General features: G+C 54.1%; 96 protein-coding genes and 3 pseudogenes (1 of these 99 running past the window's edge). 35 read left to right on the forward strand and 64 right to left on the reverse strand.

Annotation, left to right across the window (positions count from 1 at the left end):
* The 6 genes from glgP to asd form a co-directional block, all read right to left on the reverse strand.
* On the reverse strand, positions 1 to 542 hold the 5' portion of the coding sequence (gene glgP / locus ACLJRH_RS07455; RefSeq protein WP_000993424.1) for a glycogen phosphorylase. It extends 1906 nt beyond the left edge of the window; only the first 542 of its 2448 coding nucleotides appear in the window; it begins with the start codon at positions 540 to 542; the stop codon falls past the left edge of the window.
* 19 nt (positions 543 to 561) lie between these two features.
* The gene (gene glgA, locus ACLJRH_RS07460) at positions 562 to 1995 is read right to left on the reverse strand and encodes a glycogen synthase GlgA (RefSeq protein WP_001197669.1); all 1434 of its coding nucleotides are present in this window, start codon (positions 1993 to 1995) and stop codon (positions 562 to 564) included.
* Positions 1995 to 3290: a glucose-1-phosphate adenylyltransferase gene (gene glgC / locus ACLJRH_RS07465; RefSeq protein ID WP_000253995.1), complete on the reverse strand. Its 1296-nt coding sequence runs from the start codon at positions 3288 to 3290 to the stop codon at positions 1995 to 1997. The genes glgA and glgC overlap by 1 nt, the downstream gene beginning before the upstream one ends.
* A gap of 14 nt (positions 3291 to 3304) precedes the next feature.
* A complete protein-coding gene (gene glgX, locus ACLJRH_RS07470; RefSeq protein ID WP_017441607.1) occupies positions 3305 to 5281 on the reverse strand; it encodes a glycogen debranching protein GlgX in 1977 nt (658 codons plus the stop codon).
* Positions 5278 to 7464: a 1,4-alpha-glucan branching enzyme gene (glgB, locus tag ACLJRH_RS07475; RefSeq protein ID WP_000098558.1), complete on the reverse strand. Its 2187-nt coding sequence runs from the start codon at positions 7462 to 7464 to the stop codon at positions 5278 to 5280. Before glgB ends, glgX begins: the two co-directional genes overlap by 4 nt.
* 377 nt (positions 7465 to 7841) lie before the next feature.
* Positions 7842 to 8948: an aspartate-semialdehyde dehydrogenase gene (asd, locus tag ACLJRH_RS07480; RefSeq protein WP_000799940.1), complete on the reverse strand. Its 1107-nt coding sequence runs from the start codon at positions 8946 to 8948 to the stop codon at positions 7842 to 7844.
* Positions 8949 to 9074: 126 nt separating this feature from the next.
* On the opposite strand from asd, the pseudogene ACLJRH_RS07485 reads away from it, so the two are divergent.
* Positions 9075 to 9449: pseudogene (locus ACLJRH_RS07485) on the forward strand (MarC family protein); the annotation flags it as partial.
* Here the strand turns inward: ACLJRH_RS07485 and gntU are convergent.
* From gntU to ACLJRH_RS07510, 5 genes are all read right to left on the reverse strand, one after another.
* Entirely contained in the window at positions 9372 to 10712 is a 1341-nt protein-coding gene (gntU, locus tag ACLJRH_RS07490; RefSeq protein ID WP_000105950.1) for a gluconate transporter, read from the reverse strand. The pseudogene ACLJRH_RS07485 and the gene gntU overlap by 78 nt on opposite strands.
* Positions 10709 to 11242 carry a gluconokinase gene (gene gntK / locus ACLJRH_RS07495; protein WP_000108340.1) on the reverse strand — a complete coding sequence of 178 codons (534 nt, stop codon included), beginning with the start codon at positions 11240 to 11242 and terminating at the stop codon, positions 10709 to 10711. The genes gntU and gntK overlap by 4 nt, the downstream gene beginning before the upstream one ends.
* Positions 11243 to 11380: 138 nt before the next feature.
* Positions 11381 to 12376: a gluconate operon transcriptional repressor GntR gene (gene gntR / locus ACLJRH_RS07500; RefSeq protein WP_023136530.1), complete on the reverse strand. Its 996-nt coding sequence runs from the start codon at positions 12374 to 12376 to the stop codon at positions 11381 to 11383.
* A gap of 129 nt (positions 12377 to 12505) precedes the next feature.
* Positions 12506 to 13201 (reverse strand): pirin family protein, encoded by a 696-nt coding sequence (locus ACLJRH_RS07505; protein WP_000639789.1) that lies wholly within the window; start codon positions 13199 to 13201, stop codon positions 12506 to 12508.
* Positions 13202 to 13324: 123 nt separating this feature from the next.
* Positions 13325 to 14362, reverse strand: coding sequence for an oxidoreductase (locus ACLJRH_RS07510; protein ID WP_000172401.1), 1038 nt, complete (start codon positions 14360 to 14362; stop codon positions 13325 to 13327).
* Between the two features lie 466 nt (positions 14363 to 14828).
* Between ACLJRH_RS07510 and yhhY the strand changes: the two genes are divergently transcribed.
* From yhhY to ACLJRH_RS07535, 5 genes are all read left to right on the forward strand, one after another.
* Complete coding sequence (yhhY, locus tag ACLJRH_RS07515) at positions 14829 to 15317, forward strand: N-acetyltransferase (protein WP_023136531.1); 489 nt, start codon at positions 14829 to 14831, stop codon at positions 15315 to 15317.
* 264 nt (positions 15318 to 15581) lie between these two features.
* A complete protein-coding gene (locus tag ACLJRH_RS07520) occupies positions 15582 to 16796 on the forward strand; it encodes a PfkB family carbohydrate kinase (protein WP_000667447.1) in 1215 nt (404 codons plus the stop codon).
* Positions 16797 to 16811: 15 nt separating this feature from the next.
* Positions 16812 to 17573: a glutamine amidotransferase gene (locus ACLJRH_RS07525; RefSeq protein WP_001066515.1), complete on the forward strand. Its 762-nt coding sequence runs from the start codon at positions 16812 to 16814 to the stop codon at positions 17571 to 17573.
* A gap of 53 nt (positions 17574 to 17626) precedes the next feature.
* Complete coding sequence (locus ACLJRH_RS07530) at positions 17627 to 18598, forward strand: DMT family transporter (protein WP_001038949.1); 972 nt, start codon at positions 17627 to 17629, stop codon at positions 18596 to 18598.
* Entirely contained in the window at positions 18595 to 19629 is a 1035-nt protein-coding gene (locus ACLJRH_RS07535) for a phosphotriesterase (protein WP_000675710.1), read from the forward strand. Before ACLJRH_RS07530 ends, ACLJRH_RS07535 begins: the two co-directional genes overlap by 4 nt.
* A gap of 44 nt (positions 19630 to 19673) precedes the next feature.
* Here the strand turns inward: ACLJRH_RS07535 and ggt are convergent, their stop codons facing one another.
* On the reverse strand, positions 19674 to 21416 hold the full coding sequence (gene ggt / locus ACLJRH_RS07540) for a gamma-glutamyltransferase (protein WP_023136532.1): 1743 nt from the start codon (positions 21414 to 21416) through the stop codon (positions 19674 to 19676).
* A 125-nt stretch (positions 21417 to 21541) separates the two neighbouring features.
* Between ggt and ACLJRH_RS07545 the strand changes: the two genes are divergently transcribed.
* Positions 21542 to 21958: a DUF2756 family protein gene (locus tag ACLJRH_RS07545; protein WP_000826034.1), complete on the forward strand. Its 417-nt coding sequence runs from the start codon at positions 21542 to 21544 to the stop codon at positions 21956 to 21958.
* A gap of 12 nt (positions 21959 to 21970) precedes the next feature.
* On the opposite strand, the gene ugpQ is transcribed toward ACLJRH_RS07545, so the two are convergent.
* From ugpQ to livK, 12 genes are all read right to left on the reverse strand, one after another.
* Positions 21971 to 22711, reverse strand: a complete 741-nt coding sequence (gene ugpQ, locus ACLJRH_RS07550; protein ID WP_000073548.1) for a glycerophosphodiester phosphodiesterase — start codon at positions 22709 to 22711, stop codon at positions 21971 to 21973.
* Positions 22708 to 23778 carry a sn-glycerol-3-phosphate import ATP-binding protein UgpC gene (locus tag ACLJRH_RS07555; protein WP_000907842.1) on the reverse strand — a complete coding sequence of 357 codons (1071 nt, stop codon included), beginning with the start codon at positions 23776 to 23778 and terminating at the stop codon, positions 22708 to 22710. The genes ugpQ and ACLJRH_RS07555 overlap by 4 nt, the downstream gene beginning before the upstream one ends.
* 2 nt (positions 23779 to 23780) lie before the next feature.
* Positions 23781 to 24626 carry a sn-glycerol-3-phosphate ABC transporter permease UgpE gene (gene ugpE / locus ACLJRH_RS07560; protein ID WP_000572196.1) on the reverse strand — a complete coding sequence of 282 codons (846 nt, stop codon included), beginning with the start codon at positions 24624 to 24626 and terminating at the stop codon, positions 23781 to 23783.
* Positions 24623 to 25510, reverse strand: a complete 888-nt coding sequence (gene ugpA / locus ACLJRH_RS07565) for a sn-glycerol-3-phosphate ABC transporter permease UgpA (RefSeq protein ID WP_000099303.1) — start codon at positions 25508 to 25510, stop codon at positions 24623 to 24625. The genes ugpE and ugpA overlap by 4 nt, the downstream gene beginning before the upstream one ends.
* A gap of 104 nt (positions 25511 to 25614) precedes the next feature.
* Entirely contained in the window at positions 25615 to 26931 is a 1317-nt protein-coding gene (gene ugpB / locus ACLJRH_RS07570) for a sn-glycerol-3-phosphate ABC transporter substrate-binding protein UgpB (protein ID WP_000624747.1), read from the reverse strand.
* A gap of 258 nt (positions 26932 to 27189) precedes the next feature.
* Positions 27190 to 27558 carry a type II toxin-antitoxin system death-on-curing family toxin gene (locus ACLJRH_RS07575; protein WP_001549713.1) on the reverse strand — a complete coding sequence of 123 codons (369 nt, stop codon included), beginning with the start codon at positions 27556 to 27558 and terminating at the stop codon, positions 27190 to 27192.
* Positions 27555 to 27776, reverse strand: a complete 222-nt coding sequence (locus ACLJRH_RS07580; RefSeq protein WP_023136533.1) for a type II toxin-antitoxin system Phd/YefM family antitoxin — start codon at positions 27774 to 27776, stop codon at positions 27555 to 27557. The genes ACLJRH_RS07575 and ACLJRH_RS07580 overlap by 4 nt, the downstream gene beginning before the upstream one ends.
* A 130-nt stretch (positions 27777 to 27906) precedes the next feature.
* Positions 27907 to 28620 carry a high-affinity branched-chain amino acid ABC transporter ATP-binding protein LivF gene (gene livF / locus ACLJRH_RS07585; protein ID WP_000416114.1) on the reverse strand — a complete coding sequence of 238 codons (714 nt, stop codon included), beginning with the start codon at positions 28618 to 28620 and terminating at the stop codon, positions 27907 to 27909.
* Position 28621: 1 nt separating this feature from the next.
* Positions 28622 to 29389 (reverse strand): high-affinity branched-chain amino acid ABC transporter ATP-binding protein LivG, encoded by a 768-nt coding sequence (gene livG, locus ACLJRH_RS07590; protein WP_000082083.1) that lies wholly within the window; start codon positions 29387 to 29389, stop codon positions 28622 to 28624.
* On the reverse strand, positions 29386 to 30663 hold the full coding sequence (gene livM, locus ACLJRH_RS07595; RefSeq protein WP_000803764.1) for a branched chain amino acid ABC transporter permease LivM: 1278 nt from the start codon (positions 30661 to 30663) through the stop codon (positions 29386 to 29388). The genes livG and livM overlap by 4 nt, the downstream gene beginning before the upstream one ends.
* A complete protein-coding gene (gene livH / locus ACLJRH_RS07600; RefSeq protein WP_000003007.1) occupies positions 30660 to 31586 on the reverse strand; it encodes a high-affinity branched-chain amino acid ABC transporter permease LivH in 927 nt (308 codons plus the stop codon). Before livH ends, livM begins: the two co-directional genes overlap by 4 nt.
* Before the next feature lie 59 nt (positions 31587 to 31645).
* Positions 31646 to 32755 (reverse strand): high-affinity branched-chain amino acid ABC transporter substrate-binding protein LivK, encoded by a 1110-nt coding sequence (gene livK, locus ACLJRH_RS07605; RefSeq protein ID WP_000822976.1) that lies wholly within the window; start codon positions 32753 to 32755, stop codon positions 31646 to 31648.
* Positions 32756 to 33176: 421 nt separating this feature from the next.
* On the opposite strand from livK, the gene panM reads away from it, so the two are divergent.
* Positions 33177 to 33560: an aspartate 1-decarboxylase autocleavage activator PanM gene (gene panM, locus ACLJRH_RS07610; protein ID WP_000778873.1), complete on the forward strand. Its 384-nt coding sequence runs from the start codon at positions 33177 to 33179 to the stop codon at positions 33558 to 33560.
* Entirely contained in the window at positions 33538 to 33672 is a 135-nt protein-coding gene (locus ACLJRH_RS07615) for a hypothetical protein (RefSeq protein ID WP_001517957.1), read from the forward strand. The genes panM and ACLJRH_RS07615 overlap by 23 nt, the downstream gene beginning before the upstream one ends.
* 83 nt (positions 33673 to 33755) lie before the next feature.
* On the opposite strand, the gene livJ is transcribed toward ACLJRH_RS07615, so the two are convergent.
* The 5 genes from livJ to ftsY all read right to left on the reverse strand — a co-directional run bounded on the left by livJ (position 33756) and on the right by ftsY (position 39475).
* Positions 33756 to 34859, reverse strand: coding sequence for a branched chain amino acid ABC transporter substrate-binding protein LivJ (gene livJ / locus ACLJRH_RS07620; RefSeq protein WP_001528146.1), 1104 nt, complete (start codon positions 34857 to 34859; stop codon positions 33756 to 33758).
* Positions 34860 to 35180: 321 nt separating this feature from the next.
* Complete coding sequence (rpoH, locus tag ACLJRH_RS07625; protein WP_000159621.1) at positions 35181 to 36035, reverse strand: RNA polymerase sigma factor RpoH; 855 nt, start codon at positions 36033 to 36035, stop codon at positions 35181 to 35183.
* 245 nt (positions 36036 to 36280) lie between these two features.
* Complete coding sequence (gene ftsX / locus ACLJRH_RS07630; RefSeq protein WP_001081707.1) at positions 36281 to 37336, reverse strand: permease-like cell division protein FtsX; 1056 nt, start codon at positions 37334 to 37336, stop codon at positions 36281 to 36283.
* Entirely contained in the window at positions 37329 to 37997 is a 669-nt protein-coding gene (gene ftsE / locus ACLJRH_RS07635; RefSeq protein ID WP_000617729.1) for a cell division ATP-binding protein FtsE, read from the reverse strand. Before ftsE ends, ftsX begins: the two co-directional genes overlap by 8 nt.
* Positions 37998 to 37999: 2 nt before the next feature.
* On the reverse strand, positions 38000 to 39475 hold the full coding sequence (gene ftsY, locus ACLJRH_RS07640) for a signal recognition particle-docking protein FtsY (RefSeq protein ID WP_023137384.1): 1476 nt from the start codon (positions 39473 to 39475) through the stop codon (positions 38000 to 38002).
* A gap of 125 nt (positions 39476 to 39600) precedes the next feature.
* Here ftsY and rsmD point away from each other — a divergent pair, with 125 nt between their 5' ends.
* Positions 39601 to 40197 (forward strand): 16S rRNA (guanine(966)-N(2))-methyltransferase, encoded by a 597-nt coding sequence (gene rsmD / locus ACLJRH_RS07645; RefSeq protein ID WP_023137383.1) that lies wholly within the window; start codon positions 39601 to 39603, stop codon positions 40195 to 40197.
* Positions 40187 to 40456, forward strand: a complete 270-nt coding sequence (locus tag ACLJRH_RS07650; RefSeq protein WP_000906762.1) for a DUF1145 family protein — start codon at positions 40187 to 40189, stop codon at positions 40454 to 40456. Before rsmD ends, ACLJRH_RS07650 begins: the two co-directional genes overlap by 11 nt.
* Positions 40457 to 40477: 21 nt before the next feature.
* Here the strand turns inward: ACLJRH_RS07650 and ACLJRH_RS07655 are convergent, their stop codons facing one another.
* Positions 40478 to 40849, reverse strand: a complete 372-nt coding sequence (locus ACLJRH_RS07655) for a DUF2500 domain-containing protein (RefSeq protein WP_000042850.1) — start codon at positions 40847 to 40849, stop codon at positions 40478 to 40480.
* A 141-nt stretch (positions 40850 to 40990) separates the two neighbouring features.
* Between ACLJRH_RS07655 and ACLJRH_RS07660 the strand changes: the two genes are divergently transcribed.
* The 3 genes from ACLJRH_RS07660 (at position 40991) to tcp (ending at position 45739) form a co-directional block, all read left to right on the forward strand.
* On the forward strand, positions 40991 to 41617 hold the full coding sequence (locus ACLJRH_RS07660) for a lysoplasmalogenase (protein WP_000964735.1): 627 nt from the start codon (positions 40991 to 40993) through the stop codon (positions 41615 to 41617).
* A gap of 80 nt (positions 41618 to 41697) precedes the next feature.
* On the forward strand, positions 41698 to 43896 hold the full coding sequence (zntA, locus tag ACLJRH_RS07665; RefSeq protein WP_000106652.1) for a Zn(II)/Cd(II)/Pb(II) translocating P-type ATPase ZntA: 2199 nt from the start codon (positions 41698 to 41700) through the stop codon (positions 43894 to 43896).
* 199 nt (positions 43897 to 44095) lie between these two features.
* On the forward strand, positions 44096 to 45739 hold the full coding sequence (gene tcp / locus ACLJRH_RS07670; protein ID WP_023137382.1) for a methyl-accepting chemotaxis citrate transducer: 1644 nt from the start codon (positions 44096 to 44098) through the stop codon (positions 45737 to 45739).
* Positions 45740 to 45762: 23 nt separating this feature from the next.
* Here the strand turns inward: tcp and tusA are convergent, their stop codons facing one another.
* Positions 45763 to 46008 carry a sulfurtransferase TusA gene (gene tusA / locus ACLJRH_RS07675; protein ID WP_001541054.1) on the reverse strand — a complete coding sequence of 82 codons (246 nt, stop codon included), beginning with the start codon at positions 46006 to 46008 and terminating at the stop codon, positions 45763 to 45765.
* 169 nt (positions 46009 to 46177) lie between these two features.
* Here tusA and ACLJRH_RS07680 point away from each other — a divergent pair, with 169 nt between their 5' ends.
* The gene (locus ACLJRH_RS07680) at positions 46178 to 46843 is read left to right on the forward strand and encodes a 7-cyano-7-deazaguanine/7-aminomethyl-7-deazaguanine transporter (protein ID WP_001518097.1); all 666 of its coding nucleotides are present in this window, start codon (positions 46178 to 46180) and stop codon (positions 46841 to 46843) included.
* A 72-nt stretch (positions 46844 to 46915) separates the two neighbouring features.
* A complete protein-coding gene (locus tag ACLJRH_RS07685; RefSeq protein ID WP_001245278.1) occupies positions 46916 to 47473 on the forward strand; it encodes a DcrB family lipoprotein in 558 nt (185 codons plus the stop codon).
* Between the two features lie 3 nt (positions 47474 to 47476).
* Here the strand turns inward: ACLJRH_RS07685 and ACLJRH_RS07690 are convergent, their stop codons facing one another.
* Positions 47477 to 48736 carry an MFS transporter gene (locus tag ACLJRH_RS07690; protein ID WP_077905455.1) on the reverse strand — a complete coding sequence of 420 codons (1260 nt, stop codon included), beginning with the start codon at positions 48734 to 48736 and terminating at the stop codon, positions 47477 to 47479.
* 89 nt (positions 48737 to 48825) lie between these two features.
* Here ACLJRH_RS07690 and ACLJRH_RS07695 point away from each other — a divergent pair, with 89 nt between their 5' ends.
* From ACLJRH_RS07695 to nikR, 3 genes are all read left to right on the forward strand, one after another.
* Positions 48826 to 49875 (forward strand): AI-2E family transporter, encoded by a 1050-nt coding sequence (locus tag ACLJRH_RS07695; protein ID WP_000179588.1) that lies wholly within the window; start codon positions 48826 to 48828, stop codon positions 49873 to 49875.
* Positions 49876 to 49926: 51 nt separating this feature from the next.
* Entirely contained in the window at positions 49927 to 50505 is a 579-nt protein-coding gene (gene acpT / locus ACLJRH_RS07700; RefSeq protein ID WP_000285380.1) for a 4'-phosphopantetheinyl transferase AcpT, read from the forward strand.
* Positions 50506 to 50596: 91 nt separating this feature from the next.
* Positions 50597 to 50998 carry a nickel-responsive transcriptional regulator NikR gene (nikR, locus tag ACLJRH_RS07705; protein ID WP_001190057.1) on the forward strand — a complete coding sequence of 134 codons (402 nt, stop codon included), beginning with the start codon at positions 50597 to 50599 and terminating at the stop codon, positions 50996 to 50998.
* Between the two features lie 102 nt (positions 50999 to 51100).
* Here nikR and ACLJRH_RS07710 read toward each other — a convergent pair whose 3' ends face one another.
* The 4 genes from ACLJRH_RS07710 to ACLJRH_RS07725 form a co-directional block, all read right to left on the reverse strand.
* Complete coding sequence (locus tag ACLJRH_RS07710) at positions 51101 to 52225, reverse strand: ABC transporter permease (protein WP_001214750.1); 1125 nt, start codon at positions 52223 to 52225, stop codon at positions 51101 to 51103.
* Positions 52225 to 54966 (reverse strand): ribosome-associated ATPase/putative transporter RbbA, encoded by a 2742-nt coding sequence (gene rbbA, locus ACLJRH_RS07715; RefSeq protein ID WP_023137381.1) that lies wholly within the window; start codon positions 54964 to 54966, stop codon positions 52225 to 52227. Before rbbA ends, ACLJRH_RS07710 begins: the two co-directional genes overlap by 1 nt.
* Positions 54963 to 56030, reverse strand: a complete 1068-nt coding sequence (locus ACLJRH_RS07720; RefSeq protein WP_000359845.1) for an HlyD family secretion protein — start codon at positions 56028 to 56030, stop codon at positions 54963 to 54965. Before ACLJRH_RS07720 ends, rbbA begins: the two co-directional genes overlap by 4 nt.
* Positions 56031 to 56335: 305 nt before the next feature.
* The gene (locus ACLJRH_RS07725) at positions 56336 to 57532 is read right to left on the reverse strand and encodes an NAD(P)/FAD-dependent oxidoreductase (RefSeq protein ID WP_023137380.1); all 1197 of its coding nucleotides are present in this window, start codon (positions 57530 to 57532) and stop codon (positions 56336 to 56338) included.
* A gap of 230 nt (positions 57533 to 57762) precedes the next feature.
* On the opposite strand from ACLJRH_RS07725, the gene pitA reads away from it, so the two are divergent.
* Positions 57763 to 59259: an inorganic phosphate transporter PitA gene (pitA, locus tag ACLJRH_RS07730; RefSeq protein ID WP_000902764.1), complete on the forward strand. Its 1497-nt coding sequence runs from the start codon at positions 57763 to 57765 to the stop codon at positions 59257 to 59259.
* A gap of 139 nt (positions 59260 to 59398) precedes the next feature.
* Here the strand turns inward: pitA and uspB are convergent, their stop codons facing one another.
* On the reverse strand, positions 59399 to 59734 hold the full coding sequence (uspB, locus tag ACLJRH_RS07735) for a universal stress protein UspB (protein WP_000626193.1): 336 nt from the start codon (positions 59732 to 59734) through the stop codon (positions 59399 to 59401).
* 387 nt (positions 59735 to 60121) lie between these two features.
* Between uspB and uspA the strand changes: the two genes are divergently transcribed.
* Together uspA and dtpB are read left to right on the forward strand one after the other, a co-directional pair.
* The gene (gene uspA, locus ACLJRH_RS07740; protein ID WP_000323565.1) at positions 60122 to 60556 is read left to right on the forward strand and encodes a universal stress protein UspA; all 435 of its coding nucleotides are present in this window, start codon (positions 60122 to 60124) and stop codon (positions 60554 to 60556) included.
* A 324-nt stretch (positions 60557 to 60880) separates the two neighbouring features.
* Positions 60881 to 62353 carry a dipeptide/tripeptide permease DtpB gene (gene dtpB / locus ACLJRH_RS07745; RefSeq protein WP_001098274.1) on the forward strand — a complete coding sequence of 491 codons (1473 nt, stop codon included), beginning with the start codon at positions 60881 to 60883 and terminating at the stop codon, positions 62351 to 62353.
* Between the two features lie 91 nt (positions 62354 to 62444).
* Here dtpB and rsmJ read toward each other — a convergent pair whose 3' ends face one another.
* The 3 genes from rsmJ to ACLJRH_RS07760 form a co-directional block, all read right to left on the reverse strand.
* Positions 62445 to 63203: a 16S rRNA (guanine(1516)-N(2))-methyltransferase RsmJ gene (rsmJ, locus tag ACLJRH_RS07750; protein WP_023137379.1), complete on the reverse strand. Its 759-nt coding sequence runs from the start codon at positions 63201 to 63203 to the stop codon at positions 62445 to 62447.
* A gap of 6 nt (positions 63204 to 63209) precedes the next feature.
* Positions 63210 to 65252: an oligopeptidase A gene (gene prlC / locus ACLJRH_RS07755; protein WP_000184178.1), complete on the reverse strand. Its 2043-nt coding sequence runs from the start codon at positions 65250 to 65252 to the stop codon at positions 63210 to 63212.
* A 181-nt stretch (positions 65253 to 65433) separates the two neighbouring features.
* The gene (locus tag ACLJRH_RS07760) at positions 65434 to 66705 is read right to left on the reverse strand and encodes an acid phosphatase (RefSeq protein ID WP_000766149.1); all 1272 of its coding nucleotides are present in this window, start codon (positions 66703 to 66705) and stop codon (positions 65434 to 65436) included.
* 210 nt (positions 66706 to 66915) lie between these two features.
* Here ACLJRH_RS07760 and ACLJRH_RS07765 point away from each other — a divergent pair, with 210 nt between their 5' ends.
* Positions 66916 to 67758, forward strand: coding sequence for a 23S rRNA (adenine(2030)-N(6))-methyltransferase RlmJ (locus ACLJRH_RS07765; RefSeq protein ID WP_000954235.1), 843 nt, complete (start codon positions 66916 to 66918; stop codon positions 67756 to 67758).
* Positions 67759 to 67862: 104 nt separating this feature from the next.
* Complete coding sequence (gene gorA, locus ACLJRH_RS07770; protein WP_000160778.1) at positions 67863 to 69215, forward strand: glutathione-disulfide reductase; 1353 nt, start codon at positions 67863 to 67865, stop codon at positions 69213 to 69215.
* 46 nt (positions 69216 to 69261) lie between these two features.
* On the opposite strand, the gene fraE is transcribed toward gorA, so the two are convergent.
* The 5 genes from fraE to ACLJRH_RS07795 all read right to left on the reverse strand — a co-directional run bounded on the left by fraE (position 69262) and on the right by ACLJRH_RS07795 (position 74518).
* A complete protein-coding gene (gene fraE, locus ACLJRH_RS07775) occupies positions 69262 to 70305 on the reverse strand; it encodes a fructose-asparagine asparaginase (protein ID WP_023137378.1) in 1044 nt (347 codons plus the stop codon).
* Between the two features lie 58 nt (positions 70306 to 70363).
* Entirely contained in the window at positions 70364 to 71683 is a 1320-nt protein-coding gene (locus ACLJRH_RS07780) for an anaerobic C4-dicarboxylate transporter family protein (RefSeq protein ID WP_000498930.1), read from the reverse strand.
* A gap of 53 nt (positions 71684 to 71736) precedes the next feature.
* A complete protein-coding gene (fraD, locus tag ACLJRH_RS07785; protein WP_000028427.1) occupies positions 71737 to 72582 on the reverse strand; it encodes a fructose-aspartate kinase in 846 nt (281 codons plus the stop codon).
* A gap of 63 nt (positions 72583 to 72645) precedes the next feature.
* Positions 72646 to 73623: a 6-phosphofructose-aspartate deglycase gene (gene fraB / locus ACLJRH_RS07790; protein ID WP_077905336.1), complete on the reverse strand. Its 978-nt coding sequence runs from the start codon at positions 73621 to 73623 to the stop codon at positions 72646 to 72648.
* A gap of 175 nt (positions 73624 to 73798) precedes the next feature.
* Positions 73799 to 74518, reverse strand: a complete 720-nt coding sequence (locus tag ACLJRH_RS07795; RefSeq protein ID WP_023137377.1) for a GntR family transcriptional regulator — start codon at positions 74516 to 74518, stop codon at positions 73799 to 73801.
* 326 nt (positions 74519 to 74844) lie between these two features.
* Between ACLJRH_RS07795 and ACLJRH_RS07800 the strand changes: the two genes are divergently transcribed.
* Positions 74845 to 76494: an alpha,alpha-trehalase gene (locus ACLJRH_RS07800; protein WP_000934254.1), complete on the forward strand. Its 1650-nt coding sequence runs from the start codon at positions 74845 to 74847 to the stop codon at positions 76492 to 76494.
* Positions 76495 to 76506: 12 nt separating this feature from the next.
* On the opposite strand, the gene ACLJRH_RS07805 is transcribed toward ACLJRH_RS07800, so the two are convergent.
* Positions 76507 to 78096: an STY4199 family HEPN domain-containing protein gene (locus ACLJRH_RS07805; RefSeq protein WP_000185004.1), complete on the reverse strand. Its 1590-nt coding sequence runs from the start codon at positions 78094 to 78096 to the stop codon at positions 76507 to 76509.
* Between the two features lie 280 nt (positions 78097 to 78376).
* On the opposite strand from ACLJRH_RS07805, the gene ACLJRH_RS07810 reads away from it, so the two are divergent.
* Complete coding sequence (locus ACLJRH_RS07810; protein WP_001120252.1) at positions 78377 to 78733, forward strand: glycoside hydrolase family protein; 357 nt, start codon at positions 78377 to 78379, stop codon at positions 78731 to 78733.
* Between the two features lie 5 nt (positions 78734 to 78738).
* Here ACLJRH_RS07810 and ACLJRH_RS07815 read toward each other — a convergent pair whose 3' ends face one another.
* Positions 78739 to 79341 (reverse strand): response regulator transcription factor, encoded by a 603-nt coding sequence (locus ACLJRH_RS07815; protein ID WP_001196091.1) that lies wholly within the window; start codon positions 79339 to 79341, stop codon positions 78739 to 78741.
* Positions 79342 to 79972: 631 nt separating this feature from the next.
* On the opposite strand from ACLJRH_RS07815, the gene ACLJRH_RS07820 reads away from it, so the two are divergent.
* The 3 genes from ACLJRH_RS07820 (at position 79973) to ACLJRH_RS07830 (ending at position 83646) form a co-directional block, all read left to right on the forward strand.
* Entirely contained in the window at positions 79973 to 80872 is a 900-nt protein-coding gene (locus tag ACLJRH_RS07820; RefSeq protein WP_000358048.1) for a LysR family transcriptional regulator, read from the forward strand.
* A gap of 72 nt (positions 80873 to 80944) precedes the next feature.
* Positions 80945 to 81973, forward strand: a complete 1029-nt coding sequence (gene yhjD / locus ACLJRH_RS07825) for an inner membrane protein YhjD (RefSeq protein WP_000191230.1) — start codon at positions 80945 to 80947, stop codon at positions 81971 to 81973.
* 350 nt (positions 81974 to 82323) lie between these two features.
* The gene (locus ACLJRH_RS07830; protein WP_001148981.1) at positions 82324 to 83646 is read left to right on the forward strand and encodes an MFS transporter; all 1323 of its coding nucleotides are present in this window, start codon (positions 82324 to 82326) and stop codon (positions 83644 to 83646) included.
* Between the two features lie 39 nt (positions 83647 to 83685).
* Here the strand turns inward: ACLJRH_RS07830 and ACLJRH_RS07835 are convergent, their stop codons facing one another.
* Entirely contained in the window at positions 83686 to 85746 is a 2061-nt protein-coding gene (locus tag ACLJRH_RS07835; protein ID WP_000158671.1) for an AsmA family protein, read from the reverse strand.
* Positions 85747 to 85855: 109 nt separating this feature from the next.
* Positions 85856 to 86623, reverse strand: a complete 768-nt coding sequence (gene pdeH, locus ACLJRH_RS07840; protein WP_001635926.1) for a cyclic-guanylate-specific phosphodiesterase — start codon at positions 86621 to 86623, stop codon at positions 85856 to 85858.
* A 228-nt stretch (positions 86624 to 86851) separates the two neighbouring features.
* Between pdeH and ACLJRH_RS07845 the strand changes: the two genes are divergently transcribed.
* The gene (locus ACLJRH_RS07845; RefSeq protein ID WP_000037575.1) at positions 86852 to 87781 is read left to right on the forward strand and encodes a sugar kinase; all 930 of its coding nucleotides are present in this window, start codon (positions 86852 to 86854) and stop codon (positions 87779 to 87781) included.
* A 53-nt stretch (positions 87782 to 87834) separates the two neighbouring features.
* Here the strand turns inward: ACLJRH_RS07845 and ACLJRH_RS07850 are convergent, their stop codons facing one another.
* The 9 genes and pseudogenes from ACLJRH_RS07850 to bcsR form a co-directional block, all read right to left on the reverse strand.
* Positions 87835 to 89322 carry a M16 family metallopeptidase gene (locus ACLJRH_RS07850; protein WP_001163182.1) on the reverse strand — a complete coding sequence of 496 codons (1488 nt, stop codon included), beginning with the start codon at positions 89320 to 89322 and terminating at the stop codon, positions 87835 to 87837.
* 219 nt (positions 89323 to 89541) lie between these two features.
* Positions 89542 to 90828, reverse strand: a complete 1287-nt coding sequence (dctA, locus tag ACLJRH_RS07855; RefSeq protein ID WP_000858228.1) for a C4-dicarboxylate transporter DctC — start codon at positions 90826 to 90828, stop codon at positions 89542 to 89544.
* Positions 90829 to 90985: 157 nt separating this feature from the next.
* On the reverse strand, positions 90986 to 92992 hold the full coding sequence (hmsP, locus tag ACLJRH_RS07860) for a biofilm formation regulator HmsP (protein WP_001266362.1): 2007 nt from the start codon (positions 92990 to 92992) through the stop codon (positions 90986 to 90988).
* Between the two features lie 173 nt (positions 92993 to 93165).
* Positions 93166 to 96708, reverse strand: coding sequence for a cellulose synthase complex outer membrane protein BcsC (gene bcsC, locus ACLJRH_RS07865; RefSeq protein ID WP_023223304.1), 3543 nt, complete (start codon positions 96706 to 96708; stop codon positions 93166 to 93168).
* Positions 96690 to 97799 carry a cellulose synthase complex periplasmic endoglucanase BcsZ gene (bcsZ, locus tag ACLJRH_RS07870; RefSeq protein ID WP_023892049.1) on the reverse strand — a complete coding sequence of 370 codons (1110 nt, stop codon included), beginning with the start codon at positions 97797 to 97799 and terminating at the stop codon, positions 96690 to 96692. Before bcsZ ends, bcsC begins: the two co-directional genes overlap by 19 nt.
* 3 nt (positions 97800 to 97802) lie before the next feature.
* A complete protein-coding gene (gene bcsB, locus ACLJRH_RS07875) occupies positions 97803 to 100103 on the reverse strand; it encodes a cellulose biosynthesis cyclic di-GMP-binding regulatory protein BcsB (RefSeq protein ID WP_000823821.1) in 2301 nt (766 codons plus the stop codon).
* 10 nt (positions 100104 to 100113) lie between these two features.
* A pseudogene (gene bcsA, locus ACLJRH_RS07880) lies at positions 100114 to 102738 on the reverse strand (UDP-forming cellulose synthase catalytic subunit).
* Positions 102735 to 103487 (reverse strand): cellulose biosynthesis protein BcsQ, encoded by a 753-nt coding sequence (gene bcsQ, locus ACLJRH_RS07885; protein WP_000996123.1) that lies wholly within the window; start codon positions 103485 to 103487, stop codon positions 102735 to 102737. Before bcsQ ends, bcsA begins: the two are co-directional and overlap by 4 nt.
* On the reverse strand, positions 103488 to 103691 hold the full coding sequence (gene bcsR, locus ACLJRH_RS07890) for a cellulose biosynthesis protein BcsR (protein ID WP_000282616.1): 204 nt from the start codon (positions 103689 to 103691) through the stop codon (positions 103488 to 103490).
* Between the two features lie 244 nt (positions 103692 to 103935).
* Between bcsR and bcsE the strand changes: the two genes are divergently transcribed.
* From bcsE to bcsG, 3 genes are read left to right on the forward strand one after another with little or no spacing between them, the layout of a single operon-like run.
* On the forward strand, positions 103936 to 105507 hold the full coding sequence (gene bcsE / locus ACLJRH_RS07895; RefSeq protein WP_001205759.1) for a cellulose biosynthesis c-di-GMP-binding protein BcsE: 1572 nt from the start codon (positions 103936 to 103938) through the stop codon (positions 105505 to 105507).
* Complete coding sequence (bcsF, locus tag ACLJRH_RS07900; RefSeq protein ID WP_000988321.1) at positions 105504 to 105695, forward strand: cellulose biosynthesis protein BcsF; 192 nt, start codon at positions 105504 to 105506, stop codon at positions 105693 to 105695. Before bcsE ends, bcsF begins: the two co-directional genes overlap by 4 nt.
* On the forward strand, positions 105692 to 107371 hold the full coding sequence (gene bcsG / locus ACLJRH_RS07905) for a cellulose biosynthesis protein BcsG (protein ID WP_000192016.1): 1680 nt from the start codon (positions 105692 to 105694) through the stop codon (positions 107369 to 107371). The genes bcsF and bcsG overlap by 4 nt, the downstream gene beginning before the upstream one ends.
* Before the next feature lie 81 nt (positions 107372 to 107452).
* Here bcsG and ACLJRH_RS07910 read toward each other — a convergent pair whose 3' ends face one another.
* Entirely contained in the window at positions 107453 to 107560 is a 108-nt protein-coding gene (locus ACLJRH_RS07910) for a type I toxin-antitoxin system toxin Ldr family protein (RefSeq protein ID WP_001537650.1), read from the reverse strand.
* 372 nt (positions 107561 to 107932) lie between these two features.
* On the opposite strand from ACLJRH_RS07910, the pseudogene ACLJRH_RS07915 reads away from it, so the two are divergent.
* Positions 107933 to 108085, forward strand: a pseudogene (locus ACLJRH_RS07915) (PLP-dependent transferase); the annotation flags it as partial.
* Positions 108086 to 108202: 117 nt separating this feature from the next.
* Positions 108203 to 109501: an aromatic amino acid transport family protein gene (locus ACLJRH_RS07920; protein ID WP_001150175.1), complete on the forward strand. Its 1299-nt coding sequence runs from the start codon at positions 108203 to 108205 to the stop codon at positions 109499 to 109501.
* A 100-nt stretch (positions 109502 to 109601) separates the two neighbouring features.
* On the opposite strand, the gene dppF is transcribed toward ACLJRH_RS07920, so the two are convergent.
* The 5 genes from dppF to dppA all read right to left on the reverse strand — a co-directional run bounded on the left by dppF (position 109602) and on the right by dppA (position 115301).
* Positions 109602 to 110615: a dipeptide ABC transporter ATP-binding subunit DppF gene (gene dppF, locus ACLJRH_RS07925; RefSeq protein WP_000103561.1), complete on the reverse strand. Its 1014-nt coding sequence runs from the start codon at positions 110613 to 110615 to the stop codon at positions 109602 to 109604.
* Complete coding sequence (gene dppD / locus ACLJRH_RS07930) at positions 110612 to 111595, reverse strand: dipeptide ABC transporter ATP-binding protein (protein WP_001196509.1); 984 nt, start codon at positions 111593 to 111595, stop codon at positions 110612 to 110614. The genes dppF and dppD overlap by 4 nt, the downstream gene beginning before the upstream one ends.
* 10 nt (positions 111596 to 111605) lie before the next feature.
* Positions 111606 to 112508 (reverse strand): dipeptide ABC transporter permease DppC, encoded by a 903-nt coding sequence (dppC, locus tag ACLJRH_RS07935; RefSeq protein ID WP_000084690.1) that lies wholly within the window; start codon positions 112506 to 112508, stop codon positions 111606 to 111608.
* Positions 112509 to 112517: 9 nt separating this feature from the next.
* The gene (dppB, locus tag ACLJRH_RS07940) at positions 112518 to 113537 is read right to left on the reverse strand and encodes a dipeptide ABC transporter permease DppB (protein ID WP_000938843.1); all 1020 of its coding nucleotides are present in this window, start codon (positions 113535 to 113537) and stop codon (positions 112518 to 112520) included.
* 156 nt (positions 113538 to 113693) lie between these two features.
* Positions 113694 to 115301, reverse strand: coding sequence for a dipeptide ABC transporter periplasmic-binding protein DppA (gene dppA, locus ACLJRH_RS07945; RefSeq protein WP_000028047.1), 1608 nt, complete (start codon positions 115299 to 115301; stop codon positions 113694 to 113696).
* Positions 115302 to 115343 lie beyond the last annotated feature (42 nt).

The raw sequence follows: 115343 nt of genomic DNA on the forward strand, positions 1-115343 counted from the left end.
AACTCCCACGGGTTGCCATATTCCAGCCAGTAATCCGGAGATTCTTTTTGCCGCCCGTCGACAATATTCTGCTTAAACATGCCGTAATCGTAGCGAATGCCATACCCGCGACCCGGTAATCCTAGCGTCGCCAGCGAGTCCAGGAAGCAAGCCGCCAGCCGTCCTAAGCCGCCGTTGCCAAGCCCTGGGTCATTCTCTTCATCGATCAGCTCTTCGAGATCTAAGCCCATGGCCTCCAGCGCGCCTTTAACGTCGTCATAAATGCCCAGCGAAAGCAGCGCGTTAGAGAGGGTACGACCAATCAAAAACTCCATCGACAGGTAATAAACCTGCCGGGTTTCCTGCGATAATTGGGCTCGATTAGAACGCAGCCAGCGCTCCACCAGACGATCGCGCACCGCGAACAATGTGGCGTTCAGCCATTCATGTTTATTGGCAATGACCGGGTCTTTACCAATCGTAAACATCAGCTTATAGGCAATAGAATGCTTAAGCGCCTCAACGCTGAGTGTGGGCGATGCATAAGTAAACGGAGCATTCATATAAATGATTCCTGGATGACTATTTCAAGCGATAGTACAGCTCGCGGTATGATTTCGCGGCAACTTGCCAGCTAAAATCCATCGCCATCGCCTGCCGTTGTACAAACCGCCAAAGCGAAGGCCGTGACCACAACACAAAAGCACGCCGAATCGCGCGTAGCAACGACCAGGCGTTACTGTCTTCGAAGACAAAACCGCTGGCGATACCGTCCGCCAGATTTTCCAGCGAACTGTCGGAGACCGTATCGGCCAACCCCCCGGTACGCCGCACCAGAGGCAGCGTGCCATACTTTAAGCCATATAACTGCGTTAAGCCGCACGGTTCGAAACGACTGGGCACCAGAATGACGTCCGCGCCGCCCATAATGCGATGCGAGAAAGCTTCGTGATAGCCGATCTGTACGCCAACCTGCCCTGGGTGTTCCGCCGCCGCCGCGAGGAACCCCTCCTGAAGCACCGGATCGCCCGCGCCGAGTAGCGCCAACTGCCCGCCCTGCTCCAGCAGCCCCGGTAACGCCTCCAGCACCAGATCCAGACCTTTCTGGTTGGTCAGACGGCTTACCACGGCGAACAGCGGCACTTTGTCGTTAACCTTCAACCCCATCGCAATTTGTAGCTGACGTTTGTTTTCCGCCTTCTCTTCCAGGGTATCGCGCGTGTAGCGCGACGCCAGCAGCAGATCGGATTCCGGGTTCCAGATCTTCTCATCCACGCCGTTCAGTATGCCGGACAAGCGCCCTTCCAGATGACGCTGGCGCAGCAGCCCTTCCATACCATAAGCAAACTGCGGTTCAGTAATTTCACGCGCATAGGTCGGGCTCACCGCCGTAATATGGTCGGCATAGTACAAACCGGCCTTCAAAAAGGAGAGTTGTCCGTTGAACTCCAGCCCATGCATATTAAAGAATGACCACGGCAGTTCGATGTCATCCATATGCTTTGCATAAAACATGCCTTGATAGGCCAGGTTGTGTACGGTAAAGACCGATTTCGCCGGCCGCCCGCGCGCCGCCAGATAGGCGGGCGCCAGCCCGGCGTGCCAGTCATGGGCGTGCACCACGTCGGGGCGCCAGAATGGATCAAGTCCGCAGGCCATTTCACAGCCGACCCACCCTAACAGGGCAAAGCGCAGCACGTTATCGGTATAAGCATATAAATTCGTATCGTGATAGGGACTGCCTGGACGCTCGTACAGATGCGGCGCGTCGATCAGATAAATGCCCACGCCGTTATAATGCCCGAACAGCAGCGATATCTTACCTGCGAAAGTATCGCGGCGGCTCACCACATGCGCGTCGGGTATCCCCCGACGGATATCGGGAAACCCTGGAAGCAGAACGCGAACATCAACACCATCCGCAATTTGTGCCGCAGGCAACGCGCCTATCACATCCGCCAGACCCCCAGTCTTCAGCAGGGGGAACATCTCTGAACATACATGTAAAACCTGCATTATCGCTCCTGTTTGACCTGCAGTTTGCGCAGCATTTCACGCGTGACCAGTACAATACCTTCTTCTGAACGGTAGAAACGACGAGCGTCCTCTTCCGCATTTTCACCAATCACCATGCCTTCCGGGATAATACAGGCACGGTCAATAACACAGCGACGTAAACGGCAGGAGCGTCCTACCCAAACCTCAGGTAACAACACTGCCGAATCAATATTACAAAAAGAATTTATTCTCACCCGTGGGAAGAGCACAGATTGCACCACCACCGAACCGGAGATAATGCAGCCGCCGGAGACCAGCGAGTTCAGCGTCATACCGTGGCTACCGGAGCGGTCCTGCACGAATTTCGCAGGCGGTAGCGATTCCATATGCGTACGAATAGGCCAGTTCTGGTCATACATATCCAGCTCCGGCGTCACCGAGGCTAAATCCAGGTTCGCCTTCCAGTAAGCTTCCAGCGTACCTACATCGCGCCAGTACGGTTCGGCTTGCGGATCGGACTGCACGCAGGAGAGCGGGAAAGGATGCGCGTAAGCCATACCTTCGCGGGTGATTTTGGGGATAATGTCTTTACCGAAATCGTGGCTGGAAGCGTCATCTTTATCGTCTGCCGCCAGCAATTCATACAGGTAATCGGCGTCAAAAACGTAAATGCCCATACTGGCCAGCGATTTGCTGGCGTCACCAGGCATTGCGGGGGGATTCGCCGGTTTTTCGACAAAATCAATAATCTTGTCGCTTTCATCGACCGCCATCACGCCGAACGCCGTCGCTTCTTTGATCGGCACCGGCATACAGGCCACCGTGCAACGCGCGCCCTTTTCAACGTGATCGATCAACATACGCGAGTAGTCCTGCTTATAGATATGATCGCCTGCCAGGATGACGACATATTCCGCTTTATAGCGACGAATAATATCCAGGTTCTGGGTCACCGCGTCTGCCGTGCCGCGATACCAGTTTTCGCCCTTCATACGCTGTTGAGCTGGCAGCAGATCGACAAATTCGTTCATCTCTTCGCTAAACAGTGACCAGCCGCGCTGAATGTGCTGCACCAGCGTGTGGGACTGATACTGAGTGATCACGCCGATACGGCGAATCCCGGAGTTCAGACAATTAGATAAGGCGAAATCGATGATGCGGAACTTCCCACCAAAGTGGACGGCTGGTTTGGCGCGTTTGTTCGTTAAATCTTTTAGACGCGTGCCGCGGCCACCAGCCAGGATTAGGGCAACAGATTTCAGTGGCAGCTGGCGCGCCAACATTACACGATCGTTCTTCTCTAAACTCACCATGATTAACTCCTTTTTTATCCTCTCTGGAACACACACAGTCCATGCGCAGGTCCCTGCCAGACCGCCGTTATCACCGGATTATCCTCTCCAGCGAATGGGGGAACGGCGCGCCATTCCCCTTCGGGTAAAACTATATCTGTCACCTCAAGCGTGGCATTTATCGCAATCAGAAAACGGTCCGACAACAGAATTTGCATCAGCTTAGGCCCGTTTTGCCACTCATCCGCACTCAAGGGTTGCGCGTTTTTATTCAGCCAACGCACGTTGCCATCGCCTTCTTCCCACCAGCTATTGCCGGTTAAAGCCGGTATCTGCTGACGCAAACGAATCAGCGCGGCGGTAAACGTGGTTAACCCACGGTTTGCCTGCTGCCAGTCCAGCCAGGTTAAGGCATTATCCTGACAGTAGGCGTTATTGTTGCCGTGCTGGCTATGGCCATGTTCATCGCCTGCCAGCAGCATCGGCGTTCCCTGAGAGAGCAGTAGCGTCGCCAGCAGGGCATGAATGCTGTCGCGCCGCCGCTCCATTAAATCAAGCGGACCGCCTAATCCTTCTTTACCATGATTGTCGCTGTAATTGCTGTTGGTGCCGTCGCGATTTTCCTCACCGTTCGCCTCATTGTGTTTCTGATTGAAACAGACGCAGTCCCGGAGCGTAAAACCGTCATGCGCCGTGAGCAGATTGACAGAGGCGCCGGGCGCGCGACCATTGCGTTTAAACACATCGCTGGAAGCGGCGAAACGACAGGCAAACTCCCCGGTCGTCAGGTTACGCGGCAACCAGAATCGGCGGGCCGCATCGCGAAAATGATCGTTCCACTCGGCAAACGGTGGCGGAAAATTCCCGACCTGATAGCCGCCCTCGCCAATATCCCACGGTTCAGCAATCAGCTTGACCGTTGATAACACAGGACACGCTTTAATCGCGGCGAACAGCGGCGCATCCTGGCGAAACGTCGGCGTGCGCCCCATGACGGACGCCAAATCAAAACGAAAACCATCGACATGACAGGTTTCCACCCAATAGCGCAAACACTCGCACGCGTATTCCACCACGCCAGGATGGCTTAAATTGAGCGTGTTGCCGCACCCCGTCCAGTTGTGATAATCGCCATCGTCCCTTATCCAATAATAGCTACGGTTATCAATTCCGCGCAGGGAGAAGGTTGGACCGTCCAGATCCAGCTCGGCGCTATGGTTTAATACGATGTCCAGAATGACCTCAATCCCCGCGCGATGCAGCGCTTTCACCGCGTCGCGAAACTCGTCCAGCGCCGTCTCGGGCGAACTGGCCCAGGCGGGATGCAGCGCGAACATCGCCATCGGGTTATAACCCCAATAATTGGTCAGCCCCATACGTTGCAGGCGCGGCTCGCTGGCAAACTGCGCCACCGGCAACAGTTCCAGCGCCGTAATGCCAAGCTGTTTGAAGTACGCCACCATGACCGGATGACCGAGTGCTTTATAGGTGCCGCGTATCTCCTGGGGGAGTTCCGGATGCAGGTAGGTAAGCCCTTTGACATGCGCTTCATAGATGACCGTTTTTCCCCACGGCGTGCGCGGCGCGGCGTCATCTTCCCAGTCATAATGGTCGCTGATTATCACGCTTTTCGGCGCCACCGCCGCGTTATCGCGGTAGTCCGGTTCATCGTGTCCGCCGTGCAACAGCGGATGATCTTTTAGTTCGCCCTCGACCCGGCGCGCATAAGGATCAAGCAGTAACTTCGCCGGATTAAACCGATGCCCCTGCGCTGGCTGCCACGGGCCATGTACGCGATAGCCATAGCGCAAACCAGGCCTGGCGCCTGCCAGATAACCATGCCAGACATCGCCGCGACGTCCTGGCAGGTCATAGCGGCGCTCATTCCCTCGGGAATCAAAAACGCACAGCTCTACGCGCTCCGCATGGGCGGAAAAGAGCGTGAAATTCACGCCATGACCGTCATACGTTGCGCCATGCGGCGTTGCTTCGCCGATCGCAAGCTGCGTCATTCCCCCTCCCGCATCAGCCAGATCGTCGCCAACGGCGGTAACGTCAGGCTAAGAGAGTGCTGACGGCCATGGCTTTCGATCTCATCGCTGTGCACCACGCCGCCGTTGCCGGTGTTGCTACCGTGATAATGCATCGAATCAGTATTGAGAATTTCACGCCAGCGTCCCGGCTGGTTGATGCCAAAGCGGTAGTCGTGGCGAGGAACGGGCGTAAAGTTGCTGGCGACGATGATCTCGTTACCGGCTTTATCACGGCGTACAAAAATCAGTACCGAGCGTTCATTGTCATCGACCACCAACCACTCAAAGCCGTAAGCATCGAAATCCAGCTCATGCAACGCTTTATGGTGGCGATAGGTGTGGTTGAGATCGCGTACCAGACGCTGAACCCCGTGGTGCCAGTTATCGCCCCCCTCCAGCAGGTGCCAGTCGAGGCTGGCGTCATGGTTCCACTCGCGTCCCTGGGCAAACTCATTCCCCATAAACAGCAGTTTCTTGCCGGGAAAGGCCCACATCCAGCCATAGTAGGCGCGCAGGTTGGCGAATTTTTGCCACGCATCGCCCGGCATACGATCGAGAATGGATTTCTTGCCGTGAACCACCTCATCGTGCGACAGCGGCAGAACAAAGTTTTCGGTATGGTTGTACAACATACCAAAGGTCAGCTTGTCGTGATGATACTGGCGGTACACTGGGTCCAGCTTCATATAGTCCAGCGTGTCGTGCATCCAGCCCAGGTTCCACTTGTACCAGAACCCCAGGCCGCCCGTTTCCGGTGGACGCGTCACGCCAGAGAAGTCTGTCGACTCTTCCGCCATGCTGACCGCGCCGGGCACCTGCTCGCCAATAATGCGGTTGGTATTACGCAGAAACTCAATGGCTTCCAGGTTTTCACGACCGCCGAACTCGTTCGGTATCCACTCGCCCTCTTTGCGGCTGTAGTCGCGGTAGATCATAGAGGCCACCGCATCGACACGCAGCGCATCAATCCCAAAACGCTCCATCCAGTACAGGGCGTTACCCACCAGATAATTACTGACTTCACGACGACCATAGTTGTAGATCAGCGTATTCCAGTCCTGGTGATAGCCCTCGCGCGGGTCGCTGTGCTCATAGAGGTGGGTGCCGTCAAACTCCGCGAGGCTAAATTCATCGGACGGGAAATGGCCCGGCACCCAGTCGAGAATGACGTTAAGGCCCGCCGCATGGGCCGCATTGATGAAATAGCGGAAGTCGTCCCGCGTACCAAAGCGGCGGGTCGGCGCGTAGAGGCCGGTCGGCTGGTAGCCCCAACTGCCGTCAAACGGATGTTCGTTGACCGGCAAGAGTTCAAGGTGCGTAAAGCCCATCCATTTGGCGTAAGGCACAAGCTGATCCGCCAGCTCACGATAGCTCAGCCAGAAATTGTTATCCGTATGGCGGCGCCATGAACCTAAATGCACCTCATAAATCGAGATCGGCGCATCAAACTGATTGGCTTTTTGTCGTTCTTCGCTTGGCGTCACTTTCTCCGGCAGTCCGCAAATCATCGACGCCGTTTCCGGACGCATCTGCGCCTCAAAAGCATAGGGATCGGCTTTAATGCGCAGATTACCATTCGCATCAAGCAGCTCGAATTTATACAGTTGTCCATTATGCGCGCCGGGGATAAACAGCTCCCAAATACCGCTCTCTTTGCGCAGACGCATCGGGTGGCGACGCCCATCCCAATAGTTGAATTGCCCGACAACCGAAACGCGACGAGCATTAGGCGCCCAGACGGAGAAACGGGTGCCGGTGACGCCATCCATCGTATCGGCGTGCGCGCCCAGCGTTTCATAAGGACGCAGGTGGGTGCCTTCCGACAATAGCCAGACATCCATTTCCTGTATTAATGGACCAAAACGGTAAGGATCGTCGATGAGGTTCTGCTGTCCGTGCCAGGTCACGGCGAGCTGATAGCGAAAGAAATTTTTACGTCGGGGTAAAACGCCGCAGAAAAAACCGCGAGCGTCGAGACATTCCAGTTTGCCGACTTTACGTCCGGTTTTGGGTTCAATCACCCATACGTCGGTGGCGTCAGGTAATAGGGCGCGGACTTCTAGTCCGGCTTGGGTCTGGTGCATTCCGAGTACGGAAAAAGGGTCCGCAAAATGTCCTGCAATTAGCGCATTAATCACGTCTCTATCGATACGACTGGACATGGTTTGTCATCCTGTTTTGTGGCGTCACTCCATCTCACTGAATTCAACATCAGGTAGTGACACTTCTTTGACCTGAACGGCGCAGCACACTGTGCATCCTATCTGCGTCGTCCTACCTTCAGGTTAGGCTTAATACCCGTGGGATTAAGCTACCCTTAAAGAATAGCCAATGCTCTGCTTAACTCCTGATAAAAATGAAACATCTGCGTTTACTCCTGTATTACGCAAAAAAAAGGGTGACGATGCACCCTACATATCAATCTGACGTCTGCTTGCCGACTACACCTTATCTGGCGGATATTGCTGGATGGCGGCGCTGACGCGCCTTATCCGGCCTACAGAACCACACGCAGGCCCGATAAGCGCTGCAATAGCTACTACGCCAACTGGCGCAGCATTCGACGCAGCGGCTCGGCGGCGCCCCATAACAACTGGTCGCCTACGGTAAACGCCGACAAGAACTCTGGCCCCATGTTCAGCTTACGCAGACGACCAACCGGCGTAGTCAACGTGCCGGTCACCGCCGCCGGGGTTAATTCGCGCATAGTGATATCACGATCGTTCGGCACCACTTTCGCCCACGGATTATGTGCCGCCAGCAGTTCTTCCACCGTCGGAATGGATACCTCTTTTTTCAGCTTAATGGTGAACGCCTGGCTGTGACAGCGCAGCGCGCCGACGCGCACGCACAAACCATCAACCGGAATTACAGAGGCGGTATTGAGAATCTTGTTGGTTTCCGCCTGGCCTTTCCACTCTTCGCGGCTTTGGCCGTTATCGAGCTGTTTGTCGATCCAGGGGATCAGGCTTCCCGCCAGCGGTACGCCAAAGTTATCAACCGGCAGCTCGCCGCTGCGGGTCAATGCCGTAACTTTGCGTTCAATATCAAGAATTGCGGAAGACGGCGTCGCCAGTTCATCGGCGACATGGCCATACAACTGACCCATTTGGGTTAACAGCTCGCGCATATGGCGCGCGCCGCCGCCGGAGGCGGCCTGATAGGTCGCGACGGATACCCAGTCAACGAGATTATGGGCAAAGAGACCGCCCAGCGACATCAACATCAGGCTAACGGTACAGTTACCGCCCACAAAGGTCTTCACGCCATTGTTCAGGCCGTCGGTAATCACGTCCTGGTTGACCGGGTCGAGAATAATAATGGCATCATCTTTCATGCGCAGCGTAGAAGCTGCATCAATCCAGTAACCCTGCCATCCGCTTTCGCGCAGCTTTGGATAAATTTCGTTGGTATAATCGCCGCCCTGGCAGGTCACGATGATATCGAGCGCTTTTAGCGCATCCAGATCAAAAGCGTCCTGTAGCGTACCGGTGGAGGTGTCGCCGAAGGTGGGCGCCGCCTGTCCAAACTGGGAGGTAGAAAAGAAAACAGGGCGAATAGCGTCGAAATCGCGCTCCTCTACCATGCGTTGCATGAGAACAGAGCCGACCATTCCGCGCCAGCCGATAAAACCAACATTTTTCATAGCGTTTTTTTCCTGCAAAGAGATGTGCTGTGTATGCGCGCCAGTATCCTGTGGCGCATCCTTCACCATACAAAAAGCAGCCAAAGTCGCAAGTGAAATTAATCAATGATAGCGAAGCCATCAGTAATGCGACTTATCCTGCCTTACCGCGCAAGCAGAAAGTCCAGTGGCGATTATCAGGGAATTTGCGTTAGGAAGGGAATCATTTCCGTCGCTGTTTTATTGATCCTAATTATGGATCAGCGTAGAAATTTGCCTGCTTTTATGCGCGTACTGAAACATGGCGAGGCAAAATGTCGTTGGACGATTGCCATGCACACCTCAATAAAAAAACCGGGTAGCGATTACGCCTTACCCGGCTTACGGTGTCGATATGTGCCCGTTTCCAGGCCCGGTAAGCACAGCGCCACCGGGCAACAAGACTCAGCTCAGCAGTTGGAAAGCAATCATTCCGACAATCGCGCCGACCGTGCCGAGGATAGTTTCCATCATCGTCCAGGTCTTCAGCGTCTGCGCTTCGGTCGCGCCGGTAAATTTACCGAACAGCCAGAAGCCGGCGTCGTTAACATGAGAAACCACAATTGAACCGCCGGCGATACAGATAGAGAGCGCCGCCATCTGCGCGCCGGAGAAATTCAGTTGCTCAATGACCGGCATCACCAGACCGACCGCGGTTAAACACGCCACGGTCGCGGAACCCTGAATGATGCGCACCGCCGCCGCCAGCACAAAGCAGGTAATGGCAATCGGCAGCCCCATGCCGGTTAACGCTTCGCCCAGCGCCGGGCCGACGCCGGAGTCAACCAGTACCTGTTTGAACACCCCGCCTGCGCCAATCACCAGCAGAATAATGCCCGCCGGTTGCAACGCGTGGCCGCAGATTTCCATCACTTTGTCTTTCGGCATCCCCTGACGCATCGCCAGGCCGTAAATCGCTACCAGACAAGCGACCAGAATCGCAGTGAAGGGGTGGCCGATAAACTCAAACCATTCGTAAGCGGTGGAACCTTCCGGCACAAAACGCGCGGCGATCGTTTTCAGTCCTACCAGCACCAACGGCAGCAGGATCAGCGACAGGCTGAAGCCGAAAGAAGGCATTTTGCCTTCGCCCAGATGCGGCTCGGTAATGTCGTCAGGAATACGCAGCTCAACGTAACGGCTGATAAAATTCCCCCACAGCGGCCCGGCAATAATCATGCCAGGGATGGCGGCGCACAGCCCAATCAGGATCATCCAGCCGAAATCAGCATGCATCTGGGAAGCCAGCAGCATCGGCGCAGGCCCAGGCAACAAAAACGCCGCGGCTGCCGCCACGCCCGCAAACAGCGGAATGACCAGCTTCACCAGGTTTGTGCCGGTATGACGCGCCATTGAGAACGCCACGCTTATCAGCAGCACAATCGCCACTTCAAAGAACAGCGGGAGCGCGCAAATCAAGCCGGCCAGGCCAATCGCATAGTGCGCGCGGTTATGGCCAAAGGATTTAAGCATTTTCACGGCTATCTGATCGACCGCGCCGGTTTCATGCAGAATCTTGCCAAACATCGCCCCCAGCGCGACCACAATCGCCAGGAATCCCAGCGTGCCGCCCATCCCTTTTTCCATGGTCGCGGCGATTTTATCAAGCGGCATCCCTGAAAAAAGCCCCGCGCCCATCGAGACGACCATTAACGCGACGAAGGCGTGCATACGCGCCTTCATCACGAGAAACAGCAGCAGTAAGACGGAACCGACGGCGGTTAAAACCAGTGTTAATGTACTCACAGCGTACTGCCTTTATTGATGACCTCAATGGTGCTCGCCACGACGTCTTCCAGCGGCTGGTCGATATCCACCACCAGAACATCGCGTTCGTCGGCACCCGGCTCTTGCAGCGTTTCAAACTGCGTCACCAGCATCTGGGTTTTGAAGAAATGACCTTTGCGCGCTTTCAGACGGCTTTCAATGACGTCGAAATCACCTTTCAGATAGATAAAAGAGAGGTTCGGGTTTCCCTCGCGCAGCAGGTCACGATAATGTTTTTTCAATGCGGAACAGACAATCAGCGAGATTTTATTGGTACGCTGCATCGCGAAAGCGGCGTCGTTCAGCGCCTGTAACCACGGTTTGCGGTCATCATCATTCAACGGCTCGCCGGAAGCCATTTTTTCAATATTGCAGCGCGGATGCAGAAAATCGCCGTCCAGAAACGCGGCATGAAGCTGATGCGCCACGGCGCTTGCGACAGCGGATTTACCGCTGCCTGATACGCCCATCAGAACGTAAACGTGGTGATCATGATTAGTCGTGCTCAAAGCGGGCCCCCACTCTACAAGTTGCAAAATTTGTTACGGGTAACTGTTATCGGTAACATTGTCCAACCGCACCATTCACGACGCAATGACCATTCGTGCCAAAAGTGAATAAGTGTGAGCTACTTCAAAGTTGTCAGACTAAATAGATCCGCCCGGTGACAAGGTGAAACCTAAATCTAACATTTTCGGCGTGACCGTTTCGCCGCGAATGCGGGCCAACAGGCGTTCCGCGCCAATGCTGCCCATTCGCTCGCGCGGCGTCAGGACGCTTGCCAGACGCGGTTCCATCACCTGGCCGATGTCATGACCGTGGAACCCGGCGATCGCCATGTCGTCCGGGATTTTTAGCCCCAGGCGCTGGCATTCGAAGGCCGCCCCCACCGCCAGGTCATCGTTGGTGCAAAAAATACCGTCAAGCTGTGGGTATTCGCGTCGCGCCTGGCGCATGAGTTCGATACCGGAAGAGTAGGATGAAGATTGCTCCATCATCACACTGTAAGGAACCAGGCCTGCGTCCCGCATCGCCTGTTCATAACCCTTCTGCTTGATGATAGTACGTTCGTCGAGGCGCGCCCCCAGATAGGCGATATGACGATGACCACGCGTGATAATCGCGGCGGTCATCTGACGGGCGGCCTCGAAGTTGTCAAAACCGACGGCAATATCGAGACACGGCGACTGGCTGTCCATCAGTTCCACCACCGGAATCCCGGCGACTTCGATCATTTTTAAGGTGCGCGGCGTATGAGTACGCTCAGTGAGGATCAGGCCGTCGATATTCCAGGAGAGCATCGATTCCAGGCGCTCCTGCTCCATCTCCGGTTTATAGCCGTAGTGCGCCAGCATGGTTTGATAACCATGCGCGTCGGTGACAGCCTCAATGCCGCGTAACACTTCCGCAAAGACCTGGTTGGTTAAAGACGGCAGCAGAACGCCAATGGCGCGGCTGGTGGCGTTGGAAAGAATGTCAGGCGCGCGATTAGGAATGTACCCGAGCTCATCAAGCGCAGCCGCAATTTTACCCCGCAGCGCGACGGAGACCTGCTCCGGATTACGCAAAAAACGGCTGACCGTCATTTTGGTCACGCCCACACGGTCGGCCACATCCTGAAGTACGGGTCTTTTCTTTTTCATCGTCCTGAAAGGTATAAAAGGGATAGATTTGCCCAGTTTACCACGGACGTGCGGAATTAATGACAAACGATGAAAAGCCGGATGGCAACGCTTTCGCGTCTTATCCGGCCTACAAAAGGTTACAGCACGTTAAACTGGCGGCAAGTCAAACAGCAACACTTCACTGTCGCTGTCGGCATGAATCGAGATTGCCTGCTCATCCCAAATCGCCAGGCCGTCGCTGGTCGTCGCTTTGGTGCCGTTAATGGTCACGTTACCTTTTACCACCTGGATCCAGACGCGGCGCTCAGCGGCAATCTGATGCACCGACTGCTCATCTTTGAGCAGCGCCCAGCGGTACAGCTCCATATCCTGGTGGACCTTCAGCGAACCATCGCGAGCATCTGGCGAAAGCACCAGTTGCTTGCCCTGCGCGGCGTCGAAGCGACGCTGTTCGTAGCGCGGCGTGATGCCGGTTTCTTGCGGAATGATCCAGATCTGATACAGCCGCAGACGATCCGTTTTGCTCGGGTTGTACTCGGAGTGGCGAACGCCGGTCCCGGCGCTCATAATCTGGAATTCACCTGCCGGAACCTGTTCTTTATTGCCCATACTGTCCTGGTGTTCTACTGCGCCTTCCAGCACATAGGTCAAAATTTCCATGTCTTTATGCGGATGCGTGCCGAACCCCTGGCCTGCGTCGATCACATCGTCGTTAATCACACGCAGCGCCGAGAACCCCATAAAGTTCGGATCGTAATAATCGGCAAAAGAAAAGGTATGCCAGGAGTCAAGCCAGCCATGATTCGCATGACCGCGGTCGTTTGCTTTGCGTAAGTAGATCATTGTGTTCACCCCCAGATGTTTTCGATGGAATAAGTGTGGACTCATTCCGTCCGGGATCATAGAGGGTGAAAATTGACTCCTCTGTTCAAAAAATATGAATAAGCGCAGAGGAGTCTGTAAGGGCTATTTAGCGAGGGTTATCGTCGCAGGCGATGCCTGTTCGAAAGCACGTTCGAGGATTTCCAGATTGGTCAGAACTTCAGATTCCTTGACGTAATTAGGCGTACCGACGGTCAACGTCTGGTACAGCGCATCATAAACACGACCATAGTCACCCGTTTCCGGTTTCACCTCTTCTTTCACCGTAACACCGTCATCGTTAACATATTCCAGCACGCCGACGGATTCGTCAGCGGCGAAACCGGGTTCACCGGGCATAATGTTCGCTTTCAGGCTGGTTTCTTGTTGATCGATACCGTACTTCACAAACGAACCTTTAGTCCCATGCACGATAAATTTCGGGTAATCAATTTTCACCAGGTGGCTGGTTTTAACGATAGCCTTCAAATCGCCATAAAATAGTTGCGCTTCAAAGGTGTCATCCGGATTCGCTTTATTACGCAGGCTACGAATGTCATACGCGACATGATCCGGGCGGCCAAATAGCGAAATAATTTGATCCATGGTATGGACGCCAAGTCCGTAGAAAGCGCCATCCTGCGGCAGGCCCGGTTTGGTTTCCGCCACGGGTCGGTAGTAGTCAAAATGGCTTTCAACTTCGACAATCTTGCCCAGTTTCCCGCTCTCAATCGCTTTTTTAGCCGTGAGAAAACAGGAATCAAAACGCCGATTCTGATACGGCGTAACGGTCAGTCCTTTGCTTCGCGCCAGGTCGAACAACACTTTTGCCTGCGCCAGCGTCGGCGTGAAAGGTTTCTCAACCAGCACATTTTTACCCGCTTCCAGCGCGCGTTTGGCGTATTCGAAATGGCTGTCAGCATGCGTACAGACGATCACCAGTTTTACCTGCGGATCGCCCAACACCTCATCCAGATCGCTTGTGAAGTGAATATGTGAATACTGCGGCGCCTGCTCTTCCGGTTTAGCGTGACGACGGAAAATATGCGCGACATGCCAGGTATCTTTCCGATTCAGAACATAGGGGAGATGGTAACGGGTGGTACTTTTGCCGAATCCAATAAATGCGCAGTGTAAGGTCATGAGACGATCCTTTTGAAGATGATTGTTTACACCATAGCGCAAAGCGTGAGGAGACTGAATGTTGGATTCTTTGACGGTGGCGGAGAAGACTTTTCGGGCCTACAAAAGCAGATGCCTCAAGATCGGCCGTCGGCGTCGCGGTCAGTTTGTTCACGGCAAGCGCGCAGGGCCCGGAGCGTACTAAATGTACGTGAGGAGCACGAGCACTTCCCGGGGACAAAATGACAAGTAAGCCAGGCTGAAACAAAACCCAAAAAAAAGCCAGCAAAAGCTGGCTAAAGTAATACTGGAAGCAATGTGAGCAATGTCGTGCTTTCAGGTTCTCCGTAGGGGTTCCCCTGAACGCAAGGCAATAATAATCATTCTCATTCGCACTTGTCTACTTCTTTTTGCAAAAAAATGCGGTTGACGGAATTTTCTTTCTCAGCGAGTGTAAATACACAATTACCCCTGCAGGAGATAAGGAATGAGTGAAATAGTGATACGCCACGCTGAACCGAAAGATTACGACGCCATTCGTCAGATCCACGCCCAGCCGGAGGTGTATCACAACACGCTACAGGTTCCTCATCCTTCCCTCGAAATGTGGCAGGCGCGGCTAACCGAGCAAGCCGGGGTTAAACAACTGGTTGCCTGCATTGACGATATTGTCGTTGGCCATCTTTCTATTCAGGTCACCCAACGTCCTCGCCGCAGCCACGTGGCCGATTTTGGTATCTGCGTGGATGCCCAGTGGCACAATCGCGGCATTGCCAGCGCGCTGATCCGCACGATGATCGACATGTGTGACAACTGGCTGCGCGTCGAGCGTATCGAGTTAACGGTATTTGTTGATAACGAGCCCGCGGTGGCGGTGTATAAGAAGTACGGCTTTGAAATCGAAGGCACCGGTAAGAAATACGGCCTGCGCAACGGTGAGTACGTTGATGCGTACTTTATGGCGCGCGTGAAATAGCGCTTCCCCGCCCCACCCTGTGGGGCGAAACGTCACAAACCTTCACAACATTCCAGTTATTGCAACCTACTTCCCCTATATCAAAACAATAACCACCTGAATTTCATGGTTATTACCACTTTAAGCTTTATCACCGTTTTTTCCGTAATTTTAGCAATATTAATATTACATTTTTGTTTTTTTTTGGTTTCTGCCATCACTTTATGGTGACAATCACAACAATATACTCCTCCCGGGACTAATTTAACCACGGTGAGGTAAAAAATGAAATTTGAACGCCATCATAGAATATTGAAGGAACTCAGTATTTCGGGAGTTGTAAAAGTTTCAAATCTGGCGAAAAGTCTCAAGGTAACAAAGGAAACTATTCGTTCAGATCTCAATGAACTTGCCGGACAGGGATATCTTACTCGCTGTCATGGTGGTGCATTTATTACCCTTGATTCTCTTGATAACGTCGCAAAAAATGAAATTGCTTATGTGCTGGAAAAATATGAATCAGCGCAGAAAAATAAAAAAGGTCTCTCTGCCATGAAAAATAATGTATGTGTTATTGGCTCGTTCAATGTTGATATTATCAGTTATCTACCGAGATTACCCTCAACGGGAGAATCATTGCTTGCCGATAAATTTATTTTTTCACCCGGCGGTAAGGGATGTAATCAGGCATTAGCAGCAAGCTATGCCGACTCTGATGTGCATTTTATTACTAAAGTCGGCTCAGATCATTTTAGTGATTACGCCATTAATTTTATAAACTCATCAAAAATCCATAAAAGTGTTATCTACCAGACCAAAGAAACACAAACAGGTACAGCAACCATCATGGTGAATGGAGATACCGGAGATAACGTCATCGCTATCTACCCTGGCGCCAACATGACAATTTCCCCTGATGAAATCACCATTCAGAAAGAAGCCATTATTCATTCAGATATTGTTCTTGTCCAACTGGAGACGAATTACGAAGCGCTGCAGCAAACAATTCGTCTCGCACAAAAAAATGACATACCGGTCATCATCAATCCAGCGCCATACAATGACATGGTTAACACTATCATTGATAACATTGACTATATTACGCCAAATGAAACGGAAGCAGGCCTGCTGGCCAATATGGCGGTTAATGATATCGAATCAGCCAAATGCGCGGCCAAAATTATTCATCAGAAAGGCGTCAAAAATACCATTATTACATTAGGTAGCAAAGGTTCGCTTGCTTATGATGGCACACAATTCATCTATTCCCCGGCATTTCCGGCAGTTGTAAAAAATACTGCGGGAGCGGGTGACGCTTTCAATGGCGCCCTCGCATCTGGTCTTGCAAAAGGAAAGTCACTGGCATCCGCATTGTGCTACGCCAGCGCATTTGCCTCACTTGCGGTTGAAACGCCGAATGCCTCTGATATGCCGGAAAACGACTCCGTTCTTCATCGTATTCAGGGTTCACATTACAAACAAACTATCTCTACTCACTAAATCAAGGAGCAGACTATGAACAATACGCAGAAAAAACTAAAGGTGCTCTTTATTGGAGAATCCTGGCATATTCATATGATTCATTCAAAAGGTTATGACAGTTTCACCTCCAGTAAATATGAAGAAGGCGCTACATGGTTACTGGAATGCCTGAGGAAAGGCGGCGTTGATATTGATTACATGCCTGCCCACACGGTACAAATTGCCTTTCCAGAGAGTGTTGACGAATTAAACCGTTACGATGTGATTGTTATTAGCGACATTGGTAGTAATACCTTCCTGTTGCAAAACGAGACATTTTATCAGCTAAAAATAAAACCAAACGCTCTGGAGTCCATTAAAGAGTACGTCAAAAATGGCGGTGGACTACTCATGATTGGCGGCTATCTGTCGTTCATGGGTATTGAGGCAAAAGCCAATTATAAGAACACCGTTCTTGCTGAGGTTCTGCCAGTTATTATGCTTGATGGCGATGACCGGGTAGAAAAGCCAGAGGGTATTTGTGCTGAGGCTGTCTCACCTGAACATCCTGTTGTTAACGGATTCTCAGATTATCCGGTATTTCTTGGATATAACCAGGCCGTCGCCAGAGACGATGCCGATGTCGTATTAACAATAAATAATGACCCATTGTTAGTGTTCGGTGAATACCAACAGGGTAAAACCGCCTGCTTTATGAGTGACTGCTCCCCACACTGGGGAACCCAGCAGTTTATGTCATGGCCATTTTATACCGACCTGTGGGTCAACACGCTTCAATTCATCGCCAGAAAATAAAAAACAATGGAGTAACGAAAGTTACTCCTTTTATAAAATATAAGGATTGATGTATGAACAAGAATAAGTACTCAACCCCCTTACTGATGCTTGCCACCATCTTAGCCGGTATGCTTTCCCCGATGCAGTCTGCCGTTAATGGGCAGTTAGGACATTGGTTACAAGACGGTAATGCTTGCGCAGTAATCTCGTTTGCCAGCGGTCTGGTCGTCATGTTTTTTATTATTATTGCGCGCAAAGAAACACGCCAGCAATTCGCCTCAATCCCTACTCTGATTAAAAAGAGAAAAATCCCGCTATGGAATTGGTTTGCAGGATTATGCGGGGCGATGGTCGTATTTTCTGAAGGCGCATCCGCCAGCGCGCTGGGCGTTGCCACCTTTCAAACGGCATTAATTTCTGCCCTGCTTCTTTCCGGCCTGCTGTGCGACCGTTTTGGCATCGGTGTGGAGGAGAAGAAATATTTTACGCCATGGCGCATTACTGGCGCATTGTTCGCCGTTATCGCCACCATTTTTGTCGTGTCGCCACAGTGGCACTCAACCTCGTTTATCCTGCTCGCTATCCTCCCCTTTTTGGCAGGGTTACTCGCTGGCTGGCAGCCTGCGGGGAATGCGAAAGTCGCCGAGGCAACGGGCTCCATGCTGGTGTCCATTACATGGAACTTCATCGTCGGCTTTTGTGTCCTGGGCGCAGCGCTGGCGATACGTATCGCATTAGGCCATGTCACCATCCAGTTACCCGATACATGGTGGATGTATCTCGGTGGTCCGCTGGGTCTGCTGTCCATCGGGCTAATGGCGATTCTGGTGAGAGGCTTAGGACTATTGATGCTGGGCGTAGCGTCAACAGCAGGCCAACTGCTTGGCTCAGTGCTAATTGATGAATTGATCCCTTCATTAGGCAATACGGTCTACCTGGTCACCATCATCGGTACGCTGTTCGCGTTAGTCGGTGCGATTGTGACCACCATCCCTGAATACAGAGCATCCAAAATGGCGCAAAGAATGGAGGTGTCAGAATGAAAGGTTTCCTGCAAACCGTAACAGGCCCGGTGGCGCATACGGATATGGGGCTGACGCTACCGCATGAACATCTGTTTAACGATCTGTCTTCGGTCGTAGACGAGCCACATTATGCTTTTTCACAGCAACTGGTGGGAAAGAAAGTCAGTGCTGACCTGCAGTGGGGGCTGAAACACGACCCATACTGCTGCGCCGATAACATGGACCGCAAAGAGATTGATGATGTTATCTTCGAAATCAATAACTTTATGTCTTTGGGCGGCAGGACGATTGTCGACGCCACCGGATCAGAATCCATTGGACGGGACGCTTCAGCGCTGCGAGAAGTTGCCTTAAAAACGGGTTTGAATATCGTTGCGTCATCCGGACCTTATCTGGAGAAATTTGAAAGTACCCGGATCCATAAACCTGTTGAGCTGTTAGCCTCACTCATTGATAAAGAACTGAATCAGGGTATTGGCGAGACGGATATTCGCGCTGGCATGATCGGTGAAATCGGCGTATCTCCCGCGTTTACCCAAGCGGAGCGTAACAGCCTGCGGGCAGCGTCTCTGGCACAATGTAACAACCCCCACACGGCGATGAATATCCATATGCCAGGGTGGCTGCGACTGGGTGATGAGGTGCTGGATATCGTGCTGGAAGAAATGAACGTCTCTCCGGCAAAAGTCTCGCTGGCGCATTCGGACCCTTCAGGAAAAGATGTCGTCTATCAACGTAAAATGCTCGACCGTGGCGTATGGCTTGAATTTGACATGATTGGTCTGGACATCACCTTCCCAAAAGAAGGTGTCGCGCCGGGCGTTCAGGAGACCGCAGATGCAGTAGCGAATCTGATTGCACTGGGTTACGCCGACCAAATCGTTTTAAGCCATGATGTTTTTCTCAAACAGATGTGGGCGAAAAATGGCGGAAATGGCTGGGGGTTTGTCCCGAATGTCTTCCTCGCCTATCTGGCTGCTCGCGGAGTAGACAACGATACTCTGCGCAAGCTTTGTATTGATAATCCAGCCCGATTACTCACGGCATAATCTGCAAATAGCCCGGTGTCTGACACCGGGCCTGGATTTAAAAATCAGTATCCCGCCGTTAAATCATCCACCGAACGCGGGTCAGACGCGCCGTACAGTTCGCCATCCGGTCCAACCATAATACTTTGGGTGCTGCCCATCGCTTCTTTCAGCGCGACTTTCTGCCCTTTCTGTTCCAGCAACTTCAGCGTATCGGGGCTGAAGCCCTTTTCTACCCGCAGTTCGTCCGGCAACCATTGATGATGGAAACGCGGCGCGTTGGTCGCTTCGGCGACGTTCATGCCAAAATCAATAGTATTGACCACCATTTGCAGTACGGTAGTAATAATACGGCTACCGCCAGGACTGCCGGTCACCAGCCAGGTTTTCCCGTCTTTAACGACGATAGTCGGCGACATCGACGACAGCGGACGCTTCTTCGGACCGACCGCGTTAGCATCGCCGCCCACCAGGCCATAAACATTAGGTACACCGGGTTTAGCAGAAAAATCATCCATTTGATTATTCAGCAGAATACCGGTATTTCCCGCCACAATTCCTGTGCCGAAGGTGGTGTTCAGGGTATAGGTCACCGCCACAGCATTGCCGTCTTTATCCACCACCGAGAAGTGGGTGGTCTGGTTGCTTTCATACGGGGCGAGCTTGCCCGGTTTTATCTGGCTGGAAGGTTTGGCCTTGTTGATATCAATTTGATCGGCCAGCGTTTTCGCATAGGCTTTGTTGGTCAGCGCCTGCCACGGCACTTTCACAAAGTCCGGGTCACCCAGATACTCTGAGCGGTCGGCATAGGCGTATTTTTCCGCTTCCGCCATGATTTGCATGGCATCGGCGCTGCCAAAGCCGTACTTCTTCATGTCGAAATTTTCGAGGATATTCAGGATCTGTACGATGTGAATACCGCCCGAGGATGGCGGCGGCATGGAGAAGACCTGATACCCGCGATAGTCACCGCTGATTGGCGAACGCTCAACGGCTTTATAGCTGGCTAAATCCTCTTTGGTCATCAGACCGCCGTTCTTCTGCATTTCTCCGGCAATCTGGTCAGCAATCGCCCCTTTATAAAACGCATCCGGGCCATTTTCAGCAATCATTTCCAGGCTTTTCGCCAGATTCTTCTGGACCAGCTTATCGCCTTTTTTCAGCGGCTCGCCGTCTTTCCAGAAAATGACTTTGCTGTTCTCATGATTAGGGATCACTTCGCTGCCGTAAGTTTTTAAGTCGTCGGCCAGCGCATCGTTAACCACAAAACCCTCTTCCGCCAGCTTCATCGCCGGACGCACCACTTTATTCAGCGGCATCGTGCCGTATTTCTCCAGCGCCAGCGAGAACCCCGCCACGCTACCCGGCGTACCGGATGCCAGATGCGACGTCAGCGACTTTTTCGCATCGGCGTTACCCTGCTCGTCGAGGAACATATCACGGGTCGCGCCAGCAGGCGCCATTTCACGAAAATCGATCACCGTGGTAGCGCCATCTTTAGTGCGCAGCAGCATAAATCCTCCGCCGCCCAGATTCCCGGCTTGCGGATGCGTGACAGCCAGCGCATAGCCCACGGCGACGGCGGCATCCACGGCATTACCGCCCTGCTTTAAGATATCCACGCCAACCTGCGTCGCCATTGCATCCACGGACGCCACCATCCCTTGCGTCGCCCGCACAGGATGAAAGACATCTTCTTCAACACCATAGGAGACTGGCGGCGCGACGGGAGGATTGGCCACCGCGCTAAACGTCCCCCCGGCCAGCAGAGCGGCGATCGCCACCCAGCGCATAAACGTTGGTTTCATCGTTGTTTTTCTCCAGATAAATGGGTGTATGTCCCGTTTAATCCTGGTCCACAACGCTTAAAAAATCATCATCATGGCGAAATAGAGGTACACTTAAAAAGAGGCCTCATCGGGAGGAGACGACAATGAAACGCTTACTACTTATTACGGCTTTGTTACCCTTTGCTGTATTGGCCCAGCCAATTAATACACTCAATAACCCTAATCAGCCGGGTTATAAGATTCCCAGCCAGCAGCGTATGCAGACGCAGATGCAAACGCAGCAGATTCAGCAGCAGGGTATGTTGAAACAACAGATGCAAACGCAGGCTCGCAGCCAGCAGCAAAATCTACAGTCGCAGTTGAATGCCAATACGCAGCGGGTTCAGCAGGGACAGCCGGGCAACGGTATGCTCGGTCAGCAAACGCTGCCCAATACGCAGGGCGGAATGCTCAGCGGTAGCGGAAATCCGGACCGGATGCTAAACCATTCCCAGCCAATGTTGCAGCAGGGCAGCGGGACGCCGCAGCCTGACATCCCGCTGAAAACCATCAGCCCTTAAAACTGACGGCCCTTAAAACTGAAAGTGAGGGCCGATGTCATCAATGCGATCGGTGCAGATACAATCCACGCCCCAGCGCAGCAGCTCTGCCGCCCGCTGAGGCTGATTGACGGTATACACCAGAATCCGCAGACCCGCGGCCTTAATCTCTTGCACTCGCGTCTCATCGAGTAATTTATGGTTGAGATGGAGGGAAACACAGCCCAGACGGGTCGTCAGTTCACGCCAGTCTTCACGCCATTTATCCAGCAGTAACCCGCGCGGCAGTTCAGGTGCTGCCGCCTGCGCCGCTTCCAGCGCCTCTATCTCAAAGGAAGAAAGCAGCGGCGGCGTCATCCCGGCCCACAGTTCGCGGGCGGCCAACGCCACGACTCGTCCTGTTAGCCTTCCGCTCCCCGTTGTCGGTTTTATCTCAATATTCGCCATCATGCCGTGTTTACGGCAGCGCTCCGCCACCTGCGAGAGCAGCGGCAGCGGCTCGCCTTTAAATTCGCCGCTAAACCAACCGCCAGCGTCCACACGCAATAAATCCTGCCAGTTCAACTCGCCCGCCACGCCCCAACCGTTGCTGGTGCGCTCCAGGTTATCGTCATGCAGCAGGAAAATTTCGCCGTCTTTCGACAGCTTGGCATCAAACTCAATCATGGTGTGCCCGTATCGCGCGCCCACGTCAATCGCCGCCAGAGTGTTTTCCGGCGCCAGTTTACCGCCGCCGCGATGGGCGACAATGTGGGGATAAGGCCAGTTACTCATACACGTTGTCCTGTTTCGCCATCAAAAAGATGCCGCTGATGTTCCGGCAGATGCAGCCATAGCGTACTGCCCGCCGCCGGGCGCTGCTGATGCGCCAACCGCACCACCAGTTTCTGATCGCCCCAGCGCCCATGCGCCAGATTATCCGCGCCCAGAATCTCCAGCGTGTCTACCGTTAGCGGCACGCCACCTTCCGCCTGCGAGCTTAACGCAATATGCTCCGGGCGGATACCCAGCGTCATTTTACGTCCGGCATGACCTCGATAGCCCGCACCAATCGGCAACGCCAGACCGCCAGGCAATTCGAAACGGTCGCCGGAAGCGCTGATAACGCCGTCCAACAGGTTCATCGCCGGGCTGCCGATAAAGCTCGCCACGAAGCGACTGGCCGGTTTTTCATACACCTCTACCGGCGTGCCAATCTGTTCTGCGACGCCTTTATTCATCACCATCACCCGCTGGGCCAGCGTCATCGCCTCTACCTGATCGTGAGTAACATAGAGCGAGGTGGTACGAAGACGACGATGCAGATGTTGTAACTCCAGACGCATCTGCACGCGCAGCTTGGCGTCGAGGTTAGAAAGCGGTTCGTCGAATAAAAAGACTGCCGGCTCGCGGACGATCGCGCGCCCCATTGCCACGCGCTGCCGTTGACCGCCGGAAAGCTCGCGTGGACGGCGTTTAAGCAGGCCGTCCAGCTCCAGAATGCGCGCCGCCTCCCGCACGCGTTCTTCAATATGCGCTTTGCTCATACCGCGAATTTTTAGTCCCCACGCCATGTTCTCCTCTACGCTCATATGGGGATAGAGAGCATAGTTCTGAAATACCATCGCGATGCCGCGATCTTTGGGCTCCATCTCGGTGACACGTTTGCGATCAATCCAGATATCGCCGCTGGTCACGCGTTCCAGACCGGCCACCATCCGCAACAACGTTGATTTGCCGCAGCCGGACGGCCCGACCATCACGATAAATTCGCCATCCGCCACGTCCAGCGTTAACGGTTGAATGACCTGGGTTTTGCCGTCCCAGCTTTTGGTTACTGCCTGTAGTTTTAAACCAGCCATTTTTATTTCTCACTATCGACCAGGCCACGCACAAACGCGCGCTGCATGGCTAAAACGATGACAACCGGGGGAATAAGGGTCAGCAGCATTGCCGCCATCACCTGGTTCCATTGCGTGGTACCTTCGCCGGTGGCGATCATCCCTTTGATACCCGCTACGGCAGTGCCAAGATTCACGTCGGTGATAATCAACAGCGGCCACAGATACTGGTTCCAGCCGTAGATAAAGGTGATGACGAATAACGCCGCCAGGTTGGTTTTTGACAGCGGCAACACGATGTCGCGGAAAAAGCGCATCGGCGACGCGCCGTCAATACGGGCCGCCTCCACCAGTTCATCCGGAAGCGTCATGAAGAACTGACGAAACAGGAAAGTGGCGGTAGCGGACGCCATCAGCGGTAGCGTCAGACCAGCATAGCTGTCGAGCATTTTCAGGTTGGCGATCACTTCCACCGTCGGGAAGATACGCACTTCAACCGGCAGCATCAGGGTGATAAAAATCATCCAGAAGAACAGGTTACGCAGGGGAAAACGAAACCAGACGATGGCGAATGCGGAAAGCATAGATACCGTGATTTTGCCTACCGTAATGCTGAACGCCATAATGAAACTGTTAAGCATCATCAGCCAGAATGGCGCGCTATTAACACCGACGCCGTTGACCCAAATAGTTTTGATATTCTCCAGTAACTGCGTGCCGGGAAGCAGCGTCATCGGCGTCTCAAACACCGCGCGGTCGTCCAGCGTCGCCGCGACAAACGCGACATACAGCGGAAACAAAATGACCGCGATCCCCAGAATCAGCATGGTATGGCTGAATATTGTCAGCCCGCGACGATTCTCTATCATTGGTAACGCACCTTACTTTCCACATAGCGGAACTGCACCACCGTCAGAATGATGACGAGGAACATCAACACCACCGACTGCGCGGCGGACGCCGAGAGATCCAGGCCGGTAAACCCTTCGCGATAGATCTTATAAATCAGCGTCGTGGTGGCTTGTACCGGCCCGCCGGCGGTCGCGGCGTCGATCACCGGGAAGGTGTCGAAAAAGGCATACACCAGGTTGACCACCAGCAGGAAGAAACTGACCGGCGCAATAAGCGGCAAAGAAAGCCGGAAGAAACGACGAATCGGCCCGGCGCCGTCAATGGCCGCCGCTTCCACCAGCGAGCGGGGAATGGATTGCAGCGCGGCAAAGAAGAATAAAAAGTTGTAACTAATCTGCTTCCAGACTGACGCAAATACCACCAGGAACATCGCCTGACCGCTGTTTTGCGCGTGGTTCCAGTCATAGCCGAATTCGCCGAGGAAATGGGTGATTAATCCCCGCCCCGGGTTAAACAGGAAAATCCACAATACGGCGGCGACGGCGGGCGCGACGGCATAAGGCAGCAGCATCAGCGTCTGATAAAAACGGCTGCCGCGCACCACGTAATCCACCAGGGCGGCGAAAAACAGCGAGACCAGCAGGCCGCTAAACGTGACCAGCGCGCTGAATTTAATCGTCGTCCAGAAGGCGTCGAGATAATAACTGTCGTGAAAAAGCGCGACAAAATTCTCCAGCCCGACAAATTGGCTGGAAAAACCAAACGGATCGACGCTTTGCAGCGAATACCACAGCGCTTCGCCCGCAGGCCAGATAAAGAAAATAACGGTGATAACCAACTGCGGGGCAACCAGTAAATACGGCAGCCAACGCGAGCGGAACACCGGACGGGATGATGACATGAAGGTTCTTTTCCTGGAAGGTGCCGGATGGCGGTGCAAGCACCTTATCCGGCCTACAAACGCTGTAGGCCTGATAAGCGCAGCGCCATCAGGCACTTATACACTTAAGATTTGCTCGCTTTCTCAAAACGACGCAGTAACTGATTCCCGCGATCCACCGCGGTATCCAACGCCTGTTGTGGGGTTTTCTTCCCGGTCCAGACGCTTTCCAGCTCTTCGTCCACGATAGTACGAATCTGCGGCATATTGCCCAGACGCAAGCCTTTGGTGAAGGGTAACGGCGGCTTATTCAACATCTGGCGAGTGGCGATATCCGCACCGGGGTTTTTATCGTAATAACCCTGCTCGCGGGTCAGCTCGTAGGCGGCGGTGGTAATCGGCAGGTAGCCAGTTTTTTGATGCCATTCAGCAGCGTTTTCCGGTTTTGCCAGGAAGTCGAGGAATTTGGCGACGCCGGTATAGGTTTCTTTATCTTTACCCTGCATGACCCATAGGCTGGCTCCGCCGATAATGGCGTTTTGCGGCGCGCCCTTGATATCAGCGTCGTACGGCATCATACCCACGCCATAGTTAAATTTGGCATACTGGCGGATATTGGCAAGCGAACCGGAGGACGCGGTTGTCATCGCGCAGTCACCGTTATAAAACTTCTCGGTAGACTCGTCCTTACGCCCAACATAGCTAAAATCGCCTTTCTTATTCATCTCTTCCAGCAGCGCGATATGTTTCACCTGCTCTGGCTTATTAAATTCCAGCACCGCATCTGTACCGTCAAAGCCATTGTTTTTACTGGCGAAGGGGAGACCGTTCCAGGCGCTGAAGTTTTCCAGTTGGATCCAGCCTTGCCAGCCGCTGGCGTAACCGCATTTCATGCCAGCCGCTCTCAGTTTCGCGGTATAGTCAGCCAGCTCCTGCCAGGTTTTCGGCGGCTGTTCCGGATCTAAACCGGCTTTCTTAAAGGCGTCTTTGTTGTAGTACAGTACCGGCGTGGAGCTGTTAAAGGGCTGGGAGAGCAGATGCCCGCTTTTAGCATCGGTGTAGTAGCCTGCAACGGTTGGTACAAACTGGGACTCGTCAAAGTTAATACCGGCGTCTTTAAACACTTCATAAACCGGCTTAATGGCTTTCGAGGCCATCATGGTCGCCGTCCCAACCTCATAAACCTGCAATATTGCCGGCGCGTTGCCGGTACGGAATGCCGCGATCCCGGCGCTCAGGTTCTGTTCATAGTTCCCCTTATAGACCGGAACGATTTTGTAATCCGGATTGGCCTGGTTGAAACGTTGCGCCAGTGAATCAACTTCTTTGCCTAACTCCCCTTCCATTGAATGCCAGAATGGAATAGTGGTGACGGCCAACGCCTGACCCGTAAATGCCAGACTCAGCGCCAGTCCTAAAGCTGTATGTCGTAACGATATCATCGGTTATCTCTCTTTTTGTGCCGGGATGCGCGATATCACGCGTTTTATGTTCGCGGGGGTAACATGACATGCTCGAATGACAGAAAAATAACTTTTTTATTACAAAAAAAAGATAGTAAGGCGACAGAGAGATGGCAAGGCAGTGAAAGCGCCGGAAAAGAAAAGTGGGAGCTACGGCACGGATAGGTACGACATTATTCCCGGGGACGGCACACATGCCGTAACTCAACCAGGCGGAGCGTCGCCGGGATTAACATCTCAGGCGCGTAAGCGAACGGCAATTTGCTCCAGCGTAAGCCGCCCTGCCGCCGCATCGACTGTCATATCGACAAAATCCGGATTCGCAGCGAGTGAGACCCCGTTACGCTTTAAAAACAGCAGCGTAATAAATAAGGCGGTGCGTTTGTTACCATCATTGAAGATATGCCCACGGGATATAGCGAGCAAATGCATTGCCGCCAGCAGCCACACGTCGGTCACCCCTTCATATTCGATTTGATTGAGTACCCGGTACATTAGCGCTTCCGCGCGGCCAGGATCAGGCATACCTGTTACACCAGGCGTAACGCGGAGAAGCCTGTCGTGAAACTGAATTATCTCTTCCGCTGAGATAAGTTGTAGGGTCATTTATCCGCCAGCTCCCTGAGCTCATTGCCATGAACCGCCATAATGGCAGCAAACTCATCATCCATTCGCGCCATCTGATAACGCTCAAACTCCTCGGCGCTGATGATCACTGCGGACTTATGCCCACGACGCGTGATGGTGACAGGGCCCGCCGTCACCGCACTTTCCAGGACTTCGGCCAGATTTTGCCGCGCTTCGCTATAGTTAACCGTACGCATAAACACCTCCCCAGTTGTACATGTTTATTGTACAACAAACACGTACAAAAAAAGAGCCATCAGGCTCTTTTGAAAAATTTTACCGCTTGCCGTTACCGGGGGCGGCGCACGCGCTTCCCCCTGGCACAGTCTAACCGCCCAGATAGGCGCTGCGCACCGCTTCGTTCGCCAGCAGTGCATCACCGGTATCGGATAGCACCACGTGGCCGTTTTCCAGCACATAACCGCGGTCGGCGAGCTTCAGCGCCTGGTTAGCGTTTTGCTCGACAAGGAAGATGGTCATACCCTGCTCGCGCAACTGCTCAATGGTGTCGAAGATCTGCTGGATGATGATCGGCGCCAGCCCCAGCGACGGTTCATCCAGCAGCAATAGCCTCGGCTGGCTCATCAGCGCGCGGCCAATCGCCAGCATCTGCTGTTCGCCGCCGGACATGGTGCCCGCTCGCTGGATACGGCGTTCATGCAGGCGCGGAAACAGCTCGTACACCCATTTGATACGCTCCTGAAACCGATCGCGCTCGGCAAAAAAACCGCCCATCGCCAGATTCTCTTCCACCGTCATCCGCGAGAAGACGCGCCGCCCTTCCGGCACTATCGCCACCGCTTCACGCATGATTTTCGCCGTCTGCCAGTCGGTGATGTCTTTACCGTCAAACACCACCCGTCCGCTGGAGGCGCGCGGATCGCCGCACAAGGTGCCAAGCAGCGTCGTTTTCCCCGCGCCGTTAGCGCCAATCAGGGTAACGATTTCCCCCTGGTTGATGTGCAGACTGACGTCGTGCAGCGCCTGAATTTTGCCGTAGTGGGCGCTGACTTTTTCAAACGTTAACATCGTTTTTTCCATCTTATGCCTCACCCAGATAAGCGCGGATGACGTCCGGGTTGTTGCGGATCTCTTCTGGCGTGCCGTTCGCCAGCGGCGTGCCCTGGTTCACCACGTAAATGCGATCGGAAATGCCCATCACCAGCTTCATATCGTGTTCAATCAGCAAGATAGTGGTGTTGTGATGGTTACGTAGTTCGGCAATCAGCTCATCCAGCTCTTTGGTCTCTTTCGGGTTAAGACCAGCCGCCGGTTCGTCGAGCATCAGAATTTCTGGCTGCGTCACCATGCAGCGGGCAATCTCCAGCCGGCGCTGGTCGCCGTAGGCCAGATTACTGGCCTGGCGGTTGGCATGTTCCAGCAGGCCAATACGCTCAAGCCAGGTCGCCGCGCGGTCCAGCGCTTCGCTTTGCGCGCGGCGGAAAGCGGGCGTTTTCAACAGGCCGGAAAAGAGGCCCGTTTTCAGTTGCTGGTGCTGCGCCACCAGCAGGTTTTCAATCACCGTCATTTCGCGAAACAGGCGAACATGCTGGAAAGTACGTACCACGCCCATGCGGGCGATCTGCTGGCCCGGCAATCCTTCCAGATGCCGCTCGCGCAACGTGATCGTACCGCCTGTCGGCTTATAAAAACCGGTCAGGCAGTTAAACACCGTCGTTTTACCCGCGCCGTTAGGGCCAATCAGCGACACAATTTCCCGCTCACGCAATTCCAGCGATACATTGTTGACCGCCAGCAAACCGCCAAAGCGCATCATCAGGCCGTTAACCGCTAATAATGGCTGACTCATGCCTGCTCTCCTTTCGCCTGACCACTTTTCAGCTTCAACTGCGGACGCGTCATCGGCAGCAATCCCTGCGGGCGCCAGATCATCATCAACACCATCAAACCGCCGAGCATCAACATGCTGTATTCGTTGAAATCGCGCATCAACTCGCGCGACACCACCAACAGAACCGCCGCCAGGATCACCGCAAACTGCGAGCCCATTCCGCCCAGCACCACAATCGCCAGCACGAAGGCGGATTCGGCGAAGGTGAAAGATTCCGGGCTGACAAAGCCCTGGCGGGCGGCAAACAACGTCCCGGCGAAACCGGCAAACGCGGCGCTGATAGTAAAAGCGGTTAGCTTGATGCGCGTCGGGCTTAAACCTAATGAGCGACAGGCGATCTCATCTTCACGCAACGCTTCCCACGCCCGGCCCAGCGGCATACGCAGCAGGCGGTTAATGACAAACAGCGACAGGACCACCAGCAACAGGGCCACCAGATAGAGGAAAATGACCCGGTCGGATGGGTCGTACTTCACGCCAAAGAAATTGCTGAAGGTATCCCAGCCGCCTTCGCGGGTGTTGCGGCTAAACTCCAGACCAAACAGCGTCGGTTTGGGGATCTGGCTGATACCGTTCGGGCCGCCGGTAATTTCAGTGTTGTTGAGCAACAGGATACGGACGATTTCGCCGAAGCCGAGCGTCACAATTGCCAGATAGTCGCCGCGCAGGCGCAGTACCGGGAAGCCGAGCAGGAAACCGGCGGCGGCGGAGACCAGTCCCGCCAGCGGCAGGCAGGTCCAGAAACCCAAACCATAATAGTGGTTGAGTAGCGCAAAGGTATAAGCGCCGATGGCGTAAAAGCCGCCGTAGCCCAATACCAGCAGGCCGGACAGCCCCACCACCACGTTCAGCCCCAGACCGAGGATGATATAAATCATGGTCATAGTGGCGATATCGACGCTACCGCGCGACACCATAAACGGCCACGCCACGGCGATAACCAGCAGCGCCATCAGAAACAGCTTTTGCTTAACGGTAGAGCCATCGATCGCCGGCAGAATAAACTTCGGTCCGGAGACGTGCTTCACCGCTTTCTGGAACATCGGACGCAGCAACTGAAAGAAAAAAACCACTGCCGTACCGATAAAGATCCACTGCCAGCGGATGTCGGCGGCGGTATCCACCACCAGTTTGGTGCCGTCCAGCTCCAGTTGTACGCCCATGAAGACGCCAGCCAGAACGAAGAACATCGCCGCAGAGAACAGAGCCATCGCAATATGCATCGGTTTCATACTTTCTCTACCTCCGGACGCCCCAGGATACCGGTCGGCATCACCAGCAGTACCAGAATCAGCAGAGCGAACGATACGACATCTTTATATTCGGTACTTAAATATGCAGACGAGAGCGCTTCGGCGACGCCCAAAATCAGACCGCCGATCATCGCGCCCGGAATGCTGCCAATACCGCCCAGCACCGCCGCGGTGAACGCTTTCATCCCGGCCATAAAACCGATGTAGGGGTTAATCACGCCGTAAAATTGCCCAAGCAGCACACCCGCCACCGCCGCCATTGCCGCGCCGATAACAAACGTTAGCGCAATGACGCGGTCGGTATTAATGCCGAGCAGGCTGGCCATTTTCAGATCCTCCGCGCAGGCGCGGCAGGCGCGGCCCATCCGGGAGTAGCGAATGAAAATGGTGAGCGCCAGCATAGCCAGAAAGGTGACTATCCAGATAACCGCCTGCATGGTGGTGATGGACGCGGAAAAGTTTTCGCTGCTGCCCACAATCCACTGGCCGTTAAACAGGCTGGGTAACGCCACGTCGCGCGAACCTTCCGTCAGGCTGACGTAGTTTTGCAGAAAGATAGACATCCCGATGGCGGAAATCAGGGCGATCAGGCGCTTGGAGTTGCGCACAGGCCGGTAAGCGACTCGCTCGATACTCCAGCCGTAGGCGCTGGCAATAATAATCGCGCCGATAAATCCGGCGGCCACCAGGAGCCAACTGGTGTCTATTCCCATCATCATTAGCGCGGCGATGATCATAAAAGAGACGTAGCTGCCGATCATATACACCTCGCCATGAGCGAAGTTGATCATGCCGATAATGCCGTACACCATCGTATAACCGATAGCAATCAGCGCGTAGGTGCTCCCCAGCGTGACGCCATTAAACATCTGCTGCAAGAAATAGAGAAACTGCTCGGACATAAGGTAACCTTTTTAAACCCGCCCGGCGTGCGGGCGGTGGGATAACTTATCTTCTGGCATTACTTCGCGACGGTTGACGAGCCGTCGGCGTGCCACTGGAAGACGCCAAATTCAAATCCCTTAAGATCGCCTTTTTCATCCCATTTCAGCGGCCCAATAACGGTATCAGCCCCGTTAGCTTTAAGATCTTTCACCAGATCCAGCGGAGCATGGCTGGCGCTACGCGTCATTGCGGTCGCCAGCGACTGGACGGCGGCGTAGGTGATCCAGACATACGGACCGCTGGGATCTTTCTTGTCGGCTTTCAGCGCCTCGACAATCGCTTTATTCGCCGGGTCCTGGTCATAACGTTTTGGCATCGTCACCAACATGCCTTCCGCCGCACCGCCCGCAATATTGGACAGCGACGCGTTACCCACGCCTTCCGGCCCCATAAATTGCGTTTTCAGGCCATTAGCCCGCGCCTGGCGCAGCATCTGCCCCATTTCCGGGTAGTAGCCGCCGTAATACACAAAGTCGATATTCTCTTTTTGCAAGCGGGCAATCAGGGCGGAGAAATCTTTTTCGCCGGCGGTAATACCATCAAAAAAGACAATATTGGCATTGCCTTGCTTCAGGCCATCCTGCACGGAGCGCGCCAGTCCTTCGCCGTATTGCTGTTTATCGTGAATGATAGCGATGCGCTGCGGTTTCACCGTTTCCAGGATATATTTCGCGGCTGTTGGCCCCTGGGAGGAGTCCAGGCCGGCGGTACGCATAATGTACTGATAGCCGCGCTGGGTCAGCTCCGGGTTAGTCGCCCCTGGGGAGATCATCAGAATACCTTCATCTTCATAGATATCGGATGCTGGCTGAGTAGAAGAAGAACACAAGTGACCAATAACGTACTGAATACCGTCGTTAACGATTTTGTTGGCCACCGCCACCGCCTGTTTTGGATCGCAGGCATCATCGTACTCTACGCCGACCAGCTTATCGCCTTTAATACCGCCTTTAGCGTTGATGTCTTTAATGGCCTGGCGCGCGCCGTTAAATTCCATATCGCCCCATTGCGCTACCGGGCCGGACATCGCCCCGACTATGGCGACTTTAATATCATCTGCCATTGCCCCCTGCGAGACTGCTAATGCAACAATCCCTGCGATTATTGTTTTCGCTTTCCGTTTCATGTGCCTGTATCCCCATTCGTGATGTTATATGTTTTGTTTTTTGCTGGTTAAAAAGCAGACTGTACTTTTTATAAATGGTGCGCTTTTTACTGACTCATTAATGAGTTAGCGCAGCATTTAAAGCATAATAAGATTAAAATCTCTATTTTTCAGTCTATTAAGAAAAGATAATATTCTGCTTTTCGCTATAGATAAACAAAAAAAAGCATGCTTGTCAGCATAAAATAACGGCATATTAAGCGGAATAATTCACTAGCATTCAGGGAATTATGCTGCCTGTTTTCCATTCTCTAATGCTTCAAACTGTAATTATCGTTGTTAAAAAATTAATAACCTGGTAAATGACACAAAAAAGAGAAAGCATCTGGCCTGCCTGTTTCGGTACACTGATCGCATCTTTTGAAATCGGGACAAGCCGTCGATGAAGCTGACTATCCTTCGTTTAGAACACTTTAGCGCTCAGGATCAGATCGATCTGGGCAAAATCTGGCCGGAATATTCCGCCTCCTCATTAAGCGTAGATGAAACGCACCGGATTTATGCCGCGCGGTTTAACGAGCGTTTGTTGGGCGCCGTAAGAGTGACGCTGAGCGGAACGCAGGGCGCGCTGGATTCCTTACGCGTGCGTGAAATCACCCGTCGTCGCGGCGTCGGGCAATACCTGGTAGAAGAAGTCATCCGCGATAATCCCAACGTCTCGTCGTGGTGGATGGCGGATGTCGGTGTTGAAGACCGCAGCGTGATGGCCGCGTTTATGCAGGCGTTAGGTTTTACCGCCCAGCATGACGGCTGGGAGAAGCGCTAAAAGAAAGCCGGATGGCGCTGACGCTTATCCGGCCTACATGCCGGGAGAAAAGATAAAAACCACCTCGCAATTTTCCAAGAATTTCGCGTTGCAGGCAGGCGGCAAGTTATGAAATCCCCGGGAGCTTACATAAGTAAGTGACCGGGGTTGAATAACGTAGCCAACGCACCTGCAGCGCGAAAGGCGCCAGGAAAATTACTTAGCGTCTGTCGCCGTACCGTTCGCATGCCAGTCAAACACGCCGAACTCAAATCCTTTCAGATCGCCTTTCTCATCCCATGACAGCGGTCCCATTACGGTGTCGACCGTGGCGCCTTTCAGGTATTTGGCGATTTCCGCCGGATCGTCGGAGTGGTTCAGCCCCGCCTGTAAGGATTGCAGCGCGGCGTAGGTGGTCCACACGAATGCGCCGCTAGGATCTTGTTTCTTGGCTTTGATGGCATCCACAATCGGTTTGTTCGCTGGCACCTGATCGTAGTTCTTCGGTTTGGTGACCAGTAAGCCTTCCGCCGACTCTCCGGCGATGTTAGACAGCGAGACGTTCGCGACCCCTTCCGGCCCCATAAACTGAGTTTTCAGCCCTGCGGCGCGGGACTGGCGCAAAATCTGCCCCATTTCCGGGTGATAACCGCCGTAGTAGACAAAGTCGATATTCTCTTTTTTCAGACGCGCTACCAGAGTGGAGAAATCTTTTTCGCCGGCGGTGATGCCGTCAAAGAATACGACATTAACGCCGCCTTTCTTCAGACCGTCCTGCACCGCGCGCGCCAGCCCTTCGCCGTACTGCTGCTTATCGTGGATAATCGCGATGCGCTGCGGTTTTACCTTCTCCAGAATATACTTTGCCGCCGTTGGCCCCTGGTCAGAGTCCAGGCCGGTGGTACGCAAAATCAGGTTATAGCCGCGTGCGGTCAGCTCCGGCGCGGTCGCCGCCGGGGTTATCATCAGGATACCTTCGTCTTCGTAGATATCAGACGCTGGCTGTGTGGAAGAGGAGCATAAGTGACCGATAACATACTTGATGCCGTCGTTCACCACTTTGTTAGCGACAGCTACCGCCTGTTTCGGGTCACAGGCGTCGTCATATTTCACCGCGACGAGCTTATCGCCTTTAATACCGCCTTTCGCATTGATATCGGCAATTGCCTGTTCCGCACCGGTAAACTCCTGATCGCCATACTGCGCTACCGGACCGGACATCGCGCCGACAACCGCGACTTTAATGTCCTCGGCGAATGCCATATGGCTTAATGACAGGGCGATACATCCTGCCAATAACGTTTTACCCTTCATATTCATCCTGATAATCCCCATTATTCTGGTTGTTACGTGTGTTGTGGTGTTATTGTTCAGCACTTTATTTCGATTATTGGCTAGCTACTCGTGCTTTAGCAGCATACTCTGCTAAAACATACCCGATTTTTATTATTTTGGAATAGCTAAATTTACATCCAGATAACAGATTTGTGTCGGTGGGGGAGAGGAAGGGCCCGTAGGCCCGATAAGCGAAGCGCCATCGGGCAAACGTGTTGCCGGATGGCAGCGTAAACGCCTTATCCGGCCTACAAAAAACAAAACCCCCGAATTCACATTCGAGGGTTCATTGGCAATTCGCGAAGATTACGCTTCGATCGCAGCGCGAAGCTTTTTCATGGCGTTCTTTTCAAGCTGGCGCACACGCTCAGCGGAGACGCCGTAACGATCGGCCAGCTCCTGCAACGTAGACTTATTGTCTTCGTCCAGCCAGCGAGCGCGGATAATATCCTGGCTACGCTCGTCGAGCCCCTGCATCGCATCGGTCAGTCGGTTGGCGGCCTGCTCTTCCCAGTTATCGTCTTCAATGCCGTCGGCAAAGTTAGACGATTTATCCTGCAGATACAGCACCGGCGCCATTGGCTGGCTGTCGGACTCATCGTCCGAAGACATGTCAAACGTCATGTCCTGCGCCGCCATACGCGACTCCATCTCACGCACGTCTTTACTGGAAACACCCAGTTCGCGCGCCACCATTTCAACCTCATCCTGATTAAACCAGCCCAGACGCTGCTTGGTTTTACGCAGATTAAAGAACAGCTTACGCTGCGCTTTCGTGGTTGCGACTTTAACGATACGCCAGTTACGCAGCACGTATTCGTGAATTTCTGCTTTAATCCAGTGTACGGCGAAGGAAACCAGGCGCACGCCTACTTCCGGGTTAAAACGACGTACGGCTTTCATCAGGCCGATGTTGCCTTCCTGGATCAAATCCGCCTGCGGCAGACCATAGCCCGCATAGTTACGAGCAATATGAACAACAAAGCGCAGGTGAGACAGGATCAGCGTTTTAGCTGCTTCCAGATCGCCCTGGTAATGCAGCCTTTCAGCCAATGCCCGCTCCTCGTCAGCCGATAACATCGGCCACGCGTTCGCCGCCCGGATATAAGATTCCAGGTTGCCAACAGGGGCTAAAGCTAAATTTTGCATTTCTTTGGTCATTCAAATCCTCTCAATCAGTATTGCCTGGCACCGTCAGCGAGCAACAACCGTGCCAAAGCCGATGAGCAACGAGAATATCACCCACTCTTTTATCAGACAGTGATTTTATCCACAAGTTCAATGTAACACTGTGCATAATTTGCACAAATCTTGTGACATAAAGATGACGCGCGGGGAAGAGACAACAGGGACTCTTTCCCTGCGAACGGAAGCCCATTGCAGGGAAAGATTATACCACGATTTTATCAATCGGGAGTAAAGTGACGTAAATGTTGCACCGTGGCCAACCAGGCGGCGATCCAGCCAATCATGGAACAGACCAGCAGCAGCAACAGGCACTCATCGAACGATAAGCCATTGAGATCAAACTTCGTGCCGAAGACCTGCGCCACTTCAGTCACCGCCGATGATAAACGCATCACCAAAATTTCAGACAATATCAGTGAAAGAAACGCGCCGGAAAAACCGAGCAACGCGCCGCCGTAGAGGAACGGACGCAGGATAAAGCCATCGGTCGCGCCAATCAGCTTTTGCACGTTAATGGTGTCGCGACGGGCAAAAATGCTCAGACGCACGCTGTTGCCGATAACGAGGAAGACCGCCGCGACCATCAGCACGCCGATCATCGCCGACACACGGCCCACCAGCCCGGTGAGCGCCGCCAGGCGCGCAAACCAGCTATCATCCATGCGGACTTCGTCAATGCCGTTAATCTGCGAGATACGGTCGCGCAGCGTATTAAGCGAGGCGGTACTTTGAAAGTCCAGCTTGGGGATCACCACCGCCACCGCCGGTAGCGGGTTCTCTTCCAGCATATCCAGCGCGCCGCCAAAACCCGACCAGTTGCGGAATTCTCCCAGCGCGTCCTCACGGGACAGGTAGTTGACCTTCTCAACGCCCTGCTCGGCCTGAAGCTGCCCAACGACCCGCGCCGCCGCGTCATCATCCAGCGTTTTTTGCAGATAAACGGTGATCTGCGGCGACGGGTAATACTGAGTCGCCGCCTGGTTGACGTTCTTATAGACCATGTAACAGACGCTGGGCAGCGTCAGGGAGATGGCGATCACCATCACCGTCAGAAACGTCGCCAGCGGTTTGCTTTTCAGATCCTGCAGCGCGCCGTGCCAGGCATAGCGCACCTGCTCATTAAAGACGTTCGTTTTACGTGAGTTCGGTTTCGGCGTCGGCTTCTGGCGTCCTGGCGCGTTGCGCCCGCCGCCTGTTCCGCCGCGAGACTTACGCAGTCGATCCAACCGTCCGCCGAACTGCCTGATTTGGTTAATCGCGTCGCGCCTATTCATTGGCCAGGCCTCCATGCAGATGTCCATCGCTCAGGACGAGCTGCCTATAGGAACGACGGGAGATAAGTCCAATATCGTGCGTCGCCATCAGTACCGTCACCCCTACGCGGTTAAACTCTTCAAACAGACGTAAAATCCCTTCCGACAACGCGTCGTCCAGGTTCCCGGTCGGTTCATCCGCCAGCAATACCGCTGGCTTATTGACCACCGCGCGGGCGATGCCCACGCGCTGCTGTTCGCCTCCGGAGAGTTGAATCGGGAAGTTTCTCGCTTTGTCCAGTAGTCCAACCTTATCCAGCGCCGCCGACACACGACGACGGATATCATCGCCGCTGGCACCGGCAATGATTAACGGTATCGCCACATTGTCATAGACCGTGCGATCCATCAGCAGATGGTGATCCTGGAAAATCATCCCAATCTGGCGGCGCAAAAACGGCACTTCGCGGTTTTTCAGGCGCGTAATATCATGCCCGCTGAAGAAGATTTTGCCGGCGCTGGGCCGCTCAATCCCACAGATTAGCTTCAGCAGGGTACTTTTCCCCGCGCCGGAGTGGCCGGTCAGAAACGCCATCTCGCCTGGCCGCATATGGAATGTCACTCCCTGCAGCGCTTGTCTCCCGCCGAGATAGGCCTTGCTGACATGTTCAAAGCGAATCATTGTTAATCCTCTCGGGCAAAAAGTGCCTCAATAAAATCGTCCGCCTTAAACGGACGCAAATCCTCGATACGTTCGCCCACGCCAATGTAACGAATAGGAATGCCAAACTGGTCAGCTACCGAGAAAATCACCCCGCCTTTCGCCGTACCGTCCAGCTTGGTCAGGGTAATACCGGTTAAGCCTACCGCTTCATGGAACAGTTTGGCCTGGCTTACCGCGTTCTGTCCGGTGCTGGCGTCAATGGTCAGCATAACTTCATGTGGCGCTTCTTCGTCCAGCTTTTTCATGACGCGAACGATTTTTTTCAGCTCTTCCATCAGGTGCGACTTGTTCTGCAAACGCCCTGCCGTATCGGCAATTAACACATCCACATTACGCGCCTTCGCGGCCTGGATAGCGTCAAAAATCACCGAGGCGGAGTCCGCGCCGGTATGCTGGGCGATAACCGGAATGTTGTTACGCTGTCCCCAGACCTGTAGCTGTTCGACCGCCGCCGCGCGGAAAGTATCCCCCGCCGCCAGCATCACTGATTTACCCTGCTGCTCAAACTGGCGCGCCAGTTTACCGATAGTAGTGGTTTTACCCACGCCGTTCACGCCAACCATCAGAATAACAAAAGGCGTTTTACCTTCAATATTAAGCGGTTCGTCTACCTTCGCCAGAATCTCGCCCATCTCGTCTTTCAACAGACCATACAGCGCCTCGGCATCTTTAAGCTGTTTGCGGCTGGCGCCTTCCGTCAGATTAGCGATAATCTTACGCGTGGTTTCCACCCCGACATCAGCGATGAGCAACTGCTCTTCCAGCTCCTCGAACAAATCATCGTCGATTTTCTTGCCGCGGAACAGACTGATAAATCCGGAACCGAGATTTTCTTTGGTTTTCAGCAGGCTGCGTTTCAGGCGGGCAAAGAAACCTTCTTTAGTCGGTTTTTCCTGCTCCTGAACGATCGCTTCCACCGGCGCGTCTTCTTCCGCTGGCGGAACAACCATCACCGCCTCTTCCGCCGCCTGAGCGGCCAGCGCCTGCGCTTCCAGCTCTTCGTCGGTGAATTTCGCCGCGTTTTCGCCCTCTTCTTCTACCGCGGCAATGACCTCTACGGTTTCCGCTTCGGCCTGCCACTCTTCCGGCGAGATAGCCTCGTCTTTGACCTCTTCCGGTAGCGGCAACTCCTCGCGTTCCACCGCGATCTGCGGCGCTGCCGTCTCAATGGCCGCCGCGGGCTCCGGCTCTACCGGCTGCGGTTTTTCGCTCTCCTGAACCTTCTCAGTAACGTCCACCACCTCTTCCGCAAAGGCTTCGGTTTCTGCTTTGCTGTGCGCGGGCGTTTGCGCGTCTATGTCTGCCGCCGTTTCAACAGGGGGCTCAACCGGTCGTTGTTCCTCAACAATCTGCTGTTCTTCGGTCTGTTCCTGCTTCTGCTCTTTATCACCGAAGCCCAACCAGGAAAAGAAGCCACGTTTTTTCTGTTTTGCCATCTGCGACTACACCCCTCGCGGCGCTATATACATGGAAGCTAAAAAAATGATGAAATAGTCTATCACTTAACTTAATTCACATCACCGCCTGGAATAACTTGCAACAGGCGGTTCGAGCAAGAGAAATGAAAAAACCGACTCACTTTGGCAGCGGCCAAATCCGCATTATTGGCGGGCAATGGCGTGGCCGTAAATTACCGGTTCCGGACAGCCCGGGTCTGCGTCCCACCACCGATCGCGTGCGCGAAACGTTATTTAACTGGCTGGCTCCGGTAATGGTAGACGCCCATTGTCTGGATTGCTTTGCCGGCAGCGGCGCGCTGGGTCTGGAAGCGCTATCGCGTTATGCGGCCCAGGCAACGTTACTGGAAATGGATCGCGCCGTATCGCAGCAGTTGCAAAAAAATCTGGCGACGCTGAAAGCCAACAATGCTCGCGTCGTCAATACCAATACTCTGACCTTCCTCAGCCAGCCGGGGACGCCGCATCACGTCGTCTTTGTCGACCCGCCGTTTCGTAAAGGGCTGCTGGAAGAGACGTTACAATTGCTGGAAACCCAGGGATGGCTGGCCGACGACGCGCTAATCTACGTAGAAAGCGAGGTGGAAAACGGTCTGCCGCCCGTTCCGGCGAACTGGGCATTGTATCGAGAAAAGGTGGCCGGACAGGTCGCTTATCGTCTGTATCAGCGCGACGCGCAAGGAGAAAATGATGTTGATTAATCTGGGCCGCTTATTAATGCTCTTCGTGTGGGCATTTTTGATTCTTAACCTGGTGCAACCCTTCCCGCGCCCGCTCAATATCTTCGTCAACGTGGCGTTGGTGTTCATGGCGCTGATGCACGGTATGCAGTTGGCGTTGCTGAAATCAACGATACCGAAAGAGGGTCCGCAGATGACGACGGGAGAGAAAATCCGCATTTTCCTGTTCGGCGTGTTTGAGCTGCTGGTCTGGCAGAAGAAGTTTAAGAACAAAAAATAACGTTTGCTGCCGGATGACGGTTTATTCGTTATCCGGGGTACGGCTAACAAACCCGACGAACCGCGTTCCCTTATAGCTCAGCGTACCTTGATCGCCCACCGTCAAAGCGTGGTACTGCTGCGCTTGTAAACGGAACGTTTTTTCCAGACCGCCATTGAGCGGCTTAAAACTTGCCTCATAGCGCATACTGGTTCCCGCCGGGCTCACTTCCTGCTGGCGAGAGCGTCGGTCATTAACCGGCTTCTCCCGTTTATTGCTGACCACGACCAGCTTTTGCTGTAACGGCGCCGCCTCATTAGCGGCTTTTTCCCGCCGTTGCTGAACGAAGCGAAACGACGCGGCAACTACGATTAATGCAATGATTATAATGAAGAAAAGCGGTGGCTTACTCATACTGTTAACCTGTCAGAAAATGCGGAAATAAGCATACCCTGCCCGTTATAGTGTTGTCATCTGACCGTCACGGCCTCTACACTGAATAATAGAGCCGCAAGCATACCGTTTGCGAAAAAATAACGAATTCAAGGAATTAAGATGCTTTGGTCGTTTATCGCTGTCTGCCTGTCCGCATGGCTGTATGTGGACGCCTCCTATCGCGGGCCAGCCTGGCAACGCTGGGTTTTTAAGCCCGTCACGTTATTACTATTGCTGTTGCTGGCCTGGCAAGCGCCGATGTTTGACGCCATCAGTTATCTTGTGTTGGCCGGACTGTGCGCCTCGCTGGTCGGCGATGCGTTAACGCTCTTACCGCGTCAACGCCTGCTGTACGCCGTCGGGGCATTTTTCTTATCGCATCTGCTCTACACCATTTACTTTGCCAGCCAAATGACGTTGTCGTTCTTCTGGCCGCTGCCGCTGGCGTTACTGATAGTCGGCGCGTTGCTTATCGCCGTTATCTGGACGCGACTGGAGGAGCTACGCTGGCCGGTATGTACTTTTATCGCCATGACTCTGGTCATGGTCTGGCTGGCGGGCGAACTGTGGTTCTTCCGCCCAACGGCGCCAGCCCTTTCGGCCTTTACCGGCGCGACGCTGCTGTTCATCGGCAATATCGTCTGGCTGGGTAGCCATTACCGCCGCCGTTTCCGGGCGGATAACGCGATTGCCGCCGCCTGCTACTTTGCCGGACACTTCCTGATTGTTCGCTCGCTGTACCTGTAAATAATAGCGCTTGACTCTGGAGTCGACTCCAGAGTGTATCCTCCGGTTAATGAGAAAATTATCATCAACCGGAGGACGTTATGTCGACCCCTGATACCGATGGCAAAAAAGTCCCGCCCTTTACCTCCTTCAGATTAGCCCCGGCAATACAGAAGGCCGATAGCTGCTGCTGCGAAGAACATTGCGCGTCCAGCGCGCCTGTTTCTACTGCCGTGGCAGGCACGCGCTATACCTGGAAAATCTCCGGCATGGACTGCGCCGCCTGCGCCCGAAAAGTGGAGAATGCGGTCCGCCAAATTCGCGGCGTCAACCAGGCGCAAGTGCTGTTCGCCACCGAAAAGTTAGTGGTCGATGCCGACGCCGACCTCCGCGCGCAAATTGAACGCGCCGTACAGAAGGCGGGTTATACCTTGCGTAGCGAAGATTCGCGCGACGCCGCGCCTGAATCTCGTCTTAAAGAGAACCTGCCGCTTATTACGCTGATCATTATGATGGCGATAAGCTGGGGGCTGGAGCAATTTAACCACCCGTTCGGCCAACTGGCCTTTATCGTCACCACTCTGGTCGGTCTGTATCCTATTGCCCGCCAGGCGCTGCGGCTGATGAAAAGCGGCAGTTGGTTCGCTATTGAAACGCTGATGAGCGTCGCCGCCATTGGCGCGCTGTTTATTGGCGCGACGGCGGAGGCGGCAATGGTATTGCTGCTGTTCCTCATCGGCGAGCGCCTGGAAGGATGGGCCGCCAGCCGCGCCCGTAAAGGCGTCAGCGCGTTAATGGCGCTTAAACCGGAAACGGCGACCCGTCTGCGCGACGGCGTACGGGAAGAGGTCGCTATTAATACCCTGCGACCGGGCGATATTATCGAAGTCGCCGCCGGGGGGCGTTTACCCGCCGACGGTAAACTGGTTTCCGGTTTCGCCAGCTTTGATGAAAGCGCGCTCACCGGCGAGTCTATCCCAGTGGAGCGCGCAACGGGCGACAAAGTCCCGGCAGGCGCGACCAGCGTTGACCGTCTCGTCACCCTGGAGGTGCTATCTGAACCTGGCGCCAGCGCGATTGACCGTATCCTGACGCTGATTGAAGAGGCGGAAGAGCGCCGTGCGCCCATTGAGCGGTTTATTGACCGTTTCAGCCGCATCTACACGCCAGTCATTATGGTCATCGCACTGCTGGTGACGCTTATTCCGCCGCTGATGTTCGATGGCGGCTGGCAGGAGTGGATTTATAAAGGGCTGACGCTGCTGCTCATCGGCTGCCCGTGCGCGCTGGTGATCTCCACGCCCGCGGCCATTACCTCCGGGCTGGCGGCGGCGGCACGGCGCGGCGCATTGATTAAAGGCGGCGCAGCGCTGGAGCAACTGGGCCGTATCACGCAGGTTGCCTTTGATAAAACCGGTACGTTGACCATCGGTAAACCACGGGTGACGGCGATTCATCCGGCAAGCGCTATCAGCGAGGCTGAACTGTTGGCGCTGGCGGCAGCCGTAGAACAAGGCGCTACGCACCCGCTGGCGCAGGCTATTGTCCGCGAAGCGCAGACACGCGATCTGGCGATCCCGACGGCGGAATCGCAGCGAACGCTGGCCGGCACCGGAATTGAAGCGCAGGTTAACGGCGAACGTATTCTGATTTGCGCGGCGGGAAAACAGCCTGCGGCAGCGTTTGCCGGGCAAATTAGCGAACTGGAAAACGCCGGGCAGACGGTGGTTCTGGTGCTACGTAACGAGACCGTTGTTGGCGTCCTCGCCCTCCAGGATACGTTGCGTGACGATGCGCGCGACGCCATCCGCGAACTGCATCAGTTAGGCGTTAACGGCGTGATTCTGACCGGCGATAACCCACGGGCGGCGGCAGCGATTGCCGGCGAGCTGGATCTGGCGTTTAAAGCCGGACTACTGCCGGAAGACAAGGTGCGGGCAGTCACCGCCCTTAACCAACAAGCGCCGCTGGCGATGGTGGGCGACGGCATTAATGATGCGCCCGCGATGAAAGCCGCCAGTATCGGAATTGCGATGGGCAGCGGTACTGACGTCGCGCTGGAAACGGCTGACGCCGCCCTTACTCATAACCGTCTGCGCGGGTTAGCGCAGATGATTACGCTGGCGCGCGCTACCCACGCGAATATCCGGCAGAACATCACCATTGCGCTGGGGCTGAAGGCCATTTTCCTGGTGACGACGCTACTGGGTTTTACCGGGCTATGGCTGGCAATCCTGGCGGATACGGGAGCCACGGTATTGGTGACCGCCAATGCGCTACGTTTGCTGCGTAAAAACTAATCTTCTCCCACCCGGCGGCGTCGTGTCGCCGGGTTATCCCGCGATATTCCTTTCTTTGTACATATTATTCACGCGAAAATTATTTATTTTCTATTACTTATCAAACCATTAATCAGAAATAGCGTGATTTGATGTAAGGTTAATTTTTATCCAACCGATATTGATCATACCGTCTACAAAATAAGGAATGTTAGGCACTATGAAAAATATCAAAGTCATCACCGGCGTTATCGCGACGCTGGGCATATTTAGCGCCTTATTGCTGGTGACAGGAATACTGTTTTATTCCGCCGTCAGCAGCGATCGGCTGAATTTCCAGAATGCGAGCGCGCTGAGTTACCAACAACAGGAACTGGGCGGCAGTTTTCAGACATTGATCGAAACCCGCGTCACCATTAACCGCGTGGCGATACGCATGTTAAAAAATCAGCGCGATCCCGCCTCGCTGGACGCCATGAACACGCTGTTAACCAACGCTGGCGCGTCGCTCAACGAAGCGGAAAAGCATTTCAACAACTACGTGAACTCCGAAGCGATCGCAGGCAAAGATCCGGCGTTGGATACCCAGGCCGAAGCCAGCTTTAAGCAGATGTATGACGTTTTGCAGCAGTCTATCCACTATCTTAAAGCCGATAATTACGCCGCCTATGGCAACCTTGACGCGCAAAAAGCGCAGGATGACATGGAGCAGGTATATAACCAGTGGCTCTCTCAAAATGCGCAATTAATAAAATTAGCCAGCGATCAGAACCAGAGCAGTTTTACCCAGATGCAATGGACGCTGGGGATAATTCTACTTATCGTGCTCATCGTACTGGCGTTTATCTGGCTGGGGCTGCAACGCGTTCTACTCCGCCCGCTGCAACGGATTATGGCGCACATTCAAACTATTGCTGACGGCGATCTTACCCATGAGATAGAGGCTGAAGGACGCAGTGAAATGGGTCAACTGGCCGCCGGTCTCAAAACGATGCAGCAGTCGTTAATCCGTACCGTCAGCGCGGTGCGCGATAACGCAGACTCTATCTATACTGGCGCAGGCGAAATTTCCGCTGGCAGCAGCGACCTCTCTTCCCGTACCGAACAGCAGGCCTCGGCGCTGGAGGAGACCGCCGCCAGCATGGAACAGTTAACCGCCACGGTACGGCAAAACACCGATAACGCACGACAGGCGACGGGTCTGGCGAAAACCGCATCAGAAACCGCGCGTAAAGGAGGACGCGTGGTGGATAACGTAGTGAATACCATGAACGATATCGCCGAAAGCTCGGAAAAAATCGTGGACATCACCAGCGTGATTGACGGTATCGCCTTCCAGACTAATATCCTGGCGCTGAACGCCGCGGTAGAAGCCGCCCGCGCCGGCGAACAGGGGCGAGGATTCGCGGTCGTGGCCGGAGAGGTACGTACGTTGGCCAGCCGTAGCGCGCAGGCCGCCAAAGAGATCAAAGTGCTGATTGAAAACTCCGTGTCGCGCATTGATACCGGCTCTACGCAGGTACGCGAAGCGGGAGAAACCATGAAAGAGATCGTCAAAGCCGTGACTCGCGTGACCGATATTATGGGCGAAATCGCCTCTGCCTCCGATGAGCAAAGCAAAGGCATTGAGCAGGTGGCGCAGGCGGTATCGGAAATGGACAGCGTGACGCAGCAAAACGCCTCGCTGGTAGAGGAATCCGCAGCAGCGGCAGCGGCGCTGGAAGATCAGGCTAACGAACTTCGTCAGGCGGTCGCCGCGTTCCGCATCCAGAAACAGCCTCGTCGGGAGGCGTCGCCAACGCCGTTAAGCAAAGGTTTAACGCCACAGCCCGCCGCAGAACAGGCGAACTGGGAAAGCTTCTAATCAGAATGCTATCTGCCGTGCGGTTAATGCGCTTTACGCAATAAATAGCGGTACGGCAGACCCTCCGTCTCTTGCGCCAGCAAATCGTGTTCCATAAAGGTACAGAACCCCGGAATATCACGCGTTGTCGCCGGATCGTCGGCGATAATCAGCAATGTTTCGCCAGTTTGCATGTTGCGCACCGTTTTGCGCACCATCATTACCGGTTCAGGGCAACGCAGCCCCAGGGCGTCAAGCGTATGGTCAGGGGAGGAAAACAGATCGCTCATCTTCGTCTCAATGGTAGAAAAACGGCGATATTTTACGCCCATCTTCGTCAGTAAGCCAGGCAGGTTAACGATTGCGTGAAAATTAGCCATTGCAATGCCAGCGCAAAACAGTATTATGCGGCGGTTCTTTATTGGGTTCCCTCACCCCATCCAACAAAAAGGTCACAATATGACTCCGTTTACACAATCACAGCGCGTAAAAGCGTTGTTCTGGCTATCGCTATTCCATTTACTGGTGATCATTTCCAGTAACTATCTGGTGCAGCTCCCCATCACTATTTTTGGTTTCCACACGACCTGGGGCGCGTTTAGTTTTCCTTTTATTTTTCTCGCCACCGATCTTACCGTGCGTATTTTTGGCGCACCGCTGGCGCGCCGCATTATCTTCGCCGTCATGATCCCTGCGCTGCTGGTGTCATATGTGGTGTCATCGCTGTTCTATATGGGCGCCTGGCAAGGTTTCGCCGCGCTGGCGAACTTTAATCTGTTTGTCGCCCGTATCGCCGCCGCCAGCTTTATGGCCTACGCGCTGGGACAGATCCTTGATGTCCATGTGTTTAACCGCCTGCGCCAAAATCGTCGCTGGTGGCTGGCACCGACCGCTTCAACGCTGTTTGGCAATATCAGCGATACCCTTGCCTTTTTCTTCATTGCGTTCTGGCGAAGCCCCGATGCCTTTATGGCCGGGCACTGGATGGAAATTGCGCTGGTGGATTATTGCTTTAAGGTGCTCATCAGCATTATTTTCTTCCTGCCGATGTACGGCGTTCTACTGAATATGTTGCTGAAAAAGCTGGCAGATAAATCTGAAATTTCCCCATTACCGGCAAGTTAAAGGTTCGTTTTCCGAGTTGTGATAAGATGAGCGAATGAGCCGTTATGGCCGTTTATCGAAAGGAAGAAGTCAATGCGCAATTTGGTTAAATATGCCGGTATTGGCCTGCTGGTTATGGGGCTTGCGGCCTGTGATAACAACGATACAAAAGCGTCGGCAGAAAGCGCCGCCGCAGAAAGCCAGGCCTCCGGTCAGCCCATCAGCCTGATGGATGGCAAACTCAGTTTCTCACTGCCGGCGGATATGACCGATCAAAGCGGTAAGCTGGGCACCCAGGCGAATAATATGCACGTTTATTCTGACCCGACGGGCCAGAAAGCGGTGATTGTTATCGTCGGCGATAATACCGATGAAGCGTTGCCGGTGCTGGCGAACCGCCTGCTTGAGCAACAGCGTAGCCGCGACCCGCAGCTTCAGGTCGTCACCAATAAGTCTATTGAGCTCAAAGGCCATACGTTGCAACAACTGGACAGCATTATCTCCGCGAAAGGCCAGACAGCGTACTCTTCCATCGTGCTGGGCAAAGTGGATAACCAATTGCTGACGATTCAGGTCACGCTGCCTGCGGACAATCAGCAAAAAGCGCAAACCACGGCTGAAAACATCATCAATACGTTGGTTGTTAAATAACCTTTACGACGATGATGCGGCCTCCGGCAGTGCAGACGGAGGCCGTTTTTTTAAGCGCCAGGTCAGCAATAGCGCCATCGCTACCAGCCCGGCCGCCGCCAGATAAATCACCGGCACGCCCGCCCAGGTCATCACCAGCCCCGCCAGCGGCCCGGTAACCCCCAAAGACATATCCATAAAGACGGTATAGGTCGCCAGCGCCGCGCCCTGGTTCTGCGGCGGCACGGCTTTGACGGCCACCACGCCCAGCGCCGGAAAGACCAGCGAAAACCCCATCCCCGTGAGTAAAACGCCGATTTTTGCCATCCACGGCATGGCTGCCGTTCCCACCAGTAACAGACCAATAATCTCCACGCCAAAGCAGATCATGGCGACATTCAACCCGCCTAAACGATTGATACCGTTAGGGAACAGCAAACGCGTGCCGACAAACGCGACGCTAAATAACGTGAGCGCAAAGGCGGCACCATCCCAGCCTTTAGCATCATAAAATAAGGTAATAAACGTCGCGATGACGCCAAACCCTGCCGAGGCCAGCGCCAACGCCATACCATACAGCCAGACACGCCCCAGCACCGCGCGAAACGGCAGCGGCTTGCCTTTGTTCGCCTTCACCGACGGACGTGGAAGGGCTAACAGTATCGCCAACAGCGCCACGCCCATCACCGTTAGCGCCAGCCCCTGTAACCCGCCCCAGGCATAACACAGCACGCCCAGCGGCGCGCCCATCGCCATTGCGCCGTAGGTGACGATACCGTTCCAGGAGATAACCCGACCAATATGCAACGACCCGACGACGCCGACGCCCCACAGTGTCGAACCGGTGCCGGCAAAACTTTGCCCAATCCCCAAAATCACGCGACCCAGCCCCAGTAGCAACAAACTGATCAGCGGCCAGGCGCTGGCGATATCCGCCAGCAGGTAGCCGAGTCCGCTTAAAAAACAGCCGCATAAGCCAAAGACAACGATTTTTTTCGGCCCTAATACATCCGCATACCGCCCGGCATGGGGACGGCTTAACAGAGTGGCGAAGTATTGCAGGCTGATAATAAGCCCCGCCCAGAACGCGCTGAATCCCATCGCATCATGCACATAGCCTGGCAAGACGGCGAGCGGCAGGCCGATGGTCAGGTAGCTGGCAAAGTTAAACATCACAATGGAGACAATACGCAGATTGAGGCGCAATCCGTTTAGCGCCGGTTCAGCGACGGGTTCGGGCATGAGTATCACCGCATTTTTACAACATGTTTTCTTTTCTATCATGGCGCGCGGTGAAAATCAGTAGTGAGATTCAGATTATCGGTATCAGGGCAGCCGCTACACTTAGAAAAAAACACAACAAGGAAAACTTCATGGCAACCGCTCAACCCGACAAAACGGGTATGCATATTCTGCTGAAACTGGCCTCCCTGGTTATTATTCTCGCCGGGATTCATGCCGCGGCGGATATTATTGTACAACTCTTGCTGGCGCTCTTTTTCGCCATTGTTCTTAATCCATTAGTGACCTGGTTTATTCGCCGGGGCGTGAAGCGACCGCTGGCGATTACTATCGTAGTGGTCGTCATGCTGATCGTGCTTACCGCGCTGGTGGGTGTGCTTGCTGCATCGCTTAATGAATTTATCGCTATGCTGCCTAAATACAGCAAGGAGCTGACGCGTAAGGTCTTACACCTTCAGGAGTTAATGCCCTTCCTGAATTTACATATGTCGCCGGAACGTATGCTCCGCGGGATGGACTCCGATAAAATCATGCTCTTCACCACAACATTAATGACCGGCGTATCGGGCGCGATGGCAAGCATTGTGCTGCTGGTGATGACCGTGGTTTTTATGCTGTTTGAGGTGCGTCACGTGCCTTATAAATTACGTTTCGCGCTAAACAATCCACAAATCCATATTGCCGGCCTGCACCGCGCCCTGAAAGGCGTCTCGCATTATCTGGCGCTGAAAACGCTGCTCAGTTTATGGACGGGCGCGATTATCTGGCTGGGACTGGCGTTAATGGATATTCAGTTTGCGCTAATGTGGGGCGTACTGGCCTTTTTGCTCAATTACGTTCCTAATATCGGCTCGGTGATTTCCGCCGTTCCCCCCATGATTCAGGCGCTGTTATTTAACGGTTTTTACGAGTGCGTACTGGTCGGCGCGCTCTTTTTGGTGGTCCATATGGTGATTGGCAACATTATGGAGCCACGCATGATGGGCCATCGTCTGGGAATGTCCACGCTGGTGGTATTTCTTTCGTTACTGGTCTGGGGATGGCTATTAGGCCCGGTCGGGATGCTCTTGTCCGTTCCTTTGACCAGCGTCTGCAAAATCTGGATGGAAACCACTAAAGGCGGCAGCAAACTGGCGATCTTACTGGGGCCAGGCCGACCGAAAAGCCGTTTACCGGGATGAGGCGACAGATGCTACAATCTCCTCTTCTTCATAGGCAACGTTGGTCCTGATATGTACCAGGTCGTTCTGGGAAAAGTGTCAACATTAAGCGCAGGTCAATTGCCCGACGCGTTAATCGCTCAGGCGCCGCAGGGCGTTCGCCGGGCAAGCTGGCTGGCCGGGCGCGTGCTGCTTTCCCGTGCGCTCTCGCCGCTACCGGAGATGGTGTATGGCGAACAGGGTAAACCGGCTTTTTCCGCCGGAACGCCGCTGTGGTTTAACCTCAGCCATAGCGGCGACACTATTGCTCTGTTGCTTAGCGACGAAGGTGAAGTCGGCTGCGATATTGAAGTGATCCGCCCGCGCGATAACTGGCGTTCGCTGGCAAATGCGGTATTCAGCCTCGGCGAACATGCTGAAATGGAAGCGGAACGTCCGGAGCGACAACTGGCGGCCTTCTGGCGTATCTGGACGCGTAAAGAAGCCATCGTAAAACAACGCGGCGGCAGCGCCTGGCAAATCGTCAGCGTGGACAGCACGTTGCCCTCTGCCTTGTCGGTCAGCCAGTGTCAGCTCGATACGCTCAGTCTGGCAGTCTGTACCCCCACACCGTTTACGCTGACGCCGCAGACGATAACAAAAGCGTTATGACACATTAATTTTTCCCTCTGGCGGCGGACGTGTGTTACAAAATGCGGAGCTTCCCATGCGCCGACGCGCCATACCAAAAGGTTTAAGTCAGATGCAACGTGTCACCATCACCCTCGATGACGATTTACTGGAAACGCTGGACAGCCTGAGCCAGCGACGCGGCTATAACAATCGCTCCGAAGCGATCCGTGATATTCTGCGCGGCGCTCTGGCGCAGGAGGCCACCCAGGAACACGGTACACAGGGTTTCGCGGTACTTTCATATGTTTATGAACATGAGAAACGGGATTTAGCCAGCCGCATCGTCTCCACCCAGCATCATCATCATGATTTATCCGTCGCCACGCTGCACGTCCATATCAACCACGATGACTGTCTGGAGATCGCCGTTCTGAAGGGCGATATGGGCGACGTACAGCATTTTGCCGATGATGTTATCGCCCAGCGCGGCGTGCGCCACGGCCACTTGCAGTGTTTGCCGAAAGAAGACTAACGCCCCAGCGCCTTACCGGGGGCGCTTCGCTTGCCCGGCCTACGCTCGCACGTCTGTCGTTTGTAGGCCGGATGAGGCGCAGCCGCCATCCGGCAATAATGTTTACGCCATTGTGCCAATCGTTTTTCTGAAGCGTAACAGCGCTATCAGGAAGAACACGCCGCCTATCGCCAGCAGGGTCAGGAACTGCGGCCAGACGATGCTCAAACCTGCGCCGCGATAAAGAATCGCCTGGGCAAGGCTGACAAAATGCGTCGTCGGCATGGTCAGCATAATATCCTGCACCGCCTGCGGCATACTTTCGCGCGGCGTGGAACCGCCGGAAAGCATTTGTAGCGGCAACAGTACCAGAATCATTAATAACCCCAGCTGCGGCATCGAACGGGCGATGGTGCCCATAAAAATCCCAATTGAAGTGGTGGCGAAAAGGCTCAGCGCCACGCCCAACATAAACAATGGGATCGATCCTTCAATCGGTACGCCAAGTACGCCTTTCACCATCAACATCAAAGACAAACCGGAAACCACCAGCACGACCAGCCCCATCGACCATACTTTTGCCATCATGATCTCAAAGGGCGTGACCGGCATCACCAACAGATGCTCTACCGTGCCGTGTTCTCGCTCGCGGATCAGCGCCGATCCGGTCAGCACTATCGCCAGCATGGTAATGTTGTTGATAATCGCCATCACGCCGCCAAACCACGCCGGGTCCAGATTCGGGTTAAAGCGCATCCGAATCTCCAGCGACACCGGCTGAACGTTATCTCCCCGCGCGCGCGCCACAAAGCTGTTGACCTCGCCGCTAATAATATTCTGGATATAACTGTTGCCGGTAAACGCCTGGCTCATGCGCGTCGCATCGACGTTAACCTGAATATCAGGCTGACGTCCGGCCAGCACATCACGCTGGAAATTCGGCGGAATATTGACCGCAAAGGTATAGCGTCCGGCATCCAGTCCGGCATCCATTTCCGTTGCCGTAATCATCTCCGGCGGCAGAAACCACGGGCGGTAAAAACTATTCACAATACGGTTCGACAACTGTGACTGATCCATATCGGCGATGGCGATAGGGGCAAGATGCAACGAACCGGGCAGGACGGTAGCGGAGGAGTAAACCGAAATCGTAAAGGCGAAGACGATCAACGCCAGCATCGCTTTGTCGCCCAGCAGACTGCGCAGTTCTTTGACGCCGAGGTTATAAATATTACGTAATCCGCGCATTACCCCTCCTGTTTTTTCAGCAGCAGAATGCTCAGACCCATCACCACCGGGACGGCAATCAGTAACGGCATAAATAACGGCCAGAGATCGGACAGATCCAACGCTTTGGAAAACGTCCCGCGCGCGATCGTCAGAAAATGGCTGGTCGGGTAGATCTCGCCGATCCATCTTCCCGGTCCTTCCAGCGAAGCCACCGGATCGATCATGCCGGAAAATTGTGTTGCCGGAATGAGGGTAATAATCGACGTCCCAAAAATAGCGGCGATTTGGCTCTTCATAAACGTAGAGATCAGCAGCCCCAGACCGGTGGCGATGATGACGTAAAGTAGCGCCGCGAGGGTAAGCGTGAGAAAGCTGCCTTTCAGCGGCACGCCGAACACAAAGACCGACAGCGCGCACAGTAGCAAGAAGTTCAGCATACCCAGCGCGATATACGGCAGTTGTTTACCCAGCAAAAATTCGCTGCGCGTCGTCGGCGTTACGTACAGATTAATCATCGACCCCAGCTCTTTCTCCCGCACCACGCTCAGGGCGCTAAGCATTGACGGGATCATCATGAGCAGCAGCGGAATGACCGCCGGAACGATAGCGGGCAGACTTTTCACATCCGGGTTATAACGATAGCGCGTTTCAATGTTGAGCAGCCCGGTCTGTTTAACCGGGTTCGGCTGACGACTTGCCGCCTCCTGCAGCCAGCTTTGGTGCATCGCCTGAACATACCCCTTCACCGTCTCGGCGCGGCTGGGCATGGCGCCATCCACCCAGACGCCAATCTGCGCTGGCGTACCGCGAGCAATATCGCGGCCAAAATTAGGCGGGATCTCAATGGCAACCGCCAGCTCTCCCGAACGCATCCGCCGGTCAAGCTCGTCATAGCTGGCGAGCGGCGGCTGTTCGATAAAATAGCGCGATCCCGCCAGATTGAGCGACCATGCCTGGCTACTGACGGTTTGATCGCGGTCGAGTACGGCAAAACGCAGGTTCTCCACGTCCATACTGATGCCATAGCCCATAATCAGCATCAGAATTACCGTTCCCAGCAGCGCCAGCGTCGAGCGTACCGGATCGCGGCGTAGCTCCAGCGCTTCGCGGCGACTGTAGCTGAACAAACGCCGGAAGCTCAATCCCTGCCGCGACGGTTTACCTGACGCGGCGGGCGTCTGGGATGGCGGTATTGGGGGTTCAGGCGCCGCTCCCGCAGCTTCCTGTAGCCAGGAAATAAACGCCGCCTCCAGATTGGCCGCGCCCCGTTGTTGCACCAATTCCTGCGGCGTACCGCTGGCGAGCACTTTACCGGCGTGCATCAATGACATTCGGTCGCAACGTTCCGCTTCGTTCATAAAATGGGTCGAGATAAAAATCGTCACCTTATCCTGACGCGAAAGATCGACCATAAGCTGCCAGAACATATCCCTGGCGACCGGATCAACGCCGGACGTTGGCTCATCAAGAATCAGCATTTCCGGGCGATGGATCACCGCTACCGCCAGCGATAAACGCTGGCGGATACCGAGCGGCAACGAAGCGGGGAGCGTATCTTCCACCTCCGTTAGCATAAAGCGTTCGATCATCTGCGCGACGCGCGCCGGGATCTCCGCTGGCGGAATATGAAACAGGCGGGCATGAAGTTCCAGATTCTGCCGCACGGTGAGTTCGTTATAGAGCGAAAAAGCCTGCGACATATACCCGACCCGGCGACGGGTATCGATGTCGTTCGGGTCTACCGGCTGGCCAAATAGCCAGGCCTGGCCTTCGCTGGCGGGAAGCAGACCGGTCAGCATTTTCATGGTGGTCGATTTGCCGCAACCGTTTGAACCGAGGAAGCCAAAAATCTCGCCGCGCGGAATGCGGAAATTAACATGGTCAACCGCGACGAACTTACCGAAACGCATGGTCAGATCTTTCGCCTCAATGGCAATCTCTTCCTGCTCAGCGTGATACGGCGGGATCACCACTGGCTTATGCGCCTGGCGCTGCGCTTCTGGCAACAGGGCGATAAACGCCTGTTCCAGCGTCGCGCTATGGGTTTTTGCCCGCAGTTGCTGCGCGCTGCCGGTTGCCAGTATCTCGCCCGCATTCATCGCCACCAGCCAGTCAAAACGCTCCGCCTCTTCCATATAGGCCGTTGCGACCAACACGCTCATATTGGTCTGCCGTTGGCGGATACTGTCGATTAAGTCCCAGAACTGAGCGCGGGAGAGCGGGTCCACGCCGGTGGTAGGCTCATCAAGAATCAGCAATTCCGGGTCATGAATCAGCGCACAGCACAACCCCAGCTTTTGTTTCATCCCACCGGACAGCTTCCCGGCAGGACGGTCACGAAACGGCGCCAGGCCGGTGCTGTTCAGCAGCTCGGTAATACGCGCTTCGCGTTCAGCTTTGTCATGACCAAAGAGACGAGCGAAAAAATCGACGTTCTCATAAACCGATAACGTGTGATAAAGGTTTTTCCCCAGCCCCTGCGGCATCCAGGCGATGCGCGGACAGACGTCGCGGCGATGTTTCGCATCGCGCATATCGCCGCCCAGGACGATAACGTTCCCTTGCTCAATCACCCGCGCGCCAGAAATCAGCGACAGCAGGCTCGACTTACCCACCCCGTCCGGACCAATCAGCCCGACCATACTACGGGCGGGAATGTCCAGCGTGATATTGTTCAGCGCGACCGTTTTTCCGTAATGCTGGCTCACCCCCTCAAGCTGCGCCACGGGAGGAACAGGCACCAGCGTCAGCGACGTCATTGCGACAACCTCACGTTCAGATCGTCAGGCCAGGGCACGCGCTCATCCAGACGAACCCATGCCATTCCCGGCAAACCGGTTTTGACATATTCCAGATGCTGTCGCAGCAGCTCTGGCGGAATACGCGCTTTGACGCGGAACATCAGCTTTAACCGTTCATCGTGGGTTTCCACGGTTTTGGGTGTGAACTGCGCCACGCTGGCGACAAAACTGATCGTCGCCGGAATACGCAGATCCGGCGCGGCGTCCAGCACCAGTCGCGCTTCGCCGCCGATCTTCAACAACCCCGCCTGTTCGGTCGGCAGGAAAAATGTCATATAAACGTCGCTGAGATCGACCATGTTCAACACCCGGCCGCCAGCCGATAACACTTCGCCCGGCTCCGCAACGCGGTACTGCACGCGTCCATCGCGCGGCGCTTTTAATTCGCTGTCGTCGATGTCGGCGACAATACGCCGCTCGGTCGCCTGCGCCGCTTCCACGCGCGTCTGCGCCTGGATAATGCTGGTACGCGCCGCCTCAATCGCCGCTTTTGCCGCAGATACCTGCGCTTTGGCGGTCTCCAGGGCGGCGCGCGCGCTTTCCGCCGCCGCGCGATCGTCATCTAACTGTTGTACAGATACCGCGCCACGCTGTGACAGCGAACGAGAACGCACGTGACGTTTAGAGACGGAGTCCAGCTCAGCTTCCCGCTGTTTGACGACCGACTGCGCGGCGCGCATTTCACTCTGGCGTTGCTCCAGCAAGGCACGGGCGGCGGCAACTGCGCTCTCGGCCTCTTTAATCTGCGCAATCGCCTCCAGCCGCTGCTCCTGCAATACGCGGGTATCCATTTTCGCCAGCACCTCGCCCTGACGAACGAACTGCCCTTCCGAAACGAGGATGGTATCAATACGCCCGGCAATCTTAGTGGCAATATCCACTTCGGTGGCTTCAATTCTGCCGTTGCTGGCGGCAAACCCCTCCGGTATTCCCGCAGGGCGCAGCATCCACCAGGCTATCGCGGCCACCACCACAAGAATCCCCGCTCCCCACCACACCAGATGACGCTTCATTTTGTCCATAATCGACCCGCCGTAATCCCTGTTGTCTAACCATGCGTGTCACAAAGTCCGCCGGGCGTGCGCTCAGCGGGGGTTTCCATTCGGGATAAGAATGAAAAAAGAAAAGGGGCCAGACGACGAACAGACGCCGATGAAGCGCTCGCCGTCAAAGGGAGTGAATGATGTAGGTACCCGGAAAAGAGGGAGTAATGTTGTCATCATCAGCGTTCCTGGCCGTAAATGAAACACGCATACTCATAACTGCTATAAATCGATACTAACACCTCTGTCCGGGATGTCTATTCGCTTATTGTTTGTAATGGTACTTAGCGTTTTGCCGCCAAATCCTGCGCGCAGGCCCAGGCGCTCGACCACGCCCACTGGAAGTTATAGCCGCCCAACCAGCCGGTGACGTCCATCACTTCGCCGATAAAATAGAGACCCGGCACGCGGCGCGCTTCCATAGTCCGCGATGATAGTTCGTTTGTATCCACGCCGCCCAGCGTCACTTCCGCTGTCCGATAGCCTTCGGTGCCGTTAGGCTGCACTTGCCAGGCCGTAAGCGTGTCAACTAACGCCTGCTGGTCACGAACGTTCAACTGCCTGAGCGATACATCCGGGATGTGCCCCAACTGTTGTAAACACTCCACCAACCGTTTCGGCAAATGCATCGCCAGCGTGTTCTTCAGACTCTGGTTCGGGTGCGCGTTACGCTGTTCATTGAGAACGTCTTCCAGCGAGAGGTCCGGCAATAAGTTAATGCTCACTAACTCGCCCGGTTGCCAGTAGCTGGAAATCTGTAAAACAGCGGGGCCGGACAGCCCACGATGGGTAAAAAGTAGGTTTTCCCGAAATACCGTACCATTGCGGGCGGTAATCACGCATGGCAAAGAGACGCCAGACAGCGTCTGGAGCTTTTCTAACAGCGGCTTATGTAGGGTAAAGGGCACCAGCCCGGCGCGCGTCGGCAACACCTTGAGACCAAACTGTTCGGCGATTTTATAGCCAAACGGCGATGCGCCAAGCCCCGGCATCGACAGGCCACCGCTGGCAATCACCAGCTTTTGCGTAGTCACCGTCTCGCCGTTCAACGCCAGTACGAAACCCGACTCATCACGCTCGACGCTCAGTACCTCGCTACGCAGGCGCATCGTTACGCCGCCTTTGTCACACTCGGCAACCAGCATATCGACAATGCGTTGGGCGGAATCATCGCAAAAAAGCTGTCCCAGCGTTTTCTCATGCCAGGCTATCCCATACCTGCCGACCAGATCGATAAAATCCCACTGGGTATAGCGGGCTAACGCTGATTTACAAAAATGGGGGTTCTGGCTCAAATACGCAGCAGGCTCAACATAAAGATTAGTAAAGTTGCAGCGCCCACCGCCGGACATGAGGATTTTACGTCCTGGCTTCTTGCCATTATCGATGAGCAGCACGCGGCTACCCGCCTGTCCTGCCTGCGCGGCGCAAAACATGCCCGCTGCGCCAGCGCCTATAATAACGGCATCAAACCTTTCCACGTCGCCTTCCTCTCTCAAATTCGGGCGGGAATTGTAAAGTTTCCTCAGTGGTCGCACCAGCGCGAAAAGCGCCTGAAAATGGTATTTATCTGAAATATATAAGATAATTCTTTAGTGATATCAAACAAAGCACGAAGTACATCAAAAAAAGTCTATATTTCACTTTGCCCGCGCCGCCAAAGTCACTGATAATGCGCCGCGTTCATGTCCTCAAAATGGCGTAACGTCCTATGCTACATTTGTTTGCTGGCCTGGATTTACATACCGGGCTTTTATTATTGCTTGCTCTGGCTTTTGTGCTGTTCTACGAAGCGATTAACGGCTTCCATGACACAGCCAATGCAGTCGCAACCGTGATTTACACCCGTGCGATGCGTTCGCAGCTGGCGGTTGTCATGGCGGCGGTGTTTAACTTTTTTGGCGTTTTGCTGGGGGGTCTCAGCGTGGCGTATGCCATTGTGCATATGCTACCGACGGATCTCCTGCTCAACATGGGTTCCGCGCACGGCCTCGCTATGGTCTTTTCCATGTTGCTGGCGGCGATTATCTGGAACCTCGGTACCTGGTATTTCGGGTTGCCGGCGTCCAGTTCCCACACGCTGATTGGCGCCATTATCGGCATCGGTTTAACCAATGCGATGATGACCGGCACGTCAGTGGTGGATGCGCTTAACATCCCGAAAGTTATCAATATTTTCGGTTCACTCATTATCTCCCCTATTGTCGGTCTGGTATTCGCCGGCGGTCTGATTTTCTTGCTGCGCCGCTACTGGAGCGGTACTAAGAAACGCGCCCGTATCCACCTGACGCCAGCCGAACGTGAAAAGAAAGACGGCAAGAAAAAGCCGCCGTTCTGGACGCGTATCGCGCTGATCCTCTCAGCTATCGGCGTGGCGTTTTCGCATGGCGCGAACGATGGTCAGAAAGGCATTGGCCTGGTCATGCTGGTGCTGATTGGCGTCGCGCCTGCGGGTTTCGTGGTCAATATGAATGCCTCCAGCTACGAAATCACCCGTACGCGCGATGCTATCAACAATGTCGAAACGTACTTTGAGCAGCGTCCTGACCTGCTGAAAGCCGTCACCGGCGTTGACCAACTGATTCCCTCTCCGGAGCCGGGCGCGACTGAACCGACTGAATTCCACTGCCATCCGGCTAACACCATTAACGCGCTTAACCGTGCGAAAGGGATGCTGGCAAACGTGGAAAGCTACGACAAGTTAAGCGTTGAACAGCGTAGCCAGTTGCGTCGCATTATGCTGTGCATTTCCGACACGACCGATAAAGTCGTGAAATTGCCTGGCGTAAGCAGCGATGACCAGCGCCTGCTGAAAAAGCTGAAGACCGATATGTTAAGCACCATTGAGTATGCGCCGGTGTGGATCATTATGGCAGTGGCGTTGGCGCTGGGTATTGGTACGATGATCGGCTGGCGTCGCGTGGCGACCACTATCGGCGAGAAAATTGGTAAAAAAGGCATGACGTATGCGCAGGGAATGTCGGCGCAGATGACGGCGGCAGTCTCTATCGGTCTTGCCAGCTACACCGGTATGCCAGTTTCTACCACTCACGTACTCTCCTCTTCAGTGGCGGGAACCATGGTCGTTGATGGTGGCGGGTTGCAGCGTAAAACCGTGACCAGCATTCTGATGGCCTGGGTATTTACGTTACCGGCGGCGATTATTCTTTCCGGCGTGCTGTACTGGCTTTCCCTGAAGATTATTTAAGCCAAATGGGCCGGATAGCGCTGTCGCTAATCCGGCCTGTCAGGATGAAACGACACAGGCCTGACAGGCCGCTACAAGCGGCGTCATCCGGAGGCTTATCTAATACGAGCGGGTCAGGAAACTGGCCCGCTTTTTTTATTCAGTGCCAAATCATGAGCGCAATCAAGCTCACCACCACCAAACCGCATAACGCGCTGGTCAGCAGAAACTGGCGGCGCACGCGTTCACAACGGCGAATAAATTCTTCATCATGATGATCGCGATAGCGCTGAGCGTAGATATACCATACCAGGCGCACCTGTTTGTTGGGCTGACCATGCGTGGTAAAGAAGCCGCCGCCATCGACATATTGATAGAGCAAAGGATCGCAACCACGAAGTACCACTAACAGTGCGCGTAGTGATGAGAAATAGCGCGCCATATTAACAATGCAAACGACACATAAAGCCCAGAATAGTGAGACGGTGCTTATCATATCTCCTCCCCGGCGACCCGCCCACGGAGTTCCTCTCCGGGACTACCGCTCCCCGATACCCTGCCAGACAATCAGTGAAAGAGTACTACGAAAGCCGTCCATATTAGCGCTCCGCATTCGAACGGCTCTTATACACATTGTAGGAGATCAGTTAATTTTTTTACCAGAAGGTTAATCACTATCAATGCAATTCCCTGAAAATTTTGTTTAACTAACTGGCAAGCAAGGCAGATTGACGGATTATCCTGGTCGCTATAATGTAAGGATAGTTATGGTAAACGGCTGAGCTAGCCCCGCGCATAGAGTTCGCAGGACGCGGGTGACGCGGCGGCATAAGAAACGCCAGTAGCTCAATGGTCATCGACAACTTATGGAAGGAGTAACACTATGGCTTATAAACACATTCTTATCGCAGTTGATCTCTCCCCGGAAAGTAAAGTTCTGGTTGAAAAAGCGGTCTCTATGGCGCGCCCCTACAACGCGAAAATCTCCCTCATCCACGTTGATGTGAACTATTCTGACCTGTACACCGGTCTGATTGACGTCAATCTGGGCGATATGCAGAAACGTATCTCCGAAGAAACCCACCACGCGCTGACCGAGCTGTCTACCAACGCTGGCTACCCTATCACTGAAACCCTGAGCGGTAGCGGCGATTTGGGCCAGGTGCTGGTTGACGCCATCAAGAAATACGATATGGATCTGGTCGTTTGCGGTCATCACCAGGACTTCTGGAGCAAACTGATGTCTTCTGCGCGCCAGCTGATCAACACCGTTCACGTTGACATGCTGATTGTTCCGCTGCGCGACGAAGAAGAGTAATACTTGCCGTGCCGGCTGGCGGCTAAGACCGCATCAGGTCTATAGTCAATCAGGTTGGCCTGAACCATCAGGCAAATTCCGGCTCTCAACAACAACGCCCGCTTAGGTGGGCGTTTTGTTTATCCCCCCTTCTTCGCAGTACTCAGTACATCATTCCATCACACCAAACATAATTAGTGTGATCCACTAATTAGTTTGCGTATCATTTGTATAATAACCTATTGATCAGGCTAATAACCGCAGTCTATATCAGGGTAAGTCTTTTCGGCGCGTTTTGATATACGCGCTCATACGTTTCGGGATGGCATTAAAAGGCGAAGGAATATGAATACAACTGCACCTACGGGCTTGCTGCAGCAACCTCGTCCATTCTTCATGATCTTTTTTGTAGAATTATGGGAACGATTTGGCTATTACGGCGTCCAGGGCATCCTGGCGGTCTTTTTCGTTAAACAATTGGGTTTTTCTCAGGAACAGGCCTTTATTACCTTTGGCGCTTTTGCGGCGCTGGTTTATGGCCTGATCTCCATCGGCGGCTATGTTGGCGACCATCTGTTAGGGACTAAACGCACCCTGGTCCTGGGCGCGATTGTGCTGGCGATTGGCTATTTTATGACCGGCATGTCGCTATTAAATCCCGATCTGATTTTTATCGCACTGGGTACGATTGCCGTGGGCAACGGGTTATTTAAAGCCAATCCCGCCAGCCTGCTCTCTAAATGCTATCAGCCTAAAGATCCCCGGCTGGATGGCGCTTTCACCCTGTTTTATATGTCGATTAACATCGGTTCTTTGTTATCGCTATCGCTGGCGCCGGTGATTGCCGATAAATTTGGCTATGCGGTGACCTATAATCTGTGCGGCGCTGGTTTAATTGTTGCGCTTCTGGTGTACTTCGCCTGCCGTGGCATGGTGAAAAATATCGGTTCTGAACCGGATCATAAACCGCTACGTTTTCGCAATTTGCTGCTGGTACTACTCGGCACCGTCGTCATGATTTTCCTCTGCGCCTGGCTGATGCACAACGTTAAGATTGCCAATCTGGTGCTCATCGTCCTTTCTATCGTCGTCACTATCTTCTTCTTTCGCGAAGCGTTTCGTCTGGATAAAACCGGCCGCAATAAAATGTTCGTGGCGTTTATTCTGATGATTGAAGCCGTGCTGTTTTACATTCTGTATGCGCAGATGCCTACCTCGCTGAACTTCTTTGCGATTAATAACGTACATCATGAAATTCTTGGATTCGCCATTAACCCGGTGAGTTTTCAGGCGCTGAACCCATTCTGGGTGGTCGTCGCCAGTCCGGTACTGGCAGCGATTTACACCCGACTGGGTAGTAAAGGCAAAGATCTGACTATGCCGATGAAGTTTACGCTCGGTATGTTCCTCTGCGCGCTGGGTTTTCTGACCGCCGCCGCCGCCGGGATGTGGTTTGCCGATGCGCAAGGATTGACGTCGCCGTGGTTTATCGTGCTGGTGTATCTGTTCCAGAGTCTGGGCGAGCTGCTGATTAGCGCGCTGGGGCTGGCAATGGTCGCCGCTCTGGTGCCGCAGCATCTGATGGGTTTTATTCTGGGAATGTGGTTCCTGACCCAGGCCGCCGCCTTCCTGCTCGGCGGTTATGTGGCGACCTTCACTGCCGTACCGGAAAACATCACCGATCCGTTGCAGACGCTGCCAATTTATACCGGCGTCTTTAGCAAAATTGGTCTGGTAACGCTGGCGGTCACCGTGGTGATGGCCATTATGGTGCCGTGGTTAAACCGAATGATTAATACGCCAGATACCGAACAGTAATACTCAGTGCCGGATGCGGCTTACGCCTTATCCGGCCTACAAATAATTGAGAATCGTAGGCCCGATAAGCGCAACGTCATCGGGCAATCCGTTACTCCGACAGAGGGGTTCCGGCATAAATATCAAACCGATGCCCTTTGGTGACGATGGCGTTGGGCGTCGCGACATCCGCCAGCGGCGGCGCATAATCGGGACGTTTAACCACCACGCGTTTGGTCGCCAACTGACGCGCCGGTTCCAGCAGTCCGTCGGCGTCTAAATCCGGCCCCACCAACGACTGAAACACCCGCATCTCTTTCTTCACCAGCGCGCTTTTCTGCCGGTGAGGAAACATCGGATCGAGGTAGACCACCTGCGGGCGCGGCGTGATATCAGTCAACGCCGTCAGGCTGGAAGCATGAATCAACTGCAAACGCTCCTGAAGCCAGCCGCCAATGTCCGCATCGGCATAGCCGCGCGTCAGACCGTCATCGAGCAGCGCGGCAACCACCGGGTTACGCTCCAGCATCCGCACGCGGCAACCGACGGATGCCAGCACAAACGCATCGCGCCCCAGTCCGGCCGTGGCATCAACCACGTCCGGCAGATAATCGCCTTTGATACCAACGGCTTTCGCCACCGCTTCGCCGCGCCCGCCGCCGAACTTACGTCGATGGGCCATCGCGCCGCCGACAAAATCGACAAAAATACCGCCGAGCTTCGGTTCGTCGCGCTTGCGCAGCTCCAGATGTTGCGGCGTCAATACCAGCGCCATCGGGTTGTCTTCGTCATGCTCCAGTCCCCAGCGGGCAGCCAGAACAGATAAGGCGCCGTCTGTGGCGCCCGTTTCATCCATTAAGCAGATTTGCACGTAAAATCAGCCTTTAATCCCGTAATGCTCCAGCATCGCGTCCAGTTGTGGTTCACGGCCACGGAAGCGTTTAAAGAGTTCCATCGGCTCTTCAGAACCACCGCGAGTCAGGATGTTATCAAGGAACGACTGACCGGTCTCACGGTTGAAAATGCCTTCCTCCTCAAAGCGGGAATAAGCGTCCGCCGCCAGTACGTCGGCCCACAGATAGCTGTAGTAGCCTGCCGCATACCCGCCAGCAAAGATATGACTGAACGCGTGTGGGAAGCGGCCCCATGTCGGTGACGGCACCACGGCGACCTGTTTTTTAATTTCAAAGAGCGTCTCAAGAATTTTCGCCCCTTGCTGCGGGTTAAATTCCGCATGCAGACGGAAATCAAACAAACCGAACTCCAGTTGACGCAGAATAAACAGCGCCGCCTGATAGTTTTTCGCCGCCAGCATTTTATCCAGCAGTTCCTTCGGCAACGGCTCGCCGGTTTCATAGTGGCCGGAGATAAACGCCAGCGCTTCCGGCTCCCAGCACCAGTTTTCCATAAACTGGCTTGGCAGTTCGACCGCGTCCCACGGCACGCCGCTGATACCGGAGACCCCGGCGGTCTCAATGCGGGTCAGCATATGATGCAGGCCATGACCAAACTCGTGGAACAGGGTGATCACTTCGTCATGGGTAAACAGAGCGGGTTTACCGTTCACCGGACGGTTGAAGTTACAGGTCAGATAAGCGACCGGCTTTTGCAATGTGCCGTCCGCCTTACGCATCTGGCCGACACAGTCGTCCATCCACGCCCCGCCGCGTTTGTGTTCGCGTGCGTACAGGTCAAGGTAGAAGCTGCCGCGCAGCTCGTTATTTTCGTCATACAGTTCAAAGAAACGCACTTCCGGGTGCCAGACATCAACGTCAGTACGCTCTTTGGCGGTGATGCCGTAAATACGTTTCACCACTTCAAACAGGCCATTCACGGCTTTGTTTTCCGGGAAGTACGGGCGTAGCTGCTCATCGCTGATGCTGTACAGGTGCTGTTTTTGCTTTTCACTGTAGTACGCGATATCCCACGGTTGCAGCTCCTCAACGCCAAATTCGGCTTTGGCGAAGGCGCGCAGCTGGGCCAGCTCTTTTTCCCCCTGCGGACGGGCGCGTTTCGCCAGATCGGTTAAGAAATCGAGCACCTGCTGCGGATTTTCCGCCATCTTGGTGGCCAGCGATTCATGGGCATAATTTTCGAAGCCCAGCAGTTGCGCCAGTTCATGGCGCAGCGCAAGAATTTCTTCCATCACCGGGCTATTATCCCACTTACCGGCGTTCGGCCCCTGGTCGGAGGCGCGAGTGGAATAGGCGCGATACATCTCTTCGCGCAACGCCTGGTTGTCGCAGTAGGTCATGACCGGCAGATAGCTCGGGATATCCAGGGTCAGCAGGTAACCTTCCTGCTCTTTGGCTTCCGCCTGGGCTTTAGCGGCGGCGAGCGCGCTTTCCGGCATTCCCGCCAGCTCGGCTTCGTCGGTGATGAGCTTCGTCCAGCCCATGGTGGCATCGAGCACATTATTGCTGTACTGGTTGCCCAGCTCAGACAGGCGAGTGGCGATTTCGCCGTAACGCTGCTGTTTCTCTTTCGGCAGACCGATGCCGGACAGTTCAAAATCACGCAGCGCGTTATCAACCGCTTTCTTCTGCGCGGTATTCAGCGTGGCGTAATGATCGCCGTCGCGCAGGTCGCGGTACGCGTTGTACAGTCCTTCATGTTGCCCAACCCAAGTGCTGTATTCCGACAGCAGCGGCAGCGTCTGTTCGTAGGCTTCACGCAGCTCCGGGCTATTTTTCACCGAGTTTAAGTGGCTAATTGGCGAGAAAATACGCCCCAGAACATCGTCGGCTTCCGCCAACGGCTGGCAGAGGTTTTCCCAGCTATACGGCGCGCCATGCGCCACAACGCCTTCTACCGCCGCCCGGCAATCGGCCAACGCTTTGGTGACCGCAGGCACCACATGCTCCGGTTTAATTGCAGAAAAAGGCGGCAGTGAAAAAGACGTTAGTAATGGATTGGTCATATGCGCAGTCCTGTAGAAGAAGGTGAGTGGAGCGCGCTTTTGGCGCTCTCGCGATGAGATCTAGAATGGGGGATAGTAAGGGGAATTTCAATGATGGACAGCGTACAGACGTGGGTATCGCTGCAATAAGCCGCCCCTTTAACATCATCCCGGCTTACGTTTTATAAGCCGGGTGACAACGTCAGCGCGTTTTTCTCGCCATCTCGTAAGCAGCGGACAGATCCAGACGCTGCCAGAACTGTTGATCCTCGGTCTCGCCCGACAACGGATATCCTGCCGGTAACGCCGTCTCTTCCATTAACGCCTGACGCTGCGCTGGCGACAGGTTCGGCAGCGCTGTCTGTAGCAGAACATCGGCGCCTTTTGGTATTTTCAACGACTGATGCTCGCCTTTCTGTTGCGGCAGGTTATAAGTCATGGTGAAGCGGTAGAAGGTATGCATAGCCGGAGCGCGGTACGGATCGTCTTTTCCGGCCGATGCCGCGCATTCGACAATCGTCGTACCGCACTCTTTCACCAGCGCCTCGCGCAGTTGAGCGCGAGCTTCGTTGAATAACGTACGATAATACGGATCGTTAAGATAATGCGCGACATTACGCTGCGCGACCATCCGCGCGCCCATCACATCCAGCGGATAGTGTACGCCAAGGACCAGGCGAGAATAGCCATAACGCGCGCCACGAATCACCAGCGCATCAAAGCGTTCCGGGATCATTTCCGCCATCAACAGCGCATCCGTATAACCGGTATTCGTGTGTCCGCTGGGAAAAGCACCGCCACCTGCGGTATAAGGATGACCATCTTTTACCACCACATCATCCGGCGTCAAATGGATAGTATTACCCGGCACCTGGTAAGGACGCGGGTAATGAAAATATTTTTTCGCCGCGCCGGTGCTGACTTCCGAGGCTTTAATCAACGCTGCCGCTTTGCCCAACTCACCTTTATCATAAGCGGCGAGAAATGCCCGCCCCAGCCGTGGCCCCATTGCGTCGCTCAGGAAATAGAGATACTCCACGCTTTCCGCATCCGCCAGCGCCTGGTGACGGGTATTAACATCGGCATCGTGATTAATCGCCGTCACCGTCGCCAGATTGTCTTTCAATACTGCTTCCGGCAATGTATTGAAGGCGGAAAGTAGGGTAATCCCCATCTGTTGATTCTCAGTAGTATGAAAATCATAACCGCTAGCCTGTAACCAGGCATTATCCGCCTGGATGGAATTCTGTCGCATCTGAGCCAGGGCGTCGCGAGTCAACGCGGCGGTATCGCCTTGTAATGCCTTACGCAACTGTGTCAGCCATTGAGCCTCAAGGTCATTAAAGGCGACGCTCGCCGAGTCGGGCGTCACGCTTTTCGCTATCGACTCCGCCTGGGACAGGGGAATATCTTTCGCCAGTGCCGGCATCGCCAGCGCCAGAGATGACGCCAGTACAGTAATGTGTAGTTTCATTATGGTTCCTTTCATTAAAAATAACGCCAGGTCAAAACTACTACCTTGCCCACAGGCGATGCTGGCCTGCGCAGTTGACGGTTTGATGATACGAACACGTCTTGCAATACTTTCACAACGCGCGAAACAACATGGCGGTACTGGGGTAATCTGCGCGGATCTGCGGTAAACTATCGGCTAACTTGTTTACTTCCCGGAATATCTGCATCCATGCTCAGTTATCGTCACAGCTTTCACGCTGGCAACCACGCCGACGTCCTTAAACATACCGTTCAGAGCCTGATCATCGAGTCGCTAAAAGAGAAAGAAAAACCGTTTCTCTATCTGGACACGCACGCGGGCGCGGGGCGTTATCAGTTGGGCAGCGAACATGCTGAACGTACCGGAGAGTATCTGGAAGGCATCGCCCGTATCTGGCAGCAGGACGATCTGCCCGCCGAACTGGAACCGTATATTAGCGTCGTAAAACATTTCAACCGCAGCGGGCAGTTACGCTACTATCCGGGCTCCCCGTTAATCGCCCGCCAGTTGCTGCGTGAGCAGGACAGTCTGCAACTCACGGAATTGCATCCCAGCGACTTCCCACTGTTGCGCGCGGAGTTTCAAAAAGACAACCGCGCCCGCGTGGAACGCGCTGACGGCTATCAGCAACTGAAAGCCAAATTGCCGCCGGTTTCCCGCCGCGGTCTGATCCTCATTGACCCACCTTATGAAATGAAAACCGATTACCAGGCGGTAGTCAGCGGCATCAGCGAGGGTTATAAACGTTTCGCCACCGGTACATACGCGCTATGGTATCCGGTGGTGCTCCGCCAGCAAATTAAGCGCATGATTCATGAGCTGGAGGCCACCGGCATCCGTAAAATCCTGCAAATTGAGCTGGCGATCCGCCCGGACAGCGATCAGCGCGGGATGACGGCGTCCGGTATGATCGTGGTTAACCCGCCGTGGAAACTGGAGCAGCAGATGAACAACGTGCTACCGTGGCTGCACAGCAGGTTGGCGCCAAACGGTCACGGACACACTTCGGTAAGCTGGATCGTGCCGGAGTAATCACAGCCATCGGTGGAACCTTTCACCTTCAGGTATACAATCGCGAATATTTTGGCGGGTAGCGCAGAATCTATCCGTCCGACAACGAACATAAAGGAGCGGTCATGACCAAACACTATGATTACATCGCTATCGGCGGCGGCAGCGGCGGTATCGCCTCGATTAACCGCGCCGCTATGTACGGCCAGAAATGCGCGCTCATCGAAGCCAAAGAGCTGGGCGGTACCTGTGTTAACGTGGGCTGCGTGCCGAAGAAAGTGATGTGGCATGCCGCGCAGATTCGTGAAGCGATTCATCTGTATGGCCCGGACTACGGTTTTGACACCACGATTAATCAGTTCGACTGGAGCAAGCTGATTGCCAGCCGTACCGCGTATATTGACCGCATCCATACTTCATACGACAACGTGCTGGGCAAAAATAACGTGGATGTGATTAAAGGCTTTGCCCGCTTTGTCGATGCCAAAACCATTGAGGTGAACGGCGAAACCATCACCGCCGACCATATTTTGATCGCTACCGGCGGCCGTCCGAGCCATCCGAGCATTCCAGGCGTGGAATACGGCATTGATTCCGACGGTTTCTTTGCGCTGTCTGCCTTGCCGGAGCGCGTCGCGGTGGTAGGCGCAGGTTATATCGCTGTTGAACTGGCTGGCGTTATCAACGCGCTAGGGGCGAAAACGCATCTGTTTGTCCGTAAACATGCGCCGCTGCGCAGTTTTGACCCGATGATTAGCGAAACGCTGGTTGAGGTGATGAACGCCGAAGGCCCGCAACTGCATACTCACGCCGTGCCGAAAGCGGTGGTAAAAAACGCCGACGGCAGTCTGACTCTGGAACTGGAAGATGGCCGCAGTGAAACCGTTGATTGCCTGATCTGGGCCATTGGTCGCGAACCGTCGACCGACAATATTAATCTGGCGGCAGCGGGCGTGAAAACCAATGAAAAAGGTTACATCATTGTCGATAAATTCCAGAATACCAACGTTGAAGGCATTTACGCCGTTGGCGATAACACCGGCGCAGTGGAGTTAACGCCAGTCGCCGTCGCCGCCGGTCGCCGTCTCTCCGAACGCCTGTTTAACAACAAGCCGGACGAGCATCTGGACTACAGCAACATCCCGACCGTGGTCTTTAGCCATCCGCCTATCGGCACCGTCGGGTTAAGCGAGCCGCAGGCGCGCGAGCAGTACGGCGACGAGCAGGTAAAAGTCTATAAGTCATCGTTTACCGCTATGTATACCGCGGTGACGACGCACCGCCAGCCGTGCCGTATGAAGCTGGTCTGCGTCGGGCCGGAAGAAAAAATTGTGGGTATCCACGGTATCGGCTTCGGCATGGATGAAATGTTGCAGGGCTTCGCAGTGGCGCTGAAGATGGGCGCTACCAAGAAAGACTTCGATAATACCGTCGCTATTCACCCGACCGCATCGGAAGAGTTTGTGACCATGCGTTAATATCTTGTGCGCCCATCTTCGAGGGTGGGCGCACAAGCCTGCATGATTAATACGTACTGAAATAACTCTGGATCAGTTCCGGATTACGCGTCTGAGTTAATGCCGTCATCAGCAAGACTCGCGCCTTCGCCGGGTTGAGCGAGTCAGACACCAGCCCTGGCTGCCCTTTATCCAACGGTACGACGCCGTTTCCGGTGCGGGAAGCGCGCACCACGATAATCCCGGCTTTCTCCGCTTTTTTAATCCCCGCGTCGCTACGTACCGAGACCGAACCTGCACCGGTTCCGGCATAAATAATACCGTCCGCGTGATGGGCGATCGCCGCATCATACATATATTCCGGGTCGTCCTGATAGCCGTAAATAATCACCACATTGGGTAATTTTTTGATATTACGTACGTCAAAAACAGAGCGCAGGGTATGAATTTTTTCCACCCGCGTTTCGAACTGTGGCTGACCATTAACGATGCCCCCCAGATAGCCCTCTTCCGGCGCTTTAAAGGTATCCAGAGTCGTGGCATTGGTTTTCGTTACAAAGCGCGCCGAACCAATACGATCGTTTAAAACCACCATCACGCCGCGTCCCTTCGCATTCGGGTCAGCAGCCACCGTGACCGCTTCCAGCAGGTTCATTGCGCCATCGGCGCTGATTGCCGACGCGGGCCGCATTGCAGCGGTAAACACCACCGGTTTGTCACTTTTCACGGTCAAATTAAGAAAGTAGGCGGTTTCATCGAGCGTGTCAGTGCCATGAGTAATAACCACACCGTCAACATCGTCCCGCGCCAATAACGCATTTACCTTCTGTGAAAGTTTCAGGATAATATCGCTGGTCATATTTTCGCTACCAATATTCGCCACCTGCTCGCCGTCAACGCGAGCGATATTATTCATTTCCGGCACGGCATTTATTAATGTTTGCACGCCAAGTTCACCAGATTTATATCCGGCGGTTTGCGTATGATTGGCTGCCGTCCCGGCGATAGTACCGCCTGTCGCGAGAATAACAATATGCGGTAGTGACGTTGTGCTAAATACACAGTGGCTGATGAGCAGCAACACGGCGGCCATGAAAACTCTGATTTTCATTTTCTTCCTCTGAATTAAAAATAATAAGTGACGTGTGCTATAAAAATATTAATAACAATCAGGCCAGAACCATTTTTCCTATTAACAGCCCGACAATGACCGAGACAATCACGTTAACTAATCCCGGACGCATAAAACTATGGTTAAGCACATATTTGCCGATACGCGTCGTACCGGTATCGTCAAACGCCAGCGCCGCCAGACACTGCCCCGCCACCGGAATAAAGAAATAGCCGTTAACGGCAGGCCAGGAGCCGATTAACGCATAAGCGGGCAACCCTAACGCCAGCCCCAGCGGCAACAGAATTAACGTCGTTGCCGCCTGGCTGCTGACCATAGCGGACACGAAAAACATCATAATGGCGATAAGCCAGGTATGCTGTTGCAATAGAGTTTGCACTTCTGCCTTAATCAACGCGATATGACCATTCACGAACGTCTCACTCATCCAGGCCAGGCCGAAGGCGCAGACAATCGCCAGCGCGCCCGCCCGAAATACCGTACCGCTGATAATTTGATCGACCTGCGGCCGGCATAACAACACAATCAGGCAGGCAAAAGAGAGCATCGTAATCTGGATAGCGGCGGACATCGAAAGCGGTTGTAGCCCTTTCGCTGTCTCCACCATGGGCCGCAGCGCCGGAATCAGTCCTAACAGAACGATAACGATCGCGCTGGTCAGAAATAACGCCACCGACAATTTGGCGCGCGAAGTGGCCACCGTATTTTTACTTTCTTTCTGCGCAGGTTTAATTAACCCTTCAGCAAGCCGACGTTGATATTCCGGATCGTCTTTTAACTCTTTTCCTTTATTAAAGGTCGCTATTGCCCCCATCGCTACACCGATTAACGTGGCAGGCACGCAAATCATCATAATGGTTGAAATAGAGACGCCCAACGGCGCCATTAAACCAATCATCGCCGCCATGGCGGCAGATATAGGACTGGCGGTGATCGCCTGTTGCGATGCAATAACAGAAATAGATAAAGGACGTTCCGGTCGAATACCTGAATCCCGTGCGACTTCAGAAATAACCGGCAGCAAGCTATAAACGACATGCCCCGTTCCTGACATAAACGTGAAGATATAACAGATAAACGGCGCTAATAACGTAATGTAACGAGGGTGGCGACGCAGAATTTTTTCCGCCAGTTTGACCAGTAAATCCAGCCCGCCGGAGGCCTGTAAAGATGCGGCCGCCAGGACAACAGAAAGAATTATCAGAATAACATCAATCGGTGGCGTAGAAGGCGTCAGGCCAAAAATAAAAACCATCACGCCGACGCCTAACCCGCCGACCATCCCTAAAAATACGCCGCCGATCCTGGCGCCTATCATCAGGGCCACAAGGATAAAACATAATTCCGTCCAAAACATACTTCCTCCTGGGTTATCTGGAGTGAGTGTCGCTTTACATTGAGGGACGTAACCTATTGTGCAAACGGTTTACCAAAACCAAATGCGCCGTAATGAGATAAAATCTGCGCCGCCGATTTCCCGCCCTGCCACATGGCGCGTAACACGCTTTCTTTATCGGGTTCCGCCATACCCGATTGCAAAATGGAAAGCAAAAAACCGGTTAAGAAGGCGTCGCCTGCGCCCAGCGTATCGACAGGTTCGATATAAACAGGTTGCCACTCCAGATAATCCGCGCCGGAAAAATAATAAACTTTTTCATGCCCGCAGGTGGCAATAATATGCCGACAGCCATAACGATAAAGTTTATTGAGTTTTATTTTGATTTCATCTGGCGATAACCCGCTGCAGGAGATAAATCCGTAATCTACCCACGGGCATACCTTTTCAAAATAGTCGTCTGTACCGCGCCCGGAAAAATCAAAAGAGAGTAAGACGGTTTGTTGTTTAATTTTCTCCAGCTCCGATTCCAGATGGCCGTTAATACTGGAATGGACTAATGTAAATTGTGATATATAGCGAAGATCATCGTCAGACAGGCTAAAAGGATGTTCCCGCAATACGCCGTTTTTGTTGCTGGCGACAAATTGTCGATCGCCATGCGAGAGACGGATACAAGCATATCCATTTTCGCCGGTATAATGGCGGCTGTGAGAGATATCTATCTGTAGCTGGTGTAATACATCCTGTACGTGCTGCGCGGCGTCGTCATTGCCAAACGCCCCCATAAACGCGCTGGGGATGTCTGCTAATTTCGCATAGACAGCAAAATTTAATGCATTACCGCCGGGGTACATGATGCCGGAATGCAGGTATTTATCGACAACGTTGTCGCCAATACCCAATACGCTGATGCTCATCATTATTCCTTGTTTGTCTTTACAATAAAAAGCGTCCCTGCTTTTTTATCCATCCTGATGTAATTAATATTCCACTTTCCACATATAGCGGCGCGTCGTTAACGGATGCTGGCGCGCCTCAGCTAACGCCCGATTGTAAACGGGATAAACGTTATTAAAGAGAGAGTGGTTAAAGTAATCAATAACCGTGGTTTTAATGGTCGATAGCCCCAGCTCTTTCGCATCGACAACTTCAATCCGGCGGCCATATTTTTTCAGGAAGTTTAACGCGCGTTCATCCACCGCCCGCGTATTGCCCTCGGAAAACTGGAAGAAGAAAGGCGTATTCGCATCGGTAATTTCAAACGGCCCGTGGAAAAACTCACCGCTATGAATACAGGCGGAATGTATCCATTGCATTTCCATAAAGATACAGATGCTCTGTAGGTAGGCTGCGCCATAGCCCGCGCCGCTGGCGACGGTGTAAATGACTTTATCGTCTTTATATTCCTGCGCGAACGCCTGCGCACGCTCCGCAACCTGCTCGCAAGCGCGCCAGACGATACGGTTGATTTTGCTGACGCCATCCTGAAAATCGTCGTAGTGCGCATACCCTTCCGTCTGCTGGAGCAGTTCGACCGCACTCAGCAGGCCTTTCATCGTTTTCTCTCCGGCAATATCTTTACCGTCGCCAAACGTGTACGTTTCCACATAGTCGCAATGCGCCACCAACGGTGAATCCATTACCCAGGTTAAACCAATGACCGGCGCGCCGTGTTGACGGGCGATTTCAGCCGCTTTAATTGTCTCTGGCGTATTACCTTTGTGGGAGGCGACAACCACAACGGCATTTTCTCCCAGCGCTACCGGCGGGTTGTTAATAAATTCTCCGCTGTTATACAGACCGACAGTCAACGCTTTCGCTTCTTTTTCTAAAAATGCTTTCGCCGGATAGAACGCCGCATAAGAACCGCCGCACGCCACATAATAGACGTGTTTAACGCCTCCTTTCTCTGCCTGGCTGGTCACAATATTGCTAACTGTCTCTTTCATACCCATCATGCTTTCCTCTGGTTCCATCAATGATACAGGCGAGGATTCGCCATAAATGACTCATAATGTATTGTTATTTTTATATGACATTTAAAGACATTTGATCAAGATGGAAACCAAAAAAAATCGGGATCCGCGATCTGGATCCCGATTCAGCCTGCTCTTCGTTAGCGTAATGCTGACATCATACGGTAAACCGTATTTTATCGCCGACAATCAACTGTTGCGAAACGCAGGAGAGTTCTCCTTTGTTATCAATCATTTCACTTTTTATCAGGATCAGCGGATAACCCTCGTTGACGCCAAGATAATGGGCGACTTCAAAGCTGGCATAAACCAGTTCGATCATCTTACGGGAGTGGGTAAACCATAAATGGTATTTCTCGCGTAAGCATTCATACAAAGAGTGATTATTAAGATCTTCGTCCAGCAAAAACGCAAAACGTGGGGGAAGATGTACGGTTTCCAGCGATACCGCCACATCGTCGGCATAGCGGATACGTTCAATGACGACCGCTTTTTCGCCATCGTTCATATTCAGTAACGCTTTTGTCTCATCGTCTACCGATTCAAAAACGGATTTGATGGTGCGTGACCCCGGGCGACGTCCCTGAGACTGGCATAACTCGCTGAAACTCATGATGCCGGTCATGCTGCGCTGAAATTTCTCACCAGAGACAAAGGTGCCTTTGCCGGAGACACGGGTCAGCAAATTTTCACGCGTCAGCGCATCCAGCGCCTTACGGACCGTGACCCTGCTCACCTGCCAGCGCGCGCTCAGTTCATTTTCCGTCGGGATCTGCTGGCCTGGTTTATACTCTCCACGCGCAATGGCCTCTTTTAAGGCGGTTTCAAGCTGCTTATAAAGCGGTTTGGCGCTTTTACTGTCGGGTTGCTCGATCATTTGTATCCATTTGTATTATCATGGTGCCATAGCTTGTATTATAACTATTTACGTTACCTTTGCTTGTGAATCCACGCCATGCGGCGATGTAGTGATACCGCTATGAAACGAATATTCTGATTTTAGGTCTGGGACGGGCGCCATGAAAATAGGATTTTCGCAATATCATTCAGTAATTTATGAAGTGTTTTTCTTGAGGGGGTAAATTGCAAAATGTGATCTACCGCACACTTTGCCACTCAGGTATCGAAGCGAATGTCTACGCTTAATAGACAGCCGGGCAACACCCGTATCTTTTACGACGCAAGCCGGAGGTCCTTGTCATTATGCTCAACCAGAAATTAAACCCCACGCCTTCTGAAGATCTGACTATTGATGTCGATCTGCTTTATGAAACAGACCCGTGCGAGTTAAAGCTGGATGAAATGATCGAGGCGGAACCGGAGCCGGAGATGATCGAGGGGCTTCCCGCCTCTGACGCCCTGACCCCTGCCGATCGGTATCTCGAACTGTTCGAGCATGTACAGTCAACAAAACTGTTTCCAGACAGTAAAACGTTCCCGGACTGCGCGCCGAAGATGGACCCGCTTGATATCCTGATCCGCTACCGTAAGGTCAGACGCCACCGTGATTTTGACTTACGCCGCTTCGTCGAGAACCATTTCTGGCTACCGGAAACCTTATCCAGCGAGTATGTCTCTAACCCCGAAAACTCGCTCAAAGAACATATTGACCAGCTTTGGCCGATACTGACGCGCGAACCGCAGGATCATATTCCGTGGTCTTCGCTGCTGGCGCTGCCGCAATCCTATATCGTGCCGGGAGGCCGTTTTAGCGAAACCTATTATTGGGACTCTTATTTTACCATGCTGGGTCTGGCGGAAAGCGGGCGCGAAGACTTACTTAAATGTATGGCGGATAATTTCGCCTGGATGATTGAAAACTATGGCCATATTCCCAACGGCAACCGGACCTATTATCTGAGCCGCTCGCAGCCGCCGGTTTTCGCCCTGATGGTTGAACTGTTCGAAGAAGATGGCGTGCGCGGCGCACGGCGTTATCTCGACCATCTCAAAATGGAATACGCCTTCTGGATGGACGGCGCCGAATCGCTGGCACTCAACCAGGCTTATCGCCACGTTGTGCGGATGCCGGACGGTTCCCTGCTGAACCGCTACTGGGACGATCGCGACACGCCGCGCGACGAGTCCTGGCTGGAAGATGTCGAAACCGCAAAACATTCCGGTCGTCCACCCAATGAAGTCTACCGGGATTTGCGCGCCGGGGCGGCGTCCGGCTGGGACTATTCTTCACGCTGGCTACGCGATGCGGGCCGGCTTGCCAGCATACGTACGACCCAGTTTATCCCTATCGATTTGAACGCTTTTCTGTATAAACTGGAGAGCGCTATCGCCAATATTTCAGCACTGAAAGGCGAACGTGACACCGAGGCGCTATTTCGCCAGAAAGCCAGCGATCGACGCGCCGCCGTGAACCATTATCTGTGGGATGATGAAAACGGCTGTTATCGGGACTATGACTGGCGACGCGAAGAAATGGCGCTCTTTTCCGCCGCCAGTATCGTGCCGCTGTATGTCGGTATGGCGAACCATGAGCAGGCCGACCGTCTGGCAAACGTGGTACGCAGCCGCCTGTTAACGCCCGGCGGGATTATGGCGACCGAATACGAAACCGGCGAACAGTGGGATAAACCGAACGGCTGGGCACCGCTGCAATGGATGGCGATTCAGGGCTTCAAACTGTATGGCGACGATATGCTGGGCGATGAAATCGCCCATAACTGGTTAAAAACGGTGAACCATTTTTATCAGGAGCACCATAAACTGATCGAGAAATACCATATTTCCGGCGGTACGCCCCGCGAAGGCGGCGGGGGCGAGTATCCGCTACAGGATGGATTCGGCTGGACCAATGGCGTGGTGCGCCGCCTGATTGGCCTTTACGGAGAGCCTTAACCTGCTCCGGCCTCAGTGAATCGCATCATAAATGGCTGACTGAATTTTCAGCCATTTTTTATTGTCTGCGCTGGGCCGGGCCTGAGCGCGCAGTCGGGCCTGCTCCGTATCGTGCTGCTGGCGCGTCACAACAGCCGGAACGGTGCAAAACGTTTGCAAATAGGTTTTATGCATCGCGGTCAGCGGCGCGCCGCTCGACATGTCATGACTTAACGTTGTGATAAATCGTCGGCAGGGTTTGACCTCATCCATCAGCGCGGGATAACGCAACAACAGTTGCAGCACCTCGGTATGTCCTGCCGCAAACGCCTGCTCCGTCCACGCGAGCTGCCAGTTCATTCCGCCCTGGAGGAACAGCGCCGTCACCCGCGTATCATTGCGCTCTATCGCCGCCCGCATGGTAAACGCATCCCAGGTAATCCCCATATGATTGAGCGTTTCCCGCGCGGAAGGCGCCTCGCGCGGCGGTTCATCCTGCGCCATTGCGGGAGCTTGCCCGTTATCGGAGCCTGGCGACGACGAACTAAATAGCCAGAACGCGCCCGCCAGTATCGCCAGCGTCATGACGCCAACCGCGCCCCACAAAGCGCCGGAAATAAGTTGCTCACGCTCTTCAGGCGTACGCGGAGGCCGCTTACGCGGTGGTTCTATGCTCTCGCTAATCTCATGCTTATCTCCCCCGGCCTGCCGATCTTTAAGCCGCGCGGTTTCCCAGAACTGGCGCAATTCACGTTCATCCGCCAGCAGAAACGAAGCGGGATTCACGCGGGTACGTTTTTCGGCATAGGCGCGCTGGATGGGCCGAACGATTTGCTGATACTGAACGTTTAGCAGCATAAGCTGCGCTGAGGTGAGCGGCTGCCTGGCGATAACCTCGTTTCGCGCGAGGCGACAATCATCCAGAAACATACGCAGAGTGGTGCGCGACTCGGCGAACAGCGTTAACGCTGAGGCGTCATTAAAAATTCTGACGTAATGACGGGCAAACAATTTTTTATCGACCACCATAAGCGCCAGTTCGCTGAACAACATGCCCTCCAGCGCATGTTGATCTTCTCCCTGTTTTAACCACTGGCGCAAACGGTCCGGGCCAAAATGTTGCTTGAGGTAGTGATTCAGCGACGCCCGATCCGGCCATGCGCGCGCAATAAGCGCTTTTAACGTCAGTTCTATCGCCCGAAGCTGACGCTGCGCCTCAAGATGCGCCTCCTGGTCGGGGTCTTCCAGCTCAGTTTGATACGTCAGTAGCGGCTGCTGCTGACGTAGATGTTCCAGCGAGGTGACAAAACGCAACGCGGCAAGGAGTTGATTTTCGCTCACCTCTTGCCCGCTGTCATACTGGGGAACATGCTGCTGAAGGTGACGCAGTTGCAGCATAAACTGGCTCAACTGCGCGTCATTTATCCGCAATTTTTTCGCCACCGCGCCCCAACCGCCCAGGTTAAGACGCGCCTGCTCAAGTTGTTCCATGAACCACCGGGGCTCTTTTCCCTCTGTGGTATGAATACCCAGCAGCAGCAGGATTTCTATTGATGCCTGGCGGATAATCCCCAGGCTATGTTCAAAAGGCGCGCGTGTCGCCTGCGAAGCGCTATTCGTCATTATCTTCCCTAAAAAGACGATCCCGCGACGAGATCTTCATTTTCTTTTAATTATGTTTTTTCATAGATATAACAGATTTAGCCACATTTCAGTGACTTAATCTTAATGATTGCAAATTTATAAGAAGATCGGTTACTAACCAAAAACATCAGTTTTTCATTCTGTCAACGCGGCGTGACGCTGAACGGCATAGACCTTTTCCCTGCCTGCGTTTGGCCGTCTGACCGCTAGTCACGCGTGCAGCACACTTTATAATCGCGCTTTTTATGAGAAAGATGCCATGCCGCACATTTCATCTCGCTTTAGCTCCGCCTGCATCGCGTTTATTAAACAGTGGCAGGGTCTGTCGCTGGAAAAGTATCGCGATCGGCAGGGTAACTGGGTGATTGGTTACGGGCATATGTTGACGCCGGATGAGACGCTGACGTTCATTACGCCCGAACAGGCGGAGGCATTCTTGCTGGATGACCTCAATAGCTGCGATATGCTGCTACAGAATTGTTTGCCGGAACTTAACGATCGGTTTCAACGCGAAACGCTTATTGCGCTGATGTTCAGCATCGGACATCAGCGTTTTTTATCATTAATCAATACGGGTGATATTTCACAGCCAGAAATAAGCGGGCTGCGAATTTAACGTCGTTAATTCGATTCATTTAACATCATGGCGGCCTGGGTACGATTTTTTACATCCAGCCGCCGGTAAAGCGACTCCAGATGCGCTTTAACCGTCCCGGTACTAATATTTAACGCCCGCCCAATTTGTTTATTTGATTCTCCTGCGGCAAGCATCTGTAAAATTTCCCGCTGGCGGGCGCTTAACGCTTTTATATCACGGGACTCCAGCTCCGTTGAATTTAACCAATCCCCCGGTAAAAACATCATCCCGCGAGCGACAGCATTGAGCGCAAGGACAAAGGTTTCGGCATCAGAATCGCGTGGCACCACGGCCTGAACGTTAAATTGCATGACTTCATGCAGCCACTTTTGACTGCCATCCATCGCCGTGATAATAATCTTCACCTCCGGAAATTGCTGCGCGATTCTTTGTAACACCTCGCGGCAAAATTCAGCATCCAGGCCGCTATCCAGCATGACCAGCGCATCCGGCGCGCTTTCTATTTTTTGCCAGAGTTCTTCTGCCTGACCGACACTCTGGATACTTATTCCTGAAATGTGCTGCTGCAAACTGATTTTCATTCCATGAATAAATATTGACTGCCTGTCAAACATGATTACCTGCATTACTTTTCTCCACCTGGGTAAGATAATAGTCTCAAGATGAGGAAGGGTATTACCCGTAGGGTAAAATAAGAAGTCGCCATTTGGTATAGGCCATTTTACCGATAGTCATTGGTTGAGGAAGGGAAAGGTTATGAATATTTACAGCTTCAACATCGGGATTACAGAATTCGCTAAAATTAGCCTTTTAAAGTAAGGAATATCTTATTAGTACAAACAGACAAGGCTAATTTGAATATTAATTTAATGAAGAGTACGCCTGGCGCGTCACAAAGGAAATATCTGCTTTTCGCCTGATGTGTTACAAAAAATAAAGTAGCACATTTTGTTAAAAAAATAGCCAATCCGCCTGAAAACCGCGACGATGGGTCAATGACAATACCGTGTATGTACATGCATTTCTCTCTCCCACTACACCCGCGGCTATCAGCGTGTTTTACCGCTCTCGTCCCGTTTATCGGCTTTTTGGCGCTAAAAAGCCTGGCCGGAAGGCGATAAATCCGCCGCGCAACGTGATCAGACGTATTCGTCACGCGAGCAATGATTGCGAAAGGGCTTATTAGATGCTAGAAAATCAATAAAACCAGCCGCTTCAGCGTCACTGTTTCAATAAAAACAATAATAGAGCCTGATGATGGATAAAATATATGCAATGAAATTGTTTGTACGCGTGGCGGAACGGGAAAGTTTTTCCCGCGCAGCAGAGGATATCGGCCTTCCCAAAGGCAGCGTCTCACGGCAAATACAAGCGTTAGAACATCAACTGGGCATCCGCCTGCTCCACCGCACCACCCGGCGGGTACAACTTACTCAGGACGGAATGGTTTACTACGAACGGGCAAAAGATCTGTTGAGTAACCTGGATGAACTGGAAGGTCTTTTCCAGCCTGATCCCGCCAGTATCAGCGGCAAAATACGGGTAGATATACCGCCAGGTCTCGCAAACAGCCTCATCATGCCGCGCCTGCCCACTTTTTTGCATCAATATCCCGGCATTGCGCTGGAACTTTGTAGTAGCGATCGACAGGTCGATTTACTACGGGAAGATTTCGACTGCGTGGTGCGTACAGATCCGCTACATGCGCCAGGGATACTGACGCGCCCGCTTGGCAAACTGAGAAGGGTGAACTGCGCCAGCCCACAATACCTGGCGCGCTTTGGGTATCCAGAAAACCTTGACGACCTCGCCTCACATGCGGTGGTGCATTATTCATTGACGCCGGGAGTCTCTTCACCGGGTTTTGCCTTTGAAACTCCCCACGGTATGCAGTGGGTAAAAACCGGCGGAATGCTAACGGTAAACAGTACGGAGACCTGGCATACGGCCTGTCTGGCAGGATTAGGAATCATTCAGACGCCGCGCATTGCTGTACGGGAGGCGTTACGCGCCGGAACGCTCATTGAAATTTTACCGCAATATCGCGCCGCTCCACTGCCGGTGACGCTGCATTATCCCCATCGCCGTAATCTTTCCCGCCGGGTACACCTGTTTATGGTATGGCTGACTGAAACCATTAAAGAGGCCGCAGAGTAGCCGCATTTTCAGTATCCACCGGGGAGAAGCTATACTGACATATTCTATTAATGATGAAGGACTACCGACCTGATGACGCAGGAAAATGACGTAAAACGCCCTATTCAGGAACTGGAGCACGACCCGATACAAAAAATAGAAACGCAGCCGCATGACGCCCCGGAAAAAAACGAAAAGGCAAATCAGGCGTTGCATTCCGTCACCTCCCTGGTGCAAAAAATTCAGCGTCAACCAATGGTGGCCCACCTCATTCGCGCGACCGAACGTTTTAACGATCGACTGGGTAATCAGTTTGGCGCGGCTATCACCTACTTTTCGTTTCTGTCGATGATCCCGATAATGATGGTGTCCTTTGCCGCAGCAGGTTTTATCCTCGCCTCGCACCCTAATCTACTGGAAGATATTTTCAGCAAGATATTGATGAATGTGAGCGATCCTACGCTGGCGTCCACGCTTAAAAATACGATTAATACGGCGGTTCAACAGCGTACCACGGTAGGGCTGGTCGGACTGGGTATCGCGCTCTATTCCGGCGTTAACTGGATGGGCAACCTGCGGGAAGCGATTCGCGCCCAGTCACGGGACGTCTGGGAGCGCAAGCCGCAGGATCAGGAGAAAATCTGGCTCAAATATCTGCGCGATTTTATCTCGCTGATTGGATTATTAATCGCTTTAATCATTACGCTGTCCATTACTTCCATCGCCGGTTCCGCCCAGCAGATGATCATCTCCGCCTTGTATCTCGACAGCATCGAATGGTTAAAACCGGCCTGGCATTTGATCGGTCTGGCCATCTCTATTTTTGCCAACTATCTGCTTTTCTTCTGGATTTTCTGGCGACTGCCTCGCCATCGTCCCCGTAAAAAAGCGTTGATTCGCGGGACATTTATTGCCGCTATCGGTTTTGAGGTGATTAAAATCATTATGACTTATACGCTGCCGTCACTGGTGAAATCGCCTTCCGGCGCAGCGTTTGGCTCCGTACTCGGTCTGATGGCCTTCTTCTACTTTTTTGCCCGTCTGACGTTATTCTGCGCGGCCTGGATAGCCACCGCCGAATACAAGGACGACCCGCGAATGCCGGGTAAAACGCAACGCTAGTCTGCGGCTTGCTGCCGAATGGCACGCACGGCGTCGTCATTCGGCCTACTGCTGTGTGTACCCAGGCCGGGCAAGCAAAGCGTACCCGGCGGTACAATCAGGCACGTCCTTCCGCCTCATCTCATTGTTTCAGCATATAAATCCAGTAATTAACTTTTATTTAACCAGAAACCAGTTTTATCCACCAATTCTAAAATTATGTGAAGCATTTCATAGACGCAAAATGGCTGGCTTAAACATTATCCCCTTTTTGCGCTTTTTTTGACCATTTTTGGCTTTTGTTACACATTGAAATATAACTTTTGCTGTGCGTAATATGGCTATTCGTTCGCTAAAAATAAGAAAATAGTATGCAAGCAACCGCCACAACACTCGACCATGAGCAGGAACATGTTCCGGTAAACTCACGCAATAAAGTCGTTATTGCCTCGCTTATCGGCACCGCAATTGAGTTCTTCGACTTCTATATTTACGCCACCGCTGCGGTGATCGTGTTCCCCCTTATCTTCTTCCCCCAGGGCGATCCCACTGCGGCAACGCTACAATCGCTCGCCACCTTCGCTATCGCGTTTGTGGCGCGTCCGATCGGCTCTGCGCTATTCGGCCACTTCGGCGACCGGGTAGGCCGCAAAGTCACGCTGGTGGCTTCGCTGCTGACGATGGGGATCTCCACGGTCATTATCGGTCTGTTACCGGGCTACGCGACGATAGGTATTTTCGCGCCGTTGCTGCTGGCGCTGGCGCGTTTCGGTCAGGGACTGGGGCTGGGCGGCGAATGGGGCGGCGCAGCGTTATTAGCGACGGAGAATGCGCCGCCGCGCAAACGCGCGCTGTATGGCTCCTTCCCGCAGTTGGGCGCGCCGATCGGCTTCTTTTTTGCCAATGGCACCTTCCTGTTGCTCTCCTGGCTGCTGACCGACGAGCAGTTTATGAGCTGGGGCTGGCGCGTGCCGTTTATCTTCTCGGCGGTGCTGGTGATTATTGGCCTGTATGTGCGCGTGTCGCTGCATGAAACGCCGGTGTTTGCGAAAGTCGCTGCAGCGAAAAAACAGGTAAAAATACCGCTGGGCACGTTGCTGACGAAGCATGTCCGCGTAACCATTCTCGGCACGTTTATCATGCTGGCGACCTACACGCTGTTCTATATCATGACCGTCTATTCCATGACTTACAGCACTGCCGCCGCGCCGGTAGGGCTTGGCTTGCCGCGCAATGAAATACTGTGGATGCTGATGATGGCGGTGATTGGTTTCGGCGTGATGGTGCCCGTCGCCGGCCTGCTGGCGGACGCATTTGGCCGTCGGAAAAGCATGGTCATCATTACCACGCTCATCATTCTCTTCGCGTTGTTCGCCTTTACCCCGCTGCTGGGTTCAGGCAATCCAGCGCTGGTATTCGTATTCCTGTTGTTAGGCCTGAGCCTGATGGGACTGACCTTCGGCCCAATGGGAGCGCTGCTGCCGGAGCTATTTCCGACGGAAGTGCGCTATACCGGCGCATCGTTTTCCTACAATGTGTCATCAATTCTGGGCGCTTCCGTCGCGCCATATATTGCCGCATGGCTGCAAAGCCACTACGGGCTGGCGGCGGTAGGGGTTTACCTGGCGTCAATGGCGGCGCTGACGCTGATTGCACTGCTGTTAACCCATGAGACGCGTCATCAGGCGTTGTAATAGGGCGCCGGATGGCGTCATCCGGCGCTACGTTTCACGTTACTGCTTCATCTGCGTTAAAATCGTCCGGCACTGATTGGCTTCGCCTTCAGAGGGCGAAATGAGCGCCAATAGCGCGGCGGCGGGCGTTACCAACGTCGCCAGCGCTGCCGCAACCGCGCCGCGCGCAATCAGCGGGCCGGGCTTGACGCCCGCCTGCGGATTTTTAAATGTCCCACGCACGTACAGCGGCGATCGCAGCGTAATAATACGAATCCCCTTACTTTCCGGATCAATGGTTAAATCGAGCTGTTCAGAGGCGAAGCTCGCCGTACCGGTCACGTTAATCAACGCATTTTCTGTATCAAAAGCAAAAATTTGCGGTCGCGCCACGCCGTTCGCAATATTGAGATTCGCCGCCGCGCAGTTAACCCGCACTTCGTCATCGCCAAAAATCTGCCCGACAATATAGTTGCCGACGTTCAGTCCCACGATTTCCATCAGGTTGCGGCTAATCAATCCATCATTCATCAATAATTTCAGATTGCCGTTACTGTTGCCAAGCAGCGCGGCGACCGAGTTGCCCGTCCCGCGAATATCCGCATCGCCGTTCAGCTCGCCCAGCGTTTTCTGCATCAGCTCCACATCCGGCATCAGTTCTTTAAGCTTCAGCCGACGCGCCTGTATATCCGCCCGCCCCTGCATTGGTTTTTTATCCCCTTCCAGATGGATGTTGGAGACAATACTGCCGCCTGCCAGACCAAACTTCAGCGGCTGTAGACGTAAGTCGGCGTTTTTCAGGATGATATGGGTCGAAAGATCGCTAATCGGTAGACTGCCGCCATGCTCAATACGTCGGCCTTTAAACCGGACATCGGCGTCCATAACGTCCCATTTGTCGGTTTCAAAGCGATCGTAAGGCAACACTTTATCCGCCGGCTGAACATTCTTCTCGCCTTTGCGCTGTTCAGACCGTTTCGACTGCTCAGCGTCTTTCCCGGAATCCACGCCAATCAGCGGCCCAAGATCGGCCAGTCGTAACTGGCGCGATTCGACATCGCCTTCCAGTTTAGGGCGCGGTTTACCGGTGGTATAAGTGAGGGAGCCGTGGATATCACTGTCGCCAATGCGCCCGTTAAAACCGCGATAATCAAATACCGATGACTTTTCGGCGTCAATTTTCGCCACCAATCGCCCATCGGTCTCAAACGGCGGCGTATCCGGCAGCAGCACGCCGGTTAAATCATATAAATCGCCCAGTGAATCGCCAGAGAATTTAAGCCGCAGATCGACGCCGCCCATTTTCATCGGCTCGTTCACCACGCCGCTAAAAGCCACCCGCGTGTTGCCAGAGCGGAAATCGGCCTGCACAGGAAAAGGCGTACTTTCGCTGCGTAGCGCCAGCATACCGCCTATTTTGCCCGTACCGGTCAACGGTTCCCCGTTATAACGCCCCTGCGCCTTCAGGCCGAAGACATAGTCGCCCACGCTGGATTTGTCTGCTTTGCCTTTCGTTCCCGTCACTTCGCTGAACGGCAACGGTTTGCCTAACGGATCGATCAGAATAGTGATATCCGCCTTGCTGACCTTATCATCGATCGCGATTCGCCCCTGGTCGAAGAGAATATTATCCAGCCGGAAGGACCAGGCGGAAGGTTTAGCATTGGGGTCCGTATTCTTGTCTTGCGCGAGGTTAAAGGTCCAGTTATTGGTTTTCTCGGACAGACGAATAAGACGCGCGTCGGGTTTCACCAGTTTGATCCACGGCAGCCAGACGGTTTTGGTCAGGAGCGCCAGCGGAGCAAGCGTCGCCTCAACGCGTGGCAGATGTACCATCGTGACTTCCGGAATATCCGGCGGATTGCCGAGAATGACGTCTTCCGCGTGAACATGCGGCCACGGTACCCAGCTTCGCCAGCCGGTCTCCTGTTTTTGGCGTTCCCACACCACGCCTAAATCGCCGCGAATAGCGAAAGGCCGGTTCAATTCGGTAGAGACTTTCTGGTTGATGGTCGGTTTGAGGCGGTTCCAGTCAAATGTTGCGATCAACAAAATCACTATGGCGATCAACAACAAGAAAGTCCCTGTGATGGCGGCGGTTATTTTGCCTGCTTTAGTCATGTGTTATTTCCTCACTTCTTCCCTTGCCTGTCCTAAAGATAGTTCAGCCAGACGAAAAAGGAGGATGACCGCGCCTCGTAATACCACGTATTACGGGAACAGTCTGGCATTACAGGGTCAGAATCACCTCTTCGAGCGATATCAGCGGCACGGGTCGAGAAAGAAAATAGCCCTGGGCGGCAAAGGCGGGCGAACGCTGCACATCACGCCACTCTTCCAGCGTCTCCACGCCCTCGACAATAACGCCGCGGCAGTAGCGGTTCATCAGTTGCAGCAGCAGAATGAACAGGTTGCGCCCCTCCGCGGACTGGCGCAGCATGACGAACAGCTCTCGCGCCACTTTAATGTAGTCATAACGCACTTCGCTCAGCGCTGAAAAATTGGCCATACCAGTACCAAAATCATCCAGCCACAGCGGGCCGAGCTCACACATCGAGGCGAAAGAGGAGTCTTTCGGCAAACGAATATGTTCCACCAGTTCGAAACGCAGCCAGGGTAAGCGCTCCATCGCTGCCAGAATGTCCGGCTGTCGTCGCATGGCAATCAGCGTAGGGCCGTCGACATTGACCGATGCCAATAAGTGATGGCGAGTGAAAAAATCCGCTTTTTGTTCAAGCTGATGAAGTTGTTCTTTCACTACGTCAATGCGGTGTCGAACCGCTAACTCCGCGAAATAACGATCCGGGGCAATACGTCTGGAAGGGTTATCAGGATGGGTGACGACAGTGAGAAGTTCAACCGCCATCAGACGGCCATCCGTCTGGTATATCGGCTGGTAAGTATAGGCACGCTCGCATTGCAGCCAATAGCGCCGTTCCTGCAAATTCTCTATACCTGCATCAGGAACGCGTAGCTGCTGGATAACCTGCTTTATCATCTCAGTTGTCCTGTTAATGGGAGTGTGACTGTCCGGACTCGTCAAAGGTTATCGGCGTTCAGGCAGAGAACTTTACCCTCGGTCCCTGGCAAAATAAAAACAGACCACGAAACTTGTCAAAAATACGCACTTGCTCAAAAAAATAATGGACCGATGTTTTAATATTATTGACCACTAAACATCCACAGCGCACACTAACGCTAATTTTTACAGATCAGGTTCACGACTATGTCTAAAAAGATTGCCGTGATTGGCGAATGCATGATTGAGCTGTCGCAGAAAGGCGCTGATGTTCAGCGCGGCTTCGGCGGCGACACGCTGAATACCTCCGTTTATATTGCCCGTCAGGTCGATTCTGCCGCTCTGGCCGTTCACTATGTGACGGCGCTGGGTACCGACAGTTTCAGCCAACAGATGCTGGAGGCGTGGCAGCATGAAAATGTGGATACCTCGCTAACGCAGCGGATGGAAAATCGCCTGCCAGGCCTCTATTACATCGAAACCGATGATACTGGCGAGCGTACCTTCTACTACTGGCGTAACGAAGCGGCAGCGAAATTCTGGCTGGAGAGCGAGCAGTCAGCGGCTATCTGCGAGGCGCTGGCGACCTTCGATTATCTCTACCTGAGCGGCATTAGCCTCGCGATTTTAAGCCCGACCAGCCGTGATAAGCTGCTGTCTTTATTGCGTGAATGTCGGGCCAACGGCGGGAAAGTCATTTTTGATAATAACTATCGCCCGCGTTTATGGACAAGTCGCGAAGAAACGCAGCAGGTCTATCAAAAGATGCTGGAATGTACTGATATCGCCTTCCTGACACTGGACGATGAAGACGCGCTATGGGGCCAGCAACCGGTGGAAGAGGTCATTGCCCGCACCCATGCGGCAGGCGTACAGGAAGTGGTGGTAAAACGCGGGGCGGACTCTTGCCTGGTCTCGATTCAGGGCGAGGCGCTCATTGACGTTCCGGCAGTGAAACTGCCGAAAGAGAAAGTGATAGACACCACTGCCGCAGGCGACTCCTTCAGCGCCGGTTATCTGGCCGTTCGTTTGACGGGCGGCAGCGCGACGGATGCCGCGAAGCGCGGACACCTGACGGCCAGCACGGTGATTCAGTACCGTGGGGCCATTATTCCGCACGACGCGATGCCGCAGTAAGTCATTCGCTCTTGCCCGGTGGCGCTGCGCTTACCGGGCCGACAGGCGGCAGCTTACTGTGCCGCCGGTGTTTCCGTCACTTCCGGATGCGCCTCATCTGCTTCAACAGCGGCGGCAGTTGTCGGGACCATGATTTCATCCCACGTCGCCTTTAACGCCTTCATATTAAATTCCGGCTCGCCTTGCGGTTGCAGCAAAATTAATGCCATCTCCTGCGATAGCTGCTGACGTAGATTCTGATTGAGCATATCGACGGTCAGGCTGTTGAGGAAATTCTGACGCAGCTTCTGATACTGCTCCGGCGCGATATCCACCACCTGATTCTGCAGCGAGCGCATACGCTGTCCAGTCAAAATGTCAGTATCGGTACGCGCGTAGGTCGCGAACAGCTTTTGCAATTCGAGATTTTTCTGCGCCACCAGAGCAGTAAACTCCTCTTCCGACAAACCTTTATCGCGTACTTTCGCCAGTTCATTCGCCACCAGGCTCAAATTGGTATTGAGCTTATCATTAGGTGATTCAATGTTGATGGCGCACTGCGCGCGCAGGAACAGAACCCGGCAGTCAAACCCCAGACCAATATCTTTCGCGTTATTTTTAGTAAGCTCTTGCTGGATATGCCAGAACAGCGCTTCGCGCGCCAGATCCGCCTGCCAGTAGCGCAACAGCGCCGCCGACTCGCGAATCGGTTGCCACGGCGTATCCCACATAATGGAGAGACGATCCTGGCGCACCGCATCGGTCATAATGCTCACTGATTCCGCCCGCAGCGGCGAAAGCGTCGGCACCGGGGCGGGCGTTTCGCGTTTACCTTTCAGCGTACCGAACGTTTTATTGATCTGCTCGGCGACGGAGCGCGCATCAATGTTGCCGACAACAATCAGCGTCATGGCATCCGGGGTGTACCATTTTTCATAGAAAGCCTGAATTTTGGCTGCGTCTACCGGCTGCTTTAACGGTTCCGCGGGATCGTGCCCCAATAACGCCGACCCTTTCAGCCGATAACGCCACCAGCCCTCTTTAGTATCTGCTGGCCACGTCGCAACCATATCTTCGCTGCTTAACGCATGATTCACCGTCTCTGGCGTAATGGTTAATTTACCGGAGACGTTAGCCAGATAGGTCAGCGCTTCTTTCAGCAGATCGTTACGGTTATTGGGTAAACTGAGGTTATAGAGCGTGGAATCATAAGAAACAATAACGGGCGGCATGGGACGTTTCGGATCAAACCCTTGCTGCCATAAAGAACGTGCCTGTGCGGCATCCAGACCACCGCTTTGCGTCAGCGCGATACGGGGAATCGCATGGCTGAACCCGCTCTGTTGCGTACTTTCGGTGAGCGAACCGGTATTAACCTGGAGACGAACTTCAATACGATCGCTGGGGCGCTGAGGCGTAGCCAACACTTGCCACTGTAACCCATTAGCCAGCGTCCCCTGTTGCCATGCCGGATCGGGCTGGAGCGCATCTGCCTGCACATAGCCGGCAGAGGCCAACATCAACAGACTGCCCGCTAAGAGTCGAATTTTTGTGCCCTGCATGTGAACCCCTGATCAACAATCCTGGTAATAAAAAGACAGCCCCGGCAGGGATGCCTGAATATGACGTAAAAACACTTCGTGTTAGACCGCGAGAACCTAAAAATGTCACGGAAGAAGTGAAATAATCCCTAAGCATCATGCTGTATGCTTTGGGCGCAGGGGTCAATTATGCGCAAACACCCGCAGTCCTGGAAGGGACTACGGGCATAAGTGGCGAGATTAGGAGGAAATTTCGTGCGTTTTGCCATCCGGCGCACGATTATTAAGCACATCGTCCAGCTTTTGGTGATCTAACTCTTTCACCCATTTGGCAACCACCACCGTCGCCACGCCGTTACCCACCAGGTTAGTCAGCGCGCGCGCTTCGGACATAAAGCGGTCGATACCGAGGATTAACGCCAGTCCCGCAACCGGTAAATGGCCTACGGCGGAGATAGTGGCCGCCAGCACGATAAAGCCGCTTCCGGTCACGCCCGCAGCGCCTTTTGACGAGAGCAGCAGCACGACCAGCAGCGTTATCTGGTGGAAGATATCCATATGGCTGTTGGTCGCCTGGGCGATAAACACCGCCGCCATCGTCAGGTAGATAGAGGTGCCATCGAGGTTGAACGAATACCCCGTCGGGATCACCAGCCCTACCACCGACTTACGGCACCCCAGTTTTTCCATCTTATCGAGCATACGCGGCAACGCTGACTCGGAAGAGGAGGTGCCGAGCACAATGAGTAATTCTTCCCGGATATAGCGAATAAATTTAAAAATGCTAAAGCCCGTTACCCGTGCAATCGTCCCCAGCACTACCACCACGAAGAGAATACAGGTGATATAGAAGCAGATAATGAGCTGCCCCAGTTGCACCAGGGAACCGACGCCGTATTTACCGATGGTGAAGGCCATCGCGCCGAATGCACCAATCGGCGCCAGGCGCATGATCATATTGATGATGCCGAAAATGACCTGCGAAAAACTCTCAATCACATTGAAAATGAGCTGGCCTTTGCTGCCCAAACGGTGCAGCGCAAAACCAAACAACACCGCAAACAGTAAGACCTGCAGAATGTTGCCGCTGGCAAACGCGCCGATCACACTGCCCGGTATAACATCCATCAGGAAGGCAATAATGCCCTGCTCCTTAGCTTGTGCGGCATAAACGGCCACCGCCTGCGCATCCAGCGTTGCCGGATCGACGTTCATCCCGGCGCCAGGCTGCACGACGTTGACGATGATAAGACCGATAATCAGCGCAATCGTACTGACAATTTCAAAGTAAAGCAGCGCGACCGCGCCGGTACGGCCCACCGCTTTCATGCTTTCCATGCCTGCGATGCCCGTCACGACAGTACAGAAAATGACAGGAGCGATGATCATCTTAATGAGCTTAACGAACGCGTCGCCAAGCGGTTTCATTTGTGCGCCCAGTTCAGGATAGTAATGGCCAAGGAGAATACCAATGGCGATTGCTGTCAGGACCTGAAAATAAAGACTTTTGAACAGAGAGGTTTTCATAGGGTGTCCTTGAAGTAAAAACCACAGGTCTTGTAAGGTTATGAGTAACCTGCGGCCTTAAAATAACACCCACACAACATGACAGAAATGCGCCAGGATCATAATTGAAACAAAAATGTTAAAAAGTTTGAGCTGGCTCGCACAAGCGCGACCTTTTTTAACTTTTGTAATCAGGATTTTCGTGCGACAGATACCGTTCTTCAAAGATATCCGCGGGAACGGGCCGAGCAAACAGGAAGCCTTGCGCGACGTTGACTCCCGCCTGTTCCAGCCACGCGCGTTGCGCCTCGTTCTCCACGCCCTCGGCAATCAATTGTAAATTAAGACTGCGGGCCATCAGGATAATCGCCGTCACCATACTGTGATCATCCGGTAACCCATCGACAAACATTTTATCAATTTTAAGGATATCGACCGGTAGCGACTTCATATGCTGTAACTGGCGCAGCCCCGCGTAACCCATGCCAAAATCATCCAGTGCGATACGCACGCCAGCATTACGTAACGGACGTAAGATAGCGACGGCAGCGTGCGGATCGTCGATACGGCGGCTTTCAGTGACCTCAAGAATCAGCGTACCTGGTTGAATACGATAGCGGTTTAACAATTCCAGCAGCTCCGACACCATGCCAGGGTGCATGAGCTGTAACGCGGAAAGATTGACGGAGAGCGGCAATGTCACGCCTCGCTCCTGCCAGGCGGCAAGCTGGCGACAGGACTCTTCCAGCACCCAATGGCCCACCGTGACCATCAGGCCGCAGGATTCAATGCGCTCAATCAGTCCCTCCGGTAATTCCCAGCTACCGTCCGGCTGCTGCATACGTAACAAGGCTTCGGCGCTTAATACGTTGCCGCTGCGCATCTCGACCTGCGGCTGCAGCCAAATGGCAAACTGATGGTTATCCAGCGCGGTAAGGATATCGCTCTCTTCGGTAAGGCGCTGTTGAGCGGCCTCCATCTGCGCCGGGTCAAAGAACTGGATCTGATTTTTACCTTTTCGGCGCGCGGTAAACGCGGCGGAGACGGCGCGACCATAGAGCTCTTCGGCGGTCAGATCGCCATAATACATCGCAATGCCAATACTGCAGCTTGGGCGCAGTTGAATACCCTGAATGGGTAGTCGTTCATTAATGATAGTGAGTATTTGCTGACCTAATGTGATGGCGTGCCACGGCTCTTTGACGCCGTGGGCGATAATGGCAAAGTCATAGCCGCTGACCTGCGTAAGCACCATGCGCGGCGCCAGCACCGACTTCAGCTTCTCAACCAACGTCAGTAATAGAATCTCCCGCTGCGTTTCTTGCAGCACGCCTGCCGTGTCACGCAACGTTTCGCACGTCACGATAATAAGCGCGGTGGTCTGTTGGCGGGTGATAACCTGTTCCAGCAGCGCCATTAAAAAGGCTTTATTGGGCAGCTCGGAAACCGGAAAACGCATCGCGTTGTCCGTTTGCTCCTCGCGTTGACGCTGCATAAGCTGCTGGTTGAGGTTATAGCTGCGCACCAGCATCCCAATTTCATCATCCTGATGCAGACGCGGCAACGCCAGCTGATGTCCGATCAGCTCCTGCTGCGGAATGTCGTTCAGCTCGCGGGCGATTTTGCGCAGCGGATGCACAATCAGGCGGTTTACGCACCAGGCGATGGCCACCGTCAGGATCAGCGATAAAAGTAAGTAAATGGTCACTAACGTAGAGAGCGCGCTCATGACGAATTTGTACATACGGTACGAATCCGCCTGCAATACAAGGTAGGCCAGCGGTTGCGGATTGGCGGGACGCTCCAGCGAATAAACCGGCAAAGAAATTTGTACCGGCAGTTCGAAGAGACGCGTCACCATAACCGGGACGGGGCGTTCAGGAATGAAGCGCTTACGCAACGCCTGGAACTGATTCGGCAATACCACATCGGCGCGACTCACCACGCCCGCAGGTTTAATACTTTCCAGAATGGTTTCCGCGCCGGGGAGATCCGCTTTTAAAATCGCGGAAGAAAGAGGTTCCCGAACAGATCGCGCGATGCTTTCCAGTTGCGTAGCCGTGTTGTAGCGGTTCTGCTGTACCAGATGGAACAACAAAACGGTGCAAAAGACAAAAACAAACACCATGACAACGGCCGCAACCATTGCCATCTGTTTAATTGTTAACGAGCGGCTGACGCGCAAATTGACTCTCCCTGGATATCCCGGACTGCCGCCTGAGTATACCCGATTGCTGCGGCATTAAGAGAGGCTGTATCTGAAAAGGACTTTTCTGAATAACGGTTAATGATAGCGTCTGATGGCGCTGCGCTTCTCAGGCCTACGATGCCTGTCAATTCGTAGGCCTGACGCAATGATTACCAGTCAGCGTAAGGCACCAGAGGCTGTGGCGGTAAATCCATATCCCCCTGCCAGCCCGCCGCGGAATAACGGACATACAGCAGCAGATGACTGGGGGTATAGTCTTTCGCCTGCTGAATATCGACAGCCGTACCCACAAACCAGTTGGCAGTGACCCGGCGTTCAATGAGCGCCCGTGCGGTATAGCCAAATCCCTGGCTGCTACCGCCGCCGTTGGTCTGGTCACGCGCATCCTCCTGATAATCCGCCGGGATCAAATTCATCAGCGGATAACGCGGCATGGTACGGTTGCGGGAGTGCGACCAGGATACCGAGCCGCCTAGCTCCCACGACCAGTTTTCCGTACGCTGCCGCCACATCACCGGCACCGCAAACGACAGGTATTCCTGCGGGCTATAATAACCGCCCTGACCCAGTGAATAACCGCTCAAATCCTTGTCGTAATGCCAGATCATGTTATTCAGCCCGACGGTAACGCGGCGGTTATTCTCGTTAATCACCTTATAGTAATAACCGGTCATCCAGCGCACGCGCCAGTTATCTTCCACATTTTTACCGCTCAACTGGTCGCCGCTGAGCGACGCCCAGACACCGTTTGCTTCGCCTTTATCATAGCTGAGACTGACGCCGCCGCCGTTGGCCCGCACGCCGCCCCATTTGGTGCCGGTATTGCTGCTGGCGTCCTTTTGCCCGCCAAACGCCAGCAGCGAGCTGGAGATCGGGCGACGATGCGCGTTCAGGGTATAACCCAACGGCCCGATATCGTCGCTATAGCTGACGCCGCCGACCACATCAACGACATTAAAGCCCATCGGCGTCGTGCCGATATCCCAGCGCCAGGTCTCATTCTGCCAGCCGACCGCCACGCTCGCGCCCGTATCGGCCTGGCTACGATGTCCGCTGCATTTCTCCAGCGTACAGGTACCCCAGTTATTATCGTATTTTCCATCCGCATCCGTAGAGAAGCGGCCAACATCCATATTCACCATATCAGTACGAAAGAACGCCCGCCCGTCCGACCAGGGCGCATCCACCTGAAGCATCGTGGTATGCGCCTTCAGATCGGAGTAGCCGCCAGTCCCGCTCGACCCCCAATAATCGTGCGCCAACGTGACATTGAGATCCTGCTGACGGTACAACTCCGCCGCATCGCTACGCACGCCGCGTTTTAGCCAGTCATCTTTTTCATCATTGCGCGTCAGGCGGGTAAAGGTATCGTTATCCTGGGGACGAACCGGCGTAATCGCCGCGGCGACCATTGCGTCTTTGTAGGTCTCCAGCGCCCGCTGCGGCTCGCCCGTTTGCGCCTGAAAAGCGGCGGCGTCACGCAATACCATCGCGCTTTCCATTGATGGCGGCTGTGCTTTTGCCTGCGGCGTAATGCGGTTGAAGGTCCGCGCCGCCGCCGTGATATCGCCAAGCTGGAGCTGCGCCTGCGCGACGCGGCGCTGCATGTTAAGAGAGGTGATTTGCGACGCAGGCAGCGCCGCCAGTTGAGCGCGCGCCGCAGCGTTATCGCCCTGTGCGATGTCGATTTCCACCCGCCCCAGCATGGCATCGACATTACCCGGCTCCCGCGCCAGAACGGCGTCATAAGCGGCGCGGGCCGCCTCATTATCGCCACGCTGCTGCGCCCAGTCCGCCAACGTTAACTCAATGCGCGTAGAGGGAGGCTGCTGACGTAACAACGCTTCCGCTTCGCGTTCTTTGCCGCTATCGCGCAAGCGGTTAGCGCTTTCCAGCACCTGGTTACTTTGCAATCGGCCCGCCAGTTCCTGAATATTGCTGTTCCACTGGCTGGTCGGCAGGGTATTGAGATGCGCCAGCGCCGCCCGGTCCCGATCGCTGCCGGAAAGATAAAGCCCATAAGCATAGACCTGTTCCGGATCGTTTGGCTTCTGCTGCGCCAGAGCGCGCATTTGCGCATCGGCCTGGGCGTGCTGCCCGGCCTGCCACAGATCGCGTGACAGTCGGTACGTCACCCACACGCTCCCCGGATCTAATGCCAGCCGACGACGGTGCAGTTCTGCGGCCTGCGCCCATTTGCCCTCGCTTTCCAGCGTTTCCGCCTGCTGCGCCAGACGGTCATTTTCCAGACTGCGTTCGATATCGTCGATACTGCGCCGCTGGCTGGCGGAAAGAGAAGCGATAAACGCGGCGGCTTTTTGCGGCGACTGCTGGCGATAAAGATTCGCCAGCCCGCGTACAGCATTGGTATTACCGCTATCCATACGCAGCGTCTGCTGATAATAACGTTCGGCGGCGGCATTATCTTTGCGCGCCATCGCCACATCCCCCAGCCCCAGCACCGCGTAGCTGTCGGTGTTATCCACTGCTCGCGCCTGCTGATAGAAACGCTCCGCCTGGGCCAGATTATTCGCTTTTAAGGCCGCGTCGCCCTGCTGAATTAACAGCCAGTAGCGATTGACCTTCAGCAGACTCTCCCACTTATCGCGGCTGCTGCTGTGCGGCGCCATCGCCAGCGCTTTTTCAAACTGCGCGACGGCGCGGGCGCGATCGCCACGCTGTGAGTATGCCTGCCCAAGCGCGCCGACCGCCTCGCTGTCGTCCTGCCGGGCGCTCACCGCCTGCTGCAATTGCGCAATAGCGTTGCCGCCTTCTCCGGCATTAACCGCCGCGATGCCCTGCGAGCGCGCGCGAAACGCCGGATCGGCTAACTGTTTTTGCTGCTCGCTAAGCTGGGCGCGGGCGGCAGACACGCTATCGCCTTCGCTAAACTGCGTCAGATAGTCTTGCAACGCTTTTACGCTGGCGTCGCTCACCGGGAGATCTTTTATCTGCTGGTACCAGATGGCGGAGGCCGCGCTGCGTCCCGTACTGGATTTCGCCATCTGTTTTAGCACCGCAAATCCCTCATCGCGCCGCCCGCTGGCGAACAACAGTTGCGCCAGCGCATTTTGCAGAGCGTTATTACCCGGACTGACGGCATTGATTTTCTGTAGCTGGTTAATCGCTTCGTGACGGCGGGCGGGCAATTTCGCCACGGTCGTCCAGTATTCGACCGCCAGTTCGCCCTCCGGCGGATAACCTTTAAACAGCTTGTCGTAGCTGGCGATCGCTTGTTCAGTATGGCCGGTCGTCGCCAGTAAACGCGCCTCCTGCAAAGACTGACGTCCTTGCGGCGTGGAGAGCAGCATCGCGGTGCGGGAAGATTGATACGCCGTCGACTCCGGCGCCAGTTGCGCCAGCCGGTCAAGTAGCTTCTGCGCCCCATCGCTATCCCCCTGGCGCAACAGATAGCGGAAACGGGCGGCGATAACCTGTGGATCATTGGGGTCGATCAGCTCCAGGCGATAGAGCGACTGACGGACTAAGTCCTCACGGTGCGTGGCCTCGCCCAGCCGAACCTGCTCCAGCAACTGTTGCTGCGCGGAGGTCGCTGCGCCGGCAAGCGGTGTTAGCGCCATACCAAGCGATAAACCCAACAATGCCCGAGAAACGCCCCTTTTGCCAGGTAAGGCATTTCGACCGCCAGCCGGCAAAAAAGCGTGCATGAGACTTAACGTGAACTTACGCATTCCTGGCCCCAGTCAGGTAATAATTCACCTTTGACGGTGAAGCGAAAACGGTGCTGATCCCAGCCTTGTCCAAAGAGAGTCAGCACATAGTTGTAATAGGCATCGCTGCCAGGAAAATGGTCTGCGACCCGCTGTCGCTGCACGGCCTGGGCGTCGCGATTTTGCAGGAAAGGCAGTAAGGCGGCGGAAAACCCGACCGGCCCCGTCCCTTGCGCGTTCCCGCTGACGACATCCACTTTCTCCGGTGGAACGCCGTTTTTCATCGTTAACGTCGCCATCGGTTTAAATCGCGCCAGTAAACGCGCTTTTTGCGGATCGCCATCATGCATCATTCCCGCCCATAAATAGACGCGAATCGCATCGTAGCTACTGATCAGCGTCTTTTCCGCTTTCAACTGCCAGCCTTGCTTGCTTTCATAACGCACCCAGTCCGGCGAGAAACCTTTCGGCGCGGTTTCCAGCAAAAGCCGCAAATTGGTTTCCCGTAGCGTCGACCACGGCGCGCCAAAACGGCTAAAGTATTGCGCCAACTGCGGCGGCAGATAGCTTGGGTTAAAACGCCAGCTATTCGCCTCGGCAAAGCCGATTTTGCCAGGTAGCAGCATTGAGCCCAGCCCCGGCACATTCACGACCTCTTCGCGGGCGATGCGTTTTAGCAACGCCGTGCCCACCTCGGTATAACGCGTCTCTTTCCACAGACGACCGGCCTCCAGCAGCGACCATGCCATCCAGATATCGCCGTCGGACGCGGAGTTGCTGTCCAGCACCGACCAGGTGTCGGGATCTTTTTGCCCCCACAGCCAGGCGGGCAGATGTTCACGCAGCGATCCCTGCGCCAGATTGTTTTGCGTCCAGTTAAACAGTTGCGCGAACGCCGGTCGATCGTTCGCTGCCAGGGCAAAGAACATGGCGTAGCTTTGCCCTTCGGAGGTGGTAATTTTTCGCGCATCGCCCGGATCGATAACGCGTCCCTGCTGGCTAATGTAATCTTTCTTGAACTGTTCCCACGCAGGCCAGTTACAGGCTGCCTGCGCATTTATTGCCGTCAGCATGACGAGCATCGTTATCCATCCGCGCAGCATAGTCATCATGCGTTACTCATGGTCAGGGTCGAGACGACGGCGACTGAGAATACGTAGCAGACGCCACAATACCCACGCCAGTAATACCACACTGAGGGCCGCCAGTACCGCCAGCAGCACCGGGTGATTCGCCAGCGCATACCACAGCCGCTCAAACCACGGCAGATGTCCGACGTAATAGATATCGCCAACGCGCAGACTGTGAACGCCGGACTCGCGGATCACCGCCACGGAACCAAACATCGCGGCGCGTTTACCGCTGTCATTCACGGCGTCGTTCAGTAGCTGGTAGCCGCGTGGGCTGTCAGCCAGCAGAGCAATCACGCTGCGCTGATCATTAAACGGCGACTGGAAGCCCACCACCGCCGCCATCGGGCCGCTGGCGGTGACGGTGGACTGCGCATCCGCCGCACGATCGGCCTCATCCGGCATAATCGACGGGAAAGCGGTCTGCCGCATCGGGGTTTTTACCCAGCTTTGTGTCGCCTGCACCAACAGATCGATACGCTTATCATCTTTTAGCTTGCCCGGAATAGCGCCAATAATCAGCAGATCGGCGTCTTTGTCGGCTATCTGAGCGCTATCATCGGTGATGGTCAGATTAATTGCCGGGAAACCGGTCTGCCCGCCAATGGCGCCGACCGTATTCAGCAGCGTTTCCATTTGCGCTTCGGTTGGGGTCTTCGGCATCACCGCCAGCGTGTCAGACAGGTCGGCCATCCGGCTGAACGGGAAACCCGCATTGGCGAACGCGCGTAAATCCGGCATCGCGATAAAGTGGTAATATTTCGAAAAATCGATAGTGGAGTCATCCCCTATCACCACATGATTCGGTACCGGCTGGAAGGTAATACAGTTGTCCACCGACCCGCCCGGCATCGGGTTCATGTAGCGGAAGTCAAAACGTAGTTGGTTCATCGCCCCCAGTTTGAGCGCCGGAATAGACACATCCGTTTTACCATCCAGCAGTCCCTGAAGTACCGGCAAGCGCAACAGGAGTCGATTAGTTTCCTGCGTGCTATTAAGGCTAAAGGCTTGCAGGAACTGGTTATTCAGACTGATATCCAGCCGTGAACTGTCTTTGGTCGGCGGCGAGGTATAACGGTAGTTGAGATCCATATCAATACCGTTGCTACGCAGCAAATAGAGGTCCGGCGGCAGATTCAAAGAAACGTTGATGGGCGCCGGCTCCAGCCCACTCGACTGGAGCTGCTCTTCATAGGTTTTCAGCTCGCCAAAAGTGACCGGGCGATCGGTACGCACCCAGTTCGGCGCATCATACGGTTTGCGCGCCAGCAGCGGTTTTACATCGTTGACCACCACTCTGGAACCACGGAAGAGAATATTCCCTTGCGCGATACCTTTTGCCGCCTGCAACAGGTCTTTATCATCTCGACCAAACACAACCAGCAACTTCACATACGGATTATCCGGATGGCTCATCATCTCGATAACCGGCGCGTTAACCGCAGGATGATCGCGTAGGAAATCGGGGCGTCGATCGTTGGTGGCGAACACGATCGCATTGCGATCCGGCAGGTGATTATACAACACCGGGAAGCGCTGACCGCGCCAGCCCGCCCGCGAGCCAAACCAGGACGCGACAATAGAAGCCGCCTGCTGCTGCGTCAGATCCGGCATGTCAGCAAACACTATCGGCAACGTCACCGGACGGTTATCCCGCGGATCGAAAAACGGCACCGGAAAGTGGGACAGATCGTTATTCACCGCCAGCATGTTATAGGTCAGATCCAGGGCGCTATTTCGCCCGATGTCTAACCACAGAGTACTGCTGGCCGGGTTTTCACACACGTCGCGATAGTGGCCGACAAACTCCAGCCGCACCCGGTTAAAGTCGGTGATAAATAGCGGATTGATAGGTACCTGCGCCAGCGTCTTTTTCCCCAACTGCTCTTTTGTCACCGGCAGTACGCCCATCAGTTCGTCATTGAGATAAACCTTGAGCTGCGACTGAACCGGCAGGAGCGACGGCGAGGGCGTATATTCCAGATTCAGCACCGCTTTCGACGCCACTTCATCGCTGCGCATACCAAATTCAATGCCGCCGTTAGGGTTAACGCCACGCAGCGCCATACTACCCGGCGGCGGCGCGATTTGCGCAAAGGTCAGCTTGACCTCGCGCGAAGGCGCGGTCTGCGCCACGACGGGCGCCTCAGTTGCGGGCGACTGCGCAGGCTCGGTGGGTTCAGCATTTATCAATGGCGGCGTAGCAGGCGCCGCCGCCGTCATGAAAGCAGGAAACGCGCTTAATCCTATTACCGCCGCACACATCCAGGACAATTTTCTTTTCATCGCATTATCATCATTGTTGAGCCTGAGCCATAACCCGATCCGACGGCTGTATCGCCGCTTGCCGCTCCGGGCGACGCGGAATAAACGATACAATCCAGGCAATTAACGCCGTCAACGATCGGAAAATTACTTTTACTGAAGGCGGCGCGAATTCCGCGAGGTGGCGATATCCGCGGAAGCCCAGCTTCAGAATATCCAGCAAGCTTTCCAGCGGTTTATCTTCCGGGAAGCTATCTTGCCAAAGCGCCCACGTATCGGCGCGCGCGAAGGTACACTGCACAAAATCAATATGTTGTTTGGTGGTGAGCGGCATCAGTTGTAGTCCGACCTCATTGCCCGTTACGCGCACCACCTGCGTTGGAAAGACATATTCCTGCTGCCCGCGTTTAAGCAACAGATTCACTTTCTGCCCTTCCAGCACCTGCGCCTGACCGTTGATCTTGATGCCTAACCCGCCGTCGGAGAAGTCATGTACGGTACAGGAGAACAAATGTCCATCTTCGCGGGCGATGGCCCCCGGCATGGCAATCTCGACCCGATGCGCGCGCCTGACCTGTTTACTCTCTACCGAAACCGCAACCGCGCCGCCGAGAATGACCAGGTTGTAGAAGACCCACACCAGGCTAACGATGACGGTCAGCGTTTCATTTTCCGGCCCGTAATAGTATCGCCATACGCCCGCCGCCACGCCGAGCAGGTTAAGCAAGACAAGGAAGATATACGGACGCGAGATTACCCAGTCGACGTACTTCTCTTCCACCAGCCCGCCTTTCGCCGTGACGTTAAATTTCCCTTTGTGCGGATTGATCAACGCGACCAGAGTCGGCGGTGCGATATACCATGCCAGTACCGTTTCATAGATTTCACTCCAGAAAGAGTGACGATACTTGCCCTGAATCTTCGAGTTAGTCAGGCTGGCGTGGACCATGTGCGGTATCACAAATAGCGCAATCATCAACGCAGGCGCATAAATGATATAGGCGTGCAGCAGCAGAAAAGCCAGCGGCGCGGTCAGAAAGATCAGACGCGGAATGCCGGACAAGAAATGGAACATCGCGTTGAGGTAGCACAGCCGCTGTGCCAGTTTTAAGCCTTTACCAAACAGAGGGTTATCGAGGCGGAAAATTTGCACCATGCCCCGCGCCCAACGAATACGCTGCCCGATATGCGCCGACAGGCTTTCCGTCGCCAGCCCCGCCGCCTGCGGAATGCGCATATACGCTGAGGTATAACCTCGCCGGTGCAGCCGGAGCGAAGTATGCGCATCTTCCGTCACCGTCTCAACGGCGATACCGCCAATCTCATCCAGCGGCTTACGGCGAATCACCGCGCACGATCCGCAAAAGAAAGTGGCGTCCCACATATCGTTACCGTCCTGCACCAGTCCATAAAACAGCGTGCCTTCGTTAGGCGTTTTACGAAAACGTCCCAGGTTGCGCTCAAACGGGTCCGGGGAGAAGAAATGATGCGGCGTCTGCATCATCGCCAGCTGTTTTTCTTTCAGGAACCAGCCCATTGTCATTTGCAGAAACGAGCGTGTCGGCACATGGTCGCAATCGAAGATCGCCACAAACTCGCCTTTCGCGTGTTTTAGCGCATTGTTGATGTTGCCGGCTTTGGCGTGTTCATGCGTGGCGCGGGCAATGTAATGCACGCCGACATGCCGGGCAAACTGACGAAATGATTCGCGTCCGCCGTCATCAAGGATCCAGATATTCAGCTTGTCCTTCGGCCAGTCAATGCCAAGCGAAGCGTAAATGGTATTTTTGACCACGTTAAGGTCTTCGTTATAGGTCGGTACAAAAATATCCACCGTCGGCCACTGCGACATCTCTTTCGGCAACGGCACCGGTTGACGATTTAACGGCCACACCACCTGGAAGTACCCCAGCACCAGCACAATCCAGGCGTAGGTTTCCGCAAACAGTAGGATCAGCCCGCACACCAGACTGACCGGGTCGTCCCAATTTAGCGTCGAGGTATAGCGCCACCAGATATAACGACAGGAGACCGTTAGCGACAGCACGATGAGCATCAGCGCGGAAAAGCGTCCCGGCATACGTCGTACCAACAGCGCAACGCCCCACAGCAATAGCAGAAAGATAAATTGCGATAGCGGGTTAAATGGCTGCGTAATACAGATCAGCGCCAGTATCAGTGAAAAGGTCACGATAACGCCCAGAATAAAACGCCGGGCGCCGTTGCTAAGATGTCCCAGCTCTTTTTCCTTTTCCAGATGCGTTGTCTTTTGGCGCACCCGTTCCGGTAAGGTATCCATCCATTGATGGTAACGTCCACGAACGTCCTTCAGGCGCGCAAATGACCGCCAGCGCGGTTCATGACGTTCTTTAGTCGACGAGATCATCACCAGCTAGAGGGTCTGAATGAGGTAGCGGGCCGGGTCCAGCGGGCGCGGGCGGGCGGCGTTAATATGCGGGTAAAGCGCTTTATGCCCGTCGCGAATACGCTGCCAGCGCGGATGCTCAAGCGGAAACACTATCCACGCCAGAATCATCCACAGGCAGCCGAGCGCTGCGCTAAACGGCGACGCGCCGTGGCGGCGGTAACCCTGATAGCGCTCGCTCAAACGCGCGCTAACCGGCGGGATAAGCAGCCACCGGGAAAGGGCGCTCATCGCAGGCTCCCGGCGGACGTTTTGTCGCCCGCATCATGCAGCAGGCACCAGTTCGCCAGCGTTAACACCTCTTCGGCGGCTAACGAATCGCTGCGATATTCGCCTAACGGCTGTTTCGACGCCATGCACTCCGCCATCGCCTCATCGCGATGGATCACAATGGGCAGCAACCGGCGCTGGCTTTGCAGCCAGACCTGGTACAGATCGTCCTGTAACTGACTGCCAATGCGTAAGTCATTGATCAGAATATGCGCTCCGGCAGGCAACGCCTGCTGATGAAGGCGAATATGGCAGTTAGCGTCAACCCGGGCTACCGCCAGCGTATGGTCGCAGAGGCTCACCAGTTGCCGTGTCAGCGGTGACGCGCCGTAGGGCAAGTCCAGTAAAATCCAGCTATAACGTCCGCTCGCTTTCAGCGCCTGGATAGCCGATCCGATCTCTCCCAGAGTCTCCTGCCAGGCCTGCGGATTTTCCCGCTCTTGCGCGGTGAGCTGTCCAAACGGCAGTAGATCAAGCTGTGAGGTATAACGTAATCCGGCATCGCGCCAGTCCTGGCCGTCCAGCAACGATCGCGCCCAGCCACCCTGATGGACAAAGTCGACGTTAAACGACATGCGCAGCAGGTTATCGGGGCTGGCGTCAATCACCAGGACATTTTCCCCTAAGATTTGTAACGCCCAGGCGAGTGCTGCGGTGAGAGATGTGGTTCCCACCCCGCCGCGCACGCCCTGCAGTCCCAGAATCGCCATTCATGGCTTCCTTAATGAATGTGGTTGCGCAAATTCAGCCAGGAGTGGCCATCTTTTAATCGCCGCCGCCAACTGTTCGCGTTGGGAAATATCGGTATAATCTATTTCGGGTAGTGAAAACGCCTGGCTTAATGCCAGAAAATCATTTTGAAAAGTGTAGCCCAACGTTGGATCGGACTGAGCGCCAGGTTCATTGTTATACATTCTGGTTGCTCCTTTTTAAATATTTCTCACTGGCAGCATTACGCCCCGTCGTCAATACGGGAGAACGCGCATTTTTCATCTTTCCGTGACTTCATTTATAATGTGTAAAAATGCAAAGCGCAGAGTTACAGGGCATCCTGCCGGACAAATTGATTCACATGCTAAATCTGATGCGTTTTAATTTCAATGTTAGGTTTATTTCTGTGCTTTCGCTAGTAAACTGATAAACAGTTAAAATAGTGACATGAGGGACACTGTGGACCCCGTATTTTCTCTCGGCATCTCATCATTATGGGATGAACTGCGCCATATGCCAACCGGCGGCGTCTGGTGGGTTAACGCCGATCGCCAGCAAGATGCCATCAGCCTGGTGAATCAAACGATTGCGTCACAAACGGAGAATGCAAATGTCGCCGTCATCGGCATGGAAGGCGATCCTGGCAAAGTAATCAAATTAGATGAATCTCACGGTCCGGAGAAAATCCGCTTATTTGCCATGCCGGATTCAGAAAAAGGGCTATACTCTTTGCCCCACGATTTGCTTTGTTCTGTTAACCCGACGCATTACTTTTTCATTCTTATTTGTGCAAATAACACGTGGCGGAATATAACGTCAAAAAGCCTGCATAAATGGCTGGAAAAAATGAATAAATGGACTCGTTTTCATCACTGTTCATTGTTGGTTATTAACCCTTGTAATAATAGCGATAAACAGTCCTCGTTGTTGATGGGCGAGTATCGCTCACTTTTCGGCCTCGCCAGTTTACGTTTTCAGGGCGACCAACATTTGTTCGATATTGCCTTCTGGTGTAACGAAAAAGGCGTCAGCGCCCGACAGCAGTTATTGCTGTGTCAGCAGGACGAACGCTGGACGCTATCCCATCAGGAGGAGACGGCAATTCAGCCGCGTAGCGACGAAAAACGCATTCTTAGCCACGTCGCCGTCCTTGAAGGCGCGCCGCCGCTCTCGGAACACTGGACGCTTTTCGACAATAACGAAGCGCTATTCAACGACGCACGCACGGCGCAGGCCGCGACAATTATTTTTTCGCTTACACAGAACAACCAAATCGAGCCGCTTGCTCGTCGCATTCATACTTTGCGACGCCAGCGGGGAAGCGCGCTGAAAATTGTCGTGCGCGAAAATATCGCCAGTTTGCGCGCCACCGATGAGCGCCTGCTGCTGGGCTGCGGCGCGAATATGATCATTCCCTGGAACGCCCCGCTTTCACGCTGTCTGACGCTTATTGAAAGCGTGCAGGGGCAGCAGTTCAGCCGTTACGTACCGGAAGACATCACCACGCTACTGTCGATGACGCAGCCGTTGAAACTGCGCGGTTTTCAGCCGTGGGATACCTTCTGCGATGCCATCCATACGATGATGAGCAACACCCTGCTCCCCGCCGACGGGAAAGGCGTTCTGGTCGCGCTGCGCCCGGTGCCGGGCATTCGGGTTGAGCAGGCGTTGACATTATGTCGACCAAACCGAACCGGCGATATTATGACCATCGGCGGCAACCGTCTGGTGCTGTTTTTATCATTCTGCCGGGTCAACGATCTGGATACCGCGTTAAACCATATTTTCCCTTTGCCGACGGGCGATATTTTCTCTAATCGTATGGTCTGGTTCGAAGATAAACAAATCAGCGCCGAGCTGGTGCAGATGCGCTTATTGTCGCCGGAACTGTGGGGAACGCCGCTACCGCTGGCAAAACGCGCCGACCCGGTAATAAATGCCGAACACGATGGCCGCATCTGGCGTCGTATTCCTGAACCCCTGCGATTGCTCGACGACACCGCGGAGCGTGCATCATGATGACCATCAGCGATATCGTGCAAATTATTCTTTTTTGCGCGCTGATTTTCTTTCCGCTGGGGTATCTGGCGCGTCATTCACTACGCCGTATCAGTGATACGACCCGGCTGCTATTTGCCAAACCTCGTTATGTAAAACCAGCCGGAACTCTGCGCCGCGCTACGAAAGTCAAGGCAGACAAAAAATGACTCAGCATACTCAAACTCCTTCAATGCCTTCTCCGCTCTGGCAATACTGGCGCGGTCTTTCCGGCTGGAACTTCTATTTTCTGGTCAAGTTTGGCCTGCTGTGGGCAGGCTATCTGAATTTTCATCCTTTACTGAATCTGGTATTCATGGCGTTTCTGCTCATGCCAATACCAAAGTATCGCCTTCACCGGTTGCGCCACTGGATTGCCATTCCCGTCGGCTTCGCGCTGTTCTGGCACGATACCTGGCTGCCCGGCCCGCAAAGCATTATGAGCCAGGGGACGCAGGTGGCGGAATTCAGCTCCGGTTATCTGCTCGATCTGATCGCCCGTTTTATTAACTGGCAAATGATCGGCGCCATCTTCGTACTGCTGGTTGCCTGGCTATTTTTATCACAGTGGATTCGGGTCACGGTGTTTGTGGTCGCCATCATGGTATGGCTGAATGTCCTGACATTAACCGGCCCGGTTTTTACGCTGTGGCCGGCAGGCCAGCCAACCGATACGGTGACGACGACTGGCGGTAATGCAGCCGCTAACGTCGCGACAGCGGGCGATAAGCCGGTCATCGGCGATATACCTGCGCAAACCGCGCCGCCGACGACCGCGAATTTGAACGCCTGGTTGAACACCTTCTATGCCGCGGAAGAAAAGCGGAAAACGACGTTCCCGGCGCAGCTTCCGCCTGATGCGCAGCCGTTCGACCTATTGGTCATCAACATTTGTTCGCTCTCCTGGTCGGATGTCGAAGCGGCAGGCCTGATGTCACATCCGCTATGGTCGCACTTTGACATTTTGTTTAAACACTTTAATTCCGGCACGTCTTACAGCGGCCCGGCGGCCATTCGTCTGCTGCGCGCCAGCTGTGGTCAACCATCGCATACCCGACTTTATCAACCAGCCGATAACGAATGTTATCTGTTTGATAATCTTGCGAAGCTGGGCTTTACTCAGCATCTGATGATGGATCATAACGGTGAATTTGGCGGCTTCCTGAAAGAAGTTCGCGAAAACGGCGGTATGCAGAGCGAACTGATGAACCAATCCGGCCTGCCAACCGCCCTGCTGTCATTCGACGGCTCGCCGGTATATGACGATCTGGCGGTCCTGAACCGCTGGTTGACAGGGGAAGAACGTGAAGCCAATTCCCGCTCCGCGACTTTCTTTAACCTGCTGCCGCTGCACGATGGCAACCACTTCCCCGGCGTCAGCAAAACGGCGGATTATAAAATCCGCGCGCAGAAACTGTTCGATGAACTGGACGCCTTCTTTACCGAACTGGAGAAATCCGGGCGTAAGGTGATGGTGGTGGTCGTACCGGAGCACGGCGGCGCGCTGAAGGGCGACAGAATGCAGATCTCAGGCCTGCGCGATATTCCCAGCCCCTCCATCACCAACGTCCCGGCGGGCGTGAAATTTTTTGGCATGAAAGCCCCGCATGAGGGCGCGCCGATTGATATTAACCAGCCGAGCAGCTACCTGGCGATTTCCGAACTGGTCGTACGCGCCGTGGACGGTAAGCTCTTTACCGAAGACAGTGTGAACTGGAACAAGCTGACCAGCAATCTGCCGCAAACCGCGCCGGTTTCAGAAAACGCTAATGCGGTGGTGATTCAGTACCAGGGTAAGCCCTACGTTCGTCTGAATGGCGGCGACTGGGTGCCTTACCCGCAGTAAACCGAAAAAGGCCGCAAGGTTTCCCCTGCGGCCTGGTTCGGGCGCATGTTGCCATTACGGCGGACAGACGCTCAAAACGCGTTACTTCCTGTCACGTAGCCAGTTGACGATCACACTGGCGATAATGCCAGCAATGATCGGCGCTGCCAGATCGTGCCAGAAGGCCACGCCCAACTGCGTAAGCGTCATATAGCCGCCTTGTTGCAATGGCAACCGTTCGCGGCTATCCTTGATATGTTGAGGTTCAAGTTAGCCCCCGTCAGGTTGCCAGGTTTATACCAGTCAACGTGCGGGGGTTTTCTCTATCCAGCAACCTATGCCGCCGGGGATCAAGCCCCCGCAACATTGCGCCTCACCGGGTAAACCCGGCTTGCTGCTGATATTACGGCAAAATCCCCGTCCCGGCACGGCGCTAACGTACAATCTGCGTGACGCTTCGCAGACGATTATTTTTATTTGCCAGAATACATTCAGCATTTCTGAGGCTGGCAGTCAGCCGCTCAATTCTGTAAATTATGCCTCCTCGCGGCCAGTCCCGGTGATACCGAAACCCTCGTTCAGCATCCTGCGTCTATGACATATTCGCCTGTTGCGCCAGAGGAATGGCTAAAAGCAGGTATTACCGACGAACTTATCCGTCTTTCAGCGGGACCTGAAGATCCCGACGATATTATTCATGACCTTGAACGCGCCAGCAGAAAAGCAGCATTCTGACGATTGCTCGGCGAACCGCTGTCACCGGTTTGCCGCATCGGGTATCAAGGCACTATAGCCTGGTTATAGGCAGCATTCTTTATGAGAGAGCTGCCTATATTTTGGGCAGGGGGCTCTATGCAGGACGACACATTACCATTAAATAACAGTAACGCTACGACCACACCGCTTTCAACGAGATTACCGTTTACAAAATATGATTTTGGCTGGGTGCTCTTGTGTATCGGTATGGCGATCGGCGCCGGTACCGTCTTAATGCCAGTGCAAATCGGTCTCAAGGGGATCTGGGTATTTATTACCGCTTTTATCATCGCCTATCCCGCTACCTATATTGTGCAGGATATTTATCTAAAAACGTTATCTGAAAGCGAAACCTGTGACGATTATACGGATATTATCAGTCACTATCTTGGCAAAAACTGGGGCGTTTTCCTCGGTGTAATCTATTTTCTTATGATTATCCACGGGGTGTTTATTTACTCCCTGTCGGTGGTGTTTGATAGCGCCTCCTATATCAAAACCTTCGGCCTTACTGAGGCCGATCTTTCGCAGTCTATTATCTATAAAGTCGCGATTTTCGCCGTACTGGTGGCGATTGCCTCCGGCGGGGAAAAGTTATTATTTAAAATTTCCGGCCCGATGGTGGTGGTAAAAGTCGGGATCATTCTGATATTCGGTTTCGCTATGATCCCACACTGGAATCTTGATAATATTTCCGCCTTTCCCGCCGCATCGGTTTTCTTTCGCGACGTACTGCTCACTATCCCATTTTGCTTCTTTTCTGCGGTCTTCATTCAGGTGCTAAACCCAATGAACATCGCCTATCGTAAGCGCGAGCCTGACCGTGTGCTGGCCACCCGGATGGCGATTCGCACGCATCGCATTAGCTATATTACGCTGATTGCCATTATTCTCTTTTTCTCGTTCTCGTTTACCTTTTCGATTAGCCATGAAGAGGCGGTATCAGCGTTCGAGCAGAATATTTCCGCCCTTGCACTGGCAGCTCAGGTAATCCCTGGCCATATCATCCACATTACCTCTACCATCCTCAATATTTTTGCCGTACTTACCGCGTTCTTTGGTATTTATTTAGGTTTTCACGAAGCGCTTAAAGGTATTGTGCTGAATGTATTGAGTCGTATTATGGATGTCAAAAACGTCAACCCACTGTTACTGACATCTGGAATCTGTGTCTTTATCGTGGTGACTCTGGTTATTTGGGTTTCGTTTCGCGTCTCAGTATTGGTCTTTTTCCAGTTAGGCAGTCCGCTTTATGGCATTGTCGCGTGTATTATTCCCTTTTTCCTGATTTATAAAGTAGCGCAACTGGAAAAATTACGCGGCCTGAAAACCTGGCTTATTCTGTTATATGGAATATTGTTGTGCCTGTCGCCGTTATTAAAATTGATTGAATAAGTCGTACCGGAGAGCCATGCCCGGTGGCGCTACGCTTACCAGGCCTACAGGTACGGTGTAGGCTTGATAAGGCGCAGCCGCCATCCGGCATAAAACGCAATTAACTCAGCGGCTTCTGCGGGTTTTCATCCTGATCGACGGCAAAGCAGGCCACCAACTGGCCGTCGTACTCTTTAAGCTGCGGCTGTAACTGCGTACAGGGTCCGAAGCGACGGCGGCAGCGGGCGTTGAAGGCGCAGCCCGGCGGCGGGTTCAGCGGACTTGGCAACTCGCCGGTCAGCTTAATCCGCTCACGGCGATCGTCCGGATTCAGCCGCGGCGTGGCGGAGAGCAACGCCTGGGTATAGGGATGACGTGGATTGTTAAAAATCTGCTCTTTGGTCCCTTTCTCCACGCAGCGACCTAAGTACATGACCATCACTTCATCGGCGATGTGTTCCACCACCGACAGGTCGTGCGAGATAAAGACATAAGACAGCCCCATATCCTGTTGCAAATCCATCATCAGGTTCAGCACCTGGGCGCGCACCGACACGTCGAGCGCGGAGACCGGTTCGTCGGCAATCACTACGTCCGGATCAAGCATCAGACCGCGGGCGATAGCGATACGCTGACGCTGGCCGCCGGAGAACATATGCGGATAGCGGTCGTAGTGCTCGGTTTTCAGCCCCACCTTCGCCATCATCGCCAGCGCTTTTTCACGACGCTGCGCTTTACTCAGGCTGGTATTGATCAGCAACGGCTCTTCCAGAATTTGCCCCACTTTCTTGCGTGGGTTCAGGGAACCGTAGGGGTTCTGAAACACAATCTGAATTTTCTGCCGCCGCAGTTTCTGCGCGTGCGGATCGTGTTTGAGCAGATCCTGCCCCTGGTAATAAAGCTCGCCGCCGGTTGGCGTTTCAATCATCGTCAGCAGGCGGCCCAGTGTGGATTTTCCACAACCGGACTCCCCCACTACGGCCAGCGTTTTACCGCGTTCGAGATTAAACGACACGCCGTCCAGCGCTTTTACCAGCCGTTCCGGAGAAAAGATCCCCTTCTTCACCGGATAGTGTTTTTTCAGGTCGATAGCCCGCAACAGCGGCTGTTGCAAGGTGGCCTCATGCGTACTCATAGTGTGGGCCTCCCGGCATCATCGAGTGGGTAATGACATTTTGACTGACGTCCATCGTCCAGTTGGTTGAGAGCAGGTTCTTCCGCACGACATCTGTCCGTGGCGTAGGGGCAGCGCGGGTTAAGCAGACAACCCGTCGGTCGGTCATATTTCCCCGGCACCACGCCCGGCAGCGACGCCAGACGCGCTTTATCTTGCGCAAACTCTGGTAACGCACGTAGCAATGCCTGGGTATACGGATGACGCGGCGCGCGGAAAATATCCTGCGCAGCGCCTGTTTCGACGACCTGCCCGGCGTACATGACGATAATTTTGTGCGCCGCTTCCGCCACCAGCGCCAGGTCATGGGTAATCAGCACCAGCGCCATGTTCTCTTTTTGCTGCAACTCCAGTAGCAGCTCAATGATTTGCGCCTGAATGGTCACATCCAGCGCCGTGGTCGGTTCATCGGCAATTAACAGCTTTGGTCGACAGGCTATTGCCATCGCAATCATCACGCGCTGACTCATGCCGCCAGAAAGCTGGTGCGGATAGACATCCAGACGAGAAGCCGGATCGGGAATGCCCACCTGGTTCAACAGGTCAATCGCTCGCTGACGACGGGTTTTCTTGTTCCCGCCCTGGTGTACCTTGATGGCTTCCATAATCTGAAAGCCAACGGTATAGCAAGGATTGAGGCTGGTCATCGGGTCCTGGAAAATCATCGCCACTTCAGCGCCCACCAGGTTGCGACGTTCCTTCTCGGAAATGCGCTTCAGATCCTGTCCGTTAAAGAGCAGGTTTTCCGCCATCACGCGGCCTGGGTAATCGATAAGCCCCATAATCGCCAGCGAGCTGACGGATTTGCCGGAACCAGACTCGCCGACAATACCGACCACCTCACCCTGCTTCACGCTGTAGCTAATGCGGTCGACGGCTTTGAACGGTGTCCCTTCGTCGCCGAAGTGCACCGATAATTGATCTACATTTAATAACGCCATCTCGAACCTCTTACTGCTTCAGTTTGGGATCGAGCGCGTCACGCAGACCGTCACCCATCAGGTTAAATGCCAGTACCGTCAGCAGAATCGCCAGCCCCGGGAAGGTCACGACCCACCAGGCGCTTTGCGCGAACTGCAATACGTCAGAGAGCATGGTGCCCCACTCCGGCGTTGGCGGCTGTGCGCCCATGCCAAGAAAGCCGAGGGCGGCCATATCGAGAATGGCGTTAGAGAAACCGAGCGATGCCTGAACAATCAGCGGCGCAAGGCAGTTCGGGAAAATATTGACGAACATCTGACGCATTGCGCCTGCGCCCGCCACGCGGGAGGCAGTCACATAATCGCGGTTCACCTCTACCAGAACCGCCGCGCGGGTTAAGCGGACATAGTGCGGCAGCGCCACAAACGTCAACGCCAGCGCAGCGTTGCCGATGGAGGGGCCGAAGATCGCCACCAGCACCAGCGCCAGCAGCAGGCTCGGCAGGGCCAGCATAATATCGACCACGCGCATGATGATGTTATCGACCAGACCGCCGAAGTAGCCCGCGACCAGGCCGAGAATAATCCCCATTACCAGCGACAGGACGACCACCAGACAGCCGACCAGCAGTGACAAACGCGCGCCATACATCAGGCGCGAGAGGACATCGCGACCAACATCATCCGTTCCCAGAATATGCGCCCAACTGCCGCCTTCCTGCCAGACCGGCGGCGCCAGCAGCGCATCGCGGAACTGCTCTGCCGGGTTGTACGGCGCAATAAAGTTGGCAAACACCGCAATCAGGATCACGATGAGAACATACGCCAGCCCGACGACCGCGCCTTTATTGCGTTTGAAATAGTGCCAGAACTCCCGCAATGGCGTCATGGGCGCCGGTGCGGCATTAACATTATTTTCAGTAACCTGTGACATGATGGCCCCTTACTTCTTATGCCGAATACGCGGGTTCACCACGCCGTACAGCAGGTCTACCAGCAGGTTGACGAGAATAATCATCGTCGCTACCAGTAACACGCCGCCCTGCACTACCGGATAATCGCGGCGTTGCAGCGCATCGATCAGCCAGCGCCCCAGACCGGGCCACGAGAAGATAGTTTCTGTCAGAATCGCGCCCGCCAGCAGCGTCCCGACCTGCAGGCCGATCACGGTAACGACTGGCAGCATGGCGTTACGCAGAGCATGGACGATAATGACGCGCATCCTGGTCAACCCTTTGGCGCGTGCGGTACGGATGTAATCCTCCCCCAGCACTTCCAGCATCGACGAACGGGTCATACGCACAATGACGGCCAGCGGGATTGTGCCGAGCACCATCGCAGGCAGGATCATATGCGCCAGCGCATCAATAAAGTTACCCTCTTCGCCCCAGATAGCGGTGTCGATCAGCATAAAGCCCGTCAACGGATTGGTATCATCAAGGAACACCATATCGCTCACGCGCCCGGAAACCGGCGTCAGGTTCCAGTGGACGGAGACCAGCATGATCAGCATCATGCCCCACCAGAAGATAGGCATAGAGTAACCGGTCAGCGCCAGGCCAACGGCAGTGTGATCGAAGATAGAACCGCGCTTCACTGCGGCCAGCACGCCCACCGGAATCCCCACGGCGACAGCAAAAATCATGGCGCAGACGCCAAGTTCCAGCGTCGCTTTAAAGCGAGGCACAAACTCGTCCCACACGGGGATTCGGCTTTTCAGCGAGATGCCTAAATCGCCATGCATCACCCCCCAGATATAATGGAGGTACTGCTGCCACATCGGTTTATCAAGACCGAGTTCAGCCAGCAGTTGAGCATGACGCTCAGGGGAAATACCTCGCTCACCCGCCATGATCATCACCGGATCGCCGGGGATCATGTGGACAAAGGCAAAGGTGAGAAGGGTAATACCGATAAACGTCGGGATAACGAGTCCCAAACGTCGGAGAATGAACTGCAACATAACCCGAATTCTCTCTCATGACGCACGGCCTGGAACCGTGAGTCTGTATTGCTCACAAATCTTATCCCACGCAAACTGCATCGCGGATAAAGCATTACGCCGGATGGCGCTGCGCTTATCCGGCCTACACAACACCGGGGCGCAGCGCTCTTTTAATTATTCGACAGAGACGTTTTCGAAGTGATGTTTGCCTAATGGATCAACCACATAGCCTTTAACTTCTTTACGCACTGGCTCATAAACCGTGGAGTGAGCGATGATCAGCGCTGGCGCCTGGTCATGCATCACGACCTGGGCCTGTTTATAGAGTTCAATACGCTTGTTGTGGTCATCGGTCGCACGCGCAGGCTGAATCAGGTCTTCAAACGGCTTGTAGCACCATTTTGAATAGTTGGAGCCTTGCTGGGCGGCATCGCAGCTGAACAGCGTGGCGAAGAAGTTATCCGGATCGCCATTATCGCCGGTCCAGCCCATCATCACCGTCTGGTGCTCGCCATCTTTAGCTCGCTTGAGGTATTCGCCCCATTCATAGGTGACAATTTTGGCCTGAACGCCAATCTTCGCCCAGTCTGCCTGGATCATTTCCGCCATACGACGCGCATTCGGGTTATAGGGACGCTGTACCGGCATCGCCCACAGATCGATGGTGAAGCCTTTTTCCAGACCGGCTTCTTTCAGCAGCGCCTTCGCTTTTTCCGGATCGTAGCCGTAGTCTTTAATATCGTCGTTGTAGCCCCACATTGTCGGCGGGATCAGGTTTTTCGCCGCAACGCCCGCGCCCTGATAAACGGCTTTGATGATGGCCTCTTTATTCACGGCATAGGTCAACGCCTGGCGAACTTTGACGTCATCCAGCGGTTTTTTCTGTACGTTATAGGAGAGATAACCCACGTTCAGACCGGCCTGCTCCATCAGGTTGATGTTTTTATCTTCTTTCATGCGCGCAATATCCGCCGGGTTCGGATACGGCATCACCTGACATTCGTTCTTCTGCAGTTTGGCGTAACGCACAGAGGCGTCAGGCGTGATGGAGAAGACCAGACGGTCGATCTGCGGCTTCGTGCCCCAGTAGCCGTCAAAGGCTTTGTAGAGAATGCGGGAATCTTTCTGATATTGCACCAGTTGGAACGGGCCAGTGCCGACCGGGTTCAGATCCACTTTTTCCGGCGTACCGGCTTTCAGCATGTTGTCAGCATATTCTTTGGAAAGAATAGAGGCGAAGTCCATGGCTAAATCGGCAAGGAACGGCGCTTCCGGACGCGTCAGCACAAACTGCACCGTGTGATCGTCGACCTTCTTCACTTCGCTAATCAGATCCGGCAGCCCCATGCCTTCAAAGTATTCATAGCTGCCGCCAGACACTTTATGGTACGGATTCTGCTCGTTTTTCTGCCGGTCAAAAGAGAACACGACATCATCGGCGTTCAGCTCGCGCGTCGGTTTGAAATCCTTGCTGGATTGCCATTTCACCCCTTTACGTAGGTGGAACGTATAGGTTTTACCGTCTTCGCTGATATCCCACTTCTCAGCAAGACCCGGGATCACTTCCGTGGTGCCGGTTTTGAATTCAACCAGACGGTTATAGATAGGTACGGAGCTGGCATCATAGGTGGTGCCAGACGTAAAGAGCTGTGGGTTAAAGCCTTCCGGCGAGCCTTCTGAACAATAAACCAGGGTTTTGGCCTGCACGCTGGCTGCAACGGTCATGGCCACCAGGCTCAAACCAAGCTTCAGCATCCCTGACTTCTTCAAGGAAATACTCATTCTTCTGCTCCAATAATTGTGATGTATGTTGTTTTGCCCTTT

Origin of the sequence: Salmonella sp. SAL04162 (assembly GCF_046551535.1) — a bacterium.
Lineage (GTDB): Bacteria > Pseudomonadota > Gammaproteobacteria > Enterobacterales > Enterobacteriaceae > Salmonella > Salmonella enterica.

Coding starts and splice junctions, on each gene's coding strand:
- ACLJRH_RS07850 (WP_001163182.1), bottom strand. CDS start 89,322: ATGCAGGGCACAAAAATTCGACTCTTAGCGGGCAGTCTGTTGATGTTG.
- acpT (WP_000285380.1), top strand. CDS start 49,927: ATGTACCAGGTCGTTCTGGGAAAAGTGTCAACATTAAGCGCAGGTCAA.
- zntA (WP_000106652.1), top strand. CDS start 41,698: ATGTCGACCCCTGATACCGATGGCAAAAAAGTCCCGCCCTTTACCTCC.
- livH (WP_000003007.1), bottom strand. CDS start 31,586: ATGTCCGAGCAGTTTCTCTATTTCTTGCAGCAGATGTTTAATGGCGTC.
- dppC (WP_000084690.1), bottom strand. CDS start 112,508: ATGTCACAGGTTACTGAAAATAATGTTAATGCCGCACCGGCGCCCATG.
- ACLJRH_RS07920 (WP_001150175.1), top strand. CDS start 108,203: ATGCAGGACGACACATTACCATTAAATAACAGTAACGCTACGACCACA.
- ACLJRH_RS07650 (WP_000906762.1), top strand. CDS start 40,187: ATGTTGATTAATCTGGGCCGCTTATTAATGCTCTTCGTGTGGGCATTT.
- bcsB (WP_000823821.1), bottom strand. CDS start 100,103: ATGAAAAGAAAATTGTCCTGGATGTGTGCGGCGGTAATAGGATTAAGC.
- livG (WP_000082083.1), bottom strand. CDS start 29,389: ATGAGTCAGCCATTATTAGCGGTTAACGGCCTGATGATGCGCTTTGGC.
- ACLJRH_RS07720 (WP_000359845.1), bottom strand. CDS start 56,030: ATGGACAAAATGAAGCGTCATCTGGTGTGGTGGGGAGCGGGGATTCTT.
- ACLJRH_RS07505 (WP_000639789.1), bottom strand. CDS start 13,201: ATGATCTACTTACGCAAAGCAAACGACCGCGGTCATGCGAATCATGGC.
- livJ (WP_001528146.1), bottom strand. CDS start 34,859: ATGAATATGAAGGGTAAAACGTTATTGGCAGGATGTATCGCCCTGTCA.
- prlC (WP_000184178.1), bottom strand. CDS start 65,252: ATGACCAATCCATTACTAACGTCTTTTTCACTGCCGCCTTTTTCTGCA.
- ACLJRH_RS07910 (WP_001537650.1), bottom strand. CDS start 107,560: ATGACGCTTACGCAGTTGGGCGTGGCCTTCTGGCACGATCTGGCAGCG.
- tusA (WP_001541054.1), bottom strand. CDS start 46,008: ATGAGCGATCTGTTTTCCTCCCCTGACCATACGCTTGACGCCCTGGGG.
- ugpA (WP_000099303.1), bottom strand. CDS start 25,510: ATGTCATCATCCCGTCCGGTGTTCCGCTCGCGTTGGCTGCCGTATTTA.
- bcsE (WP_001205759.1), top strand. CDS start 103,936: ATGAGGGACACTGTGGACCCCGTATTTTCTCTCGGCATCTCATCATTA.
- ACLJRH_RS07800 (WP_000934254.1), top strand. CDS start 74,845: ATGCTCAACCAGAAATTAAACCCCACGCCTTCTGAAGATCTGACTATT.
- ugpE (WP_000572196.1), bottom strand. CDS start 24,626: ATGATAGAGAATCGTCGCGGGCTGACAATATTCAGCCATACCATGCTG.
- ACLJRH_RS07535 (WP_000675710.1), top strand. CDS start 18,595: ATGAAAGGTTTCCTGCAAACCGTAACAGGCCCGGTGGCGCATACGGAT.
- ftsX (WP_001081707.1), bottom strand. CDS start 37,336: ATGAATAGGCGCGACGCGATTAACCAAATCAGGCAGTTCGGCGGACGG.
- dppB (WP_000938843.1), bottom strand. CDS start 113,537: ATGTTGCAGTTCATTCTCCGACGTTTGGGACTCGTTATCCCGACGTTT.
- ftsY (WP_023137384.1), bottom strand. CDS start 39,475: ATGGCAAAACAGAAAAAACGTGGCTTCTTTTCCTGGTTGGGCTTCGGT.
- asd (WP_000799940.1), bottom strand. CDS start 8,948: ATGAAAAATGTTGGTTTTATCGGCTGGCGCGGAATGGTCGGCTCTGTT.
- ACLJRH_RS07815 (WP_001196091.1), bottom strand. CDS start 79,341: ATGCAGGTAATCATGTTTGACAGGCAGTCAATATTTATTCATGGAATG.
- ACLJRH_RS07655 (WP_000042850.1), bottom strand. CDS start 40,849: ATGAGTAAGCCACCGCTTTTCTTCATTATAATCATTGCATTAATCGTA.
- nikR (WP_001190057.1), top strand. CDS start 50,597: ATGCAACGTGTCACCATCACCCTCGATGACGATTTACTGGAAACGCTG.
- dppD (WP_001196509.1), bottom strand. CDS start 111,595: ATGGCGTTATTAAATGTAGATCAATTATCGGTGCACTTCGGCGACGAA.
- ACLJRH_RS07805 (WP_000185004.1), bottom strand. CDS start 78,096: ATGACGAATAGCGCTTCGCAGGCGACACGCGCGCCTTTTGAACATAGC.
- gorA (WP_000160778.1), top strand. CDS start 67,863: ATGACCAAACACTATGATTACATCGCTATCGGCGGCGGCAGCGGCGGT.
- glgA (WP_001197669.1), bottom strand. CDS start 1,995: ATGCAGGTTTTACATGTATGTTCAGAGATGTTCCCCCTGCTGAAGACT.
- uspB (WP_000626193.1), bottom strand. CDS start 59,734: ATGATAAGCACCGTCTCACTATTCTGGGCTTTATGTGTCGTTTGCATT.
- bcsQ (WP_000996123.1), bottom strand. CDS start 103,487: ATGGCGATTCTGGGACTGCAGGGCGTGCGCGGCGGGGTGGGAACCACA.
- fraD (WP_000028427.1), bottom strand. CDS start 72,582: ATGAGCATCAGCGTATTGGGTATTGGCGACAACGTTGTCGATAAATAC.
- pdeH (WP_001635926.1), bottom strand. CDS start 86,623: ATGATAAAGCAGGTTATCCAGCAGCTACGCGTTCCTGATGCAGGTATA.
- fraE (WP_023137378.1), bottom strand. CDS start 70,305: ATGAAAATCAGAGTTTTCATGGCCGCCGTGTTGCTGCTCATCAGCCAC.
- rbbA (WP_023137381.1), bottom strand. CDS start 54,966: ATGACGTCGCTGACGCTGGTGCCTGTTCCTCCCGTGGCGCAGCTTGAG.
- ugpB (WP_000624747.1), bottom strand. CDS start 26,931: ATGATATCGTTACGACATACAGCTTTAGGACTGGCGCTGAGTCTGGCA.
- ACLJRH_RS07830 (WP_001148981.1), top strand. CDS start 82,324: ATGCAAGCAACCGCCACAACACTCGACCATGAGCAGGAACATGTTCCG.
- ACLJRH_RS07575 (WP_001549713.1), bottom strand. CDS start 27,558: ATGACCCTACAACTTATCTCAGCGGAAGAGATAATTCAGTTTCACGAC.
- dppA (WP_000028047.1), bottom strand. CDS start 115,301: ATGAGTATTTCCTTGAAGAAGTCAGGGATGCTGAAGCTTGGTTTGAGC.
- yhhY (WP_023136531.1), top strand. CDS start 14,829: ATGAGTGAAATAGTGATACGCCACGCTGAACCGAAAGATTACGACGCC.
- glgC (WP_000253995.1), bottom strand. CDS start 3,290: ATGGTGAGTTTAGAGAAGAACGATCGTGTAATGTTGGCGCGCCAGCTG.
- ACLJRH_RS07510 (WP_000172401.1), bottom strand. CDS start 14,362: ATGACCTTACACTGCGCATTTATTGGATTCGGCAAAAGTACCACCCGT.
- ACLJRH_RS07680 (WP_001518097.1), top strand. CDS start 46,178: ATGACTCCGTTTACACAATCACAGCGCGTAAAAGCGTTGTTCTGGCTA.
- bcsG (WP_000192016.1), top strand. CDS start 105,692: ATGACTCAGCATACTCAAACTCCTTCAATGCCTTCTCCGCTCTGGCAA.
- bcsR (WP_000282616.1), bottom strand. CDS start 103,691: ATGTATAACAATGAACCTGGCGCTCAGTCCGATCCAACGTTGGGCTAC.
- ACLJRH_RS07580 (WP_023136533.1), bottom strand. CDS start 27,776: ATGCGTACGGTTAACTATAGCGAAGCGCGGCAAAATCTGGCCGAAGTC.
- tcp (WP_023137382.1), top strand. CDS start 44,096: ATGAAAAATATCAAAGTCATCACCGGCGTTATCGCGACGCTGGGCATA.
- ACLJRH_RS07685 (WP_001245278.1), top strand. CDS start 46,916: ATGCGCAATTTGGTTAAATATGCCGGTATTGGCCTGCTGGTTATGGGG.
- ACLJRH_RS07695 (WP_000179588.1), top strand. CDS start 48,826: ATGGCAACCGCTCAACCCGACAAAACGGGTATGCATATTCTGCTGAAA.
- ACLJRH_RS07820 (WP_000358048.1), top strand. CDS start 79,973: ATGGATAAAATATATGCAATGAAATTGTTTGTACGCGTGGCGGAACGG.
- livF (WP_000416114.1), bottom strand. CDS start 28,620: ATGGAAAAAACGATGTTAACGTTTGAAAAAGTCAGCGCCCACTACGGC.
- yhjD (WP_000191230.1), top strand. CDS start 80,945: ATGACGCAGGAAAATGACGTAAAACGCCCTATTCAGGAACTGGAGCAC.
- ACLJRH_RS07615 (WP_001517957.1), top strand. CDS start 33,538: ATGACGGCTGGGAGAAGCGCTAAAAGAAAGCCGGATGGCGCTGACGCT.
- ACLJRH_RS07765 (WP_000954235.1), top strand. CDS start 66,916: ATGCTCAGTTATCGTCACAGCTTTCACGCTGGCAACCACGCCGACGTC.
- bcsZ (WP_023892049.1), bottom strand. CDS start 97,799: ATGATGACTATGCTGCGCGGATGGATAACGATGCTCGTCATGCTGACG.
- uspA (WP_000323565.1), top strand. CDS start 60,122: ATGGCTTATAAACACATTCTTATCGCAGTTGATCTCTCCCCGGAAAGT.
- dtpB (WP_001098274.1), top strand. CDS start 60,881: ATGAATACAACTGCACCTACGGGCTTGCTGCAGCAACCTCGTCCATTC.
- ACLJRH_RS07710 (WP_001214750.1), bottom strand. CDS start 52,225: ATGCGCGGATTACGTAATATTTATAACCTCGGCGTCAAAGAACTGCGC.
- ACLJRH_RS07760 (WP_000766149.1), bottom strand. CDS start 66,705: ATGAAACTACACATTACTGTACTGGCGTCATCTCTGGCGCTGGCGATG.
- glgX (WP_017441607.1), bottom strand. CDS start 5,281: ATGACGCAGCTTGCGATCGGCGAAGCAACGCCGCATGGCGCAACGTAT.
- ACLJRH_RS07780 (WP_000498930.1), bottom strand. CDS start 71,683: ATGTTTTGGACGGAATTATGTTTTATCCTTGTGGCCCTGATGATAGGC.
- livM (WP_000803764.1), bottom strand. CDS start 30,663: ATGAAACCGATGCATATTGCGATGGCTCTGTTCTCTGCGGCGATGTTC.
- ACLJRH_RS07835 (WP_000158671.1), bottom strand. CDS start 85,746: ATGACTAAAGCAGGCAAAATAACCGCCGCCATCACAGGGACTTTCTTG.
- dctA (WP_000858228.1), bottom strand. CDS start 90,828: ATGAAAACCTCTCTGTTCAAAAGTCTTTATTTTCAGGTCCTGACAGCA.
- bcsC (WP_023223304.1), bottom strand. CDS start 96,708: ATGCGTAAGTTCACGTTAAGTCTCATGCACGCTTTTTTGCCGGCTGGC.
- ACLJRH_RS07660 (WP_000964735.1), top strand. CDS start 40,991: ATGCTTTGGTCGTTTATCGCTGTCTGCCTGTCCGCATGGCTGTATGTG.
- fraB (WP_077905336.1), bottom strand. CDS start 73,623: ATGATGGGTATGAAAGAGACAGTTAGCAATATTGTGACCAGCCAGGCA.
- ACLJRH_RS07525 (WP_001066515.1), top strand. CDS start 16,812: ATGAACAATACGCAGAAAAAACTAAAGGTGCTCTTTATTGGAGAATCC.
- ACLJRH_RS07530 (WP_001038949.1), top strand. CDS start 17,627: ATGAACAAGAATAAGTACTCAACCCCCTTACTGATGCTTGCCACCATC.
- rsmD (WP_023137383.1), top strand. CDS start 39,601: ATGAAAAAACCGACTCACTTTGGCAGCGGCCAAATCCGCATTATTGGC.
- bcsF (WP_000988321.1), top strand. CDS start 105,504: ATGATGACCATCAGCGATATCGTGCAAATTATTCTTTTTTGCGCGCTG.
- ACLJRH_RS07555 (WP_000907842.1), bottom strand. CDS start 23,778: ATGGCTGGTTTAAAACTACAGGCAGTAACCAAAAGCTGGGACGGCAAA.
- ggt (WP_023136532.1), bottom strand. CDS start 21,416: ATGAAACCAACGTTTATGCGCTGGGTGGCGATCGCCGCTCTGCTGGCC.
- glgB (WP_000098558.1), bottom strand. CDS start 7,464: ATGTCCAGTCGTATCGATAGAGACGTGATTAATGCGCTAATTGCAGGA.
- ACLJRH_RS07690 (WP_077905455.1), bottom strand. CDS start 48,736: ATGATAGAAAAGAAAACATGTTGTAAAAATGCGGTGATACTCATGCCC.
- ACLJRH_RS07810 (WP_001120252.1), top strand. CDS start 78,377: ATGCCGCACATTTCATCTCGCTTTAGCTCCGCCTGCATCGCGTTTATT.
- ftsE (WP_000617729.1), bottom strand. CDS start 37,997: ATGATTCGCTTTGAACATGTCAGCAAGGCCTATCTCGGCGGGAGACAA.
- rpoH (WP_000159621.1), bottom strand. CDS start 36,035: ATGACCAAAGAAATGCAAAATTTAGCTTTAGCCCCTGTTGGCAACCTG.
- ACLJRH_RS07545 (WP_000826034.1), top strand. CDS start 21,542: ATGAAACGCTTACTACTTATTACGGCTTTGTTACCCTTTGCTGTATTG.
- livK (WP_000822976.1), bottom strand. CDS start 32,755: ATGAAACGGAAAGCGAAAACAATAATCGCAGGGATTGTTGCATTAGCA.
- gntR (WP_023136530.1), bottom strand. CDS start 12,376: ATGAAAAAGAAAAGACCCGTACTTCAGGATGTGGCCGACCGTGTGGGC.
- ACLJRH_RS07520 (WP_000667447.1), top strand. CDS start 15,582: ATGAAATTTGAACGCCATCATAGAATATTGAAGGAACTCAGTATTTCG.
- ACLJRH_RS07795 (WP_023137377.1), bottom strand. CDS start 74,518: ATGATCGAGCAACCCGACAGTAAAAGCGCCAAACCGCTTTATAAGCAG.
- ACLJRH_RS07845 (WP_000037575.1), top strand. CDS start 86,852: ATGTCTAAAAAGATTGCCGTGATTGGCGAATGCATGATTGAGCTGTCG.
- panM (WP_000778873.1), top strand. CDS start 33,177: ATGAAGCTGACTATCCTTCGTTTAGAACACTTTAGCGCTCAGGATCAG.
- ugpQ (WP_000073548.1), bottom strand. CDS start 22,711: ATGAGTAACTGGCCTTATCCCCACATTGTCGCCCATCGCGGCGGCGGT.
- pitA (WP_000902764.1), top strand. CDS start 57,763: ATGCTACATTTGTTTGCTGGCCTGGATTTACATACCGGGCTTTTATTA.
- dppF (WP_000103561.1), bottom strand. CDS start 110,615: ATGAGTACGCATGAGGCCACCTTGCAACAGCCGCTGTTGCGGGCTATC.